The sequence below is a fragment of the Maribellus sp. CM-23 genome (genome assembly GCF_021354595.1).
In the GTDB taxonomy this organism is placed as follows: domain Bacteria; phylum Bacteroidota; class Bacteroidia; order Bacteroidales; family Prolixibacteraceae; genus Draconibacterium.
In genome coordinates, this window is the sequence record NZ_JADWYJ010000003.1 from 1 (window position 1) to 115343 (window position 115343).

Below are 115343 nucleotides of genomic sequence, written 5' to 3' on the forward strand. Positions count from 1 at the left end.
GTGCAGATAATATTCCGGACAATGTACAGGTAAACCTGACCGACGGAGAATTATTGTATGCCAACGAAGAACTGTCTGAAGCAGTAATCCAGTTTACTTATACCATTTGCAGCAATGCAAACCCAGAAAATTGTTCTACCGCCGAAGTAACTATCCACATACAACTTGATACCGACTGTGACGGAGTTCCGAATGTGATCGATATTGACGACGACGATGATGGTATACTTGATATCCACGAAGATCAAAATGCATTGAATCAACAAACACTGGATTCGGATGGTGACGGAATCGTTGACAGACTGGATATTGACTCTGACAACGACGGAATTCCGGACAACATTGAATGGCAGCAAACCATTACAGAAGGCATTCAGTATGCTGAAAATGGTGGAGTTGATCAAGGACTTGACTACTATCCTCCACTGGGCTCTGACTCAAATGGAAATGGTTGGGATGATCAGTACGATGACCTGGGAGTATACTACGATCCGGTTGACATGGATCTGGACGGAATCCCGGATTATTTGGATGAAGATTCAGATGGTGATGGCATTGCCGACTATATTGAAGGATGGGATGAAACACCACATGATACAATTGCCGATGTTGATTACATTGGATCAGACCTTGACGGTGACGGATTAGATGATGCATACGATTCATATGATACAAGTGAAGAATGGCTTCACGGACTAAACGCCATTGGATCAAATGCTCCATTGCAGGATTCAGACACCATTATTGGAGTACGTGACTGGAGAGATGATTATGTACCTTCAATCGAAGGTGGAGGTGGAGAAGCCGAAGGATGTGAATTATTCATCCCGAATGGATTCTCTCCGAACGGAGATACTCACAACGACTATTTTGAAATAATATTTACCTGTGAAACCGGTGATTTATTATTCGAAGAAGAATATCCGGATGCCAAAATAGAGATATTCAACCGTTGGGGTAACAAGGTTTACGAAAAAGCCAACTATGGCAATACCCAAAGATGGAGCTACCAGGATGCATGGTGGGATGGTAAATCAACCAATAAGATGCAGGTTGGCAGGGATAATCTTCCCACAGCGACCTACTTCTACATCTTATACCTGGGAGAGGGAAGCAAGCCAATTACAGGAACAATATTCCTAAATAATTAATGGTAATGATTAATGAAATGTTGAATCCAAAAAAAGAAAGAACGATGAAAACGAAATTAAATATTATCAAAGCTTTAGGGATCCTGGCAATTGCATTGACAACATTCACTTCTAACGCCCAGCAGGACCCAATGTACACTCAGTACATGTTTAACACGCAAACCATCAACCCTGCTTATGCAGGGACATGGGAGTCGGTAGGCTTTATGGCACTGGCCAGAAATCAATGGACAGGCTGGAATGGTGCACCTGAAACATTTACTTTTTCACTCCAAGCTCCGCTTAGAAATGAACGCGTTGCCTTAGGTTTAAATGTAATTGGAGATAAAGTTGGGATGGTTAAGCGTTTTGATATTTCTGCCGACTACTCTTATTTGGTTCCGATTAGTGAACGTACCAATTTGAGATTGGGATTAAAAGGCGGATTTGTAAACTATACCAACAACCTCCAGGATTACAGTATTATTGATCCCAACGACCCCAACTTTATTGGGAGAATAAGCAGCGTGAAACCCAACTTTGGTGTTGGAGCCTTTCTTTACAGCAAGCGGGCCTATCTTGGGTTTTCTGTTCCGAGGGTATTGAATGTAAAGCTTGACTCCGATATGCAAAGTGCCGCTGTTCAGGCCGAAATCAGACACTATTTCCTGATTGCCGGTGCGGTTTTCGATTTGGGTGAGGATGTTAAATTCAAACCAACGATGCTGAGTAAAGCATCGTTTACTTCGGAAACAGGTACTCCCCTTCAAATGGACTTTTCAGGAAACTTCCTGATCAAAGAAAAACTTTGGCTGGGAGCCATGTACCGTACCGGGTCTTCCTACGGCTTTATTGCCCAGTGGATTTTCGACAAAAAGTTGCGCGTTGGTTATGCGATCGATTTTGCCACCAACAACATCAAGCACCACAACAACGGAACCCACGAAATTATGGTGTCGTACGAACTTAAATTCAGAAAAGAAGAAGTGGTTTCACCACGATACTTCTAAAAGATATTGTTGTGTTTTTTAGAACCCGAGTTCCAGCTTCCCTTGCTGGTTCTTGGGTTTCTTCTTTTGATGCGCTTCCACAATGGCGTCGATCTCGGGCAAACAGCGGCCACAAGACGTGCCGGCCCGCGTAAACTCCTGTATGTGTGAAGTGGTTTCTGCCCCTTTCTCTAAAACAGATTTAATCTCACTTTCGTCTATCAAGTTGCAAATGCAAACCAGTTTTCGCGCCATTATAGATTGCCGTTTATAATATTAGTGATTAAGTATTTTGAATTAACCCGAATTCACGTTAAACTATTTTGCCTCCAGAGTCCCAATGCCTCGACAGAATCTTTCAATGCAAATATTAAAGCTTTCAGGAATCAATTCAGAGGAGTGCGGGATGTCAGCTTTTCCTTTTTATACTTGCCAAAATTTATGAGTGAAGTTTGTTTCTCCTCAGAAAGTTCATTTGATCCGTTTTTAGCCAAGTGTTTCCTAGTGATTTTTCGTAAAATAAAGATCAGCCGCGAGAAGATTGAATTGAAATATGAAGTTGTTTATATTGACGGCGCGAGGTTGCCGTAAAATAAAAAGAGGTTACAAATTTTTCATTTGTAACCTCTTTATTTTCAGTAGCGAGAGGCGGGCTTGAACCGCCGACCTCATGATTATGAATCATGCGCTCTAACCAGCTGAGCTACCTCGCCATTTTTGTTACGATTTCCTGTCTTTTTGACCCCTCCGGTACGCTAACCGGTTTTGAATTTCGCGGTGCAAATATAGTATTTATTTTTATTTACCTCCAGATTTTCTCATTTTTTTAAAAAGAACTTTATCCGGCCGGAAATTCGTGTTTGTTAGTTCCGTTCATAATATATATATTGCCGAAAATCAAACAAATGCCAGACAAAGTTAGAATACAAATTGAGTTCCTCATTAACTGCTCGCCCAAAGTTCTGTATAACAGGCTGAGCACAGCCTCAGGGCTTACCGAGTGGTTTGCTGATGATGTACGCATAAAGGGGAAAAAATTTACTTTCATCTGGGATAAAACAGAACAAACGGCAGAAATGACCCTGCAAAAAGAAAATAGGTTGGTACGTTTTAGCTGGCTGGATGAAGAAGAAGGAACTTACTTTGAGTTTCGCATTATCCAGGATGAACTGACCGGAGATGTTTCGTTGCTGATTACTGATTTTGCCGAAGAGGGTGAAGAGGAAGAAACACGGGATTTGTGGGAGACCCAGGTTTCAGATCTTAAACATTTGGTTGGTTCCTGATTTGTCCGGTTGTTTCCGTTTCTTATTTTTTAGGAAATCATAAGGAATCTTAACTCTTTTCCCTTTCCCAAATGCCAAAATAACTTAGCTTTGTACACGTTTCTTGTGCAGAAATCAAATTAATGAAGCGCTTACATTTATACATTATAAAGTCTTTCGTTGGTCCTTTTATTATGACCTTTTTCATCGTGCTGTTCGTTTTATTGATGCAGTTTCTTTGGAAATACGTTGACGACCTGGTAGGAAAAGGACTTGAATTCGACGTTTTGGGCGAGATGATGTTCTACGCCGGATTTGCCCTGTTGCCACTGGCCTTTCCGCTGGCGATGCTTCTGGCATCGATAATGACATTTGGTTCGTTGGGTGAGAACTACGAACTGGTGGCAATGAAGTCGGCTGGAATTTCGCTTTTTCGCATCATGAAACCTTTGATGGTTATCGCAGTGCTGGTAACATTTTCGGCTTTTTATTTCTCAAACAATATCATTCCCAAAACAAATCTTCGGTTTCAAACCCTGATGTACAGTGTAAAACAGCAGCGGCCGGAATTGGTGCTGCAGTCGGGAGTGTTTACCAACGAAATGGATGGCTACAGCATTAAAGTGGGGCGAAAAGACAGCAAAACCAAAATGTTGTATGATTTGCTGATTTACGATCATACCTCAGGAAAGACAAACGAAAGTGTCACCGTAGCCGACTCCGGAATGTTGCGCATTACCGAGGATAAGCAGTATATGGTGCTGAACTTGTTTCACGGTGTAAATTATGAGGAAGACAAATCGCAAGGTGCCCGGGGAAGTGGTGAGAACAATGGTTTTCGGCGCGATTCGTTTGATGAGCAGATCATCCGGGTTAAAGTGCGTGGTTTTGATTTTAACCGCAAAGACGAAGATCTTTTCCGAAACAAGTATAGCATGTTGTCGATTACAGAGCTTCAGGCGATGGAAGACACGCTTTCTGACGAATACTATTCGCAGTTGAGCAAATACATGGTGCAAATCAACCTGAATGCTACCATTTCCCGGAAAATGCACAATCTGGTGCAACGGCACGACTCGCTAAAGATTGAAACCGATGTGCCGGAGGCAGACTCTATTTTTGATTTTGATACCTTTTTCACTGGCAGAGATAAATGGGTGCAGGCCGAAATTGCGGGCATTGCCCTGCAAAATGCACGGAGTGTAACCCAAAATATTAACATGTACGAAAATCAGCTGTACAGTCGGAAAAAGTGGCTGAACAAGTATAAAATGGAACGGCATCGGAAATTTACACTGTCGGTGGCTGTGTTGATCTTCTTTTTTATCGGTGCACCACTGGGGGCAATTATCCGGAAAGGAGGATTGGGAATGCCGGTGATCGTTTCGATACTTATGTTCATCCTCTATTATATCATCTCGATGACCGGTGAGAAATCGGCGCGCGAAGATGTGTGGTCGATGTTTGGCGGAATGTGGTTTTCGTCGTTTATATTTTTGCCGCTCGGAGTTTGGCTGACTTACAAAGCTGTTACCGATTCTTCGATTATGTCAAGCGAAACTTATACTAAGTTGTTTAGCAAATTGGGCTTGTCGAAGCTAATTTCAAAAAAAGAAAAGAAAGAGTAGTGCCATGAGAATATTACAGGTAACCAATAAAGTGCCTTATCCTACCAAGGACGGTGGTGCCATCGCCTGTATGAATCTGACAAAGGGTTTTTCCCTGCTTGGTCACGATGTGACTGTTTTATCGATGAATACGGTAAAGCACCACATTACGCTGGACGAGATTCCGGAAAGCATTAAAAACCTGGCTGAATTCAGGCTGGTAGATGTTCCGGCAAGAATCAGTGCTATTAAAGCGGTTGTAAACCTGCTTTTTTCGCAGCAACCCTATAATGCAAGCCGCTTTATTGCTGACAATTTTTCAACCGAATTAATAAGGCTGCTGACCGAAAAAGAATTCGACATTATCCAGTTGGAAGGATTGTACGTGTGTCCGTATATTTCTTTGATTCGTGAATTTTCGAAAGCATTGATCGTTTACCGGGCACACAATATCGAGCACGAAATTTGGGCTAGGTCGGCCGAGATTAGTCAGGGCCTTAAGAAATTTTACCTCAGAAACCTGGCCATCAGAATTCGCAAGTTTGAGACCCGCCTGTTGAATAATTACGATGTGTTGGTGCCGATTACACAGCGCGACGAATCCATCCTGTACGGAATGGGCAACCGCAAACCTTCAATGGTATCCCAAACGGGGATCGATAGTTCGGTGTTGTTTCCCAATGCGCGTAACCTCGAATATCCATCGCTTTTTCATATCGGATCGATGGAGTGGGGGCCCAACCAGGAAGGATTGCTCTGGTTTGTCCAGAATTGTTGGCCGGCTATTCACCAAAAATACCCTGACCTTAAATTTTATGTGGCCGGAAGAAATGCACCGGCGTGGATGGCAAAGAAATTTGATCAGCCCAATGTGCAGTTTTTAGGCGAAATAGCGGATGCTTATGAATTCATGAATTCAAAGGCGATCATGGTTGTGCCACTTTTTTCCGGATCCGGTATGCGGGTGAAAATCATCGAAGGGATGGCACTCGGGAAAAGCATTGTTTCTACTCCCATTGGGGTAGAAGGTATTGAAGTAGAAAAGAACAGACACATTTTAATTGCCGAAACAGTCGAACAGTTTGTTGACGCGGTGTCGGAGTTGGTTGACAACAAAGAACTGTTTGAAAACATCGGGCGGAATGCCATCGGCTTTATACACGAAAAATTTGATAACTTAGCTGCTGCCAGTAAACTCATTGATTTTTATAAACAATACATTAAATGATGCTGACCATCTTGTTCTGGGGACTGTTATTCATTCTGTTTTATACATACCTGGGTTATGGTTTGGTGTTGTGGTTGCTGGTAAAAATTAAGCATCTGATTTCCCCGCATAAAAAAAATCATTACAAGGAATCTTTTGAGCCCGAGGTGTGTTTGTTCGTAACTGCCTACAACGAAAAGGATTACATCCGGCAGAAAATAGAGAATTCATTTGCACTTGATTATCCCAAAGAGAAAATACAATATGTATGGGTAACCGATGGATCTGACGACGGAACCCCTGATTTGCTACGGGCATATCCGGAGCTGGAAGTGTATCATTTACCGGAAAGACGCGGGAAAATGCATGCTATGAACCGGGGAATGAAGTTCGTAAAAGCTCCGCTTGTTATTTTTTCTGATACCAATACCTTACTTGGCCGGAACTCGATTCGGGAAATAGTGAAACGGTTTAGCGACGAAAATGTGGGATGTGTGGCCGGCGAGAAAAGGATCATCGAAAATGATTCGGAAACCGCCGCCGGAGCAGGAGAGGGGCTATACTGGAAATTGGAATCGTGGATCAAACAAAACGATTCGGGGCTAAACTCGGCAGTGGGGGCCGTTGGCGAGTTGTTTGCCATTCGGACCAGGCTTTTTGAGGAAGTGGAAACCGATACCTTACTTGACGACTTTATTATTTCTCTGCGTATTGCCATGAGGGGCTACAAAATAGCTTACGCACCCAATGCTTTTGCTGAAGAAACGGCTTCGTTAAATGTGCACGAAGAGCTAAAGCGAAAAATACGGATTGCAGCAGGCGGGGTGCAGACCATCTTCCGTTTAAAGGGGCTGATGAATCCGTTCAAATACGGTATTCTTTCGTGGCAATATTTTTCGCACAAGGTTTTGCGGTGGACCATTACACCCCTTGCTTTGTTTGTACTTCCCTGGGTAAACCTGATGCTGGTGGTACAACAGGATAACTGGAGTCCTGCCAATTTCTATGCACTTGTGTTTTTGTTTCAGTTGGTGTGTTATGCTGTTGCTTTGCTCGGGTGGTATTTTGAGAACAAGAGAATACGAGTAAAACTATTTTTTGCTCCCTACTATTTTGTAATGATCAACTATGCCGGAATTCGAGGAGTCATGCGTTACCTCAAAGGACGGCAGTCAGTAAACTGGGAGAAATCAAAACGTGCCTAAGAGGCGTTTGGCGTATTAGTCCGGTCAATTAATAGTTTTGGTAATATTCTCGGCCGTTAATACTTTTGTTTGTAACCTTCTAACTTTTGTCTTTTCCCATTTCCCGTTTGCCTTATCCTAGGAAATATTGCCTTTCAGAAATCTTTTTTCGAGCAGGTCGGGCCGTTTAATGCCTTTCCAGATCCATTCCAGCTTTATCTCATCGCTTTCCTGCTCGCTCAAACGCCAGTCAATATTATTATCCTGACGCATTTTAAGTGTGAGATGATGAAGTATAATAGCTGCCGAAACCGAAATATTGAAACTTTCGGTAAAACCATACATGGGGATTTTCAGAAACTCATCGGCTTCGTTGATAATGCTGTCGGTAATACCCGGCAATTCTGATCCAAACACCAGGGCAGTTTTCCCTTTGGATAGATCGAAATCAGGTAGTTCCTGATCGTTTAAATGCGGCGTGGTGGCAACAATCCGGTAGTTTTCAGCTTTTAGTTTTCGGATCACTTCCAGGTTTCCGTTTTCAGCGCCATTGTATTTTTTCATCGTCAGCCATTTCGATGAACCCATGGCAATCTCCCGGTTTACTTTAAACTCATTCCGGTTCTCGATAATGTGTACATCCTGTACGCCAAAACAGTCACAGGTGCGCAAAACAGCACTGGCATTCTGTGGCTGAAAAATATCCTCCAGCACAACGGTCAGGTACCTGGTTCGGGTAGCCAGTACTTTATTATAGAGTTCCAGCCGTTGAGGGGTAATGTATCCGGATAAGTATTCAAGTAGTTTTTTGTCCATCTTTGGTTTTCTTGTGTCGCAAACGAACATAAAGTTTTTCATTACATAATTATAGGTTGATGAATGAAAAACGAAGCTCGAGAACAGTCTGCAAATGGTTTCTTATGTGAAACTGAGATTTGCTTTAAAATTAATTGTGCTACAAAGGAACAATAAAAAAGGGAAGCAAAATGCTTCCCTTCAAGTTTCTTTGCCTGTAGTGTATGTTATGACACTGCGTCAGCTAATTCAGCACCAGCTTTGAATTTAACTACCTTTTTAGCAGGAATTGTAATTTCTTTACCAGTTTGTGGGTTTCTACCTGTTCTGGCACCACGTTCAGAGATAGATAATGAGCCAAATCCAACGAGAGCAACTCTGTCACCGCCTTTAAGAGCGTCAGTTGTTGCATCAATAAAAGCGTCTAATGCTTTTTTTGCGTCGGCTTTGCTAAGGCCTGCTTTTTCGGCCATTGCGTCAATTAATTGTGCTTTATTCATAAGGCAAAATTTAAAATAATTAATTAAGTGATTGAAATTAAAGTACTTAGTTATTGTAGTTAATTCTAATTTAAATCTTAGTTTTTTCTGAGATATTGATATCGGTACGTCCAAACATCAGTAAAATCAATACTTTCAGAGTGCTTTAACTAAAGCTTAGCTAAATTCAGAAATTAGTTTTAAAAAACCAAACCCTAAAACCCTTTTTTTTTCAGCACTTCCTGAAAAATTTGACAAAAAACTTTTTGTGGTTTAAAAAATTAATCTACTTTTGCACCGCATCCGGAGAGATGGCAGAGTGGTCGATTGCGGCGGTCTTGAAAACCGTTGTACCGAGAGGTACCGGGGGTTCGAATCCCTCTCTCTCCGCAGAAAAATCCACCGGAATAACTGGTGGATTTTTTATTTGACATAGTGTTAATAACTTTTTGCCTAAGGGCGGTTTCGACAAAGAAAAGGGTTCAAAATTGTATCAATTTTAACCGATATTTTCCCGGATCAGCCGTAGGTAATTTGGAATGAATGATTATATTTGCAGACGCTAAATAAAAGCGTTGTTCTTTAATAAAATACACGGGTGTAGCTCAGTTGGTAGAGCACTGGTCTCCAAAACCAGGTGTCGGGAGTTCGAGTCTCTCCTCCCGTGCAAAAGCGAGGTTGAAAAGCCTCGCTTTTTTTGTTTTAGTATTTCAATGGAACTCTTTTCAGTTCTTCATTCTTTAGTGTAATTTCAAGCCAAAATAACCAAAATGCGTGTCGACGTCTTTATTCCGTGCTTTATCGATCAGTTTTATCCTGATACTGCCTGGAGCTTTGTAAAAGTCCTTGAAAAAGCGGGGTGTGAAGTAAAATACAATCCGGAGCAAACCTGTTGCGGACAGCCTGCTTTTAACAGTGGCTATTGGAATGAAGCCCGCACAGTGGCGCGAAAATTTATTCAGGATTTTGATGAAGCTGAAATAGTGGTGGCTCCGTCCGCATCGTGTACCGGATTTGTTCGCAATTATTATCATAAACTTTTTACGGAAGACAAAGTCAACCTGGAGAAATCAAAGTCGATAAAAAAACGTCTTTTCGAATTCTCTGATTTTATGATTAATCATTTGCAGGTTTCGGAAGTTGGTGCAGTTTTTAATCATAAAGTTACTTTTCACGATTCGTGTGCCGGTTTGCGTGAGTGCGGTATCAAGTCAGAACCGCGGCAGCTTTTGGAAAAAGTAAAAGGACTGGAGTTGGTTGAAATGGAAAACCTGGAGACCTGTTGTGGTTTTGGGGGAACCTTTGCGGCCAAATTTCATCATATTTCTTCGGCAATGACCGAGCAAAAGGTCGAGAATGCTCTAAAAACCGGGGCCGAGTACATTGTTTCTACCGAGGCTTCCTGTTTAATGAACATGGACGCCTACATTCGAAAACAGAATCTTCCCATCAAAACCATTCATCTGGTTGATGTGCTTGCCACTGGCTGGTAAAAACAAACGCTCTTCCCCGCAGATGAACTTGTAAGCGCATTAAGGCTTTTTACGTGAAAAATGATGTGTTAGTCGCAGTAAGGAGTCACAGTTTTCAGTTTTTTGTGAAAACGAAGGAATATGAGGTGTCTTACAATTTAACAATATTGCAATTTCTCAGTTTAACAATAGCTCGCAGCTCACAGCTTACGACTCGAGGCTATTTTTTAAAACATCTGCATTTTGTGCAAACGGGTATAGCGGCCATCCAACTTCAATAGCTCTTCGTGCGTTCCCTGTTCCACTATTTTCCCTTCGTGCAATACACAAATCATATTGGCATTTTTTATGGTTGAAAGCCGGTGTGCGATCACCAGAGAAGTACGGTTCTTCATCAGGTTTTCCAAGGCTTCCTGTACCAGTTTTTCCGATTCGGTATCGAGAGCCGAAGTTGCTTCATCCAGGATTAAAATCGGAGGATTGCGCAGAATGGCACGTGCAATGGATAAACGTTGCTTTTGCCCGCCCGACAGTTTGTCGCCACGGTCGCCGATACGGGTATCGTAGCCATTTTCTGAAGCCATGATAAAATCGTGGGCATTCGCAATTCTGGCAGCTTTTTCAACGGCTTCCTTTGTAGCATTCTCCACGCCAAAAGCAATGTTGTTAAAAATGGTATCGTTGAATAAAATGGGCTCCTGGTTTACGTTTCCGATCAGGTTACGCAACGATTTCAGCTTCAGGTCGCGGATGTCAATTCCGTCAATTTCAATCGTACCTTCCGTTATATCCCAGAACCGCGGAAGGAGATCAACCATAGTGGTTTTTCCACTGCCGGAAGAGCCCACCAATGCAACGGTTTTTCCTTTTTCAACTTCCAGCGAAACATTGGACAAAACCTCTGCTTTGTCGTACGAGAAACTTACATTCTTATAAGCGATTCTATTGTTAAACGATTTAATATCCTGCGCCCCGGGTTTGTCTTTGATGGTTACTTCAGCCGCTAAAACATGATCGATCCGGTGCATCGAGGCCAGTCCTTTTTCAACGCTGTAAAGGGCGGTTGAGAATGCTTTGGCCGGATTGATAATTCCGTAGAAAAATACGAGGTAGCCAATAAACTCAGCGGCAGAAAGCGAAGACTTTCCTTCTCCCAAAATAATACTACCTCCATACCACAACACTACAACAATTACAATGGTTCCTAAAAACTCGCTGGCCGGATGTGCCAGGTTGCGACGCCACATCAGGCGATTCATGATTGAGCGGTAATTACCATTTTCGGTCTGGAACCGTCCGATGGCCTTATCTTCGGCATTAAACGATTTGATGATGCGTAATCCCGACAGGTCTTCTTCAATAATGGAAAGAATTTCGCCCAGCTTGTCCTGCCCTTTGGTAGATACGCGTTTCAGGCTGCGACCAATCCGCCCGATGATTATCCCGGTTACGGGCAACATAATAAATACAAACAGCGTGAGCGACCAGCTCATGTAAATCATAACGCTTAAAAAAACGATGATCAGGATTGGGTTTTTAATCATCATCCCCAGTGAATTGGCAATCGAGTTTTCGACTTCCTGCACATCGCTGGTGATGCGCGCCATGATATCGCCTTTCCGTTCATCCGAGAAATAACCCAGCGGAAGGCCAATGATTTTCTTATAGATCAGTGAACGTATATCGTAAACAACGCCGTTACGCAGTGCAATTAATACAAAATCGGCCAGGTAGGTGAAGCCTACTTTTAGCAAAGTAGCAACAATCAGAATAATGCCGATTAATACCAAGGCCCGCTGTTCGCCTTGCTCTGCAATTAACCGGCTCATATAGAAATTAAAATTGTCGGTGATTGAATCCATCGACAGGGTCAGCTCTGTTTTTTCGGTGACGATTTCTTCTGTTCTGAAAAGAATCTTCAAAGCCGGAATAAGCATGGCAAAAGAGAAGGCTCCGAAAACAGCGCCTAAAATATTGTAAATGATATTCATAACGACGTTCCACTTATACGGTGGCACAAATCGTTTCATGAGTTTAAAGAATTCTTTCATATGATAAAGCCAGAAGTTGCAGCTACAAAAATGAGATCTTCTAATTATTGTTTTAAAAACAGAGCAGCGAAAAAGTTCTCACCGCTCCTGTTCTCTTATCTTGATTACCGGGATTAAAAAATACCCGTATAATTCTGCGGTGTTATCGCTTTTAATTCCTCTTTAACTGAATCACTAACGTTCAGTGTGTCAACAAAATTGTGAATGGCTTCTTTGTTGATCACTTCGTTTTTGCGCGTCAGGTCTTTCAGCGCTTCATACGGATTGGGGAAAAACTCGCGACGCAGAATGGTTTGAATGGCTTCAGCCACCACGGCCCAGTTATCTTCCAGGTCTTTCAGAATGGCCGCCTCATTCAGCAGTAATTTATTCAGCCCTTTTATGGTTGATTTAATGGCAATAATGGTGTGTCCAAACGGAACGCCGATAAAACGTGTAACGGTAGAATCGGTAAGGTCGCGCTGCAAGCGTGAAACCGGAAGCTTTTGAGCCAGCTGCTCAAAGCCTGCGTTGGCAATGCCAATGTTACCTTCCGAGTTTTCAAAATCGATCGGGTTTACCTTGTGCGGCATGGTTGACGAACCCACTTCTCCCTTTTTGATTTTTTGTTTGAAGTAGTTCATTGAAACATACGACCAAATGTCGCGATCCAGATCCAAGATAATATTGTTAATGCGCTTCAGTGCATCAAAAATTGCGCTGTGGTTATCGTAGTGCGAAATCTGGGTGGTGTATTGCGAACGGTGCAACCCCAGTTTTTCTTTCAAAAAGCTGTTGGCAAAATCTTCCCAGTTAATGTCTGGATAAGCCACATAATGTGCATTGAAATTACCGGTGGCACCTCCGAATTTTGCATCGATGGCAATGGACTTCAGGTGTACCAGTTGCACCATAATCCGCTCAATAAATACCTTGAATTCTTTTCCGACTTTAGTTGGCGATGCCGGTTGACCGTGGGTTTTAGCCAGCATGGGAATGTCTTTCCAATCGTTTGCCATGGTCAGCAGTTTCTCAATCAACTCCTGTAAAAGCGGGTAGTATTCTTCCTCCAGCGCATCCTGAATAGATTTCGGAATGGAAGTGTTGTTGGCATCCTGTGAGGTAAGTGCAAAGTGGATAAACTCTTTGTATTTACCCAGGTCCAACTTGTCGAATTCTTCTTTAATAAAATATTCAACTGCCTTAACATCGTGGTTGGTAACGCTTTCAATCGATTTAATGCGCTGCGCATCTTCCAGCGAAAAGTTTTTGTATAATTCACGCAGCTGGTCCAGCTTACCGGCAGGAACATCTGCCAGTTGCGGAAGTGGTATTTCACAAAGAGCGATGAAATATTCGATTTCGGTTAATAAGCGGTATTTTATCAGGGCAAACTCACTGAAATATTTGTTTAACCCTTCCACTTTATCTCTGTACCTCCCGTCAACCGGGGAAATTGCTGTTAATGCAGATAATTCCATTTTCTTTTGAATGATTAGGTCGCAAATTTAACAATTTCGGTCAAGTACACATATTGATACCCGAAGGATTTAACATTCTCACTTACTGATCAATCCAATATCCCGGGAATTGGGCTTTCGGAGAAAAGATTCAGGGTACTGTTTAAGGGCCTGTTTTCTATTTTATTAAAGAGTTCATCGCTTCTGAATCGATGATAATTTCTAACTTCGTAAAAAGGATGACGAGCTGTTCGACTTTTGCGGTGTATCTGTTTGAAAGTCAGTGAATGGTTCAACGGCTAAAATATTAGTACAATGATGAAACGTTACGGGCTTTTACTTCTTCTCTTGATTTCGATTGTGGTGTTTGCACAGGAAACCCAGAAAAAATTGGTGTATAAACTGAACATCAAACAGGATATTTCGCCGGGTACGCGGCGGCAGGTGGCGCAGGCGTTTGAGGCTGCCGATTCGCTAAAAGCCGACATCTTTTTGATTCACATGAATACTTACGGAGGAACGGTGGTGGATGCTGATTCCATTCGTACGATGATATTGCAGAGCAAAATTCCGGTGTATGTGTTTATCGACAACAACGCCGCCTCGGCAGGTGCACTAATTTCCATCGCGTGCGACGGTATTTACATGCGGCCGGGTGGAAGCATTGGCGCTGCAACGGTGGTGAACCAAACCGGAGCAGCCATGCCCGACAAATACCAAAGCTACATGCGCTCGACCATGCGTTCCACCGCAGAAGCTCACGGAAAAGACACCGTGATAACGGCTGATAACGATACAATTATCAAGTGGTTTCGCGATCCTAAAATTGCGGAGGCCATGGTAGATGAGCGGATCTTTATCGAAGGTATATCGGATACCGGGAATGTGCTCACCTTTACCCCAATGGAAGCCATGGAGCATGGCTATTGCGAAGGTATTGCCGAAAGCGTTGATGAAGTATTGCACCAGGTGGGAGTGGAAGATTATACGCTGGTGGAATATGAACCGTCGTGGCTCGAGAGAATTATTGGTTTCCTGGTTCATCCGATGGTTTCAGGATTGCTGATCATGGCGATTATCGGGGGGATTTATTTCGAAATGCAAACGCCGGGTATCGGATTTCCGCTGGGGATTGCGGTGCTGGCAGCTATTGTGTACTTTGCGCCGCTTTACCTCGAAGGGTTGGCGGCCAACTGGGAAATTGCTGTGTTTATCGTGGGGGTTATCCTGGTCGCGATCGAGATTTTTGCCTTGCCCGGCTTTGGCGTGGCCGGAGCTCTGGGTGTTTTGCTGATGTTTGCAGGACTTGTACTTAGTTTGATCGACAATATTCATTTTGATTTTGAAGGCGTGGAAATGCGCAGGGTAGGGGTAGCCATTACAACCGTTGTTCTGGGCGTATTTGGCGGATTTATCTTGTCACTTTATCTCGGCCGGAAGATGTTTACAGCCGAGAAAGGGATGTTTAAAAACTTCGCGCTAAACACTGTTCAGCATACCAACGAAGGCTACATCAGTATCGAACCTGCCATGCTGGCATTGACCGGAAAAAGCGGAACGGCGCAGACAGTGCTTCGCCCGGGAGGAAAAGTTGTAATCGATGCCGAGGTTTATGATGCGGTTGCCGAAACTGGTTTTATCGACCGCGGAGAAAAAGTAGTGGTTACGCGGGTAGAGGCCACCCAAATTTATGTGGAGAGGGCGGAGAGCAATTCGTAGAACATACGATGATCCGAAAGTGCATCTGTGTCAAAAAACTGATAAAAATTCCAATAATTATATAACATTCAGGACTGGCATTCTCTGTTATTTTGCACTGCGTCAAACAACGTAACCTTTGCGTTGTTTTAATCAGTGTTATGATGGATTACATTGCAAAATACTTTACTGAATTGTGGTTTCTGGTGCTGGAAATGGCTCCCTGGTTATTGCTGGGCTTGATCTTTGCCGGTTTATTAAAGGTTTATTTTCCGCAGAAACACATCGATAAATACCTGGGGAAACGAAATTTCAAATCGGCCTTGAATGCTTCCTTGCTCGGAATTCCGATGCCGCTGTGTTCGTGTGGTGTTATCCCCACCGGAATATCGTTTTACAAAGACGGAGCGTCGAAAGGGGCTACCAATTCATTCCTGATTTCGACGCCTCAAACCGGGGTCGATTCCATTTTTGCCACTTACTCCATGCTGGGCTGGCCGTTTGCGGTTTTAAGGCCTTTGGTAGCTTTTGTAACCGGTGTGGTGGGCGGTGTGCTTACCAATGTTTTTGTAAAGGAAAAACCAAAACCACAGGTGGCTGCGTCGCCGTTTGCTTCCTTCAAAATAGATACACAGGCGGTAAGTGGCGCAGAAAGCTGTAACGATGCGTCGTGCGGTTGTCACGATGAAAAAGAAGAGGATCATCGTCCATCGCTGGTGCGCGCTGCTGATTATGCCTTTGTTGAGCTGTTGCAGGATATTGCCAAGTGGCTGGTGATCGGTTTTATGCTGGCGGCACTGATTTCGGTACTGCTTCCCAATGATTTCTTCACGCGTTTTCAAGGGTGGGGAATCGTTGAAATATTGCTGATTCTGGCTGCGTCGGTGCCTATTTATATTTGTGCTACCGGCTCTATTCCGGTTGCCGCGGTGTTGTTGATGAAAGGTGTTTCGCCGGGTGCTGCCCTGGTGTTTCTGATGGCCGGACCTGCCACCAACGTGGCTACCATGACGGTGTTGGGGAAAACAATGGGGAAACGATCGCTGGCGGTTTACCTGGGAACGATTATCGGGGGCGCCATCGTATTCGGATTGCTGACCAACTGGCTGATCCCGGCCGACCTGATTTTAAGCAAAGTAATGCACATTCACGGCGATGGCAGTGAGCATTCCATGTTGCCACACTGGCTCGAGTTGGCTTCCGCCCTCCTTTTGACAGGCTCGATAATCGGCGGTTATTTTTACCAGAAATTCAGAAAAAAACAAGGCATGAAAGCGATGGAAGGCGTAACCATTAACGTGGAAGGAATGACCTGTTCGCATTGCGAAGCCAGCGTAAAAAGAAACCTGGAATCCATCAAGGGAATCAAATCGGTGATGGCGGATAACAGTCATAACACCGTGAAGATTTTTGGTTCCGGTTACAAAATGGACAAAGTAAAGGAAACCATCGAGCAGCTGGGGTATAGATTTATTGGTTAATTTTGTTGGGAAATCATTCCTGGCAGTACCATGAAAATATATTTGATACCTGTATTTTTCTGCTTGTTCCTGGTCGCTTGCTCATCGGGTAAGAAGGCCGATCCAAAAGAAGCATCCAAAGATTATCCCCAGGAAATTCCAGAAGGAAGCACTTCCCTGTTCGATGGTAAAACACTCGAAGGGTGGGAGGTAAGCAACTTCGGCACACAAGGCCCCGTAAGGGTTTCTGAGGGGAAGATCGTGATCAATATGGGGGACGGATGCAGTGGAATCAACTGGTTAAATGATTTTCCGGTAATGAACTACGAGCTGGAACTGGAGGCGAGAAAAACTTTGGGGAACGATTTCTTTTGCGGATTAACTTTCCCGGTTAACAAGCAGTTTTGTTCGTTGATTGTTGGCGGCTGGGGAGGTCCGGTTGTCGGGCTGAGTACGGTCGATGGTGCTGATGCGTCGGACAATGAAACCAAGGTATTGCAAAAATTTGAACCCAACATCTGGTACAAGATCAACCTGCAGGTGAACGATTCAACCATTGTCGCCCAAATTGATGGTAAAACGGTTGTGGACTTTTTCTATCCCGGGCACGAACTGGGCATCCGGCCCGAAGTTTCGCTTTCCCGCCCGTTGGGAATCTGTACCTGGATGACAACTGCTGAAATTCGAAACGTCTGGTTTAAAGTACTTCCCGTGGAATAGAGATCTTTGTATACTTTTTTTATTCTTTATTTCCCGCTTTTCCAGAGTTTGGCAGGAATCGGCGCGAGCGGGAGTTTTTATTTTTCAATGTACAATTCGCTTACTTTTTTTAGGTCGGTTGTTTTGTTTACCTCATAAAAATAATCCAGTTGCCATTTTTGAGTTTTCTCCGCTTGTTTATTCAGCGTTTTGTCCCACGATGGATAAACTCTAAATCCTCTTTTTCCGTCTTTTTTCTCAGAGCTTATAAAACCTTTGTTGATTAATTCTGATTTCGGAAATACAAATTGTCCAAAACGGTCTCTTGATCTTGCGTTAATTACGTAGAAATCAAATTGGTCGTTTTCAGAATAGGGTTCCGTTTCTCCGCTTTGATTTCGTTTCCAAAATGTCACAAACTGGCCCACTTTTTTGGGTGTTATTTTCGAACTTCTGGAAATAATCTTCATCCCGTTCAGTTCAAATTGACAAGCATCATATTCAGTTCCTTCAAGTTCATTGTTCACATTGGAAATGCCGAATGATAGTTTGTCGTATATATTGATTTTAACTGCTACAAGATTTTTATTCAGCGTTTCAATTTCAATCATTTGTATTCATTGTCTCTTCTGTTCATTGATTTTCCGCTTGCTTTTTTACCGTTACATACAACGGTAGCAGTATGCAGCGTGGCTTGTGTTGCGCCTGCGGCAAGCCATCATGTATGATCGCATGTTATAGGCTGGTTATTTCTTTTATTATTAATTTCAATACTTCAAGATCCCGTAAGAAATCTTCGTTTGATTCTGATATTCCTGAATGTTTGTATACTATTTCCAAAGTATTATTCTTTGTTTCTATGTGAAAATGAGATTTTGATGAAGTTAGAACTTTAATTATATTTTCATTCGTTTCTATTAATTGTCTCAGTCTTATATGATTTGTCTTTAATGAAAACTTTTTATCAATTTTTTCATTCCCTGAGTTCGTTTTATTAAGACCAAATATTTTCTCTATTAAATCCCTTTCCCATATTCTGAGAAATATTTTCTGTCTTGTTACACGCGATAATATATAAGTCAAGGGTGTTGGTTGGTCATTACTGCCTGGATTAATGTATACTGTTTGCTCAATTTTTAAATCAAAATCTTCAATCTTGCCTGATATAGAATAAACATAAATAGGGCCATTCACATTAGCCCGAATGTTTTCTTTAAATTTAAATTCTCCATTTATAATTTTAGAGAATTCCTCCCATGTCTTTTTTAAGGATTCTGGCTTAATTGTATAAAAAAATGAATCTTTTATGTTCATGTTATGCTTTATAATTTGCTTGCCTATAACGGTTGGTACATGATGTCGGGGCGGATTTCGGAGAGCGTTCCTGTCCGCCAGCTGGCGGACACGGAACTGCGAAACGATCCCGAAGCCTCGGGACGCAGTTGGCGTACCACTGAACCCGCCCTGCAATATGTAATGTGTTACCCTCAGGTTTAATTTATTTTTTCGTATCTCAAATCAAAGTTTTTAGTCAAGAAATCAATTGCTTTTTCAACATTTGCTTTCTTCTTCAATTCCATAATTACATCACGTTTGGTATAACTATCATTCAAAATGTATAGGTTGTAACTATAATATTCTGTACCTGAATCAGGTTTAACATCACTAATCCATGCAAGTTTCTGATACTTTCTTGATTTCAAGGCAACAATTTTTGAAGCTTTTGAAATATCAATTTTCTGTTTCAATATTAGTCTACTCCAGAAGAAATAACCTTTCCATAAATCTGTCTTAATTTTTGTTAATCCAACTTTTAAAAAAGTAATTGAAATAAAAATTAGAAATAAGATGAAAAGAATAACTAATAAAAAAAATTCCTTTGCATTGATGTTCCCTGTTATTATAAAAATGAATGCAATTACAATTGGCATTCCAATACATAGAGCAAGAATGTTCTTTTGATGAAATGAGAAATTGTATTCAAGGATAACTTTTTTCATTAATTGCTAATTTGTAAATATTATTTTGGTTTCACAATCAGTTAATTGTCTGTTGTTTTTGAAATCTGTTATTAAAAAATAGTTCTTTGTTTTCTTGTCAAATGTTTCAAGGATTAAAGAGTCATTTTTAAATTTGTACTCACCGAGATTTTCAAAAATGATTTTTCCTTGTTCTCCATATTTAATAAATGTGTAAAGTCCATTCGTAAGCGAAATTTCACTTAATCCAATATTTTCATTTGTATGAAACTTTTCTTCATCGGAATTTTGGTAATCGTTATAAAAGGCTTCCACTTTACATTTTTTAGGGTTTTGAAGTGAGTACTTAATTTTTACTCGATTTCCGATATTTTGCCTTCCATATTTTTCCCCAACTGTGGTGAAGTTAAAGTAAACACTGTCATTTACAGAATAAACAAATTTTAATCTCTGATAACTTCCTCCCCATCGGACTCCCCATTTATGATATGTGTTTACAATTTTACCAGTCGTAATATCAGTCTTTCCGAAAATGAATTTAGGCAATTCAAATCCATTCCAAGCAACATAAACGAATGCTGCTAAAAATATTAAACCAAATATCCATGAATTACTTCTGCTCATTTCAAAATTGTGGGTAACGTATATGTATACCACACAGTGCTATACATTTTATCAGTTGCTGTTGATTTAAATCGTTGATTTCGTTGGGTTTGCTCCTGGGAAACCATGTGTATTTGTGTTTTGTATTGGCAAGCGGAGTTTTCAATGTATTGGGTAATGATTAATTTTTGTTTTCTAAAATAAACATAATTTCTGATCCTTGTTGGTTGAGCATTAAAAAGATTTTGAGGGCAGTACGCAGTTTGGGGTAGGGAGGAAGCACCAAAAGCTGCCGGAATGATTTTTCACTTCATTGTCGCTGGACAAAGACTCGCCAATCAGTTTTTTACTTCATTGTCCCAGACAAAAGGCTGACGAAAAACTTTTTCACTTCATTGTCCCGGACAAAAGGCTGACGAAAAACTTTTTCGCTTCATTGTCGCGGACAAAAGGCTGTCAAAACATTTTTTCACATCATTGTCCCGGACAAAACGTTGTCAAAACACTTTTTTGCTTCATTGTCCCGGACAAAAGGCTGTCAAAACATTTTTTCACTTCATTGTCCCGGACAAAAGGTTGCCAAAATACTTTTTCACTTCATTGTCGCTGGACAAAAGCCCGCCAGACAATTTTTTAGTCCATTTTCCGGGAAAATAAGCTGACCAATCAGTTTTTCATCACGTGGTGAGTCACTATTGGCAGGAAAATCAATTTTTTGCCCCGTGGTAAGTCACCAAGCCTTGTCCGACGATTTTTTCAGGACGTGGTGATTCACCACTGGCTTTCGGGAACCGCAGTGCAAGCTATGAGCTATGAGCCACGAGTCACTGGTCATAGCTTGTTTGTCATTTGCAATTTAAAATTCAATCTCATCAATCCTTCAACCTCAATGCGAGAATGCAGAAATGCTTTAATGCATGAATAAGCTGCATGCTATTCGCTGCGAGTCATTGGTCATTTGTCAGTGGTTGACCTTTCCTAAATACTGCAAACTGAGACTGGAAACTGCGACTGAATAATGCCCTTCAGTCCATCAATCCCTACAACTAAGACTGCACACCGATTGCAAATCGGCGCGAGCGGGTTGTGTAAAAGGGTAGCTGAACCAAAGAGAAACTGCCTATTTCTTTTTTCTGCGTTTGGGTGGAGGTGCGTTGGCTTCGCGCATCAGCCGTTTCCAGTTGTAATCGGTGTCGGCCGTAAAGTCCAGCGTTTCCTGGTAGTCTCCTTTGTCGATTTCAAGAACGGTGATTTCTTTTTCCAGGAAGCCTTCGATTTCTTCCAGGATCTCTTTCTCCTCGTTGCTGCAAAACGAAACCGCCTGTCCTTTGTTTTTCCCCCGTCCGGTACGCCCAACGCGGTGCACGTAATTTTCAGGAACTTCGGGGAGGTCGTAATTCACCACAAAATCCACATTCGGAATATCGATACCCCGCGCACTCACATCGGTGGCAATCAGCAAACGAGAAGCACCCGACTTAAAGTTGCTCATGGTTGCATTTCGCTCTTTTTGATCTTTGTCGCTGTGGATGGTTTCGGATTGGATCTTTACGCGTTCCATCGCCTTTTTCACTCTTTCGGCGCGCACTTTGGTTCGCACAAAAACCAGGATCTTTGCCTCCGGGTTTTCATTTACCAGTCTTTCGAGAAAGGCCCTTTTATCGTCCATTTCAATATAGGCAACTTTGTGGTCGATGTTTTTGGCTACCGGGTTTTTGGGCGAAATCTGTATGCGTATGGCGTTATTGACCAGCGAATAGGCCAGCTTTTTAATCTTCGGATTAATGGTGGCTGAGAAAAACAGTGTTTGCCGTTTTTTGGGCAGAAAGCGGATCAGGTCGTTGATGTCTTTGATAAAGCCCAGATCGAGCATGTGATCGGCTTCGTCAAGGATTAGGATTTCTACATCCTGCAATTTCAGATGCCCCTGGCTCACCAGGTCAAAAAGCCGGCCGGGCGTGGCTACCACTACATCAACACCTTTTTGTATTTGACTGATTTGCGGATCTTGCTCCACACCGCCAATAAGCGCCATGGTTTTTATGTTCATGTTTTCAGCCAGGCCGGTAAAAACAGAACAAATCTGCTCGGCCAGTTCGTGGGTTGGAGCCATCACCAGGCATTTTACTCCCTGCCTGTTTTTACTTTGTTGCAGTTTATGAAGCACCGGAATTACAAAAGCAGCGGTTTTCCCGGTGCCGGTTTGTGCAATGGCCAGCACATCTTCGCCCTTTAAAATAGGCGGAATGGCTTTGTACTGAATGTCAGTGGGGCGGCGCAATCCCTGCTTTTCCAGGTTTTGCTTAATGGGCTGTGCTATTGAATAATCCTCGAACTTCATGATCTGATTTTGCGACAAAGGTAGTTGAATCGTTTGTTCAAAAGCAAGGCTCCATCAATATTCTGACGATTTGGCGATTGTTTTACAAAGTAGCCCAAATCCGGGCCAGCGAAAACCCGGGTGCTTTTATGTCTAGATCAAGAAAATAGCCAAAGGGAGTTTGTGCGGTTGTAAAGTCAGCGTTTTGAAGGCGTTTTTCTGCCTGGTCAAACAACTCTTTGGTAAATTCGATCGATGCTTTCGACTCGGAAAGATGCGCAAACGAATGAAGGATGACGCTTTTGCAGTTGTTTTTACGGGCGGTCCACTTCAGGTGGTTCACCAGCTTTTTTTCGCGGCTTGCCACGTCCTTTTCTTCGTCCGCTTCTTCCACCTGTATAAACGCCAGAATGGAGTCAGTAAATGCTGCTCCATCTGTTATTTCTTCGGCTGTCTCCAGATTTTTTGTCCGGGGTGTGTACGAAAAGTGGTCGACATACATAACCAGTACCTTCATCCTGTTTTTCAGCTAAAGATAGAGGAAATGTAATAAAGCGGGTTATTCTTCCACGGCTTTGACCAGCAGTTCTTCGCTTAAGCGGGTAGTCCAGTCACAAAGTGCGACAATTTGCTCGTCCGAAAGCTTGGCTTTGGGGTGCATCAAAAGATACGATTTGAGCGGCATTTTCCGGTGTTCACTTTCCTGGCACATTTCCTCCAGTTTGGTGATCTGCGAAAAAACATCCATGTTTCCCCATTCCGAGAAATTCAATTCTTTTTTCCCCTCCCGAATGTGATTGGCCACCATCCACGAAACAGGTGAAACTGAGTGGTACCAATGGTAGTTGGTATTGTTTGAATGGCAATCGAAACAAGAGTTTTTGAGAATTCCTGCCACATTCTCAGGAACAGAATGAAGCGTCAGAATATGGTTTTCCGACGCTTCACTGGTATTTTTTTCCGGTTGAAAAAACTGTGCGGCAACCAATGCCACCACGATCAGCAGAAAAAATATCCGAAGTATTTTTCGCATGTTACTTTGCTTTTACCAATGCTTTTGTTTCTTTTTTGGCCCAACTCAGCAGCACTTTCTTTTCGGTTTCCGATAATGCTTTGTCGGGGTATTTTTCCAAAAACTTTTTTGGCGGCATTTCGTTCTTTTCAAGGGTCTCTGAAATTTCTTTGTAGGTGCTGATCATTTTTACTTTGCTCAGCGTGTCCAGTTTTTTGAAGTCGAGTTCCTTCTTGGCATCTTCGTTTCTGGAATCGGTGTTGTGGCAACCGATGCAGGATTTATCGACGATTGCTTTTACTTCGTCGGGCATGGGGCCAAAAGGTTGGACCGGGTTTTTTTCGGTTTCGCCGGCAAACAGCGACAAACTAAACAGGGCCACAAACAAAAGAGAGAGGCTGGTTTTTGTTCTCATAAATGTAATTTTAAGTTTAATTTACAGTTTGATTACTATAACACAAGTTAGCTTGCTTTTGTTGAAAAACAGAAGAAGCTGATTACCACGAGAGTTTTTTATGTATTTTTCGGTCGAAATTAAATCTTTGCGGATGTTGAGAAGTGCCATTTTCCTTGCCGGAATAATAACCTTCCTGTTTTTTAATACACGTTTTGCTGCTGCCCAGGTTTCTGAAGGCGGCTATCCTTTGCAGGTCATTTCAACCAAAAGTGCGGTTGCCCGAGCGGTGGAAATGCCGGCCGTTAAGCAAAGCGTCATTGATTCGATAATGGAAGAGAACTTGTCAGATAAAGGAGAGCTAAAGAGCTTGCAGTTTGCTTATGGTTTTCATGTGCAGCTGAGTCCAGACAACTCCGGCGACTGGTATCCGACAAATGCAGGTAACAATGTGTGGAAGCTTACGGTTAAATCGGAAGGTGCCCAATCGTTGTTTCTTATTTTTGATAATTTTCAGCTTCCGGATGGCGCCCGGTTGTTTTTGTACAACGAAAAGGAAGAGCACTACCTGGGAGCCTACACTTCCCGAAACAATAAAACATCGCGGAAATTTGCGGTTTCTCCGGTGGCCGGCGACGAAGTCACCATTCAATACGAAGTGCCGCAAAAATTGGGGAAGCCCAATAGTTTTGAGCTTGTACGGGTAAACCATGATTTTCTTGGGATCATCAAATCCGACCGTCGCCCGACAGGGACGGTGGCCGGTAGTTGTAACATTGATGTGAACTGCTCAATTGCTGACAGGTATGCTGAAATAAAGAATGCGGTTTGCCGGCTGATTGTGCCTACCGAAGACGGTGCAGAGGTTTGCAGCGGTACGCTTGTTAATAACACGGCAGAAGACGGAAAACCTTACATTTTGTCGGCGGGCCATTGCTACGATAAATGGGAGTTTGCCGAAACAGCCGTCTATACCTTCAATTATGAAAGTCCTTACTGTGCACCGCTCGACGGTGATCCGGGAAATTCGATCTCGGGTGCGGAAATGAAGGCGCAACATGACAGCCTGGATTTTGCCTTGGTTGAAATGTCGTTGATTCCTCCGCCAACATACCGGCCTTATTATGCGGGGTGGAGTCATTCCAGTATTTTGCCCGACTCGAGCGTGAGTATTCATCATCCGCAGGGAGACGTTAAAAAAATTGCGATTGATAATGATGCGCCAACCAAATCAAATTTCAGAAGCGAATACACTCCGAATGCTTTTTTGAAAATTTCAAAATGGGAGGAAGGAGTAACCGAAAACGGTTCTTCGGGTGGTGGTCTTTTCAATACAAAAGGCCAGCTTATCGGAACCTTAACCGGAGGGCAGGCAGTGTGCAGTACTCCGATAAACGATTATTTTGCAAACTTTGCTGTTTACTGGGACTATCGTTCGGATACTACCAAACAGGTGAAATACTGGCTCGACCCGCTGAATAAGAACGTTTCCACATTGGATGGGAAGCAGTTTAACTCGGGAGAAAATCTTTGCGGGGCTTTTACCAACCTGAATGACAATGACGAACATGCGAATATTAGAATTACTTCGGGAGGTAGCTTTGCCGGATACTGGGGAGGAACCAACAGTGTTGGAATCACCGAAATCGTAGAACAATTTACAGTTTCCGGTAGCGAAACCGTCAAGGGAGTTTCGCTGGGAGTCGGAAAAATTGTCAAAAAAGCAGGAGCAACCAGCTCAATTACGGTAAAGGTGTATGAGGGAACCGATGCTCCCAAAAATGTTCTCTACAGTAAAAATGTAAACATCCTAAGCCTGGCAAAAGATGCGATGAATTACATTCCTTTTGATACGGATGTGGAGCCGGTGGGAACTTTCTTTGTTGGTTTTGATATCAGCAATGTACAGGCACAGGATACATTTGTTCTGTATCAATCGCTGCGGAATTCGGGCGAAGAAAACAACTTTTTCTACAAACGAACCGGCGACTGGTACAACTTCGAAAGCAACGACCAGGGCGCAATTACCAGTGTGATGGAGCTGATCGCCTGTAATTTCGACCAGTTGACTGACACGCCCATTGTAAAAGTCCCTGCAGCTGTGTGGCTGTATCCAAACCCGGTAAATTCGGTGCTTAATGTTGTTTCTGATCAGGAAATAGTGATTGAAACCGTGGCCGTTTATAATGTGCTGGGACAGGAAATAAATGTGCCGCTAATAAGTGTGGGGGAGAAGAATGTGCAGATCGACCTGTCGGGAAACACTCCCGGAACATATATCATCCGTTTTAATTACAACGACTCGTTTGTTACCCGGAAATTCTCGGTGATGTCTAAATAGGAGAATCTACTTTTCTTTTGTTTGCGTTTTATTGGTGTTGGCAGAGCCAGTTTTCTTTTTTACTTGCGGTTCATCGGGCGGAATAACCGTTGATTGGTTACCATTACGAAAGGCAGAGTAATGTGGCGACATAATTTCAACACCTGCCTTGTTGAATTCATCCACAATACTTTTATGCAATTCGGAATAAAACAGCATCATTTTACCGGGCTGTTTGGTATAGACGTTCAACTCGTATTCAATATAAAAATCATTCAAATTCTTTTGCAGGACAAAAGGCTTAAATTCGCGGGTAAGGTTCGGAGTGTTTTTGGCCGCTTTCAGCAATAATTCGGTCACCACTCTGTAAGGCACATCGTAACCAATGGTAACGGTTGTATGCAGAATGATTCCCATTTGGCTTGCATTCTTAGAGTAGTTCCATAGGTGCGTATTAATTATGGTTGAATTAGGTATCGTGATGTCTTCGTTTTTGAGTGTTTTTACCCTTGTTACCAGAAGGTTTTTTTCAACTACATCTCCAATGGTTTCGCCAATTTTTACGCGGTCGCCCAGCTGAAACGGTCGCATATATGTAATCACAATTCCGGCAACAATGTTCGCAATAGCAGAAGTAGAGCCTAGTGAGAACAAGATACCCAAAAAGATGGAAACTCCTTTGAAAGCTTCCGACTGTGACCCCGGAATGTAAGGCCACATAAAAACGAGCGTGAAAGCAAGAACAAGAACCCGTACAATATTATAAGTTGGCTTTGCCCAGTCTTCGTGAAACCCTTTGATTTTTAGTTTTCCGGATGACAACTCTGAGGAAACAAAAGAAACGACCCTCAATAAGTACTTGGAAACAAAGAAAATGAGAATAATATAGATGAGCTTCTCACTGATGAACAACCATAAGCTATTAAATATCTGTTTGATGGGGATGGATATAAAGGCATAAAAATCACTGACAAGGCCTTTGGTCCAAGGCAGAAAGCCAAACAACAAAGGCAGGTACAAAAACAGGATTAAGCCCCAAATGGCCACTTTTAATATTTTGAGCAGAAAGGAAACAAAGTATTCCGGTCCCCGCGGTGTCAGATATCTTAAATAAGAGGTTACGCGTGCATTGATTAGTTTCTGGTAATGCAACACTTTGTTATCGATCCATTTAAATAAGCGATTAACCAAATACAGAATAACATACAGCCCCAAAAAGGTGAGTAGAGTATATAAAACATGTGTAATCCAATACCATGCACTTCGGCTTCGTAAATCCTCCTTAAATGCACTTTGCAAGGCCTGCTGGTAAACTCTGATCAACTCATGCCTGGTTTGGTGTGCAAGCGCCGCATCTTCGTCACTTATACTTAAAATGGGAGTGTCTTTGTAAGTCAACATTGCGTAAAGCCCCACATCAATTGCCTGAAAAGAATCGGTCAATGCAAGGTTTTCCTTGTGTAATTGCTTCAGTCGTTTGTTTATTAATGCGGCACGTTCTATCGGAGAGGTAGGTCCAAGATTGGCTTTCAACACAAAAAGAGTATCATCGTTAAAGATTACATACCCGTAATCTTTCTGACTAACGGCAACATTAATTTTTTGTGTGGAAGATGGATTGTCCTGGGCAGTTAACTGCAAACTAAAAAAAAGAGCCAGGAAAATTAGATGGATCTTTTGCAACATAAGCAGCGTTTTTCTACTAAGTTACAAAAGGAAAGGATGAAATAACACAGCCAAAGTTTTAAATTTTTGCTTTTTGCCCCTTAAAAAGCCATGGTAAATTCGGTTTTTAAGATTGGTGGAAAAGTGATTTCCAACGAAACGACTTCGTTTTTGGAGGTGTCAATTGTCACGTTTTAAAAACTGACCTCGGTGATGCACATTGGATTCTTAAATGCATCAGAAAGAATGTGGTTTGTCAATAAATGAATAAATACTCAATTCAAGGTGTCGGCCATTAATTGCTTTAACTGCTCGATATCAAGTTTCTTGGCAATAATCTTTTTATCGTGATCGAGAATATACACTCCGGGTGTTTTTCTTGCATCGTATAAAACTTTGAAGCGGGAGGTGTGATACTCGTCCCATACATTGATCCAATCGAACATATTGTGTTCAACCAAAAATTCGGACCATTCTTCGCGTTTGTCCATCGAATAAATGGCAAACACTTCCAGGCCCTTATCTTTGTTTGGCAGGAAAACCTCGTTGTACAACTGCGGAACAAACACTTTGCAATGGCCGCAATGGGGCTCATAGATCACCAAGACAGTTATTTTGGCTTCAACCTGGTGAAGGTTGATGTATTCTCCTTCGTAGCTTTCGAGGGTGAGATCGGGCGCTGTTTTCCCAAGCAGGTTATTTTTCATGAATAACACATTTTCTCTTACTTTTTCGATGGTAGATTCTGAGGCCCAGAACGCTTTCCCGTTGAGGTAGTAATCGTTGGCCAGATCCACAAACAAAGCATCCATGCCAAGAATATTGCTGTTGATGGCAGAATTCAGAAAATACGAAGCGGCATACTGGAAAATGCGCGGATTGGGTTCAACCTGGTCCAGGAAACGGTAAACATAGGGCTTTACAGAATCGTAGGTGGGGTATAGAACCTTGGTAAACCATGTTTCGAGTTTGGGCTTGTAAAACGGAGTAAGAAGCATCCGCTCATCGGTATAGTCAAAATTATCCCAGTAATGCTCTAATTGATAGCGAAACTGCGCCAGTAACAGCAAGGAATCGTTTTGCTGAATATCAAGCGGTAAGGTAGACGTGTCGAGCCGGGGAACCTCGTTGGCAACCAGGAATTTGTAAAGAAATGAACCGGGAAGTTGTTGGTTGATTTTTTTCCAATAGTCCTTCATTTCCGTGTTTAAACCCTGTAATTCGTTTTGAATTTCCTTTTTCTCACTTTCTCCGGCTTTTTTATAGCTCTCTTTTAGTTGACTGCTTTTGGTTTTCAGGCTTTCTAAAAAGACCAAATAATCCACAAAGGCTTCTGCCTCCTCCGAGCCTTTTATTTTCATTTCGGCAGAAGTGATGCCTGCATTGTACAGGTGAAATTGCTGATCGGCTCCCAGTAGAAAATCAAAATGATGCTGTTCGTCGATCAGTATTTTATAAAGTCCTTGCGTCAGTATGGAGTCGCCTGCGAATACGCCGTAGCCTTTGTTGTCGAGTAGGGTGGTGTCGGCAGCGTACAGTTTGTCGAGATAATGGTAAGCCAGCCTGACTTGTTTTCCTGCTTCATTGGGTAATTCAACTTCAATCCTGTATTCCTGTGCCAGTAAAATCTTTACAGGAACGAGTAGCAGTAGGGCGATTAAATATCTGCTCATTCGTTGGTGATTGTTTTAATCAGTTCAGCACTGTTGTACTCATTGGTAAATTTCTGGAGTTTACGAACGCGTTGCTCAACCATTTCTGCTGTGAATTCCTGGTTGGCAAGGTCACGTATGGCGTTTTTAAACTCACTGGCGGTATAGGCAATCTCACACGAATCGGCGAGCGCGGTGTGTTTTACCATTGTGTTGTTGGCCAGCACAAACCTAGACGAAAATAGTGATATCAGTAGCTTGAGCTTTAGCCCTGTGTCCTGGAAGGTGGGCAATACACAGCCCTGTGCATTCTTTAGCAGTTCGTACATTTTTTCCTCCGACGGATTGGCAATCAACTCCACGTTTTCGAGTTTGTTGGCCCTGTTTTCAATGTCCTTTTCCGGATTCTTTCCGGCAATGATCAGTTTCGTGTCGAGGTGGTTAAAAACTTCGTACAACAGGAACCGGACAGCTTTCTGATTTTCCTCTACCGACAGGTTCCCGTGGTACAGAAAGTACGATCCTTTTCCCGGTTCCACGGTGATGTTATCAAAGGGGTGAAAGGCCGGTATGCACAGCGTTTTTCCGTATTTATTTTCGAAATACCTTTGATCGTCGAATATAATGCTGATGATTTGTGACGCGTGTTTCAGCACCCGCTCGTATCGTTTTAGTTTACGGCTTTCCATTCCGTAATAAATTCGCCTGAAAAAATCGACGGATGCATCGTGCAGGCCTTTGTAATAGTCGTGTTCGATGTTGTGCATACGCACAATTTTACGTCGTTCCCTCAGCTTTCGGGCGTTTAAATAGTAGCACGAATGCAGGCCTTCGAATAAAATCGGGTAATCGTTGGCAGAGAGGTTTTTTAACAGCTGCTTATTCTTTCGGGTTATCACAATGTACGGAAGCCGCGAAAAAAGAAAACGGATGCCTTTTTGCCTTTTGTAGTAAATTACTTTTTGACAGTACTTCTCCAGTTCAGGTTGTTCACTTTTGTTGTACTTAAAACAGTGGAGAATGATTTGAACACCATTCGCATGAAGCGCTTTTAACTTGTAAAAAATGTCGATGCTGCCCCCGTAATCAGCCGGATATGGAATATCGAACGCAACAATATTGATACTAATTTCTGCCATCGCGACACAAATGTAATCAAACAAAGATGTATTCCAAAAATACAACGGGAACGGGGATTTTTATCCTAAAACGGAAAGTTTTCGGTAAAAGAAAACCGCCGGTATTGGCCGGCGGTTTATTAACCTAATAACATATCTATGAGATAGTGCAAAAAAGAAACTAAGTTGGTTTCCCTGTTTTTTGCAGGATTAATCTTTTTTAGTGTCACCTTCCCGCTGATCGCGGTATTTCCGGAACATATACATTCTGAATTCGCCCTCGGCTTTATACATCTTCAAAACTTTTTGCGGAGGAAGAATTTTCAGAAATTGCTCATTGTATTTTGTGGCAAGTGTTCCTTCTTCGTCCATTTTCTGGGCAAATTCGCGGGTAAGTTTTATGATTTCTTTATCGGACATGGTTTCAGCAGCATCGCGCACTTGTTTTTCAAGCTCGCGGCGAGCCATTTGTGCATCCATTCTTTCTTTCTCCATTTTGTTGTAGACAGGCCAAAAGCTCTGGGCTTCTTCCGGTGTCAGATCGAGTTTGTCTGTTAAAAAAGAGACTTTCTCGGCCCTGAATTTTTCCCACCTGTCCGATTTGTCGTGTTGGGCAAGCACCACAACCGACTGCACAAGAAACAGGAGGGTAAGGCTTACGATATATAGCGTCTTATTTATCATACTATTTATTTGTTAGATTTTCATAAAGTTCATAGTCACTGAAATTGGCACTTACATAAAGAGCCAGTTCATCGTTCGTAAATTCATCTTCCGACTCGGTATCATTCAGTAAGGCAACAAACGATTCTTCATCAATTTTTTCAATGATATTCAGGAAACCGGCATCGCTTGTATCGCTTGTCTGCGCCACCTGGTTTATTTCTTTGGGCATAAATAAGCGTAAGGGAACGTATACCAGCATAACCACCACGGCAAAACTTGCAGCCAGTCCCAAGGCTGGTTTTAGCAGCTGAAAGATTCGTGATTTTTGGGGAGCGGAGGATTGTGCTTCTGCTGCCATCCTGGTATGAAGACGGGCAGAAAAATCATCGAAATACTGATCGGGAGTTCCAAACGGATTCTCCTTTTTTATTTCTGACAATTTTGGCGCGTTATTTCTCATTTCATCCATCATCCCTCATTTGTTATATTGACTGTCCATTTTTAAAAAGGTTTAACACGGTCGTTTAATCATTGTTCTTTAAAAATTCCTCTACTTTTTTTACGGCATGGTGGTACGATGCTTTTAGCGCACCCACCGAAGTGTCCAAGATTTCGGCCATGTCATCGTATTTCATTTCATCAAAATATTTCATGTTAAAAACCAATCGTTGTTTTTCAGGAAGGCGTACGATTGCTTCCTGCAGTTTTAGCTGAATTTTATCCCCTTCGAAATAAGGATCTGATGCCAGGTTTTCAAGCAGGTACTCGCTTTCTTCGTTTAGCGGTAACAGGCTTTTCCTTTTTTTTGAATTAAGAAATGTAATTGATTCGTTGGTGGCGATCCGGTAAAGCCAGGTAAACAAACTGGATTCTTCCCTGAATGTGTCGATGTTGCGCCACACTTTCATAAAGGTATTTTGCAGCACATCGTCGGCATCGTCATGGTTTAAAACTATCTTCCTGATATGCCAGTACAGGCGTTCCTGGTATGTCTTCACCAGCATATGAAAAGCAAGATTCCTCTTGTTTTCGTCTTTCAGGTCTGCGATAATATGTTGATCGTTATCCGGCATAATACAACTTCCACTATGACACGGTTTGCCGGGGAAGGTTTAATGATTTAAATACTAAAATTAAGTCCTTCCTCCCTGAGCTGGTGGTAAATTTCCAGATCGAAGGAATAAAGCTTGGCGGCACGGTGGGCAACATTGGTTTGTTTTTCGCCGGTGTCGACCAGTAAACCCATGTTTTGTATTTTTTTTCTGAAATTCCGGGTGTCCAGTTTTTTATCCAGAATTACCTCGTAAAGCGTCTGTAATTCCGTCAGGGTAAATTTATCGGGCAACATATGAAACCCAACCGGGTGGTATTTTACTTCTTCGCGAAGTGTTTTTAGCGCTTTCAGTATAATTTCCTTAACGTCGAAGATTACTTCGGGTAGCTGGTCAATATCGAACCATCTCACGGCTTTTGCAATGGGAGATAGCTCAAGGTCGTGGTATTCAGGATTGATAAGCGCATAATAGGCAACGGTTAAAACGCGCATGTGCGGAATCCTGCCTGCGTCTCCAAAGGTTTTGAATTGTTTCAGGTAAATACCTTTTAAGCCGGTGGCAACCTCTAGTATTTTTTTTGCATACACATCCAGGTCTTCTTCAACCGGTAAATGTGTTCCGATCAAGCCCCAGTATTTATCCGATTTTAACGCGGGGTTTTTTTCAAAGATCTCTTTTAGCTGTTGATACTCCTCTTTGGATATTAAATATTTCTCCAACAATTCCGGTTCTGCCTGCCACAGTAACACATTCAATTTATTGTCCTTAAATCCAAAGATTACACAGTCGATCGAAAGGTTTTTGAGTATCATAGGCTTGATGTTTCCGCAAATGTAGCGAATCGCTACGTTTTATTCAATGTTTAATTTTTAATTATGCTGTATTAACAACAATAAGCTTGTTGCTTCGGTATTCCAGCAATAGGTATTTAAAATCAAAAAAAAATTACCTTTGCAGCGCAAATTTTTAATCGAGTAGAATGGCTTTGAAATGTGGAATCGTTGGTTTGCCAAACGTGGGGAAATCAACTTTGTTTAATTGTTTGTCGAGTGCAAAAGCTCAGTCGGCAAATTTTCCTTTTTGTACGATAGAACCCAATGTTGGCGTGATTACGGTTCCGGATGAGAGATTAACAAAATTGGAGTCGTTGGTAAAGCCGCAGCGTGTGGTGCCAACAACGGTTGAGATTGTTGATATTGCAGGATTGGTGAAAGGCGCCAGTAAAGGAGAAGGTTTGGGAAACAAATTCCTGGGAAACATACGCGAAACCGATGCTATTATTCACGTGCTGCGGTGTTTCGAGAACGACAACATCACGCATGTTGACGGAAACATTGACCCGGTACGCGACAAGGAAACCATTGATGTTGAGTTGCAGTTAAAAGACCTGGAAACTGTTGAAAGCCGGATTGCCAAAGTGGAAAAACAGGCCAAAACGGGTAACGACCAGGAAGCCAAACGACTGTACCGCATCCTTTCTACCTACAAAGATGTTTTAATGCAGGGGAAATCGGCGCGCACCGTTGAGGTTGATCCTACAGATGAAGCGCTTGTAAAAGGCTTGCAGCTGCTGACCAATAAGCCGATTCTGTACGTTTGTAACGTGGATGAACCTTCCGTATTGAAAGGAAATAAGCATGTGGATACGGTAAAAGAAGCCATTAAAGATGAAAATGCAGAAATGCTGATGATTGCTGCTGCCACCGAAGCAGATATTGCCGAGCTGGAGGATTACGACGAGCGTCAGATGTTTTTGGACGACCTGGGCTTGAAAGAATCGGGTGTTAGCAAACTGATCCGTGCTGCGTACAAATTGCTTCAGTTGGAGACTTACTTTACCGCCGGTGTAAAAGAGGTGCGTGCCTGGACATTCAAAAGAGGATGCAAAGCACCACAGGCTGCCGGGGTGATCCACTCCGATTTTGAAAAAGGATTTATCCGGGCCGAGGTGATCGGTTACAACGACTTCATTACTTTAGGTTCTGAACAGGCCTGTAAGGAAGCCGGTAAAATGTCGATCGAAGGAAAGGAATATGTGGTGCAGGATGGAGATATCATGCACTTCCGCTTCAACGTTTAAGAAACAGAAGTTACAATATACTATTCAGTAGGGTTGGTTGCTAGAAGTGGCCAGCCCTTTTGTTTGTCTTTTTTCTGAAAAATTATGTTAGACTTAAATCGTACCTCCATGTCTTAATTGCGGAATTTTCTTATATTGTGGGAAGGGTAGTAAAGGTCTAACATTTATGGAAGAATTTCACATTAACATTTTAAATATTGCCGCCGTTTTGCTTTCTGCATACATGGGCGGCTTGTTGATACGCAAAATCGGGTATCCGGCTATTTTGGGAGAATTGCTGATCGGAATCATCCTCGGTCCGAGTATGCTGGGCTTTCTGGAATATACGGAGTCAATTAAGGTTTTATCGGAGATCGGGATCATTTTGCTGATGGTTTACATTGGCATGGAAATCGATTTTCATGATTTGAAAAAAGCATCCTGGCCCGGATTGCTGGCTGCCATCGGTGGATTTTTTGTCCCTTTTGTGCTGGGGTATTACACCATTGTCGCCTACGGCGGAACTCCCATTTCAGGGCTGTTTGTGGCCATTGCCATCGGGGTTACTTCGCTGGCCACCAAAAGTCGTATCCTGATTGATTTAAAGTTGCTGAATACCCGCATTGCCTATGTGCTGATGGCCGGTGCTTTAATTTCGGATACGCTGGCGCTGGTGATATTTTCGGGCATCACAAATTTTGCAGAAACCAATGTGGTCAGCATAAAAGAGCTGTTGATTATCAGTTTGAAAATATTGGCATTCTTTGGGGTGACCATTGCAGTCGGATCGTTTTTACTTCCACGCCTGGGAACCTATATTTCAAAATCGAAGATCAACAACAGCACCACGTTTTTTACGCTTATTCTGATTGTTACATTCGGGTATTGCGAGCTTGCTGAACTGGCAGGGATGCACAGTATTTTGGGAGCCTTTATGGCCGGGCTGTTTTTGAAGGGGAATCTTTTCCCAAAAAATGTTTCCAAAGAATTAAACAAAGCCTTTTACGATGTTTCCATCGGATTCATGGCGCCTGTCTTTTTTGTGTCGGCCGGATTTTTTGTAGATGTGTCGGTGTTTAAGACCGACCTTGGTTTATTGCTGCTGATTACCGGATTGGCAATTGTCGGAAAGATTGTTGGCACGGCGTTGTTTTATCTGCCTTCGAAAAATGGCTGGCGCGAAGGCCTGACAATTGGTACCGGAATGAACGGCCGGGGAGCGGTCGAGATCATTATTGCCGAGATAGGTTTGGGAATGGGGATCATCGACAAAACCATTTTCTCCATCCTGGTATTTATGGCCATATTTACCACGCTCACGGTTCCCGTATTACTAAGTTGGACAACAAAGTGGCTGCGGAAACGAGGAGAACTGGTGTACATGGATCAGCGCAACGGAGTGTTAATTCTGGGTGTGAATCCTTTAAGTTTGTTGCTGGCAAAATATTTTGCAAAAAAGCAGCCGGTTACTTTGATCGATAACAACCAGGAACTGGTGAGCCAGGCCCGCGAGCAGGGATTCAGGTGTATCCAGGGAAATGCTTTAAATGAGGATGTACTGGCCGAATCGTCTCCGGAAAATATCGCCCTGTTTATGGGATTAACGGCCAACAGCCAGGTAAACCTGCGCGTGGGAGAGTTGGTGCGGAAATCGTTTTTGGTGCCCGGTGTTTTTGTGGCAGTTGCGGAACCCGAATTAAAAACTGGGGACGAAAGTGGGCCGAAATCCAATGCCCAAATACTGTTTTCTTCCAGTGCTGTGCTGGACGACTGGGCGCATAAAATGACACATCACAAGGTAACCGAAAGCAGTGTGGCCATTCAGGAGGAGATAAGCGCCGAAAAGTGGAGGAAGAAGGCGGCACTCAACGACGATTTCTTACCGGTACTTATCGAAAATGAAGAAGGTATAGTGAGGCCGTTTCATACAGACGACCTTCTAAGTGCCGGAGAGAAGGTTATTGTGTTGCAGCAGGTAAAGTGAGACGTTATACTGCATAAAAAACAGGGTTGATCACAAAATGATCAACCCTGTTTTTTTGCTTCAAATACTACTAGCGTTGCGGTTGAGCGTCGCTCATATCTTTAATGATACCTGCTTTATCCACTTTGATCTCAACGTCTTTTGCAATTTCAAGAACTACATGCGTTTCTTTCACCTCGGCAATTTTACCGTAAATACCTCCGGTAGTTACTACTTTGTCGCCTTTAGCCAACGACTCGCGAAACTTGCGGGTTTCTTTCTGGCGTTTTACCTGCGGGCGGATCATAAAAAAGTAAAATACTACAATGATCAGCAACAGGGGGAGGAAACTCATCAGTGGGTTAGCTTCCGCACCTTCGGTGGGTTGCATCATTAACAAAATACTATTCAACATGTCGTAATTTTTTAATATTTAATTTTCAATAAATCGTTTTCGACTTGGGCAAAAATAGCTAAATGTTTTAATTCCTTGCTATTTCCATGAATTTCAATTGTCTTGTATTCGCGGCCAACCATTCCTGAAGAATCGAATTCAACCTCGATATTTCCTGTTCGCCCCGGTTTTACGGCCTCCTGCGGAAATTGTACCTCGATACATCCGCACTCTGTTTCGATGTTTTTGATCCGGTAATCAGCCGTTCCGGTGTTGGTAAATGTAAAGGTACACACCACCATTTCGCCGGCTTTCAAGGTTCCGAAATCATAAACATCGGTATCAAAAACGATGGTCGTTTCTTTATCCGCAACTGATTTGTCAGTGGTTTTGTCTTCCCGCTTCTTTCCCAGCGAACACGAAACAGCCAGTGTTATTATCAGTATGCCTGCGATATACCTCATTCTTCCCCGATCAATCCTCTGCCTGCTTTGGTCACTTTTTCGGTGCGCTTCAGGTCTTTCAGCGTTTTGTCCAGGATACCGTTGATAAAATTCCGGCTCTTCTCGGTACTATAGAATTTCGATAACTCAATGTACTCGTTCAGCGATACTTTGGTCGGAATTGTCGGAAAATAAAGGAATTCGGTAATGGCCAGCTGCATGATCAGGATGTCCATGAATGCAATACGTTCAACGTCCCAGTTGTTCGAGTGCTCCTTGATAAGTTCGCGTAATTCATCGTGGTTCAAAACCGACTTGCGAAACAGGTCTTTTGTAAACTGGCGGTCTTCCTCGTCTTTGAACAAGGGCATCAGTTTCTGGTCTGCATCCGTCAGCTCGTGGAAACGTTTCAGCGTTTTGGTGATCATCGAGATAACAAACTCCACGTCGTCGTTCCAGTAAATGCTTTTTTCTTCCAGCACGTTGTACAGGTCTTCCGAAACCAGGATCACCTTGTTAAACAGTTTCTCGATGAATTTGCGGTCGTCGAGGTACGAACGTGTTTTGTCGCTCATGTAACCATTGTACGATTCCGAGTCGGTCATCAATAGGTACAATTCCTTGATCAGCTCCGGATTGTCTTTCCAGTGTAGTTTTTTCTGATCTAAATAAGTGATTAACTGGCGGTTGTTGCGCAATTGTGCAATTACCTGATTGGAAATAAACTTGGTGTTCGGATGCAGATCCTCGTAAGTCGGCTGGTGTTTGTTCTTTTTAATTTCGATCCTGTTTTCGGCATAATCCGCAATCTCAATTACCAGATAAAACAGGTAGTGATACAGGTCGTAGGCCTTGTGGATACAGAAAAAGAGTTCTTTTTCTGTGGTGTTGATTGATTTCTCCTCTGTCGAGTAATAGGCGTACAACACTTGTAACACCTTGGTACGGATAATCCTTCTACTAATCATTCTAATGAACTTCGTGGTATATTTTTCTGCAAAATTACACCTTTTTTTGAATACCAATAAACTTGTTTTTGTATTGAGTAAAACTTAAAAGAATTGTGAAATAAGTGTTACCAAATTTCCGTTTCTGAATTTTGCCGTTTGAACGAAATGGTTGAGGCTGAATTGAATGGTCTATTTCCTGTAAAACGTGGGGTATTGGTTGTTTAGCCTGAAGCCGAGCCCCAGCATCAAAAAGTTGGGTGTGTGAAAGTCCTGAAGGCTGTAACCGATGTGAACAAAGGAGCTTCGGGTGATTTCAACTTTCAGGGCAAGTATCTGGTAAAGCGCCTGCATGTCGCCTTCGCTGCAAAGCACATTTTTACCCAGCCCCAGCCCAACCGTAAAATAGGGCATCACATATTCCACCCTTCCGGATATTCCCAATGCCAGCTGCTCATGGAGTGGAGGCTTGAAAAACTCCTGTTCGGTACCAACGATGTAATCCTGTGTGTAAACATTGGCACTGCCATCGTAAAACCCATCCAGCGAAACTCCCAGCCTGAGTTTATAGCCATAGTTGTACATGGGTGCAAAGCAAAAGCCCAGCACGGGGTAAGCTTCGGGCGATGCCACCTGGGCATCCATAAAGTCTACGCCGGTTCGCCGCCACGAGCCAAACAACACCAGGTCGTAACTAATGTGCCGCGGAAAGTCAGGAATCGATAATTGGGAAGACGTCGTATGTGAGTTGTTTTTCCGGTTGAAGTTGTAAACCAGACCGGCTTTCATTCCTACAGTGTTCAAGCCTGCATTGGGAAATTTGGTGTTCCCGTTGGAAAAATGGGTTAGCGCAACACCGGCGTTAAAATCCAGTTTGCGCGACAATATCCAGCTAAAATAAAAGTTGGTATTGATGTAGGCATTCGATTTTGACCCGATCACCGTATTGTTGGGATTGAACTCATAATCGTATGGTTTCCACCCAAATGACAAGCCAAAGTTCCATTCGTAATTTAATGAAAGTTTGGGATTGATTTGGCTGATTCGGGCTCCCTGAAACAGGTAGAACATAAACGGGCTGCCCAATTCTTCTGCCTGTCCCAAATGGTAATGCGCCAATCCAATTCCCTGGTATGCGGCCCCGTAGATTTTGTCGGTATAAGTATTCGGATAAAAACGAAAAGAATATTTCAGGTGTTGCGAGAAAGAACTCCTGATGGGATCTCCGCTGTTGTTTTCTCCTTTCAGAAAAGGATTGGTGGGGAGTATATAACCGGGGCGGATTTCCATTTCAACCCTGTGCTGTAAGGGAGTCGAAAACAGGGATGAGTCAAGCGCCGGAGCAGATGATGACTTGCCGGGAACAGTGGAGTGAAAAACCGAAGTGTGATGGTTGTTTGCCGGGCTGCTAAAAAGGCCGGAATCCTGTGCACCGGAATAAAGAAATATGAAAAGCGAAAGCCCCCAGGTAAATACCAGTTTTAAAAAATATTTATTGCCCTCCATATTCTTTGTTAATCAGTCTGTCCAAACCCGGAGCGGAATTCGATGAACGACAAATATACATTTTATTTATTGACGATAATGTTTAATTTTCCTGACTTAAGGGACAGAATGAAGGGAAGTACTGTCGGCTGATTTGCTTTCGTCTGTTTCCTGATCCGAATCAGGAGAATCTTCTTCGTCTTCTTCCTCTTCCCAGTCGAATTTTTCGCGGCGGATAGTGTACCTGCGGTAATAAAACGCCAGAACGACTCCCCAGATAGCTCCCGACAAATGCCCTTCCCACGATATTTCGGGGCGAATAGGAAGCAGTCCCCAAACCAGCCCGCCATAAAGGAACACCACTACCACCGAGAGGGTAAGCAGCCGTACATCGCTGCGAATAATTCCGCTTACAAAATGAAAAGCCGCCAGCGCATAAACAACGCCACTTGCACCGATGTGCCAGGCTTCGCGCCCTATCAGCCAAGTGCTTACCCCCGACAGTATGTACAACAAAAAGAAGATCTGATAGGTGATGCGCCGGTAAAAATAAACCAGCATAAAGCCCAGTATGAAAAACGGGAGCGAGTTGGAAATCAGGTGACTAAAATCAGCATGAATGAACGGCCCTAACAAAATGCCTTTTAATCCGTCGGTATGCAGCGGAAAAATACCGTAACGCGTGAAATCGAGGCCAGCGGTAACTTCAACCAGTTTTACGATCCACATCAGCAGAACAAAAGCTGCCGGAAAAAGAAGACTGTGAATAAAAATCTTCTTTTCCAACTCGGTGTCCAGCTTTGTCGGGTTGCTTGGATAGTATCGGAACAGGCTCATTATTATTGTTTTGTTAGCGTTTACCCCCCGTAACTCAGATCTCGGAGAGTTGAATACTGAAAACGAGCTTTCTATGCGGTTTTTAACAGTTGTTTTATCAGCTTTACAAAATCATAAATCTCATCTTCAGTGGTGTCAAACGAAGTCATCCAGCGCACTTCGCTGCATGCTTCGTCCCACATATAGAAATAGAATTGTTCTTTTAATGGCTCAACAATCTTGGAAGGAACGATGGCAAATACACCGTTTGCTTCTACCGGTTGGGTAATTTTTATTTCCGGAATTTTAGCTACTTCACTTTCTAAAAGTTGTGCCATTCGGTTGGAATGACTGGCATTTTGTTTCCACAAATCATCGCTGAAATAGGCCTGGAATTGTGCTCCAACAAAACGCATTTTGGAATACAGCTGCATACTTTGTTTGCGAATGTACTTGGTGTATTTTGTCAGTTCCGGGTTAAAGAACAGTACCGCTTCGCCCGACAGCATTCCGTTTTTGGTTCCGCCAAACGAGAGTACATCCACCCCACAGTCGCGGGTAAAAGCCCTGAAATCAATATTTAGTGCCACAGCTGCATTGGAAATTCGTGCGCCGTCCATGTGTAAAAACATGTTGTGTTTGTGCGCTAGATCGGCCAGCGCGATAATCTCGTTGGGTTGGTAAACTGTTCCCATTTCGGTGACCTGCGAAATGGAAATGACCCGGGGTTGAGAGTGGTGCTCAAATTCGAAACCTTTCAAATGGGGGAGTACCGCCTCTGGAGTTACTTTTCCCTGTACAGGCTCTACCGGAATCAGTTTGCATCCGGTGAATTTTTCCACGGCGCCACATTCGTCTTCCTGGATATGCGCCGTTTCGGCACAGATGATCGAGTGATAACTTTGCGTCACTGTTGATAGGCCGAGAACATTGGCGCCGGTTCCGTTAAATACAAAAAACACTTCGGTGTCGTCGCCAAATCGTTCTTTGAAAAGCGCCACTGCCTTTTCTGTATACGGGTCGTTTCCGTAACCTGTAACATGGCCTTGGTTGGCTGCTTCAATGGACTTTAAAATGGTCGGGTGGATTCCCGAATTATTGTCGCTTGCAAATCCTTTTCTAATCGTCATGATGCTGGTGTTAAAAAGAATGTTTGTTTGAAATAAGCTCGTTTATTTGTAATTTTTGATGGTGTTTTTAATACGCATAAAGTAAGGAAAAATCAAAATCAATTAAAAATGGAAACGCCACTTCCTCTTTCACAGAAACTATATTTTTTAGCCATTCGGCCCGACAAAGGGGGAATTAGTTCACACAGCTACTCTGCACTTGATTACATCCTGTTGGGAGCCTTGTTTATGGAACTTTTTATGCAGAAAAAAATCCGCTTCGAAAACAAGCGTATTGTTGTATTGACCACAAAAACCGAGAATGAACTGCACCGTTTTCTTCTGTTAAAAATGAGTGAGGCAAAAAGTCCGCGAAAGATATCCCGGTGGATCAATAAATTCTATTTTTCATTAAAATACATCCGGGGAGAAGTTCAACAAGGATTGCTCGATCAGCGGTTGATTCGCATGGAGGACAAACATTTTCTTTTCTTTAAATGGAAGAAGCCTTTTGTGATTAATTCACAGGAATTAAGAAGCCTGGAAACAGAGATTCGGAATCTGATTTTAAAAGGAACGCGTGAAGAGGAACATCTCATTTTGCTCTCTTTCCTGGTGCCGGGAGGTTTGTTAAACCGGTTGTTCTCTGAAAGCCGCCAACGCAGGGAGGCAAAAAAACGACTGAAAATGATGATGGTTGGCAACCCGGTTTCAGCCGCTGTCCGGGATGCCATTTCTGCTGCTCAGGCGGTAGCAGCGTCAGCCGCTGCAGCATCGGTAGCTGCCGGTTCAACATCATAATATCCGAAAAATGACAAAGTTGAAAAAGATCGTGTTAATGACAAGCGGACCGGGCGTGCTGTTGGTGGAAGCCGTGGCTGTCTTTGTCCAGCTTTTTACAACACACAATGCCAAACCGATCATCGTTGGCGGGCTGGTCATTTTCTTTTTGATATTTATTCCCCTGTATTCGGTAGAGTATTTCAAACAGGAATTTCAACACGAGAAAAAGAAAAGTCTTCATTTTAAACGAAAAAATACACGCACCGAATGGCGGGGTGGAAATATTCACGGAAAGGTTCTGCACGAAGAGGAAAAACCGGGACACTTTTTTAAAAAGTAGTGGTTTGCTAAGTTATCGGTAGCAGCAGTATGCTGAACTTTTTTTCTTAAGTCAGATTGTAATCAAAAATCTCACGGAGTTCTGTGCCCTAAAAATTATCAGTTTATATTTGTTCCGAGAACGAAGAAAAAGCAGCAAAAATCAATATTCAACTTACTGTTTTAAACCGGTATTGAGACTATGAAGAAGAACATATTATTATTTTTTTTAGTGGCCCTGGTATTTTTGGGGTGTAAAAGGAAAGAAGATTTTACCGAAAAACTTTGGTACCAACAACCGGCCAACAACTGGCTGGAAGCTTTACCCACCGGAAACGGCCGTTTGGGGGCGATGGTGCATGGGGGAGTTCAACAAGAAGATCTTCAGTTAAACGAAGAGAGCCTTTGGGCTGGTTGTAAAGAGGAACCGTATCCTGAAAATGTTGGAGTGCATTACGAGAAGTACCGGCAATTAAACCTCGATCGCAAATTTGAAGAAGCTTTTGATTATGCAATGGAACATCTGGCAGTTAGTCCTACCAGTTTCCGGCCTTATGTTCCGTTTGGAAATATTCTTATTGATTTTGACCACCCGGAAGCTACGGATTACCGCCGGGAGCTGGATTTAAGCACCGCCATTGCTACGGTTGAATATACCGTGGCAGGAAAGCGTTTTCGGCGTCAGACATTTGTGTCGGCGGCTGATGATGTGTTGGTTTATCGTTTTGAAAGTTTAGACGGGGAGAAGATTGACGCTGCTATTGCCTTTAAAAGGGAGAAAGATGCAACAACCGAAGTGCTTGACAAGGGGCTGAAAATGACAGGGCAGATTTTTGACGACCCGGACGGATACGATGATAATCCAGGCGGATCGGGAAAAGGTGGTTTGCACATGAAATTCGCCGGATTGGCCGAAGTGCTTGATGCCGATGGCAAAGTAAGCAAAACAGATACTTCGCTCTTACTAACAGAAACGAGCTCGTTTACACTGATTATGAGTGGGGCAACCAATTTCGATGTGCAAAAATTGAATTATGATGAAAGCATTAATAGCTTTTCGAAAGCAGAAACTACAGTTAAGCTGGCATCAAAAAAATCGTTTAAGGAATTGCGTGATGCCCATGTTCTGCAACACGCGGAAATGTACAAACGGGTTGATTTAAACCTGGTTCAAATGGAACAGGACACGGTTCCGACCGATGTTCGGCTGAAACATTTAAAAGAAGGTATCGACGATGTTTACCTGAATCAGTTATTGTTTCAGTATGGCCGGTATTTACTGATTACCAGTTCGGGTGGCAAGGCCGTTTTACCTGCCAACTTGCAGGGTATCTGGAATAAAGACATGTGGCCTGCCTGGGAATCGGACTACCACATGAATATAAATTTGCAAATGAATTACTGGCCGGCAGAGGTTTGCAATCTGTCGGAAACCGTTCACCCGCTTTCCAATTACATCGAAAAGCTGGCAGGCAACGGACACGAGACGGCTAAAAAGTACGTCGGCTCAGATGGATGGATGTCGCACACGGCAAGTAATGTTTTTGGGCGTACAACACCTTCTGCTTCAACAAAAACTTACCAGGTGAATGTGGGATACAGTTTTCCATTGGCCGGTGCCTGGATGACCCAGACTTTATGGCGGCATTACCAGTTTACGCTTGACAAAGATTACCTGGAAGAAACAGCTTATCCTTTAATAAAAGGCTCTTCGCGTTTTATAATGGATTTTCTGAGCGAGTATGAAAACGGACAACTGGTTACAGCTCCCTCGTATTCTCCCGAAAACAAATACATTCACCCGGAAACCCGAAAGCCTTTGGCAAACACTGTTGCGGCAAGTATCGATATTCAGATTATCCGGGATGTACTAAACAGTTGTAAAGAAGCTGAAAGCATTTTGGGAAAACAGGAACTCACCAACGAAATTGACTCGGTGTTGAAACGTTTACCGGAAATAAAGATAGGTGCCAACGGAACTGTAATGGAATGGATTGAAGATTATGAAGAACAGGAACCCGGACATCGTCATATTTCACACATGTACGGACTTTACCCTTCGGCACAAATTAATCCTTCGAACCCGGAATTGTTTGCAGCTGCCCGTAAAACCCTGGAGCGTCGATTGGCTTCGGGTGGGGGGCAAACCGGGTGGAGCCGGGCATGGATGATCAGCTTTTTTGCGCGTTTGCTCGATGGAAACGAAAGCTACAAACATGTTAATGCACTGCTGAAGGAACAAATGACCAATAATCTTTTCGATTTGCATCCTCCGCGTATTTTTCAAATTGATGGAAACCTGGGAGCAACTGCAGGTATTGCCGAAATGCTGTTGCAATCGCATGAACCAGGTATTATTCGTTTGCTCCCAGCTTTGCCCGAAAAATGGAAAACAGGCAGTGTAAAAGGCCTGAAAGCAAGAGGGAATTTTGAAGTGGCTATGGAATGGGAAAACAATCAGCTGATTTCAGCCAAAGTTCTTGCGTTAAACGGAGGAAAAGTGAAGCTGGTGTATCAAGAAAAAGAAATAGAATTGAACCTGGAAAAGGGAGAAGAAGCTGAATGTAATTTTTAACACAGGAATCCGGCTAATTAAGCTTTTCACAATCAATCGGTTCTAAAAATGCCACTTTCTATGTTAATAAAAAAAGGCAGTTAAAAAGCCATATTTAATTATCTTTGGTCAACTTCTAGAGTGAATATGGAGAATTTCATCGTATCGGCAAGAAAATACAGACCAGACTCATTTGAAACGGTGGTGGCACAGGCTTCCATTACCGGAACGCTAAAAAATGCCATTAAAAGCAAGCAGCTGGCACACGCCTATTTGTTTTGTGGTCCGCGTGGTGTGGGAAAAACTACCTGCGCACGTATTTTTGCCAAAACGATCAACTGTACCAATCTTACTCCGGATACCGAAGCCTGTAACGAATGCGAATCGTGCAAGGCTTTTAACACAAGCCGCTCGTTTAATATCCATGAACTGGATGCGGCTTCGAACAACTCGGTGGATGATATCCGAACACTGACGGACCAGGTGCGGGTACCTCCGCAAATGGGAAAATACAGCGTTTACATCATCGATGAGGTTCACATGTTGTCTTCGGCGGCGTTTAACGCTTTTCTGAAAACACTGGAAGAACCACCCAAGCATGCTATTTTTATTTTGGCTACCACCGAGAAGCATAAAATTATTCCAACGATTTTGTCGCGTTGCCAGATTTTCGATTTTAACCGTATTGGTGTGGCTGAAATAACCACTCACCTTGAATACGTGGCAAAAAGCGAAAGTGTGGAGGTGGAAAGTGCCGGTTTAAATATTATTGCGCAGAAAGCCGATGGTGCCATGCGTGACGCCCTTTCTATTTTTGACCAGATCGTTAGTTTCTCCGGAAAGAACATTACTTACCAAGATGTGATCTCCAACCTCAATGTGTTGGACTACGATTACTATTTCCGTTTGGTAGATGAATTTCTGAAAAACAATGTAACGGAAGTGTTGATGATCTTCAACGACATTCTGAATCATGGTTTTGACGGGCATCATTTTATTACCGGATTAAGCAGCCACCTGCGCGATATTTTGGTGTGTAAAGACGCGGTTACGGTTCAGTTGCTGGAAGTGGGCGGAGACATCAAGGAAAAATACAAGGCGCAGGCAATGATTGCCAACAGCGATTTTCTGCTGGAAGCTTTGCAGATTGCCAACGAGTGCGACATGAGCTACAAAGTGAGCCAAAACAAACGTCTTCTCATTGAGCTTGCCCTAATCAGGATAGCACAGCTAACCTTAAAAAAAAAATAGCTGACGGTCCGGATGATATTCTGGAACCTATTTTTACCGGCGTAGAAACCAAAGAAGAAGCTCCGGTAACTCCAACATCCAGGCCGGTGTCGAAACCTGCAGCGGCTCCGGTTGCAAAGGAAGCTGATGCTAATTCGTCTCAGCCTGCACCCCGGATTGTAAAACGAAGAAACGGAGGTTTGAGTACTCCATCGATCAAGCGGGCTTTAAAGGGCGAATTCGACGACGAAAAGCAGATATCAGCCAAAGAACAGCACGAACTTTATTCGAAGGCCGGAGAGACCAATCCGTTTACCGAAGAACAGTTAAAGGAAAAGTGGGACGCCTTTTTGCCCCGGGTTGAAGACCGTCCGAGTATAAAGGCAACTTTATCGGTGCTGCCAAAAATTATGGATGATTTTTCGTTGCTGCTGGAAATTGATAACCGCATTCAGGATGAGATGCTGGCAGAAATTCGCCCCGAACTTGTTTCTTACCTGAGAAAAGAGCTTCGGAATTCCAACATCAATCTGAAAACCCTTGTGACGGAAATAAAACGCGAAAAGATCATTTATTCCGACATTGAAAAATACCAGGCTATGGCCGAAAGAAACCCGAACCTGGCACTTTTGAAGAGAACACTGAACCTCGATTTCTAGGGAGCCAGTCGTTTGATGCTCCAGTTTTCAGCCTGCTTTTCGTACACAATGCGATCGTGTAGCCGGTTTGCGCGGCCTTGCCAGAATTCAAATTTTAAAGGATGCACCAAATAGCCTCCCCAGTGTTCGGGACGTTTCGGATCGGCTCCGTTCAAATGGCTTTTCATTTCAGCAAATTTCTCTTCCAGGTAATCACGAGAAGGGACTTCGGTGCTTTGTGCCGAAACAGCTGCCGCAATCTGGCTGTCGAGTGGGCGCGAGTGAAAATACTGTTCCGAAGTTTCTTCTACTGTTTTTTCGGCAGTCCCGGTAATTCGGACCTGCCGTTCCAGTTCCGCCCAATAGAAATGAAGGCTGACTTTTGGGTTTTGTGCAATGGCTCTTCCTTTTTCACTTTGGTAATTGGTAAAAAAGGTAAATCCATCGTTCCCGAAATCTTTTAGCAACACAATTCTCGATTGGGGAAAACCATCTTCTCCAACCGTTGTCAGGGCCATGGAAGTGGCATCAGGCAAGTCCAGTTCAAGCGCTTCATTCATCCATTGCGAAAAAAAGTGAATGGGATCGGATGCCGCCTCTTTCTTGGTGAGAGCGGCCTTTTTATAGTCTCTTCTTATCGAATCCAGTTTCATCTCGTATCGTTTTCAACCAAGAAACCCCTCACGCCGGTTTTTGTTTAGAGTATGAACCAATATTTGTTGCTGCTTGTTTGATATACAGACAACTAAGTGTTTAATTTAATGCCAAGGATTATGAAGGAATTAATGGTTTTTATAATGCTACTGATGGGAGTTTCAAGCTATGCCGAAAACAAAATGGGAAAGCTTTCGATAGGAGACAAGGCTGTATTGACCGACGTTAAAATGATGGACGTTACCGGGAAAGAGGTTTCGTTGAACGACGTGAAAAAGGAAAACGGCTTGTTGGTTTTGTTTTCCGGGAATACCTGTCCGTTTGTAATGAAATGGGAGGGAAGGTACAACGATCTAAAAGCCTGGGCCGATAAAAACGAAGTAGGGATGATCGTGCTGAATTCAAATTACCAAAACCGGGATGGGGGAGATTCGATGGAGGCCATGAAAAAAAAGGCAAAAGAGCAGGACTACCGGTTTTACTATGTGGTGGATAAAGAGTCGCAAATTGCCAATGCTTACGGAGGGCAGACAACGCCTCATGCGTTCCTTTTCAATAAAGATTTTGAACTGGCCTACAAAGGTGCCATTGATGATAACTACGACAGTGCTGACGGTGTTAAACAGGCCTATTTGAAGGATGCTATCTCCAGTTTGTCGGAAGGCAAAGAAATAGCCACCAAGGAAACCAAACCTGTTGGCTGCAGCATTAAACGGAAGCTGGATTAAGTGGATTGGAAATTGAAAAAGAGGAAAGCTCTCAGCAAACGTTGAGGGCTTTTATTGTTCAAAAAAGCTAAAATGAACCTTCCCGTAATTTCTTATTTCCCGAAAACCCGGGTGTGAGCTAAAGTCGAACTCTTTCGGGTGCTCCAGAATAAAAACACCTTCGGGCGCCAATATTCCGGCAGAAAGTACCACATCAGGGATGGTTTGAAATGAAGTTAAATTAAACGGTGGATCGGCAAAAATGATGTTGAATGAGTCGTGCGATTTTTGCAGAAATTTAAATACATCGGCTTTGAAAACCCGTGCATTCTCAATTTCCAGCGTTTCCAGAACTTCCAGTATAAACTTGTAATGAACAAAGTCACTTTCAACCAGTGTTACCTGTTTACAGCCCCGGCTGACAAACTCGTAGCCCATACTTCCGGTTCCGGAGAAAAGATCCAGCACATTTTTGGTGGAAAACTCGTAACGGTTTTCAAGGATATTGAACAGTGCTTCCTTGGCAACATCAGTGGTTGGCCGCGCTCTAAACTTCTTCCCGGGATGAAACATCCTTCCTTTGTATTTTCCTCCAACTATTCTCATTTTCCGTTAAATAAACAGGGATATTCTGAAATGGTTTTTTGATCAAGTCCGCTTGTCGCACTGGGTGAGGGGACAAAGTAATCCACCGAGCGGAAGTATTTCTCCAGCATCTCGCAGGAAGCTGTTAGAAATACGGACTTTCCGGCCAGGTAAGCCGAAATGTTTTTGGGCGTAACCTTGAATTGCTTTAAAGCGCTTAAGATGTAATAAACCGCATCGTTTGCGTGTTTTATGCTAAAGGCATTACACAGTTTCAGTTGCCCTTCATCAAAATAAATAATGTACAATTCCTTTTCGTCAAACAAAAGGCGAACTTGTTTTTCCTGTGCGTCTTTCTCGTTTTGGCGGATCAGGTTTTCTACTCCATGCCGTATTTGGAAAGACTCAAAGTGGTCGTTCAGGAAACGTTTCAGTTCGGTTGGCAGCAGAAAAAGCAAGCGGGCATTCAGTTGTTCAATGTTTGAAACCGCATATTCTTCTGTTTGCACAGGAAATAGCATCCGAATAGTGTCTGAAAAGATTTGTTCTTCATTCAGGTTATCCGGGAGCAAGGTGAAATGAGGCCCCATCCAAATAAGCTCCAGTGCTTTGTACTTTTTTTGTAAAAGCTCTTCTTCGTGTATCCAGTCTTCCAGTCGTCTGGCAACGAGTTGTTCGTTGCTAATTTTCAGATCAGTATGTTTGAAAACCAGCAGGCTGTTGTCGTTTGCTTTGCGGATACAAAAAGAAAATCCATTCAGGCTAACCTGAATGGATAATATGTATTGTAATGATTCTTCGTTACGAAAAGATTCGTTTAAATAGTCATACATGTGATTTATTCCCAGTTTCCTGCGTTGTTATTAGCTTCTTCGAGTGAACCCACTTTTAATCCGGGATATTTATCGTTGGTACGACGCTGGTCATTCATGTTAATGATCAGTTGTTCGTCAAGTCCGCGAAGAATAACGTTGTTATGTGCTTTTGCTTCGAAAAGAGGAACTTTAATACCTGAACCTGTTGTAAGAATGGTTTGTGCCAAATGGAATTCTGTTGGCTCACCCGGAACCGGAACATAACGTAAGCTGTTGGCGTCGTAGTTGCCTCCAAAAAGTGCTTCAATAACGCTCACTCTAACGGTATCACGAATGATCAAACCCATCTGGATGGCTTTCTTTTCCGTAATTTTTGCATCAATCATACTGTCGGTCAATTCACCGATAGCTCTAATGTTACGTACTGAGTCGTGTGCAACAAAGTCAACCAAGGTATCCCAACTTCCTGTGAATTTTCCATACACATCCTTATAAGCAACCTGGGCTTTTCTAATGTCTTTAAGCTTCTGGATAGTTACAGCATAACGCGCTTCTTTGGCCTTATCAAATTCAATAGGGCGCTGAACACTTTGATAAATAAAATATGTTATAACAACTGCAGCAACAACCAGCAAGATCTGAATTACGGTTCTCATTTTTATTTTTTTATAGGTTCATTTTTCGTTTGCCTGCAAATTTATAAAAAAAAACAAATTAGTTTCCTTTACAAAAAGTTATTTTAGGCGTATGATCAAAAATCACCTGATAAATCTTCTTACCTCGAAATTGCCTTTTGAACCTACGGGAAGCCAACGGCTTTTGATCGATGTTTTGGCCGGTTTTATTACTTCCAACGAACCCGATGAGCTGCTTTTGATTAAAGGGTATGCGGGTACCGGAAAAACGACTATGATGCATGCGTTGACCCAGGTTTTGGATGTACTCAAAATACGCTCGGTATTGATGGCTCCAACCGGGAGGGCTGCCAAAGTGATGGCCGGATACACAGGCAAACCCGCTTACACCATTCATAAAACCATTTACCGGCAGCAAACAACCTCGGATGGAATGGGGAGGTTTGTTTTGAACAAGAATTTGTACAAGAACACCTATTTTATTGTGGATGAAGCGTCAATGATCTCCAACGAGTTAGGCGAAAACTCGGTTTTTGGAAGTGGCCGGGTACTGGATGACTTGCTGGAATATGTTTATTCGGGAGTAAATTGCCGGCTGATTTTGGTCGGAGATACAGCTCAGCTACCTCCTGTGGGATTAAGCATTAGTCCGGCGTTGGAAGCCGCCGAGTTGGAACACTATGGTTTTGGCGTACAGGAAATTGAACTTACCGATGTGGTCAGGCAGGCCGAAGATTCAGGAATATTGAGCAATGCTACGGAATTAAGAAGCATTATTGGAGACACGCCCGATTTTGAAGGTTTTTTTCCCATACAAATGGAGGGATTTGACGATGTTACAAGAATATCGGGAGGAGAACTGATCGAAACGCTTACTACCTGTTACGATAAATACGGATTGTTTGATACCACCGTAATCACGCGTTCCAACAAACGGGCAAATGTTTTTAACAAGGGGATCAGAGGTTCTATTTTGTACAAAGAGAACGAAATCGAGAAAGGCGATCTGCTGATGGTGGTGAAGAATAACTATTTCTGGGCAACGCCTGATTCCGGAATTGAATTTATAGCCAATGGCGACATTGCGGAGATTATTGGAATAAACGGTTACGAAGAATTGTACGGTTTCCGTTTTGTGAATGTTAGTTTACGGTTTGTTGACTACGAAAACGTGGAAATTGACTGTAAGATCTTTCTGGATACACTGACAATTGAAACAGCTTCGTTTTCGAACGATCAAAACCGGAGTTTGTTTGAGGCTGTTTCGGAAGATTACATGGAGATACGAAACAAGCGGGAACGCTGGAAGAAGATCAAGGAAGATCCCTATTTCAATGCTTTGCAAGTAAAGTATGCTTATGCGTTAACTTGTCATAAGGCCCAGGGGGGACAGTGGAAAGCTGTTTTTGTTGATCATGGATATCTGGTGGAGGATATGCTTGATACCGAATACTACCGCTGGTTGTATACGGCTTTTACCCGGCCAACAAAAAAACTGTACCTGGTTAATTTTGACAAGGGGTTCTTCGACGAAATGGAGTAGCGTTTCAGATTGTGTGTTTGCGTCCCTCAATGGCTGCTTCTGTATTGGGAAATACTTCCTTGGTTTCCTGCACAAAACGCGAAATGTCTTTAAAACGAGCCGAAAAATGTCCGATCAGAAGTTTCCCTGCGCCGGAAAGTTTGGCCATTTCTCCCGCTTCCTTTGTGGTGGAATGAAGTGTTTTCCCTGCCAATTCTTTGAGTTCCTCCAGGAATGTTGTTTCATGGTACAGCAAATCAACTCCGTTTAAAATATCTGCATTAATAGGATAAAAAGCCGTGTCGGTGCAAAAAGCGTAAGAAGTTGGTTTGGGTGAAGGAATGGTAAGATCGGCGTTGGCAATAAGCTGTCCTTCATCAGTTGTAAAGTCAGCCCCGGCTTTAATATCCTTGATGGAAGCAATGGGGATGTTGTAGGCCTTGATCATATCTTTCTGGATATTCGCCGGCTTTTGTTTTTCCCTGAAAAGAAAGCCGCAGGTTGGAATACTGTGTTTCACCGGAAAAGAAAGCACTTCTACTTTCTTTGATTCAAAAATGAGTTGAGGCTTTTTAAAATTAAGCGGATGAAATATGGGCTTAACCGTCATATCGCCGCGAATAAAATCAAGCTGTGGCTGAATCAGGTCTTTTAATTCGGAATGGGAATAAATATGCAAGTCACTTTTAACTCCCATCAGGTTCATGGTCGAAATTAGCCCGATCAATCCGTAATAGTGATCGCCGTGAAGATGGGAGATAAAAATATGCCGGATCTTGCTGAAACTAATCTTGTTGCGTCTCAGCTGAATTTGCGTACCTTCCCCGCAATCGATCAAAAAACAAAACCCAGGTACTTCAAGTACCTGGGCTGTTGGATATCTGTTCGAAGTTGGTAATGCTGAATTACTTCCCAATATGGTCAGTTCGAAAGACATTTCTGTTCTACAGGTTATCCTTCTTTTCCAGTAATCTTTCGGCTTCTTCAGCGGTATCTGTAATTAACAGAACCGTGTGCAGCATCGAAATCTTAACCAGGTTTTCCACATCAGGTTGAAGGCCACATAGAATAAATGTTCCTATGGCATCTTCACAAAGCCTGTTGGCTACCAAAACTGCTCTCAAACCCGAAGAATCGCAATAAGTAACGTTACTTAAGTCGAGAACAATGTTTTTTTCACCTTCATTATTGACAAGAACCAATTCCGATTTAAGATCGGGAGCGTTGTTGGTATCTAATCTGTCGGCGTTTACTTTTACCAAAGTATACGATCCGCATTTCTGAATATCGAACGTCATGGTTTCAATTTACGAAATTCAGTTTAAAATAACCAACTGCTTATTTGTCTTTTTTCTCTTCTTGCTCCATTTGAGTTTTCAAAGCAGCCAATTCGCTGATGTCACCAAGAGTTGTTTTCTCGATGTTATCGCTTACTGATTTCATGGCACGTTTGTTAGAACGTGACTGAGTTTTGCGGTTCTCAGTTTCTTCAGCGCGTTTTACATCTTCAAAAATTCTTGAGTGCGAAACGATGATACGTTTTGCCGACTTGTTGAATTCGATTACTTTGAAATCCAGTTTTTCATCTTGTTTAACTGAAGATCCGTCTTCTTTTACAAGGTGACGTGGAGTAGCAAAACCTTCAACACCATAAGGAAGGGCGATAACTGCACCTTTGTCCATCAATTCAACCACAGTTCCTTCGTGAATTGAATCAGGAGTGAAGATGGTTTCGAATACATCCCATGGGTTTTCTTCCAGTTGTTTGTGGCCAAGACTCAAACGACGGTTTTCTTTGTCGATGTCCAGAACTACAACTTCAATTGGCTCAGCAATAGCAGTGAATTCTGATGGATGTTTGATCTTCTTAGTCCAGCTCAGGTCTGAAATGTGGATCAATCCGTCAACACCTTCTGTGATTTCAACAAATACACCAAAGTTGGTGAAATTGCGAACCGTTGCAGTGTGTTTTGAACCAACACCGTATTCAGTGTCAATGTTAGCCCATGGATCTTCTTTCAGTTGTTTGATACCCAGTGACATTTTACGTTCTTCACGATCCAGTGTGAGGATAGCAGCTTCCACTTCGTCGCCAACGCTTAAGAAGTCTTGTGCGCTACGCAGGTGCTGGCTCCAGCTCATTTCAGAAACGTGGATCAGACCTTCAACACCAGGTGCGATTTCAACAAATGCACCGTAGTCGGCAATAACAACTACTTTACCTTTTACTTTGTCGCCAACTTTCAGCTCAGCATCCAGGTTATCCCATGGGTGAGGAGTCAGTTGTTTCAAGCCAAGAGCGATACGTTTTTTGTCATCATCGAAATCAAGGATCACCACGTTCAGTTTCTGATCCAGTTCAACGATTTCGCTCGGATGGTTGATACGTCCCCAAGAAAGGTCAGTGATGTGGATCAATCCGTCAACACCACCAAGGTCCATGAATACACCGTACGAAGTAACGTTTTTAACGATTCCTTCCAGTACCTGGCCTTTTTCAAGTTTAGCGATAATGTCTTTCTTCTGTTGTTCCAGTTCAGCTTCAATAAGTGCTTTATGAGAAACAACAACGTTACGGTATTCGTGGTTAATTTTAACAACTTTGAATTCCATTGTTTTACCCACAAAAATATCGTAGTCGCGAATAGGTTTCACATCAATTTGCGATCCTGGCAAGAATGCTTCGATTCCGAATACATCCACGATCATACCACCTTTTGTGCGGCACTTGATGTAACCTTTGATGATTTCGTCTTTCTCCAAAGCTTCGTTAACACGTTCCCAAGAACGGGTAGCACGGGCTTTTTTGTGCGACAGGATCATCTGTCCTTTTTTGTCTTCCAGACTTTCGATGTAAACGTCTACTGAATCGCCTACTTTCAACTCCGGATTGTAACGGAATTCGTTCAAACTAACGATACCGTCTGATTTGTAACCTATGTCAACAACTACTTCTCTTTTGTTCAGAGATATTACAGTTCCTTCCAGAACTTCTTTTTCTGAAACGGTGTTCAGCGTGTCGTTGTAAAGGTCTTCCAGGTCGCCTCTTTCTTTTTCAGAATAAGCATCTCTGCCGACTTCCAGGCTTGCCCAGTCAAATTCTTCTGTTTTGTTTTCTGTTTTGGCTGCTTTAGCCGGTTTTGCCTCTGCTGCTGCTTCTGCAACAACTTCTTCTTTCACGGCTGCTGCCGCTTCTTCCTGAACAGGAGTTTCTTTTACTTCCTCCTCAAGATTTACTTTCTTTTCTTCTGTCATGTAATTCTTAATAAACTAATGAGTTAGACATTATATTGATAAAAATCGCGCGCAAAATTATAACTTAATTCATACCCTGCAAAAGTTTTCGCCTATTTTGTTGGTTTTGAGCCAAAAAAATAGCTTTCCGTACTCCGAATTTGAGATAAGTTCAGATACTTTCAAATACTTATAATGCCAAATGGTTCAAAAATGGTACATTTGCTCGCATACTTACGTAACGGTTTAAGCTCTTCGGAGTTTCAATACACTGGGAAAACTTTAAAACACAGATTATAACTTTTGAACAAAACAATTTGAAAGATATGAAAGGAATAATTCTAGCAGGAGGCTCCGGAACACGTCTGTATCCGATCACCCGTTCCATTTCAAAACAAATTATACCGGTTTACGATAAACCAATGATTTACTATCCGTTATCGGTGCTTATGCTGGCCGGAATCAGGGAGATTCTGATCATTTCGACCCCGACAGATATTGTTTTGTATGAAAATCTTTTTGGAGATGGTTCGCAGCTGGGATTAAAATTATCTTACGTAGTGCAGCCTTCGCCTGATGGTTTAGCACAGGCATTTATTTTGGGTGAAGAATTTATTGGTGACGACAATGTTTGTATGATCCTTGGCGACAATATTTTCTACGGGTATAATTTTAGCGGAGTTCTGGAACAGGCGGCCAACCTGAAAGATGGCGCTGTGGTTTTCGGGTATTATGTGAACGACCCTGAACGCTACGGTGTGGTTGAGTTTGACGAAAACGGGAAGGTGATCAGTATTGAAGAAAAACCGGAAAAACCAAAGTCGAATTATGCGGTTACCGGTTTGTATTTTTATTCAAACGATGTGGTGAAAAAAGCCAAAGGTTTAAAGCCTTCGAAAAGGGGAGAGTTGGAAATTACCGATTTGAACCGGCTTTATCTCAACGAAAACAGACTGAATGTAAAGCTTCTTGGCCGTGGATTTGCCTGGCTTGATACAGGTACACACGATAGTTTGCTGCAGGCATCAAACTTTATTGCCACCATCGAGCAGCGCCAGGGTTTAAAAGTGTCGTGTATCGAGGAAATCGCTTTCAAAAAAGGATTTATTGACAAGGACCAACTGATAGAATTAGCCAAACCTTTAAGTAAAAATCAATACGGACAGTATCTTTTGAGCCTGGCCGAAAAACAAATTATTTCTTTTTAATCAATGAATGTAATTGAAACCGGGTTTCCGGGTTTGCTGATTATTGAACCACGGGTTTTTGACGACAGCAGAGGATATTTTTTTGAATCCTATCAGGAGGATCGTTACCGGGAAGCGGGAATCAGCGCTTCTTTTATTCAGGACAATGAATCAAAATCGGGAAAAGGGGTGGTGCGTGGATTGCACTACCAGTTAAACGAGTTTGCACAGGCAAAACTGGTGCGTGTAATAGAAGGTGCAGTGTTGGATGTGGCGGTTGATTTGCGTGCGGGGTCCCCTACTTTTGGAAAATGGTTTGGAGTGGAATTGAGCGCCGACAATAAAAAACAGTTATTTATTCCGCGGGGCTTTGCACACGGCTTTTCGGTTTTGAGCGAAACAGCTATTTTTACTTATAAATGCGATAATTTTTACAACAAGGAAGCCGAACGATCGATCCATCCTTTTGACCGGAACTTAAACATCGACTGGAAAGTGAATGAGAAACTGGCCATTGTTTCAGAGAAAGACCTTGAGGCGCCTTTGTTTGTTGAGGCTCAAATGAATTTCAGTTTTTAACATGCGAATTTTAGTAAGCGGAGCATACGGACAGCTTGGAAGCGAATTAAAAACGCTTCGTTCAGAATATCCGGAATGGGATTTTCTGTTTACAGATGTCGATAGTCTCGATATTACGGATGAAAATGCGGTGAATCAATTCATAGCCGGTAAAAGTATCGACTTTCTGATCAATTGTGCCGCCTATACTGCCGTGGATAAAGCAGAGACGGACGTTGTGGTTGCCACGAAAGTAAATACGCTGGCACCCGGTATTCTTGCCAAAGTGACAAAGAAATACGGCATTAAACTCATACATATTTCTACCGATTATGTTTTTGCCGGCGATGCCTGTGAACCCTATTCAGAGGAGGATAAAGTAAATCCGCAGGGAGTTTACGGTCAGACTAAATTAGACGGAGAAAGAAATGTTCAGGCACAAAATCCTGAATCGATTATTATTCGCACTGCTTGGCTGTATTCGGTTTACGGAAATAATTTCGTAAAAACGATGTTGCGCGTGGGGCGCGAAAGAGGCGAATTGGGAGTGGTGTTCGACCAGGTTGGATCACCCACCAACGCAGCTGATTTGGCGGCCGCTGTGCTCGGTATCATTCGTTTGTGCGAGAAAGATGCATCCGCATTTGTTCCCGGTATTTACCATTTTTCGAACGAAGGAGTTGCCAGTTGGTACGATTTTGCGGTGGCTATTTTTGAGATGGCCGGAGTGGAATGCAAGGTAAATCCGCTAAGCAGCGAGCAGTTTCCAACGCCTACCAAACGACCGCACTACAGCGTGTTGAATAAATCGAAAATTCGGAATACTTTTGAAGTTCGGATACCCTACTGGAGGGATAGTTTAAAAGTTTGTTTACAAAGATTGGAAAAAATATAAGTTATGGAGAAGAATGAATTACTGGAAGTAAAAGCGAAAGCAAAAGAATGGCTTTCTGATACATACGATGCACAAACACGTGCACAGGTGCAGGCTCTGCTCGATGCCGAAGATCCTGCTGAATTGGTAGATGCTTTTTACAAAAACCTGGAATTCGGAACCGGTGGTCTTCGCGGAATTATGGGTGTTGGTACCAACCGGATGAATATTTATACCGTAGGTGCTGCCACTCAGGGCTTGAGCAATTATCTGAAAGTGAATTTTGCTGACCTTGAGGAAATTAAAGTAGCGATTGGTCACGATTGCCGGAACAACAGTCGTTTGTTTGCCGAAACCAGTGCCAAAATATTTGCCGCCAACGGCATCAAAGCTTATTTGTTTGAAGATTTGCGTCCAACTCCGGAACTGTCGTTTGCCATTCGCGAATTGGGGTGCCAGAGCGGAATTATCCTTACGGCTTCTCATAACCCGAAAGAATACAACGGCTACAAGGCTTATTGGGACGATGGATCGCAGATTGTTGCTCCGCACGACGAGAACATTGTAAACGAGGTGGCCCGGATTAAACCCGAAGACATTAAGTTTGACGGCCCCGATGACTTGATCGAAATAATGGGAGAGGAGATGGACAATAAATTCCTTGAAAATGTGAAAAAGGTTTCCATTTCTCCCGATGTGATCGCGCGTCACAAAGACATGAAGATCATTTACACGCCCATTCACGGGACGGGAGTGAAACTGATTCCAGATGCATTGAGAGCTTTTGGGTTTACCAACATCATCAACATTCCGGAACAGGATGTGGTGAGTGGTGATTTTCCAACCGTTGTTTCTCCCAACCCGGAAGAACCGGCAGCCATGGAAATGGCAACACAAAAAGCTGCTGAAATAAATGCCGATGTGGTGATGGCTTCCGATCCCGACTCTGACCGGATTGGTGTAGCGGTGAAAAATGACAAGGGAGAATACGTGATCCTGAACGGAAACCAGACCGCCCTGCTTTTCTTCTATTACATTATTGTAAACATGAAGAAAGAGGGAAAACTGAAAGGCAACGAGTTTGTGGTGAAAACCATTGTTTCCACCGAAATGATTGCCGAAGTGGCCCGCCGCAACAACATCGAATATTACGATGTGTACACCGGCTTTAAGTTTATTGCCGAAGTGATTCGGGAGAATGAAGGCGTCAAAAAATACATAGGCGGTGGCGAAGAAAGCTTTGGTTTTATGCCGTCTGATTTTGTGCGCGACAAGGATGCTGTTTCCGCTTGTGCGTTAATGGCTGAAATTGCTGCCTGGGCAATGGATCAGGGAAAGAGTTTGTACGAACTTTTACAGGATATTTACCTGGAATACGGATTCTCGCGCGAGAAGATGAAATACGTGGTTCGGAAGGGGAAAACGGGTGCCGAAGAAATTCAGCAAATCATGACCAAATTCCGCAACGACCCTCCGAAAGAACTGGGTGGCTCGCCAATGGAATGGGTGAAAGATTATTCAACGCTGGTGGCGAAAAACCTGATTACCGGTGAAGAGAAAAAGATCGATCAGAAAATTACTTCCAACGTATTGCAGTTCTTCACCCAGGAAGGAACCAAAATTTCGGTTCGCCCATCGGGAACGGAACCAAAGATTAAGTTCTATTTTGAAGTAAAAGGCGAGTTGCAAGCGCGGGCTGATTTTGATGCGGCCGAACAAAAGGCCGATGCAAAAATTGATGCCATTATGGAAGAGCTTGGACTGTAATTCTTTTTCGTCCGAAGAAAATTTGAGCTAAAAACATATCAGGGTGGCCGGTTACATTGACCGGCCACCGATTTTATTAATACCAAAACGACTAAATCATGAAGATCATTTCTTTAACTTTTATTTTAATGGTTTTCGGTGGTTTTGCAATGGCTCAGAATGATGAGTCGATGCAAATGAAGCCGGAAATGACCGAAATTTGGGATCCCGAAGTATCGGTTATCACCCCGGGCGAAAAGCCTTCGGATGCCCCTTCGGATGCAATTGTATTGTTCGATGGCACCGATTTGGGCCGCGAGTGGACAAACGGAGAGGGAGCAGAACCCGGCTGGTTGGTGGAAGACGGTTGTGCAACGGTGAAAGCCGGAACCGGAATTATCAAAACCAAACGCGTGTTTGGCGATGTGCAGTTGCACATCGAGTGGCGCTCTCCTTCCGAAGTTAAAGGTGAAAGCCAGGGACGCGGCAACAGCGGCGTATTTCTGCAGGAAACCTACGAAGTGCAGGTGCTTGATAACTACAACAACCGCACTTACCGCAACGGACAGGCAGGTAGTTTGTACAAACAACATGCACCGCTGGTAAATGCCTGCAAAGCGCCCGGTGAATGGCAAACGTACGATATTATTTACACCGCGCCACGTTTTAACGAGGATGGCACCTATTTTACGCCGCCAACCGTTACTGTACTTCATAACGGAGTGCTGGTTCAAAACCATGTGAAACTGCGCGGACCAACAGAGTACATTGGCATTCCTGAATATTCAGTACGAAAACACGGAAAGGGAAGCATTATTCTTCAGGACCACGGAAACCCGGTGAGTTACCGAAATATTTGGATACGGGAATTGTAATAAAATACCGAAGGCCTGGGAGATAACTTCCGGGCCTTTTTGTTGCGCGTTTAGTGTTCAGAGTGAGTAAAGTATCGGGTATCCAGCATCCAGCATCCACTTTCCTGTTACAATGCCTGCTTTGGATGCTGCAATAAGCTCTTCAACTCAAACAATAACCGCTTGAGTTACAACAATGCCTGCTCAGATCGAAACAATAAGCACTTGAACCTCTGCAATGTGTGCTTGACCTGAAACAATGTCAGGTTTGATTCGTGCAATGACTTCTTCAGCTGAAACAATGTCAGATTTGACCTTTGCAATAACCACTTGAAGTTAAACAATGACCGCTCAGAGTATAACAATGACCTCTTGAACTCGAGCAATGTGACCTTCCCTAAAATCAAAAAGATACAATGCTTACAACCGGATGCATACTTTTGGCTGCGCCGGTAAAGCCCGGTAAATTGCCTTGGCATCGTTTTCTGAAATTACCAGCTTGATGCCCGGATAATAGTCTGGCACCCGGAATTGAATGGTTTGGGCAAGATTGTTTTTTATCTCAAGGTAATCCTGTTTTAGCCAGAACCAGTTTTGCCACGCATTGGCCTGGGCATTTGAATCAGTGCCTTCCACCCTTATTTCAATCCCATTGTCGAGCATGATAAGCCAGTGCACATCTTCGTTTTTTACGGTGTCAATAACATGGCTTTGACTGGCATATTCGAGTGTGTCTTTAGGTGCTTTTTTAACGATCACAGGAATTTTCTCGATGGTTGCCTGCATGTTTGTACAGGTAGTTTCTTCACCAAAATAATGATGATAAGCCACCGGGTTGAGTTCCTCAAAAAAATGATCGGTTTTAAATTCTATAATCGGAGTGGTTTTTATCACTACTCCCTTCAGTTCCAGTTGCAGGATGCTGTCTTTTAGGTTGACCGATAGACTGATGGAATCGGTCTTTGACGTTTTTAACCTGCATTCTACCCAATTCCGGTCCTTAAAAGCGCTGATCCAGGCCGAGTCTTTTACGTTGTTGAAAGGAACATCCACATCCTTGATTTTGGACAAATCTTGTAATTTCTCCTGTACAGAAACGATCGACAGTGCAGCATATTGAATAACAATAAACAGCAGTACGAAGGGCAGTAGAAATGCCAGCCACCTTTTTTTCGATGTTTTTTTGCGAATGCCTGATTCCGGATTTTCCATGTTAATAAATAAAGACTTTTGCGCCAACCGGCAGTGTTTTAAATACAGCCTCCAGGTCTTCATCGCCCATTCTCACACAGCCGTGAGTGACGGGCAAGCCGAGGAAGCGTTTGTAAAGTGTCCCGTGTATCAGGTAGCCATCTCCCAAACTAAGTGCGTAATCGCCCAATACTCCGTGCTCGTAACGCGAGGGATCTCCGGCCCGCGGAATGGGCAGCCCCTCTTCAATAAACGCCCAGTCGGGTTTTCTCCAAACCGGGTTAACCGTTTTTCCTTTAATCGAGAACACTCCTTTGGGAGTTTCAAAAAGCCAGTTTTTATCGGTTTCGGTTTCCAGTTTTATGTAGCTTCCGGTAGAACAGATTCCTTCGCGGATCAATTGCCTGTTTTTGTACAAAAAGAAGGTGTTGTCGGTGGTGTTGATCACCAGGTAAACTCCGCCGGGGGTAAGGCGGTCAATCTTTCTTTGTAGCTGGATGGTTTCTATCTGAAGCATCTTAACATCGGTAGGCGACACACTGTTTACCTCTTGTTTCGGAAGAAAACGGTAAAAAACGGCTTGGTCTTTTAGCTGGGGAACCACTGCGAATAGTAGCCAGGTAAAAGTTGCCAGGGCACCTAATTGAATCAATGTAGAACCGAACCAGCCTCGTAAAAGCGTACTTATTTTTTGGGCAGCTTTACCGTGGAATTTATGGAGCATGTCCGTTTTCATTCTGATATGCTTTTACCGGTTACTTCATTCAGCGGGCGGATTGAGCCGATAATTACCACGGGCGTTCCAACGGCCACCAGTTTGTAAAGTGCATCCATGTCGTCGTTTTTCAGTGCAACACAGCCATCGGTCCAGTCGAGTCCTTTGCCGCCCAAACCATGAATTTCAATTAAGTTGCCAATGTCAGCCTTTGCGGGTATTAGTCCGCTTTTTTTGTTTTGCTGAAAGCGTTTGCGGTCGTCGGCATTGGGGTAGTTGATTAAGAGGGCTTTGTAGAACTTTGTCGATGCCCCGCTTTTCTTTTGAGTAATTTGGTAGTTTCCCTCGGGTGTGGCTTTGTCGCCCTTCTTTTTTTTGTCTCCCATCCAGTTTACACCCAACTCGGCGTTAAAAGTACGAATGGCCTTTTTGTTTTGATAAACCGTGCAGGTGTGTGCCAGTTTGTCGACCACAATAACCTTTTTCCCGTTTGCCGATTGCTGAATGGCTGCCTGGGCCTGTTTTTGCCAGGCACTGTGTTCGCTAAACCAGGCGCCTAACAGGTTTTCTGCTTTGCTGTTCGAAGAGTTGATCAGTTCTTTTGCCTGCTGGTAGCTTTTTTCTGCCTCGCCCAAACGCTTGTTTTCCCAGGCAAATTTTGCTTCCGACAGTTTTATAACTCCTTTGTGATGTGCTTTTGAAACGTTGGAAGGTAAGGGCAAATGTTTATAGTAGCGTTTGTAGGTATCAATTTTCCTTTCCAGTAGCGCAATTCCCTCCCGTAATTTGCTTCCTGCCGATTTTAATCGTTTTCCGGAAAGTCCTTCTGCCTCTGCTGCTTTTTCAATGGTAACAGCTATCCACTTGTTCAGGTCGGTATAATTCCTGAAAAGAAAAAAGTGCTTGTTTTCTTCGGCCCAGCAAACCATTGCCGAATCATACGCCTGCTCGGCCTGTTTGTAAGTGCTTGCTGCGTATGTCTGTGCTTCTGCTTTTTTGGCCTCGCTTAAACTTTCAAGGGCCATTTTCATTTCATTGAGTGGTGGCTTTGGCGCTTTGTAGATCCAAACAGCCAATCCGGCCGTCGCCAAAACAATTATTCCAACTCCTGCAATCGTTCTTCTTCTCACCTTCATTTAAAAAAACAAGCCTGAAAAAAATCCCCGGAACAGATATATTCCGGGGAAGTTACAGGTTTTTTACTTGGCTAAACTCACTTATTTTTTCCTGTTACTGCTGTATTTGGCAATCACCTCTGTAAGCTCGGCGTTAAGCGCAACTGCTTTTTCTTTGGCAGCTTTGGCTTTGTCAAGAGCAGGCAATAACTGGTCGGCAGCTACCTGGGTAGTAACGTCGGCAATGCTGGCTTCTACTACGCCAATGTCGCCTTTAATGGCTTCCAGTGCAGCCGCGCCTTCTTTCCCTTTCGGAGCCTGGGCAACCAGTTCGTTGTTTTGAGCAAGCAGGTTGGCTACTTCGGTTTGCAGGGCAGCAACTTCCAGTTTTACTTCTTCTTTACGAGCTTCAGTTTTGGTAGTAACTTCGGCTGCCAGCTGGTTTACAACTGCCAGTTGCTCGGTTACCTTGCTATAGTTTTTAATCAGTTTACCATTCTGAGCTTCCACACTTTGGGTAACAGCGCTCATCGAGTCTTGCAACGCAGTAAAGTCGGCGGTAACATATACGTCGGCTCCGGCAGTTTTGGCAGCTTCAATAGCGGCGTTAGCAGCATCAATTTCAGCTTGAGGAACTTTTCCACAGCTGCTCAACAATACAGCCACACTCAGGGCTGCGATCAAAGTCAAAAATTTTGTTCTCATTTTTTAAACGTAAAGTTTCTTTTTTATCATCAAATTCATTTGAAAAAGTAATTTCGCCTAACTTTTACTCAAGTGCGAAATTTACATTTAGACGGAGGTAGATTTTGAAGTAACGCGGGTAACAAAAATTTTTTTTCTTTTCTTGAATTATGGTGAAGGAAAAACTTGCAGGAATTGATGATGAGGAGCTGGTGAGGCGAATAATTGCGGAGAACAAAACAGCGCTTTTTGAAGAGCTGTATAAACGCTATTACCTAAAAGTGGTTGACAAATGCTACAGCTTTATTAAAAACCGTGACCAGGCAGAAGATTTTGCCAACGACATTCTCTCGAAGGCTTACGAAAAGCTGCCCGGTTTTAAGGGGAATGCGCGCTTCTCGTCGTGGCTTTACGCCATTACCTACAATTATTCGATTGATTATCTGCGGCACAAAAAAAAGCTGCACTATCCGAACTGGAACAGCGAAAACGAAATTCCCGACATTCCGGATGAAGAAGAAGCCGACCTGGAAAGCCTGAGCTACGAGAATCTTTTGAAGATATTGGAGATGATCCATCCCGAAGAAAAAGCCTTGTTGCTTATGAAATACCAGGACAATCTTCCGGGAAAACACATTGCACAAACACTTCAAATCAGCGAAGATGCTGTAAAAATGCGTTTAAAAAGGGCTCGTACAAGGGTTGTTTATTTGTTTCAGACCGAATTTAAAAAAGAGTAACAGGGGAGTTACTTTAAGGGGTTTTATCGTCAAAAAAAGAAAAACATGGAGATCAGAAATTTTATTCAGAAGATATTTTCCGGGGGGAATGAAATACAGGTGCCGGAACCGGTGAAGAAACAGTTTGCGGAACAGTTTGCGGATACGATCAATATCGAGTGGCAGCGAACAGGCGATTTGTTTGAGGCCGTTTTTTACCGGAACGACCTGGAGAATATTGCCAGTTACCGGAAGGACGGAGCTTTTGTTTGCCTGAAAATAAATCTGCCCTTGTCGGAGCTTCCGCTAAAGGTGACGGAAACGGCGGCTGAGCATGGCGAATTAATGAATGCGATCCTGATTGAGTGTGACGACAAACGGGAATACGAACTCATTATTCGCGACACAGAGCTTGTCCGTTATTTTCTTCTTGCCGATGAAGAAGGAAATGTAAAGCGAAAAGAAAAGCTGTCTTTTTAACCGCTCAGCGGATTTTAATTTTTATTTTCTGGCCAATCTTTTTGTTTTGGTGTGGTTCAGGAAATCAATGGTTTTATTGATCCCCACATACATAACCGTGTCTTCTTCTACAAAACTTACTTTTTTGCGGTAATCTTTCAGAAAATTTTCAAGGAAAGGAGAGGTTTTTACCGGCCGCCGAAAATCCATTGCCTGTGCGGCATTGTAGAGTTCTATGGCTAAAATTTTCTCCGTATTGAGCGCCACTTTCAAGGCTTTGGTCGCAGCATTTCCTCCCATACTTACGTGGTCTTCCTGTTCGTTCGACGAGGGGATGGAATCAACCGATGCAGGTGTGCAAAGCTGCTTGTTCTGACTTACAATGGAAGCTGCGGCGTATTGCGGGATCATAAAGCCCGAGTTCAGTCCCGGGTTGGCTACCAAAAATTCAGGCAGTTCGCGTTCTCCGGAGATCAAACGATAGGTTCTTCTTTCGGAGATACTTCCGAGTTCACTCAGTGCCATGGCCAGAAAATCGAGCGAAAGGGCCAGCGGTTCGCCATGGAAATTACCACCCGAAATAATCAGGTCTTCGTCGGGAAAGACTGTAGGATTATCGGTTACGGAGTTGATCTCGGTTTCAATAACTTTTGAAACGTATTTAACGGCGTCTTTCACTGCCCCGTGTACCTGCGGAATGCAGCGGAAAGAGTAGGGGTCCTGGATATGCGCCTTGTGTTTCGCCTGCATTTCGCTGCCAGCCAGTACATGTCGGAAATTACGGGCTGTTTCTGCCTGTCCTTTGTGGGGGCGGATACGTTGAATGTTTTCAGAAAAAGGTTCCAGCAAGCCATCAAACGCATCGAGCGAAAGTGCCCCGATAATATCGCCCTGATCGATGATCCGGAACGTTTTTAGCAGGGTGTAAACGGCGTGGGCGCTCATAAACTGCGTGCCGTTCAAAAGCGCCAGTCCTTCTTTGGCTTCAAGCTTAATCGGATCCCATCCAAATTTCTCAAGCACAGTGGCCGAACTGACTTGCTTTCCTTCAAAATTTACTTCCCCCAAACCCAGCAGGGGCAGGAATAACATGGCCAAAGGTGCCAGGTCGCCGCTTGCTCCGAGCGATCCCTGTTCGCGTACCACAGGAAGTATGTTGTTGTTGAAAAGATCGAGTATGCGTTGCACGGTGATCAACTGTACGGCAGAGTTTCCTTTTGAAAGTGCATGTGCTTTTAGCAATAGCATCAGTCTTACCACATCAGCCGGAACTTCGGTACCGACGTTGCAGGCATGCGAAACCACCAGGTTTTCCTGTAGTTTGCTCAGGTCTTCCTTTGAAATTTCAATGTCGCACAAAGCACCAAAACCGGTATTGATGCCATACAATGGTTTTTCGGCACGCTCCAGTTTGCGGTCGAGGTATTTTTTGCTTTTCTGGATGAGTTCAACAGAAATGTCGGAAAGCTCCAGTTTTGTGTCGTTCTCCAGAATGTCCTGAATAATGTCGTAAGTAAGATGATTGGGTGATATTTCAAAAACGCGTTTAGCCATGATAACAAATTGTTTAACGGTGAAAGTGAAAAAGTAATTACTTTATCAAAAATAAGGTGATAGCAATGTGCTGCAAATTACATTGCAAAACAGGGGAGTATTCGTCAGTAAAGATATCAGGGAAAACGAACGTCTCCGCCAAGGGTTTTTACAAGCCGATCAGGTACCGGAATATTCATAGAAATGATTTTATTTCGGCAATATCTTATAATTGGACTTATTAAGACAGGACTTTTATCAGTTCTTCTGCGCTTACCAGCTGTTGTTCGCCGGTTTCCATATTCTTTAGCGTGAATTTTTTTGCGGCTATTTCTTCTTCGCCGGCCAGAATTACAAACGGTATCTCTTTCCGGTTGGCATAATTCATCTGCTTTTTCATTTTGGCACTTTCCGGAAAAATCTCGGCATTTACGTTATTTTTTCTGAGTTGTGCCAGCACCGGTAAACAATAGGCTTCCTCTTTTTCTCCAAAGTTGATGAACAGAGCCTTGGTTGTTTCCAGCGAGTCGTGCGGGAAAAGACCCAGTTGGGTGAGTACGTCGTAAATACGTTCTGCACCAAAAGAAACACCCACTCCCGAAACATCGGGCATTCCAAAAATGCCGGTCAGGTCGTCGTAGCGGCCACCGCCACAAATGCTCCCGATCTGCACGTCTTTCGATTTTACTTCGAAAATAGCGCCGGTGTAATAGTTCAATCCACGGGCCAGTGTCAGATCAAGTTCCACTTCGGTTTTCAGGTCAAAGTTTGCGAGGTAGGCAAAAAGTGTCTGCATTTCGGAAATACCTTTTGCTCCAACTTCTGTATGCCCGATAACGGCAGCAATCTGCTCCAGTTTTTCGGCGGTGCTGCCTTCGAGTTTTAAAATGGGCTGCAGTTTTTCAACCGCTGTATCCGAAATGCCTTTTTCGAGCATTTCTGCATTTACTTTTTCCAAGCCTATTTTATCCAGCTTGTCGATAGCAACGGTAATATCAACGATACGATCTGCTTCGCCAATGGCTTCGGCAATTCCGGCCAGTATTTTCCGGTTGTTGATTTTTACGACCGTATTAATTTGCAGGCGTTGAAAAACATCGTCGATGATCTGCACTAGTTCCAGTTCGTTGAGCAAACTGTCGCTGCCAATCACGTCTACATCGCACTGGTAAAATTCGCGGTAACGACCTTTTTGCGGGCGGTCTGCACGCCAAACCGGTTGGATTTGGTAGCGCTTAAACGGAAAAACAATGTCGTTACGGTATTGCACTACGTAGCGCGCAAAGGGCACGGTGAGGTCGTAGCGCAATCCCTTCTCTGAAATATGCGTGGTAAGTTTGTTTGAATTTTTTTCGTCGATCACATCCTGTGGTGCTTTCGAAATAAAATCACCTGAGTTGAGAATCTTAAAAAGCAGCTTGTCGCCTTCTTCCCCGTATTTCCCCATCAGTGTCGACAGGTTTTCCATGGCCGGTGTTTCAATCGGCTGAAATCCGTACAAACGAAAAACATCTTTGATGGTATCGAAAATATAGTTTCTTCTCACCATTTCAACGGGTGAAAAGTCGCGGGTACCTTTTGGTATCGAAGGTTTCTGTGCCATGATTCTTTGAATTTGGGCGCAAAAATATAAAATTCTATTGAGCTATGCAGAATTCACTATGATTCAAATTCAGTATCTTTGAGATAACTTACGATTGGAGGATATGAGTTTTACTGTAAAAATAACAGGTTCTTCTGCCAAAGCACAAAGTATTATCAATATGATGAAAGAGTTGGCCAAAGATTATTCGTTTCTGACGGTTATTGAAGATGAAACAGATATCGAAGCCGATATTTTGCAAGAGGTGGATGCCCGGAAAGAATACATGAAGAATCATCCGGACGAGTGGCGTAGTTGGGAGGATATAAAAAAGAGTCTGGACTCTCAATGAAATTGTATGTTCTTAAAATTCATCCCTTTGCGGAATCAGAGTTAATGGATGCCCGGAAATGGTACAATTTTCAAAAGGAAAATTTGGGAGATGAATTTATAGGAGAAGTTGAGGCGAAACTTAAGCAAATTATCTCCAATCCTCACCGTTTTCGTAAAATCAGGTCTGATGTAAGAGTGGCTGTTTTAAAGAGGTTCCCATTTTCAGTTGTTTTCTCGATTGCTGAAAGTCATGTGGAGATTTATTCATTCTTTCATCACAGTCGAAATCCGGAAATCTGGAAACGGAGAATGAAATAAGTGAATGAAAATACAGTGGTATCTAGTTAATTCACGATTGATTTTTGTTATTTCGTGCTCTGATTCATGTTACAATTATGGAAGACAAAAAGAAAGAAGGACGTTACGAACGAATTTATACGCAGTTGAATGAATTGGTGCGGAAAAGTGAAAATACACAGGCGCGAATGGCTACCATTATTGCCGTTCTGCACCATAAAATGGACTATTATTTCTGGACGGGTTTTTACCTGATCGATGACGGGAAGATGACGGTAAACATGTACCAGGGACCGGTGGCCTGTCAGATTCTGGAAAAAGACAAAGGTGTTTGCTGGGCGGCTTTTAATCAACAGAAAACGCTGGTAGTGGAAGATGTACATGCTTTCCCGGGGCATATTGCCTGCGACTCTCGCTCGAACTCTGAAATTGTGGTTCCTTTCAAAAACAAGGCCGGTGAGATCATCGGAGTATTGGACATCGACAGCAAAGACAAAAGTTCTTTCTCCGAAGTGGATGCCCGGTGGCTCGAGAAAATCCTGGAACTGGTTTATGTTTAAGATATCCGCGAATATCTTTTAGGATCGGTGTCATCTGCGTTCTGTTTCTACCCGTTTCTTTCAATCTTTAAGTATCAAAATGTATGATTAACTTTTGATACAATCTCTTTGCCGTGTTCTAACGGAACATCACTGGTTTTTAATCGCGAATTTGTTTTGAACGATTATAAATATCATCAAAACAATGGGCATCTTTTGCGAAAAGCTCAAATATCAATTTGAAGATTTTATCTTTAGAAAATTGTTATTTCGAAATTAAAAACCATTAAAAAATGACGAACCAGAGCAATGCCATTAAATTTTATAGTGGCGAACAGATTCCAGTGGAACAACACAAAGTACGTATTGTACAAAAATTATTCTTACGACCGATTGAAGAAAGAAAAGCTGCCATGGAAGGCGCAGGCTTTAATACATTCCTGTTGAATACGAAGGATGTTTTTCTGGATATGCTGACCGATTCCGGAACAAACGCAATGAGCGATAACCAGATTTCATCGATGCTGCAGGCCGATGACGCCTATGCCGGATCTCAAAGTTTTTACCGGATGGAAGAGGCAGCCAGGGAAGTTTTTGGTAAACACTATGTTTTGCCTGTTCACCAGGGGCGTGCTGCTGAAAATATAGTGTCGCAGGCTTTTATCAGCCAGGGCGAAGTAATACCGATGAACTATCACTTTACAACCACCAAAGAACACATGGAACTTAACGGCGGTAAAGTGCTGGAAATTTATGCCGATGACGCATTGGATATCAAAAGTTCGAAAAAGTTTAAAGGAAATATCGATATAGATAAATTGAATGCTGTATTTGAAGAATACGGCAAGGAAAAGGTAGCATTTGTGCGCATGGAAGCGTCGACCAACCTGATTGGTGGCCAGCCTTTTTCGATGCAAAATATGCGGGATGTTCGCGCGGTTTGTGATAAAAACGATACTATGATGGTGCTGGATGCCAGTTTAATTGGTGAAAATGCCTGGTTTATCAAGCAGCGTGAGGAAGAATTTAAAAATGCGGAGATCAAAGATATTCTGCTGGAGATGTGCGGTTATGCCGATTTGGTTTATTTCTCCAGTCGCAAGGTGAGTTCTACACGTGGTGGTGGTATTCTGACCAACAAAAAAGAGCTTTACCTGAAAATGCGTGATTTGCTCGTTTTGTACGAAGGGTTTCTTACCTACGGCGGTATGTCGGTGCGCGAAATCGAAGCCATGGCAGTTGGTTTGCGCGAAACCTGCGACGATACTGTGATTTGTCAATCGCCTTCGTTTATTAAATATGCGGTGGACAACCTTGACAAAGCAGGAGTTCCGGTGATTACACCTGCGGGTGCTCTCGGTTGCCACATCGATGCAATGGGCTTTCTAAAACATGTGCCACAGGAGCAGTATCCGGCAGGTGCATTGGCGGCTGCTTTGTACATTGTTTCCGGTATTCGGGGGATGGAACGCGGAACTATTTCCAGCGTTCGCGACGAAAAAGGAAACGATATTTTAGCTGATGTTGAGTTGCTGCGTCTGGCATTCCCGCGGAGGGTGTTTACGCTTTCGCAAACCATGTACGTAATCGACCGGGTAAAATGGTTGTACGATAACCGGGAATTGATTGGTGGATTGCAATGGGTGGAAGAACCTCCAATGCTGCGTTTCTTTATGGGACGGCTGGAACCCGTTGGCGACTGGACCGAAAAACTGGTAGCTAAATTCAGAACCGACTTTGGCGATTCTTTGTAAAAAGACAATCAAAAAATAGGAAAGGGAATCTGTACAGGTTCCCTTTTTTCGCCTTCAGAAAATTAGCATAGAATTATGTACTGATTAACATATTGAATACATTTGAGCGAAATCAAATCCCAATGGGGTTGATAGTAAATTGCATTTTTGTGCATTTTGTTACCTGTCTAATAAATCGTTGGTTATGATAAAAAAAAGCTTGTTTCTTCTGTTGCTGTTCTTTTCCGTGGTGCTTCGTGCGCAGGAAGTTGACCTGGCAAAACTCGATCAGTATTTTGAAAAAGCGCTGACAGATTGGGACACTCCCGGTATGAGTGTGGCCATTGTGAAAGATGGACAAACTGTTTTCAGCAAAGGATACGGAGTAATGGAAGCTGGCGAAGATGCCCGCACCGATGGGAACAGTTTGTATGCCATTGCCTCCAATTCAAAGGCATTTACCAGTTATGTTATTGCGCAACTGGTGGAAGAAGGAAAGTTGAGCTGGGATGATAAAGTAAAAAAATGCCTGCCGTATTTCGATTTGTACGATCCGTGGGTAAGCGCCCAGGTTACCGTTAAGGATTTGTTGTGTCACCGGGTGGGACTGGGCACGTTTAGCGGCGATGTAATGTGGTATAAATCAGATCTGACTTCAGAAGAGATCATTCGGCGGATGAAATACCTAGAACCGCAGTTTGCATTTCGCGACGGGTTTGGCTACTCGAACCTAATGTACATTACCGCGGGTGAACTGATCAAAAAGATCACAGGGAAAACCTGGGGGCAGAATGTCCAGGAACGCATCCTTGATCCGCTGAAAATGGATCGAACGATTTATTCATTACCAAAACTCGATGTAGTTGGGAATTATACGACTCCGCATGCTTTTGAAGACGGGAAGAATGTTCCGATTCCGTATACCGACTGGGAAGAAGTTGGCGCTTTGGGAGGCCTGATTTCTTCGGTAAACGACATGGCAAAGTGGATGGTTTTTATGATGAGTTCGGAAAACAAAGCTAAAAACGAATTGTGGGAACTGCTGAATAGTTACACTGTTAAACGCGACAAAGTAAACGATTTCAACATGCATTTTAGTGGGTACGGTTTAGGCTGGGGCTTGTCTGATTATTACGGACGTTTGCGTGTGGGCCATACCGGTGGTTACGACGGAATGATCTCGGCCGTGACCATGATTCCGGATGAGAAACTGGGCGTGGTCGTGCTTTCCAACGGAATGAATCCTCCGATGATGGCGGTTACATATTATGCGTTGAATGCCTTTTTAGGAGAGGAAACTAAGGACTGGTCGGACGATCTGCTAAAAAGAAAGGAAGAGCGTAGCAAAAAAGACACGCGGGTTGAAGATCGTTTAGCAAGCCGTGTGGAAGGAACACACCCTTCGCTGGAACTTAAAAAATACACCGGAACTTACAAAGCTGATATTTATGGCAGCATTGAAGTGAAGCTGGAAAACGGGAAACTGAGGGTTTATTTTGAACGTTCGCCCGAGCTGTCGGCTACTTTGGAACACTGGCATTACGATGTGTGGAAACTTAACTGGGACATTATGCATGCCTGGTTTAATTTCGGAACGCTTAAGTTTAACATGGATAATAACCTGAAGATAACGGGGATGGATTTCGATGTTCCCAACAACGATATTTTCTTCGAAGAACTAAAACCGCGAAAGGTGAACTAATTCTTGCAGAAAGGGGAAGGAATCTTGATTTGACCCGGTTTAAGTGGATGATTCGTACCCGTATATCAGTAAAATAGTTGTACTTTCGGCCAACAAAACAGAAAACAGATGAAACTTAGTCCAAGAATGCAATTTCTTGTACGCAACGGGCTCAAAGGCTTTTTATGGCTGACAGTGCTTTTGGCGGCTTATTTTCTGTTTCGGGAAGTGGTGATCACGCACAACCCCGATGCATGGGTGGAGCGTTTTTATGCCCGCCCGATGATCATCTACCTGATATACTGTTTTTCCGAGTTCTTTTTTGGGCTCATTCCTCCTGAATTATTTATGATTTGGGCCATCAACAAAGGCGATACATGGCATTATCTCTTCAACCTGTCTTTGTTTGCAGGCATTTCTTATTTGATGGGCTATATCAATTTTTTGATCGGTCGTTTTTTTTACAAGAACGAAACTTTCAAGAATCTGAAGCGACGGTTGCTTAAGGATTCAGCCAACCAGGTAAAGAAATACGGCATTTTTCTGATCATTGTAGCGGCGCTTACCCCGCTGCCGTGGTCGGGTGTAAGTTTACTGGTGGGTTCGGCCGGTTATCCTTCTAAACGGTTTCTGAAATACGCCTTGTTTCGTCTTTTACGCTTTGCCGTTTATGGTTACATCGTATACCAAACGCACCAAATCTAACCGTGATTTTCTTTTTCCTTTTTGTTTGAAATTCCTGTACTGATAAAACATACTTCATTTGTGTTTTGTTATTTCTGATAAATGGGAACTTCTCAAAAAGCGCAGCAAGGTTTTGATAGAAGAAAATCTGAAGTCATGAGAAAATTTATTGTAATTATATTTTTGATCGTATCAACAACAGCTATGGCAAAAGAACTGGAGAAAGCAACACTTGGAGGTGGTTGTTTCTGGTGTACAGAAGCGGTTTACCTCGAATTAAAAGGAGTGGTGGATGTAAAACCCGGCTACAGTGGCGGGCATGTCAAAAATCCGGGATACAAGGAAGTTTGCTCTGGAACTACCGGTCACGCTGAAGCGGTTCAGATAACGTTTGATCCGGCGGTTGTAAGTTACAGTCAGCTGCTTGAAGTGTTTTTTGCGACGCACGATCCAACTACCCTGAACCGGCAGGGAAACGACGTGGGAACCCAGTACCGGTCGGTGATTTTTTATCATAACCCACAGCAAAAGGAAACGGCAGAAAAAGTGATTCGCTTGCTGGAGGAGGAGAAAGTGTACGAGCAGCCAATCGTAACAGAAATTGAGGCTTACGATATTTTTTATGTGGCCGAAGATTATCACCTGAATTACTACGCCCGAAATAAATCGCAGGGGTATTGTCAATTTATTATCGCTCCAAAGCTCGATAAATTCAGAAAGGTATTTAAAGACCAGCTAAAGAAATAAACCAACAATAAACCAACTGATTATGAAGAAGCTGCTTTTAGTGATACTGCTAATTGGTTTTACCATTGTGTCGCACGCACAGGATCAACGTGAATTTTCTTACACCGAAGGAGACACAACCTATGTAATGAAGCGCTATGTTTTCATGTTGCTGAACAAGGGCGAAACGCGAACTCAGGATTCTACCGAGGCCGCTAAAATTCAGGAGCAGCATCTGGCGCATTTGAATAAGCTTTCCAAAATGGGAAAACTAATTGTTGCCGGTCCTTTTGAGGAAGGTGGAGATCATCGCGGCTTGCTGATTTTTGACGTGGCTACAGTGGATGAAGCACTGAAACTGGAAGCAGAAGACCCGGCAGTAAAAACAGGCCGCCTCAGCATGGAAGCCTTTTACTGGTGGGGCGCCAAAGGAACCGTGATCAGGTGAGTTTAAAGTTCAGAGTTCAGAGTTCAGTGCCCAGCGTTGAGTGGCGTCGTTTGCAGCGTGATTTGGATAAAACCAAGTCGCAGTTTTCGATATCTGACTAACCATGAAAAACATTATCGTTATACAATTTCACAGTTTTACAATTGTTTGCAGAATGAAACTCCCAGCTTAATTCTGTCCTTCAATCCTTCAAGCCATCAGTTTTTCAGTCCCTCAATATCTCAAACCAGCTTTCTTCCAAATGGAGTGAGTGCCAGTGAGGCCATTTTAAAGTGTTGGCGTGCCCACGGAATGCCAATGATGGTGATTCCGAGCAGCAATCCAAAAAACAGGTGAGTAAGCATGATCCAAATACCACCGATAAAAAACCAGAGAATGTTCATAATGGTGGAAAGACAGCCCGGGGCATAATCCATGTATTCGATTTTCTGCCCGAACGGCCACAGTGCCAATACTCCCAGCTTGAACGATTGAATTCCAAATGGAATTCCAACAATGGTTATACACAGTGCCAGACCTGCGAGAATGTACTCCAGGAAAATGGCAAAACCTCCGAATAACAGCCAGATTAAGTTTCCTAAAATTTTCATAAGTAGTTGTGGTTAAAGTTAGTTGTTAAATGGTTTACTATTCTGACACCGGACTTTTACAAAACCGGGTTTTACTGTTTCCTTGTTTCTCAGCTTGTTAAAGGCAACGCTTATCAGCATGCTTATAATTACAATGGTTGCGATCATTTTTCTTCTGATTTAAAATTCGAACTGAAAGTACGCAAATGAATATTCAGGCGACAAAATTAAACGGTAAACGAGCCATTTTTACAGGTAAATAAAGGAAATCATGACTCGTTCAAAAATGAAAGCAGCGAACACATTTTAAATAGTTTGTATTTTTGCTTTCAAAGGTTGATAATTATGATCCAACAAAAAGAAATTACTTTGCCAGCATTCAGAAGAGGTTATCACCTGGTCACGAGGCTGATTGAAGAAAAGTTGCCCGAACTACCGGAAGCTGGGTTACTGCATATTCTGGTGAAACATACCTCCGCTGGCATCACGCTGAACGAAAATGCCGATCCAACAGTAAGAACCGACTTCGAGAATTTTATGAATAAAATGATTCCCGAAGACGATCCTGTTTACATTCACACTTACGAAGGCAGCGACGATATGCCTGCACATCTGAAATCGGCAGTGATCGGTGCCGAAATCACTGTGCCCATTACCCGGCACCGGTTAAACCTTGGCACCTGGCAAGGGATTTATTTTTGTGAATTTCGCGATTACGGTGGCCCGCGCCGACTGGTGCTTACTGTTTTTAGCTAAAAAGAAGGTTTTTTAGTTTTTTGAAGACTCAATATTCCATCCAAAATCAACGTATTTCCATTGGAAATCATCGCCTGAAACATCGATTTTCAGGAAGCCTTCTTCCATTCCGAAGCGGGGGCCCTGCCACCATTGGGCCGAAACTGCACCTCCTGTTATGTAATGGATTCCGTTGTAATAAATGTCTTCGAGAAAATGCAAGTGCCCCTGCAATACCAGTTTTGTGTTGTATTGTTCCAGAATTTTAATAACATCGTGAGCGTTTGTAACTACTGCTCCCTGGCTAAGTGGGGCTGTCGGATCGTTCATGATCTGCTGTCCGATGCTCAGTAACGGAATATGAATACTCACCGCAACGGGGCGTTCTTTTCCGTTTTTCGCCAGGTCGTTTTTTAGCCATTCCAGTTGTTCTTCGTCCACATGTCCATAGTAGCGGCGGTCTTCAGTGAAACCAACACCATCGAGAACCACAAAGTGCCAGTTCTTGTGATCAAAGGAATAATAGCGTTGGGTAATTCTGTCTTCGTACATCTTTTTCCCGTATTCTTCGTGCGAAGGATCTACGCCACTTTTTTCATACAACCCAAAAACTTCGTGGTTTCCCATGGTCGAATACATGGGCATATTCAACTTTTTTGTGGTTTGGGTAAACAACGTATACAGGCTGTCGCTGCGTCCGTAGGTTTGCCCAAGCGCATCCATAATGTTATCTCCGCCGGTTAGCACAAAATCAGGCGCCAGACTGTTGATTGTATCGATCGCCTGAAGCAGTCCTTCCGTTGCATTTCGCTTTTCGGTGATGTGGATGTCGGTCATAAAAACAAAGGAAAAGTCATTCTCCGATGTCTGGGTTTTGGCTTTCTCCGAGACCTGCTGGCAGGCAGAAAAAATCAAGATAAAAATGATAAAAAGAAATGTTCTGTTCATGATACTATAAATTAATTCTTGTCATAAATTTGTGGCAATATAACGGAGAGCAACATTATTGCTAATTAATATCGATTAAATTATATTTAATTTTAAATTAAACAGAAGGTTCTTTACTGTTCTGAATGGTATCACAAAGTAAATTTTATTGTATGAAGATTGATGTTACACAATATTCTCAGGACGAATTAGAGCAAGAAGGCGTATTTGGCTGGCCCGTTTGGGAACGCGATGAGGAAAAGTTCGATTGGTATTACAGTCAGAACGAACTTTGTTATATCGTAGAAGGAGAGGCAACGATTACCTCAGAATTTGAGTCGGTGACGATCAAAGCCGGAGATTTTGTGACCTTTCCCAAGGGACTGGAATGCGTTTGGGACATTCATTCTGCCATAAAAAAACATTATTCATTCGAATAATATTTGAGATTTTAATTTTTTTTACAAAGTTTGCATAGATAATAATTTATTTGAAGGTCTATGCGAAAAATAGTTTGGGTTTTGGTTGCTTGCCTGCTCGTTCTGAACGGGTTTGGTCAGGAGGATTCTGCCGCAAAAGAGAAAAGAATGCAATGGTTTGAAGATGCCAAGTTGGGTATTTTCATTCATTGGGGAATTTACAGCGTAAACGGAATCGACGAAAGCTGGTCGTTTTTTAACGGCTATATTTCGCACGATGATTATATGAAGCAATTGGGCGGCTTCAACGCAAAAAATTACGATCCTGCTGCTTGGGCGAAACTGATTGCAGAAAGCGGGGCGAAGTATTCGGTAATCACTACCAAACACCACGACGGCGTTGCCCTCTGGGATACGCATTGCAATGATCTGAGCGTCGTGAAAAAGTCGCCGGCTCAAAAAGATCTGATCGCACCTTTTGTGAAAGAGCTGAAGAAAAATGACGTGAAAGTGGGGCTGTATTATTCACTGCTCGACTGGTCGCATCCTGATTATCCCAATAAAACAAGGGTTAAAAAACGTTATGAAAATGACTCGGTACGTTGGAACCGTTTTGTAGATTTTAATTTCTGCCAGCTGGAAGAATTATCTAAAAACTTTAAACCCGATTTGTACTGGTTCGACGGTGATTGGGAAGCTTCGGCTGAAAAATGGAAAGCCCGTGAACTAAGCGAGAAACTGCGGGAGTGGAACAAAGGCGTCATACTAAACAGCCGGATTCAGGGATACGGCGATTATGCAACACCCGAGCAGGGACTTCCGGTAACCCGACCACGAAGCCGTTACTGGGAACTTTGCATGACCATGAACGACAGCTGGGGCTATCAGCACAACGATCATAACTACAAAACACCCAACCAGGTAATTCGCATGTTGGTAGACGTGATCAACAAGGGCGGAAATCTTTTGCTGGATATTGGGCCGAAAGCCGATGGAAGCATCCCGGAAGAACAGGTGAATATTCTAAAAGAACTGGGGCGTTGGACCAACAAACACTCGGAAGCCATTTACGGAACACGTGCCGGAATTCCTTACGAACATTTTTACGGGCCAACAGCCTTGAATCAGAAAGGAGATATTCTGTACCTGTATGTTCCGCACAAACCAAACGGACCGCTGATTTTAAAAGGAATAAAAAACAAAATCAACCGGATCTGGGTGGTTGGCAACGGCACCAAACTTAACTGGGATGTGAAAATGAAGCAATACTGGAGCGCGGTTCCGGGAATCGTTTACATTGATGTACCGGAGAAAGTACTCGATCCGCAGGTGACAGTCATTGCTGTCCTGCTCGACGGGAAAGTGGATCTTTACCGCGAGGAAGGCCAGGTAATTGAAAGCAACTAAGCGGCTGTTCAGGAGATTGTCAGGATATTTCCGCTTTTGGTAACCGAATACTTTTTCAGGTTGGCAGTGGCCGGCCCGTTAATTACAACACCTGCTGTGGTATATTTTGACCCGTGGCAAGGACAGGGCACATTACCGTCGGCATGGCTGTAGGTTACACTGCAACCTTGGTGCGTGCAGATTTTTGACAAGGCCAGGTAACTGTTTTCTCCTGTTCTGAAAACCATAATGTTTCCTTTGTAGGCGTAGCCCCCAACCGTATTTAAGGCTGAGTAAGCTGCTGCAGTCAAATCAAGGGTATTGGATGAGCCGCCCGGATCATTGGGATTTCCCAGGTCTTCATCTTTCGAACAGGCATTAAAAAGCATCGGAGAAGTCAATAAGATACTTCCTCCTACCGCAAAGTTTTTAAGAAAGTCTTTTCGTTCCATGATTAATTTTTTGGATTATAATTAAAACACTAAAAAGTATTTTAATGTTTTGGGCTAATCCAAAAATCAATACTCACAAATTTTTTCTACTTCGTTGGTAGCCAGGTACCACAGGTAGCCGGTAACTTTTGTAAAGCCGCTTTCTTTTAAGGTTTTGGCATAACGATCTATCTGCCTATTGTATTTACTAGGAATTTTTTCGCCGGTCTTGTAGTCTACCACAATCGCGGTATCGCCCGAAAACATGATCCGGTCGGGACGAAGCAGCTTTTGCCCGGTTAGCAGATCGCGCTCATTCAGAATCTGAAGGCTTCCATCGAACCAGCTTTTTACTTCCGGAAGCTGCAGGTTTTCATCAATCGTTTTTTGAATTTCTGCCATCTCACCGTTGTCAATTCTTCCTTCGTTCAATGCTTTCAAACAAGCCGCTTCCACATCTTTTACGGTGTCGATTCCGGAGAGAATCTCGTGTACCAGTTTTCCAAGGTTTTTTTCGGAATGATGCTTATCGCTCGCCACTAAAAAGTCTTCTCCCGACAATCTTAGGCTAATTCTGTCGCCTAGGTCAGAAAAGCGGTAATTGGTGAGGGTAATGCTTTTTGATTCCTCTTTTTTCCCTTCGCTTGGCGAAACGGATCCGAATTCAAAAAGGCCTGCTTCTTCATCAAAACATTCGCTGAACAGAGGATTGGATGCTGTTTGCTGAACGGCCAGAAATAGCAGAAGATCGACATCGGAACCCGCATATTCACCTTTCTGATTAAGCTTTGGCTCCGGACAATTAACCAACAGTGCCGATTTTGCCCGTGTAACTGCCACGTAAATCAGGTTGAGTGAGTCGATGTAACTGCTGACTTTTTCTTCGAAATGAGCCGGGGCAAATTCCGAGGCTTCCATTTCCTTTCCGCTTTTGATGGGCAGCAACGGAAATCGATTAAACGGTTCACTGGTTGGCTGGCACCAGATAATGTCACCGCTTCGGCTGGTTTCCCACTTAAAATAGGGGAGAAGCACGGCTTTAAATTCCAGTCCCTTTGAACTGTGGATCGTGAGCAAACGAATGGAACCTGTTCCTTCATTTACGCTTACCGACGTAGTTGAACCTTTTTCGTTCCACCAAAAAAGCAGGTTCGACAAATCGTTGGAGAGCGATGTTTTTTGTTCCCCGGCTTTGTCAATCAGCGTTTGAATATAGGGAAGCTCGTTTTGAAGTTTTAACAGGCCAAATAAGGAGGCGATTCGGGTAACCGTTTCATCGAGGGATGAAAGCAGTACCTTTTGTTTTACCTGTTCCAGTTTCTCGCCTAGTTCACTTTCGAAAAGTGCATCATAATCATTTCCAAGCTGCCATTTTTCGGTTGGTTCAGGGAACAAGGTGCTTTCGAAACTTTTTTGTGTAGGCTTTAGCCAACTCATCCACAGGTGAAGCAGGGTAGCTTTGTTGATTTCGCTTAGCGGATCAACCAGCCATTCTATGGTGTGAATGATGAATAAAACGGCTTTGGAGGCAAAAAGAAACAGCGAATCGTTTGAGAGTACGGTCAGGTTGTAATCCTCGTTTTCTTTCTGTTGAGCTGCTTCCAAAAAGGTTTCCACAATGCGGGTGCCTTCACCGTTTTTCCGGACGAGGATGGCAATTTCTTCGGGTTTAATTCCCTTGTCCTGCAACATTTTTACCTGCTCAACCAGTGTGTTGGTGGCCGTTTCATAAAAATCGTCGCCAGGCAAAAAGTTCAGTTGGACGTAGCCTTTGGGATCTGCTTCCTTTTTCCCCGGTTTTTGCTGAAACGAAGCATAAATATTTCTGAATTTATTCAGGTAGTGTTCGTTATCGGGGATGGTCGAGAAAAGCCTCGATTCAAAAACATCGATCAGGCGGGCGATGATTTCGTTGTTAAAATCGATGATGTTCTTATCACTTCGCCAGTTGAAATCGAGGTGTTCTTCTTTTTTCTGGGCTTCAGAAAAATCATGGTCCAGTTCTTCTGCCAAAATGTTCCAGTCGCTGTTTCGCCAGCGGTAGATCGATTGTTTTACGTCGCCTACCACTAGGTTCGGGTGCCCTTCAGAAAGCGAGTTCACAACCAGTGGTTTAAAGTTCCGCCATTGCAAACCCGATGTATCCTGGAATTCATCGAGCATAAAATGATGATAGAAATTCCCGATTTTCTCGTAAACAAAAGGTGAATCGCTTTCCCCGATTATTTTGCTGAGCAGGAGGTTGGAATCCGACAATTGCAGCATTTCCTTTTCCCGCAGCAGGGCTTCAATTTCCTTTCGCAGGTCGGTTAAAATGCCCAGTGTACGAAGCTGTTTTAATACTGCGATGGTTGTATTGTAACGGGTAAAATGGTTGTTGAAATAGTGAATCAGATCAGCCAGGCCGGGTTGAAGATTTTGCTGAACCAAAGCGCCCAGTTCTGCCGCTTGCTTGTGACTTTTTGCGAACCATTTCTCCACATCTTCGGAAGCGGAAACGGCTCTGGCAGTTGGTTCTTTGATCGCTCCACCAGCGACTGCCGCAATATAACCAGCAACTCCCGATTTTTTATACGAGAAATCATCGACACTGAAACCGTGATTTCCGATAGCTTGCAAAAGTACAGACGCCTTTTGTTTCAAGCTACCTTCAAAACCGCCTTTTAGTTGTTGCAGTTCTTTTCCAAATTCATTCAGTGTTTGGCGGTTGTAAACCGATTCTCCGTCTTCTGGAAAGAAAACCTGAAAACGCTCCTTGAAAAGTTCTTTTCCGAGGTCTTTGATGTCTTTATCAATCCGTTGACTGTAGTTGCCTTCAATCTTTTCACGGCTGTATTCCTGCAGCCATTTCAGTAAATCGCGGTCCTCTCCCAAACGGGCAAGCATTCGCTCGGTAGCCTCTTCCAGAATAATATCGGTATCCAGTTCCAACGAGAAATTGGGTGAAATTCCCAGTTCACGGTTAAACGATTTTATAACTTTCTGGGTGAAGGAATCGATGGTGTTGATGGTAAACCGGTTGTAATCGTGCAGAATATTTTTGAGTACCTGCCTGGCCCGCTGACGGATAAATTGCTCGGAATAATCGCCTTCTTTTTGAAGCGGGGCAACATAGTCCGACGGTTGATTATCAGCTAGTTTGTGGAGCTGTTCCAGGATCCGGCTTTTCATTTCGTTGGTGGCTTTGTTGGTAAACGTCACCGCCAGAATATGTTTGTAGTTGTAGGGATTGCCCAATATCAATTTCAGGTATTCAACTACCAGCTGAAAGGTTTTTCCTGATCCCGCGGAAGCTTTGTAAACAGTGAGCATGAAAGAGTTTTTTTAAGAATAGTGTTTAAAGATAATGAAAACTTGGAGTTGAGTGTTCAGAGTTCAGTTGGCATAAGTTCTAAAACGCTGGAACTAGCTTCGGGCAATTGAAAAATTGTTAAACTGTTAAATTGAAAACTGAACACTGCGACTGATCACTTTCTTCAAGATCTGCAATCCAAAATCGTTAATCAATATTCAAAAATCAGCCTTTCAGGCAATGCAAGAATGCGATAATGCTTGAATATTCGTTTTTAAGCTGAATTAGTCGTGGTCTTGCCTTCCGAAATCAACAATCGTTAATCAATATTCGAAAATCACCCCTCCAGCTAAAATGCTTGAATGCAGGCATAAGCTTCGAGTCATAAGCAATTGCTAAATTGTAAGATTTCTAAATAGCCTCAAGTTGGAGCTTCAGGGGTTAGAACGTCGAGTTCTTCTTCTCTGAACTTTGAACACTGAACTCTAAACTTTCAATCCTTCTAAAATCCCGGAGGAGGAGGTGGTCCCTGTTGGCGGCCGACACTCACACTGGTTTCGATCTTAAAGTTTTTCGACACTTTGTATTGCATAAACATGGTGGAACCGTACGAATCGAAATAGCTTTTGTTGGCATTGGGAAGCGGTGCTGAAAATACGGAATTGGCACCGTAGCTAAATCCTCCGATGGTAAATTTGTCGCTTAGTTGTGTAACCGAACCTCCTAAAATCTGCCCGTTTACCCAAAAGGGCGAAGCAAAGTTAAAGGATGTTTCCGGAATCAGCTGAATGCTTGGAAATGCAGTAATGGATGGATTTACAGCATAGCGGTTCATAAATTCCTGCTGGAGGTTTAACCCGGGAAGTTTCAGGTCGTTCATAAACAGATCACTGGCCGGTAATCCGGTGGTCAGCCTGAAATATTCCATTTTACGTTGCAGTTCCAATTCGGTTGAATCCTGTTCAGGCATTAAAAGCTGCAGGCCTTCCTGCGCAAAAGCACCAAGGCTTAGAAAAAGCAATATGACTATGAGAAGATTTTTCATCCAAATCAATAATGGTCACGAAGTTACTTTTTTTTACGACAGCCTTAAAACGGCATACGTTAAAAAGTGCAAAGCAGCTCTCGTACTTTTCAAAATTGGGGAATGGCCTGTTGCTGTTTATTGTTAGGAAAGCGTGGCGTAGCGTGCTTTAATTTCCCCGATCAATGTGTCGGTAACACGGTACAGTGGCAAACGCAATACATTTTCAATGGTTCCCTGAAGACTCATCAAAGCTTTCACTCCACCCGGGTTGCCTTCTTTAAACATCAGCTGGAACATTTCGATCAGCTCAAAATGAATTTTCCGGGCTTCGGCATAATTATTTTCCATGGCAAAGTGCATCAGCTTGCTTACTTTTTCTGGCAAAGCATTAGCAATAACCGAGATCACACCTTTTCCTCCGATGGAAGAAATGGTAATCGCCAAAAGATCGTCGCCCGAAATCAGCGTGAAATCCTCCGGTGTATATTTCAGAATTTTGGTCATTTGAGAATGTTCGCCCGAAGCTTCTTTTATTGCTACCACATTGTTTGTAGCTTCCACAATCCGTCCAACGGTTTCAGCTTCGAGGTTGATACCTGTTCGCGACGGAACATTGTACAAAATTACCGGAACCGGACTGGCCTTGGCCACTTCCACATAGTGACGGTACATACCTTCCTGTGTGGGTTTATTGTAAAACGGAGTAACCACCAGGATCCCCGAGATTCCGTCAAAATTAAAATTATCGATTTGGTTGATAATGGCGCGGGTGTCGTTTCCGCCCATTCCGACAACAACCGGCAAACCGGCCGACTTTTCCTTTACCAGTTCCACCACATTCGATTTCTCTTCCTGTGTTAGCGTGGCGGTTTCGGCAGTGGTACCCAACGCAACAAGGTAGTCCATTCCTCCCTTCACCTGATTCTCAACCACTTTTTCAAGCGATTTGTAATCCACATGGCTTTCCTTTGTAAACGGGGTAATCAATGCAACACCTGCACCTGTAAAAAGCTGACTCATTTGCTCGTATTTTTATTTAGCTGCGCAAGATAAAAAATTTGTTGTTTGGCAAGGAACATCGAATCCTGATTTTCCCCAATGTTAATGTTTAGGTCGAAGTAGTTGGTTTCGTTTGGCGACCAGCCTACTTTTAAATCGGCATGGGCAATGGCTGTGATATAGTCGAGTACAAAATTTTGCTCGAGCGCTATATTCAGCAAAACATCGAAATGCATCTGCAGAAAATCCTTGGTTTTTTCGGGTTTGGGAATGCCCCACCAGTTTAGGTCGTTTACGGTTAAGGTATTGTTGGCTACGTTGGGATTGCTCAGGTTATCAAACACACAGTAGGTACGAAAAATAATGTGGTTTTTATTGAAATAATTTCGCAGGTAACTCACAGCCTCCTTTTGCGAAGGTTGCCAGATAACACCTACTTTCTTAATGTCGTCGATGTTGTGAACCACCGGTTCTCGCTGTATTTTGGCAAGTTCTTGCCTGAGTTTTCGTTCGCGGTATATTTGTTTGAATCCCATTGGCCGGTTTCCCCTTATTGGTTTCTCTTCTTTTTCTTCGAAGGTTTACAGTCTTTACAAAATTCGTTTAATTTTTCGAGTTCCTGAAGCACCCATTCGTTCCAGTGCTTAATTTCTTCCATGCTGGCCCCGTGAAATGTTTCGCCTTCGACTTTTCCCAGTAAGCGGGAATGCTCTGCTGCTACTTCCTGGTACAAAGGCCCCGGACCCTTGGTCAGGAGTTTCCCTCTTTCATCAAAGAATTTTTTGCGAAGATTGCGCGCCTGTAATTCGTAAACATTAAAAATAAGTTGCTGATAGGCCAGCAAACGTTCAGTGGTTGCATCATCGGCACGGTCGATGTACGACGCATCTTTCTGAAAGTTGGCATGTACGTACTGATTCAGGTTTCGGGTGGCAATCAGGCTTAATCCGCCGAATTCGTACGAAACCGAAAAACTTCCGGAAACGGTTTGCATTTGCCCGTTGTTGGGTGCCGGTGCTTCAAAATCTTTCACGGTTAGCGAATGTTCAGCCGACCATTCCAACATATTTTGAGCCGAAGCAACTGTTGCTGAGAAAATAAAAAGGATAACAAATAAAAAGTTTTTTATCATGGCTGTTTAAATCTGAAAAGCAAATGTAACTACATTTTTGAAAATGCCTGAATGCAACGATGCTTAAATACTTGAATTAAAAAAGCTATGAGATCGAGCTGTGAGTAGCTGATAAATTGTTAAACTGTAAAATTGTCAATTGATTAGATTCCTGGGCTTCTCTTTCTGAAAACTAAAACAGTTAATCATCATTCAAGATTCCACCCCTTAGTATATCAGTCCTTCAACCCTTTGTTACACAAAGATCACGAAGAAGCACAAAGTTCTTTTCATTCGATTTAATCATTTTCGCATTGGAGCATTTTTGCATTTGCTTCTGCAATGCTCCGTGCGTGGTAATTCGAAATCAATCCTTCTGTACTTCAGCTTTTCAGTCCTTTTCGATCATTCCAGCATTTTCAAAAAATCGTCCTCGCTGATCGTTGGGATGCCCAGTTTGGTCACCTTCTCCAACTTGCTAGGGCCGATGTTTTCTCCGGCCAGCAGGTAGTTGGTTTTCTTGGAGATGGAACCCACATTTTTACCGCCGTTCATTTCAATCATCTTTTTCAGTTCGTCGCGCGAATGTTTCTCAAAAGTCCCAGAAATAACGATGTTCAATCCCGCCAGTTTCTCGGTTCTTCCGACCAGTTGCTCTTCACTGATGGCAAACTGCAAACCGGCTTCTTTTAGTTTTTGTATGATTTCCAGATGTTCCGGTTTTGAAAACCAATCCACCACGCTTTCTGCAATTCTTCCACCTATTTCATCAATCTCAGTTAGTTGCTCCAGTGTCTGGCTTTCGATGTTTTCGATGGTATGGAGTTTCTTTACCAGAGTTTTAGCCACTGTTTCACCCACAAAGCGAATTCCCAGCGCAAACAGCACCCGCTCGAATGGAACTTTTTTGGAAGCTTCCAGCCCGTCGAGAATACGTTGTGCCGATTTCTCTGCCATACGGTCGAGATTTTCGAGCTGCTCTTTTTGTAAGCTGTAGAAGTCGGTAATGTTATGAGCGAGGCCTTGCGAGAAAAGCAATTCAACGGTTTCTTCCCCGATTCCGTCAATGTCCATTGCTTTTCGGCTGACAAAGTGCTCCATTTTGCCTTTGATCTGTGGCGGACAACCATCTTCGTTGGGACAGTAATGCGCTGCTTCACCTTCTTTGCGAATCAGCGGAGTATTGCATTGGGGGCAGTTCTCAATAAAAGTTACCGGCTGAAACATCGGGTGGCGCTTGGTGGCATCCACTGCGGTTATTTTGGGGATGATTTCGCCGCCTTTTTCCACAAAAACGGTGTCGCCCAAATGCAGGTCGAGGTTTTTAATGATGTCGGCATTATGCAGCGAAGCCCTTTTTACGATGGTTCCGGCAACGGGAACAGGCTCGAGATTGGCTACCGGTGTTACAGCACCTGTTCTTCCCACCTGGTACGAAACCGATTTAAGAATAGTGGAAACACTCTCCGCTTTGAACTTGTAGGCAATGGCCCAACGCGGCGATTTGGCTGTAAATCCGAGGTTGTCCTGCAAACGTTTTGAGTTGACTTTGATCACCACACCATCTGTCGCTACCGGAAGATCAAAACGTTTGGTATCCCATTTCCGAAGAAAATTAAAAACATCCTCCAGCGTAGGGCAGAGCTGCATGTGGTCGGAAATTTTAAAACCCCACTCTCTGGCTTTCTGAAGGTTCTGGTAGTGCCCGTCTTCGGGCAGGTTTTCTCCCAGCAAATAATACAAATAAGCGTCCAGTTTACGGGAGGCCACAATCGAGGAGTTCTTCATTTTCAGTGTCCCGGCTGCTGTATTTCGGGGATTTGCCAAAAGCGCTTCACCCCGTTCTTCCAACTCGGCATTGAGCTGATTAAAAACCTCGAAAGGCATCAGAATTTCGCCTCTTATTTCAAAACTTTCCGGGTAATCTGTTCCGCGCAATTTCAGCGGAATCGATTTGATGGTGCGTACGTTGGTGGTAACATCGTCGCCTTTAACACCGTCGCCGCGTGTTACTGCCCGCACCAGTTGCCCGTTTTCGTAGGTCAGGCTAATCGACGAGCCGTCGTATTTCAGTTCGCAAACATATTCGCATTCGGTGCCAATCAATTTTTTAACGCGGGTATCAAAATCCCTGATCTCCTCTTCGGAATAAGCATTCGAAAGTGACAACATTGAATACTTGTGCTCCACCTGTTCAAAATCGCTGCTTAAGTCGCTGCCCACTCTCTTGGTGGGCGAATTCGGATCATCAACACCGTGTTGTTTCTCCAGCTGCTCCAGCTCTTTCAGCTTCATGTCAAATTCATAATCGCTGATCGAAGGTTGCGCCAACACATAGTAATTGTAATTGTGCTCTTCGAGTTCTGTCTGAAGTTCTTTTATCTTTTTTAATGCCTGTTGCTGATCCATTTTCCTTTTCTGATTTTGATTTTGCCGGGCGTTGCCGGTGATCAAGGCTAAAAATAGAGAAAGATTTTGTTTCTGATTAAACAAATGAGCGCCGAAATATCTTTTACTTTTGAACAAATAAAATGAGATACTATGGCATTTACACTTGAAATTGGAGCAAAAGCAATTGATTTTAAATTACCTGCAACCGACGGGAAGACCTATTCGCTGGACAGTTTCAAAGACTCGAAATACCTGGTGGTATTTTTTACCTGTAATCATTGCCCCTATGTTATCAATAGTGATGAAGTTACCCGTGCAAGCGTTGAGAGATTTGCGGAAAAAGATGTAACCTTTGTCGGGATAAATTCGAATAGTAAAAACACTTACGCCGAAGATGATTTTGATCACATGGTGAAACGGATGGAGGAACATAATTTCCCGTGGAAATATTTGTACGATGAATCGCAGGAAATTGCCCTGGACTACGGTGCTTTGCGGACACCTCATTTTTATGTTTTTGATGAAAACCGGAAACTGGTTTATACAGGCAGAGGAGTAGACAGCCCGCGGGATACATCGAAAATGACGGTAAACGACCTGGACCGGGCCCTGGACGAACTGACTTCGGGTAAACCCATTTCGGTTCCGCTTACCAATCCCATTGGCTGTAACATAAAATGGGAAGGGAAACACAAACACTGGATGCCGGCCGATGCCTGTGACCTGATTTGGTAACGCAATACGATTAAAAATAAAAACCAAAATTTAATAACTAACTTTTTGTTATGTATAGCATTAAATCAATTTTTCTTGTGGCAATGTTTGCCGTGTTAATGGGTTGTAGCAGCTCTCAAAAACAGGAGGCAAACCAGCCAAATATTATTTTTATTCTGGCTGATGATATGGGGTATGGAGATGTTTCATCTTTTAATGAAAACTCAAAAATACAGACACCCAATATCGATCTGCTGGCAGCTAACGGTGTGATGTTTACCGATGCACACACCAGTTCGGCGGTATGTTCGCCAACGCGTTACAGCGTTTTAACCGGCCGTTATAACTGGCGTTCAACCTTAAAAAGCGGAGTGCTGAGTGGGTACAGTAAGGCACTGATTGAACCGGAAAGACTCACTTTACAGGATTTTCTGAAAAACAACGGGTATCAAACTGCTTGCTTTGGTAAATGGCACCTGGGCTGGGACTGGAAAATCATCGAAAATGACTCTTTAAGCAAAGACGATCTGAATGCCCTTCCCAATGTTGACTACGCAAACCCGGTGGAAAACGGCCCCAAAACGCGGGGGTTTGATGAGAGCTTTGTTTTTTGCGGTTCGCTGGACATGGCTCCCTATGTTTGGGTGGAAAACGATGTTCCTACCATGGTTCCTACTAAATACACAGTAAACACCGGTAAACAAACCTGGTGGAGAAACGGACCAACTTCGGATGATTTTGTGCACGAAGACGTTTTGCCAAAAGTGACCGAAAAAACGGTTAACTATATTCATCAGCATGCGAAGGACGATGCCCCGTTTTTTGTGTACATGCCTTTGCCGGCGCCGCATACACCCATTCTGCCTACTGAGAAGTTTAAAGGGAAAAGTGGTTTGGACAATGCTTACGGCGATTTTGTAATGATGGTAGACGACGTGGTTGGTCAGGTAATGAAAGCGCTCGAAGAAACAGGCGAAGCCGAAAATACACTGTTGATTTTTACCAGTGATAACGGGTGTTCGCCACAAGCTGATTTTAAACAACTGGCTACCAAAGGTCATCATCCGAGCTATGTTTTCCGTGGTTCAAAAGCCGATATTTACGAAGGCGGGCACCGGGTGCCGTTTGTAGTGCGCTGGCCTGCAAAAGTGGGGAAAAGTGTTTCATCACAACTGGTGTGCACCACTGATTTGTTCGCGACTTTTGCCGATGCAATCGGCGCTGAATACCCGGATGAAGCAGCTGAAGACAGCTACAGTTTTCTGAGTGCACTGGGGCTGGAATCGCAGGCACCCGAGCGTACAAACATCGTTCATCATTCGCTTAACGGTTCGTTTGCCTACCGAAAAGGAAAATACAAAGCGATTTTCTGCCCGGGATCGGGTGGCTGGAGCGCTCCGCAACCCGGATCAGAAGAAGCGAAAGCTCTACCTCCCGTGCAACTGTACGACCTGGAAACTGACATTGCTGAACAAAACAACCTGGAAAGCGAGTTCCCGGAAGTTCTGGAGGAGTACCGCTCTGAACTTACTTCGATCGTAAAGAACGGAAGAAGCACGGTGGGTGTACTTCAGAAAAATGATGGCCCTGAAACCTGGCCGCAATTAAAATGGATGAACGAAAAAAACAACGCACAATAACCATATTTTAAGGGTTGAAATTTTTCCTGGCATCCATATTAATCTTTTCAATTCTGAGTTTTCAATTATCGGAGTTATTGGTTGTAGCCGGTTTTAAACTAAGACAGGATTACATCGCCAAAAACCTTTGTGTTGAAAAAGACGTGGAGGACTCTACCTGTAAGGGATGTTGCCAGCTCAAGAAAAAACTCGACGAGCAACAGCAGCAAAAAGAAGAATTACCTCCTGTTCAAACCGAAAAAGAGAACATTTTTGTGGTCAGGGAAAAACAGGATGCCCTTATTTCTTACTTTCCTGAAAAACAGGATTTAACAGAAGCGATTGCATGTGAATATACCCGTTTGATTTCAGTAAAAATATTTCGTCCTCCACAGGGATAAAAGTTTTTCGGAAACCCCCTTAGTCTAAAAGAAAAACTTTTAAATCATTTTGGAATGAAGATAAAATCTTTGTACTCCGGAATGCGTGTGTATTTCCTTATGCTGGCGTTGCTGGTTGTGGGAATGGATGCGTATGCGCAGGAGAAAAGTATCAAATTGGTCGATAAACAGGACGGGACTGCTATTCGCGACGTTCATTTTACTTACAACGGAAAGTCCGGGATTTCGGATGAGCACGGAGTGATCCGGGTCGTTCCGAAACCGGGTGAAACGCTCTATCTATCTCATGTTCAATACGGCAAACAAAGCATTGCTCCGGCCGATGTGTTGAGCGCGGGCAACAGTGGAGTATTAAAAATTCAGGAGGCAGAAAATCATCTGTTGCCGGTTACGCTGGTGTTGGTTCGCCCTGAAACGGGAAGTACGGGAACACTCAATTTTTCGGCACAACGCAAACTGGCACACGATGCCGGAGCGTTGCTTGAGGCGGTACCGTCGGTTTCAAGCATTCGCAAAAGCGGAGCCTATGGTTTCGACCCGGTATTGCGAGGTTTTAAATACGACCAGATCAACCTGGTGCTTGATGGCGTGCAAACTGCCTCTGCCGCCTGTCCCAACCGCATGGACCCGGGGGCAAGCCAGGTGCCAATCAATATGATAACACAGGCCGAAATTTTGAAAGGCCCGTATAGTTTGCGGTATGGAAACGTTTTTGGAGGCACTATCAATTTCAAAAGCAGCGAGCCTGAATTCAGGGAAAAGGCAACACCTGTTGGCCGCATGGGGACGAGTTACGAAAGCAACGGTGCAATTTTCCGAACCGAAGGAGTGGCCGGAGTTAGCGGACAAAAAGCTGACTTCCGGGTATTTGGTGCCTATTCTGTGGGTGATGATTATTCCGATGGTGACGGAATGGATGTTGCCGCGCGTTTTAATCGCTTAAACTGGGGTGGAAAACTTGGCCTGAAACTCAGCGATTCGCAAACGCTGGGGATGATGGTTTCCAATAATTTTGCAAAAGATGTTGATTTTCCTGCGCTTCCCATGGATTTGCGAAAAGACAACACCTGGCTGGTTAACGCCAGTCATTCGGCAACGTTTTATGAGCATTCGTTGTCAACGTGGAAAACCAGTTTGTACGGAACATTTGTTGACCACGAAATGGACAACCTGGATAAAGAGCTGGACCCAAGGATGATGGATGCTTACACCGATGCTTCCACCAAAAATTACGGGGGAAGAACGGAGCTGCGTTTTGATTTTGACCGAAGCCATGTGTTTGCCGGACTGGATTACCGTTCGGAATCGGCCGAGGGACACCGGACGCGTGAAATGTTGATGGGCCCGATGGCAGGGAAGGTTTTCAGCGACAATGTATGGCAGGATGCCGAAGTGCAACGGGCCGGATTGTTTGGCGAATGGCATGTGCACAGGACCGGTTATCAGCTGGTATTTTCCGGAAGACTGGACTTGAACAACTCGAAGGTAAACGATCCTGATACACGTTTCTCATCTATTTATGACGACCTGGAAGCAAGTACGGTACATCCCTCGGTGAGTTTGGGCGGAACCCGTTTTTTCAATGAAAAAGTATCGCTGGGTTTGTGGCTCGGCCGGGCATCCCGCAGTGCAGGAATTACCGAAAGGTATATCAATCAGTTTCCGGTAGGGCTTGATCCGTATGAAATGCTGGGTAATCCGAATCTTGATCCGGAGATTAACAACCAGGCCGATCTGGTTTTTGTTTTCGAAGAAAAGAAGACCCGGTTGGATCTGAATTTATTTGCTTCGGCACTTCGCGACTATATTTCATCGGAAATAAGACCTGATTTGAAACCGGCCATGTCGAGTGCTCCGGGTGTACGTCAGTTTGTGAACATCGACAAAGCTTTTATGGCGGGATTTGAAGGAAGTTGGAAACAGCAATTTTCTGACAACCTGAGCCATGATTTGAGTGTGGCTTATACTTACGGTCAAAACAAAGATACTGACGAAGCGCTGCCCGAAATACCGCCGCTGGATGTGCGTTATCGTTTGGCCGGAAGTTTCGGGGATAACAAAATCAGGCCTGAAATTCTGTTTCGACATGCTTTCAAACAAGACCGTGTTGCGACTTCGTATGGAGAGACAGAAACACCGGCTTTTTCGGTTGTGGATGCCAAAATAGCCTGGCAGATCAGTGCTCCCCTAAGTGTTTCGGGTGGTGTGCTGAATCTGTTGGATACGGCTTACTACGAGCACCTGGCCCGTTCGGTGCGCAGTGCGGAAGCACGACCCATTTATTCGCCCGGAAGAAGTTTTTATATTACGCTGTCATTGAATTTTTTATGATACCATTGAACCGTTCTGCATGCAGAACGGTTCTTTTTTAAGCTTTTGCGTTTCTGACTGAAACCAAAACTTTTATAAATTCAAGCCACATTAAAAACTGATCCGATGAAGATTGTACTTTTTATTCTTTCCATATGCACGAGCATCTCAGGCATTGCACAGAATTCCATCAGTAAAAAAATAGAAACAGCAGCTGAGCAGCAAAGTGTTTACGCCCTTGAGCTCTGCAAACATCTTCATCAGAATCCGGAGTTGTCGTTTCAGGAGTTTGAAACGGCCAAACGGATGCAGGCCGAACTGGAAGCAATCGGTTTTGACGTAACTTCCAACTTTGGAGGTAACAGTGTGGTGGGTGTTTTGAAAAACGGGGAAGGCCCAACCGTATTTTTGCGTACCGATATGGACGCTTTACCCGTGAAAGAAGCAACGGGGCTGCCTTTTGCCAGCACAAAAACTGCCGATTTAAACGGGGATGAAGTTTCGGTAATGCATGCCTGCGGACATGATATCCATATGTCGACCTGGACAGGAACTTTGCGTACGCTGGTTCAACTTAAAGATGAATGGAAAGGTACTTTGGTGGTAATTGCGCAGCAAGCAGAAGAATATAGCGGCGGTGCCGGAAATGCCATCGATGCAGGCCTGTTTACAATGTTTCCGAAACCCGATTATGCACTGGCTTATCACATCAACCCGGAGCTGGAAACCGGGCAGACCGGTTTGCGCGGCGGGCCTGTTTTTGCGGGTGTGAAAACAGCGGAAATAACGGTTTACGGAGTGGGAGGGCACGGCGCTTATCCGCAAAAGTGTATCGATCCCATTGTGATTGCATCAAGAATAGTAACTGACCTGCAAACCATAGTCAGCCGCGAATTAAGCCCAACAGAACCTGCCGTGGTGACGGTTGGTTCGATTCACGGCGGAACACGGCCCAACATTATTCCCGACGAGGTGAAACTTGAACTTACCTTGCGCTACTTCTCGGATGAAACCATCGAAAAAATTATTGCATCGATAAAGCGAATCAGTAATGCGGCAGCCAGTATGGCCGGAATGCCCGATGACAAGCTTCCGCTGGTACATGTGTTGCCGGTTGAAACGCCCCCGGTTATTAATAATGCGGCTTTGAGTGAAAAAGTAAAGCACTTTGCGTCGGATATGATCGGAGCAGAAAATGTAGTGGAAACACAGCCGGAAATGGTGGGCGAAGATTTTGGAAAATACGGGAGGACGCCTGAAAATATTCCGATTTGTTTGATATGGCTGGGAAGCACCAATCCGGAGTTAATGAAGCAATTAGAAGCCGAAGGGAAACGCCCGTCGCCTTTGCATTCGCCCACGCTGGCACCCGATTACGAAAATACGATCAGAACCGGTATCGAGGTAATGACTTCGAATGTAATTGGTTTATTAAAAAAGTAGAGGCGCTTCCCGAAAGAAACACCCCTTTGCCTTATGTTAATTGTCAGGTAGATAAGAGTGATCAAAGTCGATAAAGCCCAGATGATGTTCCGTTCCGGTAATCAGTGGCTTTACTTCTTCCCATAGCTGAGCACCTTCTTCCCCGAATTTTTGCCATTGTTCTTCGTTTTTGGTGTAGTAATCAACGGGGTTGCTTCCCAGTTCATCAACAAAATATACAACCGACATATCGGGGGCGAGCACCGGGTAGAAGGTATAAAAGGGCTGGTTGTAGCCGTGCTTCTTTCTCAATTCTACATATTTTTTGGTAGCCGCCTCAAATTCCTTGTATTTCCCGTTTTTTAGATGAAATTTCTCGTAAACCCGAAATTTGGTACCGCTTGTTTGTGTACCCGGTTGTTCGGGCATTACTGATAGATTGGGTTGCAACTCGAGCACCAGTGCGCCTACTTTTTGGTAGGTGTTTTCAAAATTTTTGCCGAGAGCTTCCATCTTTTCGGCATTGTCTTTCCAGATCTTTTGTTCAGCTTCCCGCATTTTGTCAATGTCTCCAAGGCTTTCGATGGGCGATGAAGCCCACAGGTATCCGTCGTTGGTACGTTGGATAAGTTCACGGTAGGGATAGTCTTTTTCTCCCAGAAAAGAATGCATGGCATCGAGTGCGTTTAGCAGCAAATCCATTTGTGCCGGTTCAACACAAACTTCCCAAACAACGTACCTTGGTTTGGGAGCTTCTTCTTGTGCGAAGACTGATTGTACGGAGAATACAACCAGCAAAATCAGTGACGTGGTAATCAATTTTCTCATTTCATTCAGTTTTAATATTACACAGTTAAAAAAGAAAGCCCTGTTGAAGGACTCAACCGGGCTTTAAGAACAAGTTATTAAAAATGAAGGAATTATGAAAGAAAAAGTACATGAAAGTATTTTAATGCGAAAGCCGGGGTGTTCATCTCGAATGTGAAATGACATAAAAAAAAACCGTCCTATAAACTAAGACGGTTTTTCTTGTATTCTTGCGATTCAAATTTATTTTTTGATGGCAGGAGTGGGGAAGGGTGGAGGTGTAAACTCTTTTGATTTCTGTGCATCCAGCATTTTCAATACCTCTTTTACCGCACGTTCCAGTTGAGGATCGTTTCCTTTTTCAAGGGATTGTGCATCCTGACGAACCGCAATATCCGGTGCAACGCCTTCGTTCTCCGCAATCCATTTATTGTTGATCGGATCAAAAACCGCGTTGTCTGGCGCAGTTGCCGATCCTCCATCAATAAAGCGGTAGTGAACCGACGATTTAACGAGGCCGCCCCAGGTAGTGGCTCCAATCAGCGGGCCAGCGTTTTGCTGCCTGAATACCCATGGGAAAAAGTCGCCTCCCGAGCCTGCTTTTTCGTTGATCAGCAAGGCTTTTGGTCCGAGGATTCCGGCCGGAAGTTTAAACGGTTTTCCGTTGGGAACTTCGTTGGTGAGTGAGGCACGCAAACTACGGGTCATTAAATCCACCATGTAGTCATCCAGCAATCCGCCACCGTTGAAACGTTCGTCGATAACGGCACCCAACTTATCCTGCTGGGCAAAGAAATAGCGGTTGAACGACACAAAACCCGGCCCCCCTGTGTTGGGTACCCAAATGTAGGCAAGCTTGCCACCCGAGAGTTCGTCTACTTTTCTGCGGTTGTCTTCCACCCACGCACGCTGGCGCAAAGCATATTCGCTGCTGATAGGTTTCACGGTCACTTTCCATGAGTTTTCAAACTCAGCTTTGTCGTTGATGTGAAGCACGGTTTGCACTCCCGATGTCCCGTCCAGAAACTGATAAGGATCGTCGGTGCTTTTGAGTTCTTTTCCGTTTACGCCTACTAGGAAGTTTCCTTCAGCTACTTTAAGCCCCGGTTCCTGTAATGGGCTGGAAAGTTCTGGGTTCCAGCTTTCAGTGGTGTAAATGCGCTCTATTTTCCAGTATCCTTTTTCGGGTGAAAAATCGGCACCAAGCAGGCCCACTTTGTTGCTTTCGGTGGAAGGATAGTCGCCACCTCCCACAAAACTGTGACCCACCGATAATTCGCCGTTCATCTGATCCAGAACATAGTTCAGGTCGGCACGGTGTTTAATGTGCGATACGAGTGGCGAATAACGCTCGTAAACTTTGTTCCAGTCACGTCCGTGCAAGTTCGGATCGTAGAAATAATCACGCTCGTAACGCCAGGCTTCTTCAAAAATCTGCTTCCATTCCTGTGCACGATCCAGTTTCATTTTTAAATCTACACTAAGGGCTTTTCCGTCTTTGCCCGAAGCGCCCGAGGTATCCATTATTTTCCACGACGAACCTGCGCGTGCCAGCATTTTCTTGCCATCGTTGGAAACCGAAATGCTGCTAACTCCACTTACAAATTCTTTGGCTTCTCTGTCTTTTAAGGTAAATTTCTGAAGCGTGTAGCTTGTTTGGTTGGGAACAGATTCAGCAATAAAAACGGTTCCTTCCGGTCCGGCAACCACGCTTCTGTAGTTGCGTTTGGGCATTGGAAGTGCTATGGTTCGGTTCTGAATACCGTCAAAATCAATTTTTATTGAATCGTCCTTATCTTCAGCTTTCTTATCGTCTTTCTTGTCCTCTTTTTTATCCTTGTCTTCTTTCTCTTCTTCGCCTTTGCCTTCTTCTTTGTCTTTTTTCTCTTCCTTTTTCACTTCTTCTTCATCGCTTTGCAGCTTGAACGGAGAGTCTTCGTCTTTTTGCAGGTTAACCACGTAAACGCTGTAGCTGGCATCGGCAGTCATCGAGCTGGTATTGGCCCAACCCGAACCAAGGGCTACATCTGTACTTGCCAGAAAATAGAAATGCTTTTTATCGCGGTCCCAGGCCGGAGAAATGGCATTTGCAAAGTTGTTGGTAAGCTGGTGAATGCTGTTGTCGGCCAGCGACCAAAGTGTGATTTGGCTGAAATTATTGGGAGCGTCTTTGGCATAAGCCAGCCACTTTGAATCGGGCGACCAGGTAAGACCCATTCTTCCGCGCTCCAGGTTGTTGTTCCCGGTGTCGACGGTTTTGATGGTTGCGGCTTCAATGTCCACCACGCGAATACGAACATCGTCGTCGGTAAAAGCGATGTATTTTCCGTCGGGCGACCAGCTTGGTTCCCAGCCCAGTTTTGATTCGCCTATGGAAATGCTTTTGGGGTCAGAAAGGCCGTCCTGATCAGCAATCAGTAATTCGTATCCTTTACCGCTGCGGTCGGAAAACCAGGCCAGTTTGGCTCCGTCGGGCGACCAAAGTGGTTCGCGGTCGGCCACTCCCGAAGATTGAGTGATGTTACGTGTATCGCCATGCTCGGCCGGTACGGTAAAAATTTCGCCACGCGCTTCAAATATGGCTCTCTTTCCGGTGGGCGAAATCGCAGCTGCACTAACTGAGCGGCTTACATCTTCCCACTGTGTTTCCGCCCAAGGAAAATCGGCTGTGATCGAAATATTTAGCTGAGTGATTTCCCGGGTGTTTATATCCATTAATGAGAGGTAGCCGTCGCGTTCAAAAGTCAGGGTGTTGCCTTTCCCTGATAACCATTTTACATCCGATCCGTCAAACTGTGTTAGCTGTTCCAGTGCTTTTGTTTTTGTGTTGTATGACCAGATATTGCTTACAAAATCGCGATCGGAAAGGAAATAAATCTTATCGCCCAGCCAAACCGGATGAATGTCAGTCTCTTTGTTGTTAGGCAGCAATTCTTCCGAAAAATCTTTCAGGTTCAGAATAATCAACGGTGTGTTTTGTCCACCGCGGTAATCACGCCATTCCACATCCCAGCGCGAAACACGGTCGATAACGATCTTTTTGCCGTCGGCGGAATATGAACCATCGTTGCCAAATTGTTTGGTGAGCAGGGTAGAAGGACCGCCGTCTTTTGATACCGTCCACAAACGACCGTAACCAGCGGGTGCTGTTTCCCTTGAAGAGGTATAAAGGACCTTCTCTCCGTCCGGCGTCCAGCCTCTTACTATTGCCGAACTCGGATACCAGGTTAAACGCGTTGGTGTGCCGCCTTCCACCTGAACGGTGTAAACAGCCGTGCTTCCGGAACGGTTGGAACTAAAGGCGATTGTTTTTCCGTCGGGTGAAAAATGCGGATCGCTTTCTACAGCCCCGGTACTGGTTAAACGAAGGGTTTGTTCTCCTGCGAGATCCGAAATCCAGAGGTCGCTTCCGTAAATGTACGCAATGTGTGTGTCGCTAATGGTGGGTTGACGCAGTAATCTTGTTTCCTGCGCAAATGCTGAAGTAATCGTCGCCAGCAATAACAAAATGATAAACAGTTTTTTCATATGATTTTTTTTGTTAGAAATTCTCAGAAAATATATAACAGGCACCTTGTGCATCAGTTCACGGGGAGGTTTTGCGAGTGCCGGTTTTATCATGTATATCTGTTTGTAAGAATTGATTAGTCGACTCTAATTTACTTATAACTTGTTTTATGGGTCAACGATAGGACGCACAAATTACAGCCAAGGTTGCATAAACAAAAGAACCGACCTTTATAAAAAGACCGGTTCTTTGTTATTATCGTGATCAATTAAGACCTAAACGTTGTAGGTTGATGAGGCTGTGTCGCCGCCACGACCTGTCCAGTTGGTGTGGTAGAATTCACCCCGCGGTTTGTCGGTGCGTTCGTAAGTGTGTGCACCAAAATAGTCGCGTTGTGCCTGCAATAAGTTGGCAGGTAAACGTTCGCTGCGGAAACCATCGAAATAGCACAATGCCGAAGTAAGCGCCGGAACCGGAATTCCGTTTTCAAGCGCTGTGGCACAAACCCTGCGCCAGCCAGCCTGGGCTGCTTCCACTTTTCCTTTGAAGAAAGGATCGAGCAGCAGGTTCGGAAGTTCCGGGTTGTTGTCGAAGGCTTTTTTGATGTCGCCCAGGAAGGCCGAACGAATGATACAACCGCCTCTCCACATCAGTGCAATACCTCCGTAGTTCAGGTTCCATCCGTATTCTGCAGCCGCTTCCATCATCAGGTTGTAACCTTGTGCGTACGAAATGATCTTCGCACCGTATAACGCCATTTTCAGATCGTCGATCAGCTGAGCTTTGTCGCCTTTGAAGTCAACTTCAGGACCGGAGATTACTTTTGATGCTTCCACGCGAAGGTCTTTTTGTGCCGACAAGCAACGGGCAAACACCGATTCTCCGATCAGTGTTAGTGGAATACCTAAATCGAGCGCCGATACACCGGTCCATTTCCCGGTACCTTTTTGTCCTGCAGTATCCAGAATGAAATCAACGGTTTCTTCACCGTTTTCATCTTTGTATCCCAGAATATCACGCGTAATTTCAATCAGGTAACTATCGAGTTCTTCGGTGTTCCATTTTTTGAATACTTCGTACATCTCATCGTTGCTCATGCCCAGCAATTCCTTCATCATGTGGTAGGCTTCGTTGATGATCTGCATGTCGCCGTATTCGATTCCGTTGTGAACCATTTTTACAAAATGGCCGGCACCGCCTTCACCTACCCAGTCGCAGCAAGGTGATCCGTCTTCCACTTTTGCAGCTACCGCCTGGAAAATTTCTTTTACATGGGGCCATGCAGCAGGCGATCCGCCCGGCATCATGGAAGGGCCTAACAGGGCGCCTTCTTCGCCACCCGACACACCGGTTCCGATGTACAACAAACCTTTGCTTTCCACGTATTTGGTGCGACGGATGGTATCAGGAAAATGCGAGTTTCCGCCATCAATGATAATGTCGCCCGGTTCCAGGTGAGGAATCAGCATATCGATGAAATCGTCCACAGGAGCACCGGCTTTTACCAGCATCATCACTTTACGCGGACGTTCGAGTGATGCACACAAATCTTCGATGGAATGTGTACCGATAAATTTCTTTCCGGCACCACGACCGTTCATAAAATGATCTACTTTTTCTACTGTACGGTTAAAAACGGCTACCGTAAAACCTTTGCTTTCCATGTTCAATACCAGGTTTTCGCCCATTACGGCCAACCCGATCAAACCAATGTCTGCTAATTTTTTCATATTCTTATGCGTTATTGTAATTTTTGAATTGTGTATCGTCATTCCTGCGGAAGCAGGAATCTGCAACAAGTCTTCTGTCAGATCCCTCCATTCCGGATTTACTTTATTTATTAATTCATTTTTCCATTCACGTTTCCACTTCTTTAATCTTTTTTCCCGCTTAATTGCCTCGTTTATGTATGAATAATGTTCAAAATAAACAAGTTTGTCGATGTTGTATCTTGAAGTGAAACTCTTATTTATCTTATTTTTATGTTCCTCAATTCTTCGGACTATATTATTGGTAACTCCGATGTAAAGAACGCTGTTTCTTTTGCTTGCCAATATGTAAACATAAAAGTCGAAATGTCTCACTGCTTACAATTTTAGGTTTCCCGCTTTCGCGGGAAAGACAACTATTTCAAGATTTTAAAACCTAAAAGCTTCAATTTCTCCAAAGTCTTTTCTTCCATATTTTTAGCCTTCACCGTGTACGAACCAAACTCCCGACGCACGGGGTAATCGCCTCTGAGTTTTTCAAACAGATGAGGTGCGTCTTTTAACGCTTCATCATCGGTTTCAATATCGTAAGTGGAAAGAATCGCCTCGGCTAAAATTGAATATTCGCGTCGCTGATTACCGTCGATTTCAATAATGGGATGCGCAGGTTCTTCCACTCCCGAAGCTTGCCAGTCGTCGATACCCAGGTTAAAAAAGCGGCTGATTGCCTGCACGCTCATTTGAGTACCGTTGGCTTTTCCGTCTTTTGAATAACCGGCAATGTGTGGTGTCCCAAACTCGGTTTGATTGAGCAGGTCCAGGTTGATGTCGGGCTCATCTTCCCAGCAATCGGCAATGTAAGCCTGAATGTCCTGCGCCTCAAGTGCATCGTAAACAGCTTCGGTGTCAATCACCTCTCCGCGACAGGAATTAATGACCAACGGTGTTTTTCCTAAATGCTGAAAGAAGGTTTCACTACCCAAGTGATACGTTTTGTCTTGGCCGTTTAAATTGAGCGGAACATGAAAAGTGATAATATCGGCTTCCTGCTGGATCTCTTCCAGCGAAACAAACTTCTCCGGCCCCTCCATTCTTTCGCGAGGCGGATCGTTCAACAGAACTTTCATGCCCAGTATCTCGCAGGTTTTAGCCACCCTGGAGCCAACGTTTCCAACTCCCACAATTCCAATGGTCAGTCCTGCGAGGTCAATTCGTTTGCGCATCGACCAGGAAACAAGCGCCGAAGCAATATACTGATTCACACTTTCTGCGTTGCAACCCGGAGCGTTGGTCCATTGTATGCCGGCCGATCTGCAATAATCGGTATCGATATGATCGAAGCCAATGGTGGCGGTGGCGATAAATTTTACTTTCGACCCTTCGAGCAGGTCGCGGTTGCAAATCGTGCGGGTGCGGGTAATGATCGCATCAGCATCTTTTACTACTTCCGCGGTGGTTTTGTTGCCCGGCAGGTAAACGACTTCGGCATAAGGTTCCAGAGCGCCTTTTATGTACGGTATTTTATTGTCGATGATGATTTTCATTCTTTTTGATATTGGCTCTTTGTCGTTGGTTTTTTTTAGAACAGAACTGAATACTGAGACTGATTACTGCGACTTGTAATACTCCTTCACCAGTTCATCCAACACCCAACTGGTTCGCGCAGCCGATTCTCCGGTACTTGGAGATTTCCCTTTTCCCAGTAATTCTTCGGTTACCTGTTGTACTAGGTTCTGCGAAATGTGTTTTGGATTTTCAAATTCCAGTTCTTCTGTTCCGTTCGCTGTTATTACTTTCATTTTACCATGCGAAAAACAAGGCAAACAAATTTCACCTTTTTCTCCCACAAATTGGATATAATCTGCAACAGAATTTTTATCAACCACAAAACACCAGCTTCCGGTTCCGATAACGCCCGATTCGTGTTTCCATGTTCCTGAAACCGTATCTTCAGCAGGATAGAGTCCCGCTAAATTTGCAGCATTTCCCTTTACCTCGGTGATCTTCCCCAAAACAAAATCGAGGTAATCCAGCTGATGCGATGCCAAATCAAAGAAATGTCCGGCGCCCGCAATCTCCGGATACACATGCCAAGTTATTTCATCGGGCTTTTTCCCTCTTTCTCCGGCTTCCTTGTAGAGCTTAATGTTTACCATCAGCGGCTTTCCAATAACACCCGATTCAATCAACTCTTTTGCTTTCAGAAAGGCAGGCAGTGTTCTACGGTAGTACGCCACCCAAATGGGCATTTCGGTTTCTTTTGAAACTTTTAGCATTTCCTGACATTCAGAATAATGGCGCGCCATGGGTTTTTCCACATACACCGGTTTTCCGGCACGCATTGCTTCAATGGCATACGAAGCGTGCGAATCGGGTGGGGTAGCAATGTACACCGCATCCACGTTGGGATCGTTGATGAGCTCCGAAGCATCGGAGTACCATTTGGAAATGCTGTGGCGGAGCGCATAATCGGCTGCTTTTTCAGCATTGCGGCGCATCACGGCTACCAGCTTCGAGTTCGGAACCTTGTAAAAGGCAGGTCCGCTTTTTACTTCGGTTACATTTCCTACCCCGATAATTCCCCAGCGGATCGTATGTTGCGATTTATCTTTCAATGGGTATCCAGTGTTTTAGTTATTTATGCATCTGTGACGGATTTTAGTTTTCAGTCACAGTCTCAGTTTTCAGTATTTGTTTCGTATAATTCGCTATCTGATATTCGGTAATCAGCGTCTTGTAACCAGCCTTTGGTTTTCAATTCCCGATAATCAGTGAGCGACTTCCGGTAATCAATGACCAATTCCCGGTATTCAGTGCTTGAAAACCGGTATTCAGTGTCCAATTCCTGGTAATCAGGGACCGATTCCCAGCATCCAGCATTCAATATCTAGTACTCAAATCTATCCCTGAATGCCCACAAACCAATGGCCGGATTGGAAATGTAAAACACTTCTTCTCCGTCGGGCATGGTATTGTAGCCGTCTTTCAGTTTTTCAGGATTGTATTTAGCCGTCATTTCATCAAAATCGGCCCAGTTGAATCCCACACTTTCAATTTCTTCTTTGGTCAGATTCTCCGGACCTTTCCCCGGGCAATAGGTAATACTGAAACGTCCCTCCGATGATCCGTGAATCAGGTGGGCAGCAGCTCCCAGGTTGTTTTGCAGGTCTTCGTTATCTTTTACCAGTTGCAGGGTGTGCGGTGTCCCGAAATAACCGTATTTGCGAATCAGTTTATCGATCTGCTTGTCTTCTCCAAATTCCTTTAACGCCGGAGCCAGTACGATGAGTTCCCCGTCATCGGCCAAGGCCATGCGGGTACGGTAAATACTTTTGTTGCCGAGCCAGGTGCTTTTGAATTCTGTAGGATCGAGCCAAACCACCGCTTTTTTGATGGGTTTGTCGAGCATTTCAAAATTGACTTCGAGCGAGAGTTTGGCGGCTTTGTCAAACACTTCAAAATCGTCGCCGATAAACAGACCGTAGGTTTGCAGTTTGCCCTGTTTGTTCAGGCCCACCACGGTTTGCACGTAAACAATCGGTAAATGATTGGAGAAATTCTCGGAAGCATAGTTAAATACCTTCCGCACCGGCGTGTCGGCACGGCCCATCATTTTTTCCATTCCGTAGGCTGCGCCAATATAGTGGCTTTTGTTGATGCCCTCGGCACCGCCGGTTCCCACAAAAATATTTTTGTTGTAGTTGGCCATTCCCACCACTTCGTGCGGCACTACTTGTCCGATGGAAAGGATCAGGTCGAAATTGCCTTCCACTAGCAGCTTGTTTACCTGTGCCGGCCAGGTATATTCCACCGCGCCTTCCGATACTTCTTTGATGTATTCGGCAGGAACAGTTCCCAGTGTGATCACGTCGTTTCGCCAGTCGTGGTCACGAATCAGGTCGGTGGGCAATTTGCCAAACATATGGCTGATCTGCTCCATGGTCATGGGTGTGTGCGTACCCAGGGCCGGAAGAACGTCCGTCAGTTTTTCCCCGAAATATTCCCAGGTAAATTCTGTCAGATCACCCGCTTTCGATGGCAGACGGGTATAGTCGGGCGGGATTGCCAACACCTTTTGTTTGGCACCCATTTTATCGAGGGCTTCAAATAAGCCTTTTTTTAGATCTTCCCTCAACAGCGATGTTTCAGTTGAGCCTTTTTCGTAGAATATCATATCTTTTGTTTTAGGCGGAGGCTGAGGCACAGGCTAAGGTAAAATTGACTGTGCCAGACAACCGCATTACTTTTCCAATGTACGTATCAAAGCATTTAATTCCTCAATTACATCTTTGTATCTTGAAATTAAATCTTCTGCAATTTCAGTTTCGGTATATTTTTCCGCTTCAGCGACAAGTATCTGGCTGATGGTTTCGTAGGCACTTCCTCTTGATATTTTATAAAAGCGGGTTTTGTCTTTTGCCTCAAAACGCCCGAATCCTTCGGCAATGTTATAAACACAGGAATTCGCTGCCCTTCTTAAATCATCGGCGAGCGCATACTTCTCTTCCGGAGGAAACATACGAATGATTTTATATACGTCGCGTAGCAGGGCAAAAGCCTTTTGCCACACCGACATATCCCTAAAATCATTGTATTTCTTTATCATATTGAATGCTATTCAAATTCAAACTTTCTCCTCCTTCTTCCCTCAGCCTCAGCCTCAGCCTCAGCCTTAGCCTTAGCCTTTCTTCTATCTCTTCACTCTCGCATTTCCACCCCAGATGCTCCAAACCTGTTCTTCGTCGGCGGGTTGTGCATAGTCGGTGAGGAAGGTAGTGGCCAGTGCGCCGGTTGCCCAGCCAAATTGCGCCCACTTTTCGGCCTCCCATTCTTTAAGGATTCCGTAGAGCATTCCACCTACAAAACCGTCGCCGCCACCGATGCGGTCGAGTACTTTTATCGGACGAGGTTCAACCACATGCCAGTTCTCGCCTTCGAGCATAATGGCGCCCCACAGGTGTTCGTTTACGCTGATAACCTCGCGCAGGGTAGTGGCAAAAACCGATGCATTCGGGAAAGTCTCCTTCACTCGGTTGATCAAACCTTTAAATCCATCGATTTTAGCATTCAAACCTTCGCCTCCCGCTTCCGGTCCTTCAATGCCAAAACACAACTGAAAGTCTTCTTCGTTGCCGATCAGTATGTCTGAAACCGAAGCAATTTCTGTGAAATCCTTGCGCAGTTGTTCTTCGCGGCCTTTCCAGAAAGACGCACGGTGATTCAGGTCGAAAGAAATACGGCTGCCGTGTTTTTTGGCTGCGCGGGCCACTTCGAGGCAAAACTGTGTCGTTTCGGGCGACAAAGCACCGATCAGTCCTGAAAGGTGAACGATCTGCACGCCTTCTTCACCAAAAATACGTTCAAGATCAAAATCTTTTGCATTCAATGTTCTTCCCACTTCTCCCGCACGGTCGTTAAACACACGCGGACCGCGCAAACCGTAACCACTGTCGGCAATGTTGATTTGGTGGCGGTAACCCCACGGATCGCCCTGCGGAACTTCCGGACCTTCGTAATCCATGTTTCTCGACCGCAAATTGCTTTTAATGAATTGGGCAATCGGACTTCCCTTTACAAAAGTGGTGAGCACTTTCACGGGCATGCCGAGGTACGAAGCGATACTGGCTACGTTGGTTTCGGCGCTGGTAGCGAACAAGGTAAACTTGTCGCTGCTGTGAACAGGTTGCCCGTTTTCGGGAGTGATGCGCATACCCATGCTGGTAGGCACCAACATGGCGTATTTACAGTTTTGTTTTAGTTGGATACTCATATTTTTTGTTTTACTGACCGGCCAGACATTGCGGCCCGACCGGCTTCATAGGTTTATACTTTTTAACTTCGGAAATTCCGAAAAATTTTATTCGCTGAAAACCGCTCCGCTTCTTTTTATACCCATTTCCAAGCCGCGAAGTTCGGCCATTCCGCGTAAAAGACCAATAGCCGAATAACCCGGATTTGTTTTCTTCTTGAGGTCGTCGAGGATGGTGTGACCGTGGTCGGCACGCATCGGAATGCGGTAATCGGGGCGGTACACTGCCTGGCGTTTGCGCTGCTCTTTCAAAATAGCCAGCATTACGCCGTACATGTCCACATCGCCCTGCAGGTGGCCGGCTTCGTGAAAGCCGTTCAGCTCGTCGCGCTGTGTACTGCGCAGGTGGGCAAAGTTTAGTTTTGCCCCGTGGCGTTTTACCATTCCCACCAGGTCGTTGTCGGCGCGTACACCGTACGAACCGGTGCACATCGTAAATCCGTTGTAAACACTGTCGTAAATATTCAGAATGTACTCCAGGTCTTTTTCGGTGCTGACCACGCGTGGCAATCCAAACAGTGAAAAAGGCGGATCATCGGGGTGAATGGCCAGTTTAACGCCGCTCTCTTCGGCAACCGGAGCCACTCTATCCAGAAAATACTTCAGGTTTTCGCGGTAGGTTTTATCATCGATGTTTTTGTATTCATCCAATTTAGCCTGAAACTGTTCCAGCGTGTACGATTCTTCCGCTCCCGGCAACCCGGCAATAATGGTTTTCTCCAGTTCGTAACGCTGTTCACTGTTCATACTCTCGAAGCGGCGCTGTGCCTTTTTTAGCAGTTCAGCACTGTAGGCTTCTTCTGCTCCTTTTCTGCGAAGTATAAACACATCAAAAGCCACAAAGTCCACCATGTCGAAACACAATGCGCGGGCACCGTCTTCCAGTTCCATGTGGAGGTTGGTGCGTGTCCAGTCAACCACCGGCATGAAATTGTAGCAAAGCACCGGTATCCCCACTTTTCCTGCGTTTCGGATGCTCTCGATGTAGTTTTCGATCAGCTTGTCGCGGTTGGGACGGGCCTGTTTAATATCTTCATGAACGGGAATGCTTTCGATCACCGACCAGGTGAGTCCCCGCGGGCGTGCAGGGGTGCTGCTGTCGTCCCATTCAATAAAACGTTTTCTTTCTTCCAGCGCTTCCACACTCCAAACTTCACCGTTTGGAATCTCGTGCAAAGCCGTTACAATGCCTGTTGCGCCTGCCTGCCTGATGTCCTGCAAAGTTACCGGGTCAGAGGGCCCGTACCATCTCCATGTTTGTTCCAATGACATTCTTTCAATCCTTTTTTTTCGATTACTGTTTTTGATTTTTGGTAGATCGTTAGCGTTAACGAAGCTTTTGTTTTAAAAAGCCGGAGCAGCGCTCCGACTTCTTTTATGTTTTGGTTTTTACTGATTACAAGTAGGATTTATACACCGCCAAAAGCGCTGTATCCACCGTCGACCGGGATAACGATACCCGTGATAAAGTTGGAAATATCCGAGATCAGGAACAAGGTTGCTCCCTGCAGGTCTTCGGGTTCTCCGAATTTACCCATCGGCGTATTGTCCACAATTTTTTGTCCGCGGGGCGAGTAGCCACCTGTTTTTTCATCGGTAACCAGGAAACGGTTCTGGTGTGTGATAAAGAATCCCGGAGCGATGGCGTTTACCCGGATACCCACTTTGGCCAGGTGAACAGCGAGCCATTCGGTGAAATTGTTGATGGAAGCTTTGGCTGCCGAGTAGGCCGGAATTTTAGTCAGCGGTTTGTACGAATTCATCGACGACACGTTCAGCACCACGCCTTTGCGGTTTTTAAGCATATCGGTTGTGAAAACCATGGTTGGCAACAGTGTGCCTTTGAAATTCAGCGCAAAAACCTTGTCGAAGCCTTCCATTTCCAGCCCATAAAAACTGTCGGCCAGGTTATCGATGTTTTCTTCCAGTACCTGCTCTACTTTGGTGGTGGCCTGCGGACTGTTGCCACCGGCTCCGTTGATCAGGATATCGATCTCGCCCAGTTTTTCGTTGATTTCGGCTTTGGCTTTTTCAAGCGAAGCTTTGTCGAGTACGTTAGCTTCCACGCCAATAACCTGTGCTCCCGATTCGGATGCAATTTCTGCGGCCACTTTTTCGGCCACTTCCTTGTTGATGTCGGCAATGGCGATTTTTGTGCCCACCGAAGCGATGGCTTTTACCATGGCGCTTCCCAAAACACCGGCGCCTCCGGTAATGACACAAACTTTTCCCTGTAAATCGTTAAATGATAATGGATTCATATTCTTTTCGGTTTATTTAAATTCTTTGTAATAGTCAACGTTTTCTTTGGTAATGATATCGATCGATGTGTAGTTCTTCTCGTCGATGGTTCGTTTCTGCACCACGCTTCTGAACAGCTTGTTGATGGCTTCGTAACCCTGTTCCTCGGGACGCTGGCAGATCAGGAAATGCACCAGGCCTTTTTTCAGGTAACTGACGTTTTCTTTAAGGAGGTCGTGCCCGATCACTTTAATGTCGTTGATCTCCTTTTTTTCCAACAGGCTACCTACATTGAAAACCTTCGAGTTGGTCACAAAAATCCCCTTAATGCTGTGCGAACGTATTTTGTCGGTGATTTTGTCTTCCCATGCCGGATCGTCGGTATCGGCCACATCGGTAGTAAAAAGCTGGTGAGGTGATCCGGTTTGTTGCGAGAACCAGTCGTAAAAAGCCTTTTCGCGCTGGATAAGGTGGTTCTGGTTGTCCATTTCGCGGGCAAAGTGGATCACTAGGATGTTCCCATCGGGTAAGATCATATCGAGCAATTTGCCCGATACCAGTCCGCTTTGGTACGAATCCTGCCCGATGTAGCTCAGCTGGCCGGCATCCCGTATTTCGGAGTCGATAAACACAAAGGGAATGTTTAGTTCATTCAGCTGATCGATAAAGCGAAGTGCTTCCTTTTTGAAAAAAGGTGCGAGTGCCACACCGTCGGGCTGCAGTTCGAGTATCCGTTGTGCTTCTTTTTCAAAACTTTTTGAATCGCCCTGGTTAAACATAAAAGGCTGCATCTGAAGCCCGTATTGCCGCAATTCCGCAATTCGCTTTTGTGCGCCTTTCGACGGTTTGCTCCAGTAAGCATCTTCCGACAGCGGCTGAGGCATTAAGGTGGCAAAAACAGCCGATTTTTTCGATGCCAGTGTACTGGCCAGGATGTTGGGCTGATAGTTCAGCTCTTCCACAATTTCGAGGATCTTTTTCCGGGTCGATTCGGCCACTTCACCACGGTTGTGCAGCACGCGGTCCACCGTTCCGATGGAAACCTTTGCCCGGGCTGCAATATCTTTGATCCGTATTTGTCTATTTGATTCGATAGCTCTTTGTTTTATAGGTTTTTTAGCTTTATTTGTCCTTTCGAAGGCATACAAAACTAAGCAATTTTTTTAATTGTCGTGTTCGTACACGGAAAAATTGAGCTAATATTTTCATGGTATTGATTCCGCGGCTGTGAGTGTTGTCCGAAAAACAACTTTTTGCCATTTATCTGAAATGAAAAGTAAAAAATCGGGATGATTGTTTTACCAAAAGTAATTCATCCTATTTGTCTCTTAATGAGTTTTTTGGTCGCAAAAGAACGGTCTCTGTTGTCTGATGTATTCGATAAATGTATCAAAGAATGCACAGTATAAACGATACCTTATTATCTTTGCTATCAACCTGATTAAATCTGCTCATGGAGGGTTCTTCTTTGAACAATGATAAAATGCTTGTTGATAAACTTGTTGCAAATGAAGTAGAAGCTTTTGATGCTCTTTTTCATAAGTACAATGAGAGACTTTATCGCTTTGCATTTTCGCTGCTGAAAAATGACGAGGATGCAAAAGAGATTGTTCAGGAAGCTTTTGTTCGTATCTGGGAAAATAGGACAAAAATTGATTCTTCAAAGTCGTTTAAATCTTTTCTCTTTAAAATTTCGTACAACCTTATCATTAGTCAGTTACGGGTTCGGTTGAAAGATGCAGAATACCGTAAGTTTTTGGTTCAGTTTTTTGAATCGGAGAGCTTTGGACTTGATGTTAGTATTGATTATGAAACGATCCGGGAAAAGGTAAACCAGGCTATTGATGAATTGCCTGCAAAAAGGAAGCAGATTTTTATTTTAAGTCGTGAAGCTGGTTTATCGAATAAAGAAATTGCAGAAAAACTGAATATTTCTGTAAAGACGGTAGAGAATCAGATAGGCTTGTCAATCAGTCATATCCGGAAGCGATTGGGAAAAGGAATTATCGCAACGTTACTATTTATTTCAATTTTTCTGTAATTTTTTTTGGGGGGTAGGCGCAAGTTCTGCGTATTACAACTGAAAAGTAGTCAATAACCAAGAATTGTTTTGGTTGATCATAGAATTAGTTTGGTTAGAGTAGAATTAGATCCCCCATTTATTGGGGGATTTTTTACGAAAAAAATGACAGATACGAAAAAAATATCAAACGCAATAAGGAATTACGTTCATAACGAATGCGACAAGGAAGAATTGGATTATGCATTTTCGTTATTTGAAGAACCCTATAAAAATCTTGAAATCAGGACACAATTGTATAATTTATGGGAAACCGAGAATTACGGACAATGCAGTGTTCCTGGTCCCGATGAGTTCAATGATATACTTCTTCGGATTCACCGAAAAATTAATTTTGCAGGGACGCAGAAAAAAGTAAACGGAGGAAAAAACCTTTACCTGGGCTTGGCTAAAATTGCCGCGATTCTTCTGATTGGCGCTTTAATCGGAGTACTTGCGGTAAATAACTGGACTTCGTCTCCGGTTTATTATACGTCGTACGCACCCAACGGCTCTGTATCTCAGGTCGTATTGCCCGATAATTCATTGGTTTATCTGAATTCAGGATCTGAATTGAAATATGTAATTAACGGAAAACGCGGACTTCGGGAAGTGTATTTAAGTGGTGAAGCCTGGTTCGATGTAGAGCATGTTGAGGACGATCAGTTTGTTGTTCATACACCTTTTTATAACGTTAATGTGGTGGGGACTCAGTTCAACGTAAAAGCATATCCCGAAGATAATACCGTGAGTACGACGCTAGAAAGGGGAACAGTGCAAATCACTTCATCCGATCAGTTCAAATTAGCTGAGGATGTTGTTCTTAAACCGGGACAGCATTTGGTCTTTGACCGTCAATCCAAAAATATCCGGCTCATGAATGTAAATACCCGCTACTACACGTCGTGGAAGGATAATAAGCTCATTTTTATAAATATGAGTTTGAAGGAACTTGTTACCATGCTCGAAAGAAAATACGGTGTGGAGATAGAAATGACTGATTCATCGATTTTGAATTATCACTACGATGGAACAATAAAGAATGAAACCATCCTGGAGGTGCTGGATGTATTAAAAGAAACTTTGCCAATTTCCTATGTTATCGAGAACCAAAAAGTAATTATAAGACACGAATAAAAACGATGCCTATGTAAACAAAACTTATGAAAGAAAAACCGGTCTGATACGGTCATATCAAACCGGTGTACGTTTAAAAAATAGGTGCGGTCACACCTTATTTAGTATAAACAATAACACATCAAATTTATGAAAAAAAATGTATTGGTCTTTTTTCAGGATATAGGAAGAAGACAGAAATTATTATTAAAGATGAAACTAACATTGCTTATTCTGTTTCTTGCGTTTATGCAGTTGTCAGCATCAGTGTATTCGCAGACTACCAGGTTCTCTTTCGATATGAACCGGAAACAGGTTGTTGAAGTGCTTCGCGAGATTGAAGAACAAAGTAATTTCCGCTTTTTTTATCAAAGAGAACAAGTTAATGTAGAGAGAGTTGTAACGATAAGTGTTCAGCAGAATACCGTAGAAGAAATACTGAATGCTCTGTTTGAAAACCAAGGTATCCGTTATAAAGTCTTGGACAATGACCTGATTGTACTGACTCCGGAAACAAAAGATTTTTCAACTGTTTTAGATGCCTTGCAGGATAAAAAGATTACAGGAACTGTTACGGATGAAAATAATGAGCCTTTGCCGGGTGTAACAGTGCTGATAAAAGGAACAACCCAGGGAACGATTACAGATGCAGACGGAAATTTCTCCATATCCGGTGTTCCGGATGATGCTACGCTGCAATTTTCATTTGTTGGAATGGAGACAACAGAAATGGCAGTTGCCGGGCAGAGTATTATCAACGTAAAAATGGTGTCGGGGGCTATTGGTTTGGACGAAATAGTGGCTATCGGTTATGGTACACAAAAGAAAGTAAACCTAACCGGTTCGGTAGCTATTATTGATGAGGAAACGCTTCAAAACAGACCGGTAACAAACGTTTCATCTGCCATGCAAGGCCTTAGTCCGGGTGTTGTTGTTACCAGCACAAATGGTCGGCCGGGAGCCGGATCAAATATCACCGTTCGTGGAAACACCTCGGTGAACGGGAACCCTCTTTTGGTTCTTATCGATGGTGTTGAGGGAACTTTAAATACCGTTAACCCTGACGACATTGCCAGTATGTCGGTTCTGAAAGATGCTGCCTCGGCGGCTATTTACGGATCGAGAGCTGCCGGCGGTGTAATACTGATAACTACGAAAAATGCAAAAAGCGAAAAGACTCAATTTTCGTACAGCAACAACTTTGCAGTAAGAACACCGACCCGGATGCCTCAGACAAATTCAGGATTGGAACATGCCATTTTGTGGAATGCTGCTTATGCTTCGGTGGGTAAAATTGGTTATTCTGATGCTCATATTGCAGCCATTAAAGATCCAAGCGTTTCGGTAATACCTGTTGAAGCGGGTGCGACAGTTGCTTTTGCCAGTTTAGATAACTGGCTTCATGCTTCTGACGTAAACTGGTTGGGAATGATGTTTGATCAATCAAACTATCAGTCGCATAACCTAAGTATCGCAAAAGCAGGAGATATAAATTACCGAATCTCTGTTGGGTATGTGGACGATGGAGGTTTTTTTGAAAAATGGGCTCCGGATTCCTACAAGCGTATTAATGGACGGGCTAACATTGAAACCGATATCATTGATGATATATTAAACCTGGATGTGAAACTGGCCTATGCCAATGAAAATACAGCCGGAAATAATATCGATGTAAATAATATCTATCGTACACCGCCAACCATGCCTGTTAAAGATACAAATGGGAACTATTTAAGGTACAGGATGCAAGGAAACGCTATTCAGGAGGCGAAAGAACGAGGTGAAAATTCAACCATAAACAATCGTTTTGACGGTAACTTTAAGTTGACCTTAAAGATTATGGACGGTCTGACATTTACCAGTTTGAACGGAGGACGTTTTAACTTTCAACAGGTAAATAACTACAGTAATTTTGTGGCGAAGTGGATGGCCGATGGCAGTATGCGTGCACAACCAAGCCCGTCGAATTACAGTGTGACGCGGTACAGTACACAGTACAATTACATGTCGACCCAGAATTACCTTACTTTTGATAAAACGCTGGCAACAAATCACAAGCTTACGCTTATGTTGGGGCAATCGGCCGAATCAGCTAAAAGCGATCAATTGTATGCCTGGAGAAACGAAATTGTAGGAAGCAATATTTTGCCTGCTTTAAATCTAGGAAATGCAGATAATGCCAGAAATGGCAACTCGTTGTACGAATGGGCCTTGTCATCCTATTTCGGACGTTTAAATTATAACTTCAAAGAAAAATATCTTTTTGAAGCCAACTTCCGCTCCGATGCCTCTTCAAGATTTTCAGAGAAGAACCAACGGGTTTTATTCCCTTCGTTTTCTGCTGGTTGGAGACTATCGGAAGAAGAATTCATTAAGAATTTAGGGGTATTCCAGAATCTGAAATTAAGAGCATCGTGGGGACAAATGGGGAACCAATCCGGATTGGGGTATTACGACCATATTCCCGTATATTCGTTTGGCGGAACCTACCCGATGGGATCTACATTGGCACAGTGGGCAACTCAAGACCAGCTTGCTTCGGCCGACAGAACCTGGGAAACGATCGAAACATCGAATATCGGTATCGATATGCAGGTTTTAAACAGCCGCTTAAATATTACCGGTGATTATTATACCAAAAAGAACAAGGATATGTTGATATCCACCGTTGTTCCTTCTATTATTGGTATTACGGTACCAACCGGAAACTATGGTACTTTGGAGGTTAAAGGTTGGGAAGTAGCCGTGAGTTGGAACGATAAAATCGGCAATGATTTTAACTACGGGTTGCGATTCAACATATCGGATCAGAAAGATGAACTGGTGAATTACAATGTTACCGAGTTCTCAAGGGGAATGATGTATGTACAGGGTTACCCAATGGCTTCAGTGTTTGGTTATAAAACCGATGGTTACTTTGCCACCGATGCCGAAGCAAAAAGTCATGCCTACATCAATGCCAATGCTACTGCCGGCGATATCAAATATCTCGATCTAAATGATGATAAGAAAATTACTTCGCCCGATGATGTCGTTTATTTGGGAGAAACTTCACCGCATTATGTTTGGGGCTTTAATATCGACGCCAGTTATAAAAATTTCGATTTCCAGGCTTTGTTCCAGGGAGTTGGAAAACGTATGATTTCAATCAACCAGGAAGGCGGTGACCCCAACCTGATCAACCAAACGCAGAACGGTTGGGATAACTATTCTTATACCTATCACAACGATTACTGGACACCCGATAATACCGATGCACGTTTTCCACGTCCTACGGTAGGTCAAGGGTTTAATTACTGGTATTCCGATCATTGGTTGGAAGATGGAGCTTATTTGCGCCTGAAAAATATTCAATTGGGTTATTCATTGCCTAAATCGATTTTAAGTCAGGTGCATATCGACAACTGCAGGATTTATGTAAGCGGAGAAAACGTTTTTGAGGTAACCAAGTTACTGGATGCATTTGATCCTGAAATTGGGAACGGAAGAGCAGGTTCGATTATTTATCCTCTGAAAAGAACCTATTCGGTAGG

At 43.7% G+C, this 115343-nt stretch carries 106 protein-coding genes, 3 tRNA genes and 1 pseudogene (1 of these 110 running past the window's edge); 48 read left to right on the forward strand and 62 right to left on the reverse strand.

The window, feature by feature from the left end:
* Both INQ51_RS10980 and INQ51_RS10985 read left to right on the forward strand, forming a co-directional pair.
* The coding region (locus INQ51_RS10980) for a gliding motility-associated C-terminal domain-containing protein (protein WP_233378020.1) at positions 1-1151 on the forward strand (1151 nt) is incomplete at its 5' end.
* A gap of 44 nt (positions 1152-1195) precedes the next feature.
* Positions 1196-2140 (forward strand): type IX secretion system membrane protein PorP/SprF, encoded by a 945-nt coding sequence (locus INQ51_RS10985; protein ID WP_233378021.1) that lies wholly within the window; start codon positions 1196-1198, stop codon positions 2138-2140.
* Between the two features lie 18 nt (positions 2141-2158).
* Here the strand turns inward: INQ51_RS10985 and INQ51_RS10990 are convergent, their stop codons facing one another.
* Positions 2159-2374 (reverse strand): bacterioferritin-associated ferredoxin, encoded by a 216-nt coding sequence (locus INQ51_RS10990; protein WP_233378022.1) that lies wholly within the window; start codon positions 2372-2374, stop codon positions 2159-2161.
* 384 nt (positions 2375-2758) lie between these two features.
* A tRNA-Met gene (locus tag INQ51_RS10995) sits at positions 2759-2832 on the reverse strand.
* 192 nt (positions 2833-3024) lie between these two features.
* Here INQ51_RS10995 and INQ51_RS11000 point away from each other — a divergent pair.
* From INQ51_RS11000 to INQ51_RS11015, 4 genes are all read left to right on the forward strand, one after another.
* On the forward strand, positions 3025-3405 hold the full coding sequence (locus INQ51_RS11000) for an START-like domain-containing protein (protein ID WP_233378023.1): 381 nt from the start codon (positions 3025-3027) through the stop codon (positions 3403-3405).
* A 122-nt stretch (positions 3406-3527) separates the two neighbouring features.
* A complete protein-coding gene (locus tag INQ51_RS11005; protein WP_233378024.1) occupies positions 3528-5012 on the forward strand; it encodes an LptF/LptG family permease in 1485 nt (494 codons plus the stop codon).
* Positions 5013-5016: 4 nt separating this feature from the next.
* Positions 5017-6219 carry a glycosyltransferase family 4 protein gene (locus INQ51_RS11010; RefSeq protein ID WP_233378025.1) on the forward strand — a complete coding sequence of 401 codons (1203 nt, stop codon included), beginning with the start codon at positions 5017-5019 and terminating at the stop codon, positions 6217-6219.
* Positions 6216-7403 (forward strand): glycosyltransferase family 2 protein, encoded by a 1188-nt coding sequence (locus tag INQ51_RS11015; RefSeq protein WP_233378026.1) that lies wholly within the window; start codon positions 6216-6218, stop codon positions 7401-7403. The genes INQ51_RS11010 and INQ51_RS11015 overlap by 4 nt, the downstream gene beginning before the upstream one ends.
* 117 nt (positions 7404-7520) lie before the next feature.
* On the opposite strand, the gene INQ51_RS11020 is transcribed toward INQ51_RS11015, so the two are convergent.
* Both INQ51_RS11020 and INQ51_RS11025 read right to left on the reverse strand, forming a co-directional pair.
* Positions 7521-8198: a TrmH family RNA methyltransferase gene (locus INQ51_RS11020; protein WP_233378027.1), complete on the reverse strand. Its 678-nt coding sequence runs from the start codon at positions 8196-8198 to the stop codon at positions 7521-7523.
* 206 nt (positions 8199-8404) lie between these two features.
* Complete coding sequence (locus INQ51_RS11025; RefSeq protein ID WP_119440295.1) at positions 8405-8677, reverse strand: HU family DNA-binding protein; 273 nt, start codon at positions 8675-8677, stop codon at positions 8405-8407.
* Between the two features lie 284 nt (positions 8678-8961).
* Between INQ51_RS11025 and INQ51_RS11030 the strand changes: the two genes are divergently transcribed.
* From INQ51_RS11030 to INQ51_RS11040, 3 genes are all read left to right on the forward strand, one after another.
* Positions 8962-9046: transfer RNA gene (locus INQ51_RS11030), tRNA-Ser, on the forward strand.
* Between the two features lie 204 nt (positions 9047-9250).
* Positions 9251-9323 (forward strand) — tRNA-Trp (locus INQ51_RS11035).
* 103 nt (positions 9324-9426) lie between these two features.
* Positions 9427-10149: a (Fe-S)-binding protein gene (locus INQ51_RS11040; RefSeq protein WP_233378028.1), complete on the forward strand. Its 723-nt coding sequence runs from the start codon at positions 9427-9429 to the stop codon at positions 10147-10149.
* 206 nt (positions 10150-10355) lie between these two features.
* Here INQ51_RS11040 and INQ51_RS11045 read toward each other — a convergent pair whose 3' ends face one another.
* Together INQ51_RS11045 and purB are read right to left on the reverse strand one after the other, a co-directional pair.
* Positions 10356-12158: an ABC transporter ATP-binding protein gene (locus INQ51_RS11045; RefSeq protein ID WP_233378029.1), complete on the reverse strand. Its 1803-nt coding sequence runs from the start codon at positions 12156-12158 to the stop codon at positions 10356-10358.
* 134 nt (positions 12159-12292) lie between these two features.
* A complete protein-coding gene (purB, locus tag INQ51_RS11050; protein WP_233378030.1) occupies positions 12293-13639 on the reverse strand; it encodes an adenylosuccinate lyase in 1347 nt (448 codons plus the stop codon).
* Between the two features lie 294 nt (positions 13640-13933).
* Between purB and INQ51_RS11055 the strand changes: the two genes are divergently transcribed.
* The 3 genes from INQ51_RS11055 (at position 13934) to INQ51_RS11065 (ending at position 17496) form a co-directional block, all read left to right on the forward strand.
* The gene (locus INQ51_RS11055) at positions 13934-15337 is read left to right on the forward strand and encodes an NfeD family protein (protein ID WP_233378031.1); all 1404 of its coding nucleotides are present in this window, start codon (positions 13934-13936) and stop codon (positions 15335-15337) included.
* Between the two features lie 143 nt (positions 15338-15480).
* Entirely contained in the window at positions 15481-16797 is a 1317-nt protein-coding gene (locus INQ51_RS11060) for an SO_0444 family Cu/Zn efflux transporter (protein ID WP_233378032.1), read from the forward strand.
* Between the two features lie 30 nt (positions 16798-16827).
* Positions 16828-17496: a DUF1080 domain-containing protein gene (locus INQ51_RS11065; RefSeq protein WP_233378033.1), complete on the forward strand. Its 669-nt coding sequence runs from the start codon at positions 16828-16830 to the stop codon at positions 17494-17496.
* Between the two features lie 77 nt (positions 17497-17573).
* Here INQ51_RS11065 and INQ51_RS11070 read toward each other — a convergent pair whose 3' ends face one another.
* The 8 genes from INQ51_RS11070 to INQ51_RS11105 all read right to left on the reverse strand — a co-directional run bounded on the left by INQ51_RS11070 (position 17574) and on the right by INQ51_RS11105 (position 23804).
* Positions 17574-18086, reverse strand: coding sequence for a MepB family protein (locus INQ51_RS11070; RefSeq protein WP_233378034.1), 513 nt, complete (start codon positions 18084-18086; stop codon positions 17574-17576).
* Between the two features lie 124 nt (positions 18087-18210).
* Positions 18211-18789 (reverse strand): hypothetical protein, encoded by a 579-nt coding sequence (locus tag INQ51_RS11075; RefSeq protein WP_233378035.1) that lies wholly within the window; start codon positions 18787-18789, stop codon positions 18211-18213.
* Between the two features lie 179 nt (positions 18790-18968).
* Positions 18969-19475 carry a hypothetical protein gene (locus INQ51_RS11080; RefSeq protein ID WP_233378036.1) on the reverse strand — a complete coding sequence of 169 codons (507 nt, stop codon included), beginning with the start codon at positions 19473-19475 and terminating at the stop codon, positions 18969-18971.
* 6 nt (positions 19476-19481) lie between these two features.
* The gene (locus tag INQ51_RS11085) at positions 19482-20078 is read right to left on the reverse strand and encodes a hypothetical protein (RefSeq protein ID WP_233378037.1); all 597 of its coding nucleotides are present in this window, start codon (positions 20076-20078) and stop codon (positions 19482-19484) included.
* A gap of 1099 nt (positions 20079-21177) precedes the next feature.
* Entirely contained in the window at positions 21178-22398 is a 1221-nt protein-coding gene (locus tag INQ51_RS11090) for a DEAD/DEAH box helicase (RefSeq protein WP_233378038.1), read from the reverse strand.
* Positions 22399-22480: 82 nt separating this feature from the next.
* Complete coding sequence (locus tag INQ51_RS11095) at positions 22481-22894, reverse strand: threonyl-tRNA synthetase editing domain-containing protein (RefSeq protein ID WP_233378039.1); 414 nt, start codon at positions 22892-22894, stop codon at positions 22481-22483.
* 42 nt (positions 22895-22936) lie between these two features.
* Positions 22937-23410 carry a heme-binding domain-containing protein gene (locus tag INQ51_RS11100; RefSeq protein ID WP_233378040.1) on the reverse strand — a complete coding sequence of 158 codons (474 nt, stop codon included), beginning with the start codon at positions 23408-23410 and terminating at the stop codon, positions 22937-22939.
* A gap of 1 nt (position 23411) precedes the next feature.
* Complete coding sequence (locus INQ51_RS11105; RefSeq protein WP_233378041.1) at positions 23412-23804, reverse strand: heme-binding domain-containing protein; 393 nt, start codon at positions 23802-23804, stop codon at positions 23412-23414.
* A 133-nt stretch (positions 23805-23937) separates the two neighbouring features.
* Here INQ51_RS11105 and INQ51_RS11110 point away from each other — a divergent pair, with 133 nt between their 5' ends.
* Positions 23938-26124 carry a T9SS type A sorting domain-containing protein gene (locus tag INQ51_RS11110; RefSeq protein ID WP_233378042.1) on the forward strand — a complete coding sequence of 729 codons (2187 nt, stop codon included), beginning with the start codon at positions 23938-23940 and terminating at the stop codon, positions 26122-26124.
* Positions 26125-26130: 6 nt separating this feature from the next.
* Here the strand turns inward: INQ51_RS11110 and INQ51_RS11115 are convergent, their stop codons facing one another.
* From INQ51_RS11115 to INQ51_RS11145, 7 genes are all read right to left on the reverse strand, one after another.
* Positions 26131-27789, reverse strand: a complete 1659-nt coding sequence (locus tag INQ51_RS11115) for a mechanosensitive ion channel family protein (RefSeq protein WP_233378043.1) — start codon at positions 27787-27789, stop codon at positions 26131-26133.
* A gap of 254 nt (positions 27790-28043) precedes the next feature.
* The gene (locus tag INQ51_RS11120) at positions 28044-29441 is read right to left on the reverse strand and encodes a redoxin domain-containing protein (RefSeq protein WP_233378044.1); all 1398 of its coding nucleotides are present in this window, start codon (positions 29439-29441) and stop codon (positions 28044-28046) included.
* Complete coding sequence (locus INQ51_RS11125) at positions 29438-30559, reverse strand: glycosyltransferase (protein WP_233378045.1); 1122 nt, start codon at positions 30557-30559, stop codon at positions 29438-29440. Before INQ51_RS11125 ends, INQ51_RS11120 begins: the two co-directional genes overlap by 4 nt.
* A gap of 189 nt (positions 30560-30748) precedes the next feature.
* A complete protein-coding gene (locus INQ51_RS11130; protein WP_233378046.1) occupies positions 30749-31222 on the reverse strand; it encodes a hypothetical protein in 474 nt (157 codons plus the stop codon).
* A 1-nt stretch (position 31223) separates the two neighbouring features.
* Positions 31224-31643, reverse strand: coding sequence for a hypothetical protein (locus tag INQ51_RS11135; RefSeq protein ID WP_233378047.1), 420 nt, complete (start codon positions 31641-31643; stop codon positions 31224-31226).
* An 85-nt stretch (positions 31644-31728) separates the two neighbouring features.
* On the reverse strand, positions 31729-32277 hold the full coding sequence (locus INQ51_RS11140; RefSeq protein WP_233378048.1) for an RNA polymerase sigma factor: 549 nt from the start codon (positions 32275-32277) through the stop codon (positions 31729-31731).
* A 47-nt stretch (positions 32278-32324) separates the two neighbouring features.
* Positions 32325-33071 (reverse strand): NUDIX hydrolase, encoded by a 747-nt coding sequence (locus tag INQ51_RS11145; protein ID WP_233378049.1) that lies wholly within the window; start codon positions 33069-33071, stop codon positions 32325-32327.
* 167 nt (positions 33072-33238) lie between these two features.
* On the opposite strand from INQ51_RS11145, the gene ychF reads away from it, so the two are divergent.
* Positions 33239-34339: a redox-regulated ATPase YchF gene (gene ychF / locus INQ51_RS11150; protein WP_233378050.1), complete on the forward strand. Its 1101-nt coding sequence runs from the start codon at positions 33239-33241 to the stop codon at positions 34337-34339.
* Between the two features lie 166 nt (positions 34340-34505).
* Positions 34506-36302 (forward strand): cation:proton antiporter, encoded by a 1797-nt coding sequence (locus tag INQ51_RS11155; RefSeq protein ID WP_233378051.1) that lies wholly within the window; start codon positions 34506-34508, stop codon positions 36300-36302.
* A gap of 70 nt (positions 36303-36372) precedes the next feature.
* Here the strand turns inward: INQ51_RS11155 and yajC are convergent, their stop codons facing one another.
* The 6 genes from yajC to INQ51_RS11185 form a co-directional block, all read right to left on the reverse strand.
* Positions 36373-36696 carry a preprotein translocase subunit YajC gene (gene yajC / locus INQ51_RS11160; RefSeq protein ID WP_119440052.1) on the reverse strand — a complete coding sequence of 108 codons (324 nt, stop codon included), beginning with the start codon at positions 36694-36696 and terminating at the stop codon, positions 36373-36375.
* Between the two features lie 11 nt (positions 36697-36707).
* The gene (locus INQ51_RS11165; protein ID WP_233378052.1) at positions 36708-37139 is read right to left on the reverse strand and encodes a DUF1573 domain-containing protein; all 432 of its coding nucleotides are present in this window, start codon (positions 37137-37139) and stop codon (positions 36708-36710) included.
* Positions 37136-38086: a transcription antitermination factor NusB gene (nusB, locus tag INQ51_RS11170; RefSeq protein ID WP_233378053.1), complete on the reverse strand. Its 951-nt coding sequence runs from the start codon at positions 38084-38086 to the stop codon at positions 37136-37138. The genes INQ51_RS11165 and nusB overlap by 4 nt, the downstream gene beginning before the upstream one ends.
* Positions 38087-38257: 171 nt before the next feature.
* Positions 38258-39571 (reverse strand): acyloxyacyl hydrolase, encoded by a 1314-nt coding sequence (locus INQ51_RS11175; protein WP_233378054.1) that lies wholly within the window; start codon positions 39569-39571, stop codon positions 38258-38260.
* Positions 39572-39667: 96 nt separating this feature from the next.
* Positions 39668-40387: a rhomboid family intramembrane serine protease gene (locus tag INQ51_RS11180; RefSeq protein ID WP_233378055.1), complete on the reverse strand. Its 720-nt coding sequence runs from the start codon at positions 40385-40387 to the stop codon at positions 39668-39670.
* Positions 40388-40458: 71 nt separating this feature from the next.
* On the reverse strand, positions 40459-41496 hold the full coding sequence (locus INQ51_RS11185) for a threonine aldolase family protein (RefSeq protein WP_233378056.1): 1038 nt from the start codon (positions 41494-41496) through the stop codon (positions 40459-40461).
* A gap of 108 nt (positions 41497-41604) precedes the next feature.
* Between INQ51_RS11185 and INQ51_RS11190 the strand changes: the two genes are divergently transcribed.
* The 5 genes from INQ51_RS11190 to INQ51_RS11210 all read left to right on the forward strand — a co-directional run bounded on the left by INQ51_RS11190 (position 41605) and on the right by INQ51_RS11210 (position 47019).
* On the forward strand, positions 41605-42276 hold the full coding sequence (locus tag INQ51_RS11190) for a GOLPH3/VPS74 family protein (protein WP_233378057.1): 672 nt from the start codon (positions 41605-41607) through the stop codon (positions 42274-42276).
* Between the two features lie 10 nt (positions 42277-42286).
* Positions 42287-42598, forward strand: coding sequence for a hypothetical protein (locus INQ51_RS11195; protein ID WP_233378058.1), 312 nt, complete (start codon positions 42287-42289; stop codon positions 42596-42598).
* Positions 42599-42778: 180 nt separating this feature from the next.
* Complete coding sequence (locus INQ51_RS11200) at positions 42779-45151, forward strand: glycosyl hydrolase family 95 catalytic domain-containing protein (protein ID WP_233378059.1); 2373 nt, start codon at positions 42779-42781, stop codon at positions 45149-45151.
* A 126-nt stretch (positions 45152-45277) separates the two neighbouring features.
* Complete coding sequence (locus INQ51_RS11205) at positions 45278-46381, forward strand: DNA polymerase III subunit gamma/tau (protein ID WP_233378060.1); 1104 nt, start codon at positions 45278-45280, stop codon at positions 46379-46381.
* 86 nt (positions 46382-46467) lie between these two features.
* Positions 46468-47019: a hypothetical protein gene (locus INQ51_RS11210; RefSeq protein WP_233378061.1), complete on the forward strand. Its 552-nt coding sequence runs from the start codon at positions 46468-46470 to the stop codon at positions 47017-47019.
* Here the strand turns inward: INQ51_RS11210 and pdxH are convergent.
* Positions 47016-47651 carry a pyridoxamine 5'-phosphate oxidase gene (pdxH, locus tag INQ51_RS11215; RefSeq protein WP_233378062.1) on the reverse strand — a complete coding sequence of 212 codons (636 nt, stop codon included), beginning with the start codon at positions 47649-47651 and terminating at the stop codon, positions 47016-47018. The two genes, INQ51_RS11210 and pdxH, sit on opposite strands and share 4 nt — an antisense overlap.
* Positions 47652-47771: 120 nt before the next feature.
* Here pdxH and INQ51_RS11220 point away from each other — a divergent pair, with 120 nt between their 5' ends.
* Positions 47772-48380, forward strand: a complete 609-nt coding sequence (locus tag INQ51_RS11220) for a thioredoxin family protein (RefSeq protein ID WP_233378063.1) — start codon at positions 47772-47774, stop codon at positions 48378-48380.
* A 51-nt stretch (positions 48381-48431) separates the two neighbouring features.
* Here INQ51_RS11220 and rsmD read toward each other — a convergent pair whose 3' ends face one another.
* From rsmD to INQ51_RS11235, 3 genes are read right to left on the reverse strand one after another with little or no spacing between them, the layout of a single operon-like run.
* Positions 48432-48965 (reverse strand): 16S rRNA (guanine(966)-N(2))-methyltransferase RsmD, encoded by a 534-nt coding sequence (gene rsmD, locus INQ51_RS11225; protein WP_233378064.1) that lies wholly within the window; start codon positions 48963-48965, stop codon positions 48432-48434.
* Entirely contained in the window at positions 48962-49777 is an 816-nt protein-coding gene (locus tag INQ51_RS11230; protein WP_233378065.1) for a DUF3822 family protein, read from the reverse strand. The genes rsmD and INQ51_RS11230 overlap by 4 nt, the downstream gene beginning before the upstream one ends.
* A gap of 5 nt (positions 49778-49782) precedes the next feature.
* Positions 49783-50415 carry a hypothetical protein gene (locus INQ51_RS11235; protein WP_233378066.1) on the reverse strand — a complete coding sequence of 211 codons (633 nt, stop codon included), beginning with the start codon at positions 50413-50415 and terminating at the stop codon, positions 49783-49785.
* A 91-nt stretch (positions 50416-50506) separates the two neighbouring features.
* Here INQ51_RS11235 and INQ51_RS11240 point away from each other — a divergent pair, with 91 nt between their 5' ends.
* Positions 50507-51937, forward strand: coding sequence for an ATP-dependent RecD-like DNA helicase (locus INQ51_RS11240; RefSeq protein ID WP_233378067.1), 1431 nt, complete (start codon positions 50507-50509; stop codon positions 51935-51937).
* A gap of 4 nt (positions 51938-51941) precedes the next feature.
* Here the strand turns inward: INQ51_RS11240 and INQ51_RS11245 are convergent, their stop codons facing one another.
* Genes INQ51_RS11245 through rpsA form a run of 3 tightly spaced genes read right to left on the reverse strand, consistent with a single transcriptional unit; the run spans position 51942 to position 55171 of the window.
* Positions 51942-52853, reverse strand: coding sequence for a ribonuclease Z (locus tag INQ51_RS11245; protein WP_233378068.1), 912 nt, complete (start codon positions 52851-52853; stop codon positions 51942-51944).
* 7 nt (positions 52854-52860) lie between these two features.
* Positions 52861-53214 carry an STAS domain-containing protein gene (locus INQ51_RS11250; RefSeq protein WP_233378069.1) on the reverse strand — a complete coding sequence of 118 codons (354 nt, stop codon included), beginning with the start codon at positions 53212-53214 and terminating at the stop codon, positions 52861-52863.
* A 40-nt stretch (positions 53215-53254) separates the two neighbouring features.
* Complete coding sequence (gene rpsA / locus INQ51_RS11255; RefSeq protein ID WP_233378070.1) at positions 53255-55171, reverse strand: 30S ribosomal protein S1; 1917 nt, start codon at positions 55169-55171, stop codon at positions 53255-53257.
* Between the two features lie 305 nt (positions 55172-55476).
* On the opposite strand from rpsA, the gene rfbA reads away from it, so the two are divergent.
* The 5 genes from rfbA (at position 55477) to INQ51_RS11280 (ending at position 60390) form a co-directional block, all read left to right on the forward strand.
* Positions 55477-56358, forward strand: coding sequence for a glucose-1-phosphate thymidylyltransferase RfbA (gene rfbA, locus INQ51_RS11260; RefSeq protein ID WP_233378071.1), 882 nt, complete (start codon positions 55477-55479; stop codon positions 56356-56358).
* Positions 56359-56361: 3 nt separating this feature from the next.
* Positions 56362-56916, forward strand: coding sequence for a dTDP-4-dehydrorhamnose 3,5-epimerase (gene rfbC, locus INQ51_RS11265; protein ID WP_233378072.1), 555 nt, complete (start codon positions 56362-56364; stop codon positions 56914-56916).
* A 1-nt stretch (position 56917) separates the two neighbouring features.
* A complete protein-coding gene (gene rfbD, locus INQ51_RS11270) occupies positions 56918-57790 on the forward strand; it encodes a dTDP-4-dehydrorhamnose reductase (RefSeq protein WP_233378073.1) in 873 nt (290 codons plus the stop codon).
* Positions 57791-57793: 3 nt separating this feature from the next.
* Positions 57794-59536 carry a phospho-sugar mutase gene (locus tag INQ51_RS11275; RefSeq protein WP_233378074.1) on the forward strand — a complete coding sequence of 581 codons (1743 nt, stop codon included), beginning with the start codon at positions 57794-57796 and terminating at the stop codon, positions 59534-59536.
* A 98-nt stretch (positions 59537-59634) separates the two neighbouring features.
* Positions 59635-60390: a DUF1080 domain-containing protein gene (locus tag INQ51_RS11280; protein ID WP_233378075.1), complete on the forward strand. Its 756-nt coding sequence runs from the start codon at positions 59635-59637 to the stop codon at positions 60388-60390.
* 399 nt (positions 60391-60789) lie between these two features.
* Here INQ51_RS11280 and INQ51_RS11285 read toward each other — a convergent pair whose 3' ends face one another.
* From INQ51_RS11285 to INQ51_RS11300, 4 genes are all read right to left on the reverse strand, one after another.
* Positions 60790-61581: a hypothetical protein gene (locus INQ51_RS11285; protein ID WP_233378076.1), complete on the reverse strand. Its 792-nt coding sequence runs from the start codon at positions 61579-61581 to the stop codon at positions 60790-60792.
* A gap of 1 nt (position 61582) precedes the next feature.
* Positions 61583-62296 carry a L,D-transpeptidase gene (locus tag INQ51_RS11290; RefSeq protein ID WP_233378077.1) on the reverse strand — a complete coding sequence of 238 codons (714 nt, stop codon included), beginning with the start codon at positions 62294-62296 and terminating at the stop codon, positions 61583-61585.
* Positions 62293-63405 carry a murein L,D-transpeptidase family protein gene (locus tag INQ51_RS11295; RefSeq protein ID WP_233378078.1) on the reverse strand — a complete coding sequence of 371 codons (1113 nt, stop codon included), beginning with the start codon at positions 63403-63405 and terminating at the stop codon, positions 62293-62295. Before INQ51_RS11295 ends, INQ51_RS11290 begins: the two co-directional genes overlap by 4 nt.
* 87 nt (positions 63406-63492) lie before the next feature.
* Positions 63493-64095 (reverse strand): hypothetical protein, encoded by a 603-nt coding sequence (locus INQ51_RS11300; RefSeq protein ID WP_233378079.1) that lies wholly within the window; start codon positions 64093-64095, stop codon positions 63493-63495.
* A gap of 149 nt (positions 64096-64244) precedes the next feature.
* Between INQ51_RS11300 and INQ51_RS11305 the strand changes: the two genes are divergently transcribed.
* Positions 64245-64814 carry an RNA polymerase sigma factor gene (locus tag INQ51_RS11305; protein ID WP_233378080.1) on the forward strand — a complete coding sequence of 190 codons (570 nt, stop codon included), beginning with the start codon at positions 64245-64247 and terminating at the stop codon, positions 64812-64814.
* Positions 64815-64859: 45 nt separating this feature from the next.
* Positions 64860-65273 (forward strand): hypothetical protein, encoded by a 414-nt coding sequence (locus INQ51_RS11310; RefSeq protein WP_233378081.1) that lies wholly within the window; start codon positions 64860-64862, stop codon positions 65271-65273.
* Positions 65274-65294: 21 nt separating this feature from the next.
* On the opposite strand, the gene hutH is transcribed toward INQ51_RS11310, so the two are convergent.
* Together hutH and hisS are read right to left on the reverse strand one after the other, a co-directional pair.
* Positions 65295-66806 carry a histidine ammonia-lyase gene (gene hutH / locus INQ51_RS11315; protein WP_233378082.1) on the reverse strand — a complete coding sequence of 504 codons (1512 nt, stop codon included), beginning with the start codon at positions 66804-66806 and terminating at the stop codon, positions 65295-65297.
* Between the two features lie 220 nt (positions 66807-67026).
* Entirely contained in the window at positions 67027-68388 is a 1362-nt protein-coding gene (hisS, locus tag INQ51_RS11320; RefSeq protein ID WP_233378083.1) for a histidine--tRNA ligase, read from the reverse strand.
* Positions 68389-68491: 103 nt separating this feature from the next.
* Between hisS and INQ51_RS11325 the strand changes: the two genes are divergently transcribed.
* The 8 genes from INQ51_RS11325 (at position 68492) to INQ51_RS11355 (ending at position 74808) form a co-directional block, all read left to right on the forward strand.
* Positions 68492-68719, forward strand: coding sequence for a hypothetical protein (locus tag INQ51_RS11325; RefSeq protein WP_119440020.1), 228 nt, complete (start codon positions 68492-68494; stop codon positions 68717-68719).
* Complete coding sequence (locus INQ51_RS22740; RefSeq protein ID WP_410796284.1) at positions 68716-69018, forward strand: type II toxin-antitoxin system RelE/ParE family toxin; 303 nt, start codon at positions 68716-68718, stop codon at positions 69016-69018. Before INQ51_RS11325 ends, INQ51_RS22740 begins: the two co-directional genes overlap by 4 nt.
* Positions 69019-69095: 77 nt before the next feature.
* Positions 69096-69557, forward strand: coding sequence for a GAF domain-containing protein (locus tag INQ51_RS11330; RefSeq protein WP_233378084.1), 462 nt, complete (start codon positions 69096-69098; stop codon positions 69555-69557).
* Between the two features lie 272 nt (positions 69558-69829).
* Entirely contained in the window at positions 69830-71290 is a 1461-nt protein-coding gene (locus INQ51_RS11335) for a tryptophanase (RefSeq protein ID WP_233378085.1), read from the forward strand.
* A gap of 184 nt (positions 71291-71474) precedes the next feature.
* Positions 71475-72971: a serine hydrolase gene (locus INQ51_RS11340; RefSeq protein WP_233378086.1), complete on the forward strand. Its 1497-nt coding sequence runs from the start codon at positions 71475-71477 to the stop codon at positions 72969-72971.
* 126 nt (positions 72972-73097) lie between these two features.
* A complete protein-coding gene (locus tag INQ51_RS11345; protein ID WP_233378087.1) occupies positions 73098-73655 on the forward strand; it encodes a hypothetical protein in 558 nt (185 codons plus the stop codon).
* Positions 73656-73790: 135 nt separating this feature from the next.
* Positions 73791-74381, forward strand: coding sequence for a peptide-methionine (S)-S-oxide reductase MsrA (gene msrA, locus INQ51_RS11350; protein ID WP_233378088.1), 591 nt, complete (start codon positions 73791-73793; stop codon positions 74379-74381).
* Between the two features lie 22 nt (positions 74382-74403).
* On the forward strand, positions 74404-74808 hold the full coding sequence (locus tag INQ51_RS11355; protein ID WP_233378089.1) for a YciI family protein: 405 nt from the start codon (positions 74404-74406) through the stop codon (positions 74806-74808).
* A 221-nt stretch (positions 74809-75029) separates the two neighbouring features.
* Here the strand turns inward: INQ51_RS11355 and INQ51_RS11360 are convergent, their stop codons facing one another.
* Entirely contained in the window at positions 75030-75398 is a 369-nt protein-coding gene (locus INQ51_RS11360; protein ID WP_233378090.1) for a YccF domain-containing protein, read from the reverse strand.
* A gap of 18 nt (positions 75399-75416) precedes the next feature.
* Entirely contained in the window at positions 75417-75545 is a 129-nt protein-coding gene (locus tag INQ51_RS22525) for a hypothetical protein (RefSeq protein WP_262909910.1), read from the reverse strand.
* 177 nt (positions 75546-75722) lie between these two features.
* Here INQ51_RS22525 and INQ51_RS11365 point away from each other — a divergent pair, with 177 nt between their 5' ends.
* Positions 75723-76133, forward strand: a complete 411-nt coding sequence (locus INQ51_RS11365) for a secondary thiamine-phosphate synthase enzyme YjbQ (RefSeq protein ID WP_233378091.1) — start codon at positions 75723-75725, stop codon at positions 76131-76133.
* A 12-nt stretch (positions 76134-76145) separates the two neighbouring features.
* Here INQ51_RS11365 and INQ51_RS11370 read toward each other — a convergent pair whose 3' ends face one another.
* The gene (locus INQ51_RS11370; protein WP_233378092.1) at positions 76146-77060 is read right to left on the reverse strand and encodes a metallophosphoesterase family protein; all 915 of its coding nucleotides are present in this window, start codon (positions 77058-77060) and stop codon (positions 76146-76148) included.
* Between the two features lie 152 nt (positions 77061-77212).
* Between INQ51_RS11370 and INQ51_RS11375 the strand changes: the two genes are divergently transcribed.
* Both INQ51_RS11375 and INQ51_RS11380 read left to right on the forward strand, forming a co-directional pair.
* Entirely contained in the window at positions 77213-77479 is a 267-nt protein-coding gene (locus INQ51_RS11375; RefSeq protein WP_233378093.1) for a cupin domain-containing protein, read from the forward strand.
* A gap of 60 nt (positions 77480-77539) precedes the next feature.
* Complete coding sequence (locus INQ51_RS11380) at positions 77540-78865, forward strand: alpha-L-fucosidase (protein ID WP_233378094.1); 1326 nt, start codon at positions 77540-77542, stop codon at positions 78863-78865.
* Between the two features lie 8 nt (positions 78866-78873).
* On the opposite strand, the gene INQ51_RS11385 is transcribed toward INQ51_RS11380, so the two are convergent.
* The 7 genes from INQ51_RS11385 to ligA all read right to left on the reverse strand — a co-directional run bounded on the left by INQ51_RS11385 (position 78874) and on the right by ligA (position 88113).
* Positions 78874-79296 (reverse strand): ubiquinol-cytochrome c reductase iron-sulfur subunit, encoded by a 423-nt coding sequence (locus INQ51_RS11385; protein ID WP_233378095.1) that lies wholly within the window; start codon positions 79294-79296, stop codon positions 78874-78876.
* A 66-nt stretch (positions 79297-79362) separates the two neighbouring features.
* A complete protein-coding gene (locus INQ51_RS11390) occupies positions 79363-82587 on the reverse strand; it encodes a UvrD-helicase domain-containing protein (protein ID WP_233378096.1) in 3225 nt (1074 codons plus the stop codon).
* A gap of 482 nt (positions 82588-83069) precedes the next feature.
* Positions 83070-83612, reverse strand: coding sequence for a hypothetical protein (locus tag INQ51_RS11395; RefSeq protein ID WP_233378097.1), 543 nt, complete (start codon positions 83610-83612; stop codon positions 83070-83072).
* 123 nt (positions 83613-83735) lie between these two features.
* Complete coding sequence (dapA, locus tag INQ51_RS11400) at positions 83736-84614, reverse strand: 4-hydroxy-tetrahydrodipicolinate synthase (RefSeq protein WP_233378098.1); 879 nt, start codon at positions 84612-84614, stop codon at positions 83736-83738.
* Entirely contained in the window at positions 84611-85129 is a 519-nt protein-coding gene (locus INQ51_RS11405) for a DUF6913 domain-containing protein (RefSeq protein ID WP_233378099.1), read from the reverse strand. Before INQ51_RS11405 ends, dapA begins: the two co-directional genes overlap by 4 nt.
* 14 nt (positions 85130-85143) lie before the next feature.
* Positions 85144-85725 carry a hypothetical protein gene (locus INQ51_RS11410; RefSeq protein WP_233378100.1) on the reverse strand — a complete coding sequence of 194 codons (582 nt, stop codon included), beginning with the start codon at positions 85723-85725 and terminating at the stop codon, positions 85144-85146.
* Between the two features lie 384 nt (positions 85726-86109).
* Positions 86110-88113 (reverse strand): NAD-dependent DNA ligase LigA, encoded by a 2004-nt coding sequence (ligA, locus tag INQ51_RS11415; protein ID WP_233378101.1) that lies wholly within the window; start codon positions 88111-88113, stop codon positions 86110-86112.
* Between the two features lie 132 nt (positions 88114-88245).
* On the opposite strand from ligA, the gene INQ51_RS11420 reads away from it, so the two are divergent.
* The 5 genes from INQ51_RS11420 (at position 88246) to INQ51_RS11440 (ending at position 94582) form a co-directional block, all read left to right on the forward strand.
* Positions 88246-88830, forward strand: a complete 585-nt coding sequence (locus INQ51_RS11420; protein WP_233378102.1) for a thioredoxin family protein — start codon at positions 88246-88248, stop codon at positions 88828-88830.
* A gap of 83 nt (positions 88831-88913) precedes the next feature.
* Positions 88914-90449: a sulfatase family protein gene (locus tag INQ51_RS11425; RefSeq protein ID WP_233378581.1), complete on the forward strand. Its 1536-nt coding sequence runs from the start codon at positions 88914-88916 to the stop codon at positions 90447-90449.
* Between the two features lie 14 nt (positions 90450-90463).
* Positions 90464-90829 (forward strand): hypothetical protein, encoded by a 366-nt coding sequence (locus INQ51_RS11430; RefSeq protein ID WP_233378103.1) that lies wholly within the window; start codon positions 90464-90466, stop codon positions 90827-90829.
* A 54-nt stretch (positions 90830-90883) separates the two neighbouring features.
* Entirely contained in the window at positions 90884-93160 is a 2277-nt protein-coding gene (locus tag INQ51_RS11435) for a TonB-dependent receptor domain-containing protein (RefSeq protein ID WP_233378104.1), read from the forward strand.
* Between the two features lie 105 nt (positions 93161-93265).
* Positions 93266-94582 carry a M20 family metallopeptidase gene (locus tag INQ51_RS11440; RefSeq protein ID WP_233378105.1) on the forward strand — a complete coding sequence of 439 codons (1317 nt, stop codon included), beginning with the start codon at positions 93266-93268 and terminating at the stop codon, positions 94580-94582.
* 36 nt (positions 94583-94618) lie between these two features.
* Here the strand turns inward: INQ51_RS11440 and INQ51_RS11445 are convergent, their stop codons facing one another.
* From INQ51_RS11445 to INQ51_RS11500, 12 genes and pseudogenes are all read right to left on the reverse strand, one after another.
* A complete protein-coding gene (locus INQ51_RS11445; protein ID WP_233378106.1) occupies positions 94619-95389 on the reverse strand; it encodes a hypothetical protein in 771 nt (256 codons plus the stop codon).
* 222 nt (positions 95390-95611) lie between these two features.
* The gene (locus INQ51_RS11450; RefSeq protein WP_233378107.1) at positions 95612-98896 is read right to left on the reverse strand and encodes a S41 family peptidase; all 3285 of its coding nucleotides are present in this window, start codon (positions 98894-98896) and stop codon (positions 95612-95614) included.
* Positions 98897-99151: 255 nt separating this feature from the next.
* The gene (gene gnd / locus INQ51_RS11455; RefSeq protein ID WP_233378582.1) at positions 99152-100606 is read right to left on the reverse strand and encodes a decarboxylating NADP(+)-dependent phosphogluconate dehydrogenase; all 1455 of its coding nucleotides are present in this window, start codon (positions 100604-100606) and stop codon (positions 99152-99154) included.
* A gap of 132 nt (positions 100607-100738) precedes the next feature.
* Positions 100739-100960: pseudogene (locus tag INQ51_RS11460) on the reverse strand (GIY-YIG nuclease family protein); the annotation flags it as partial.
* Between the two features lie 41 nt (positions 100961-101001).
* Positions 101002-102129 carry a 4-phosphoerythronate dehydrogenase PdxB gene (pdxB, locus tag INQ51_RS11465; RefSeq protein ID WP_233378108.1) on the reverse strand — a complete coding sequence of 376 codons (1128 nt, stop codon included), beginning with the start codon at positions 102127-102129 and terminating at the stop codon, positions 101002-101004.
* Positions 102130-102192: 63 nt separating this feature from the next.
* Entirely contained in the window at positions 102193-103200 is a 1008-nt protein-coding gene (locus tag INQ51_RS11470) for a Gfo/Idh/MocA family protein (RefSeq protein ID WP_233378109.1), read from the reverse strand.
* 272 nt (positions 103201-103472) lie between these two features.
* Positions 103473-104759: a lactate racemase domain-containing protein gene (locus INQ51_RS11475; RefSeq protein WP_233378110.1), complete on the reverse strand. Its 1287-nt coding sequence runs from the start codon at positions 104757-104759 to the stop codon at positions 103473-103475.
* Positions 104760-104825: 66 nt separating this feature from the next.
* Entirely contained in the window at positions 104826-105191 is a 366-nt protein-coding gene (locus INQ51_RS11480; RefSeq protein WP_233378111.1) for a four helix bundle protein, read from the reverse strand.
* A gap of 84 nt (positions 105192-105275) precedes the next feature.
* Positions 105276-106355, reverse strand: a complete 1080-nt coding sequence (locus INQ51_RS11485; protein ID WP_233378112.1) for a sugar kinase — start codon at positions 106353-106355, stop codon at positions 105276-105278.
* 87 nt (positions 106356-106442) lie between these two features.
* Positions 106443-107666 carry a mannonate dehydratase gene (uxuA, locus tag INQ51_RS11490; protein ID WP_233378113.1) on the reverse strand — a complete coding sequence of 408 codons (1224 nt, stop codon included), beginning with the start codon at positions 107664-107666 and terminating at the stop codon, positions 106443-106445.
* Positions 107667-107803: 137 nt separating this feature from the next.
* The gene (locus INQ51_RS11495; protein ID WP_233378114.1) at positions 107804-108655 is read right to left on the reverse strand and encodes an SDR family oxidoreductase; all 852 of its coding nucleotides are present in this window, start codon (positions 108653-108655) and stop codon (positions 107804-107806) included.
* Positions 108656-108667: 12 nt separating this feature from the next.
* Positions 108668-109783, reverse strand: coding sequence for a LacI family DNA-binding transcriptional regulator (locus INQ51_RS11500; RefSeq protein ID WP_233378115.1), 1116 nt, complete (start codon positions 109781-109783; stop codon positions 108668-108670).
* 335 nt (positions 109784-110118) lie between these two features.
* Here INQ51_RS11500 and INQ51_RS11505 point away from each other — a divergent pair, with 335 nt between their 5' ends.
* From INQ51_RS11505 to INQ51_RS11515, 3 genes are all read left to right on the forward strand, one after another.
* Positions 110119-110676 carry an RNA polymerase sigma-70 factor gene (locus INQ51_RS11505; protein ID WP_233378116.1) on the forward strand — a complete coding sequence of 186 codons (558 nt, stop codon included), beginning with the start codon at positions 110119-110121 and terminating at the stop codon, positions 110674-110676.
* Between the two features lie 144 nt (positions 110677-110820).
* On the forward strand, positions 110821-111831 hold the full coding sequence (locus tag INQ51_RS11510; RefSeq protein WP_233378117.1) for a FecR family protein: 1011 nt from the start codon (positions 110821-110823) through the stop codon (positions 111829-111831).
* Between the two features lie 192 nt (positions 111832-112023).
* On the forward strand, positions 112024-115343 hold the 5' portion of the coding sequence (locus INQ51_RS11515) for a TonB-dependent receptor (protein ID WP_233378118.1). The gene runs 19 nt beyond the window's last position; the window shows 3320 of its 3339 coding nt (coding positions 1-3320); the start codon lies at positions 112024-112026; its stop codon lies beyond the right edge, outside the window.

Bases quoted from the DNA above. Each gene is read 5' to 3' on its own strand.
- pdxB (WP_233378108.1), bottom strand. From the start codon at position 102,129: ATGAAAATCATCATCGACAATAAAATACCGTACATAAAAGGCGCTCTG.
- INQ51_RS11340 (WP_233378086.1), top strand. From the start codon at position 71,475: ATGATAAAAAAAAGCTTGTTTCTTCTGTTGCTGTTCTTTTCCGTGGTG.
- INQ51_RS11095 (WP_233378039.1), bottom strand. From the start codon at position 22,894: ATGAAGGTACTGGTTATGTATGTCGACCACTTTTCGTACACACCCCGG.
- INQ51_RS11065 (WP_233378033.1), top strand. From the start codon at position 16,828: ATGAAAATATATTTGATACCTGTATTTTTCTGCTTGTTCCTGGTCGCT.
- rfbD (WP_233378073.1), top strand. From the start codon at position 56,918: ATGCGAATTTTAGTAAGCGGAGCATACGGACAGCTTGGAAGCGAATTA.
- INQ51_RS11425 (WP_233378581.1), top strand. From the start codon at position 88,914: ATGTTTGCCGTGTTAATGGGTTGTAGCAGCTCTCAAAAACAGGAGGCA.
- INQ51_RS11510 (WP_233378117.1), top strand. From the start codon at position 110,821: ATGACAGATACGAAAAAAATATCAAACGCAATAAGGAATTACGTTCAT.
- INQ51_RS11235 (WP_233378066.1), bottom strand. From the start codon at position 50,415: ATGAGAACCGTAATTCAGATCTTGCTGGTTGTTGCTGCAGTTGTTATA.
- INQ51_RS11485 (WP_233378112.1), bottom strand. From the start codon at position 106,355: ATGAGTATCCAACTAAAACAAAACTGTAAATACGCCATGTTGGTGCCT.
- INQ51_RS11020 (WP_233378027.1), bottom strand. From the start codon at position 8,198: ATGGACAAAAAACTACTTGAATACTTATCCGGATACATTACCCCTCAA.
- INQ51_RS11360 (WP_233378090.1), bottom strand. From the start codon at position 75,398: ATGAAAATTTTAGGAAACTTAATCTGGCTGTTATTCGGAGGTTTTGCC.
- INQ51_RS11355 (WP_233378089.1), top strand. From the start codon at position 74,404: ATGAAGAAGCTGCTTTTAGTGATACTGCTAATTGGTTTTACCATTGTG.
- INQ51_RS11305 (WP_233378080.1), top strand. From the start codon at position 64,245: ATGGTGAAGGAAAAACTTGCAGGAATTGATGATGAGGAGCTGGTGAGG.
- INQ51_RS11505 (WP_233378116.1), top strand. From the start codon at position 110,119: ATGCTTGTTGATAAACTTGTTGCAAATGAAGTAGAAGCTTTTGATGCT.
- INQ51_RS11125 (WP_233378045.1), bottom strand. From the start codon at position 30,559: ATGGCAGAAATTAGTATCAATATTGTTGCGTTCGATATTCCATATCCG.
- INQ51_RS11395 (WP_233378097.1), bottom strand. From the start codon at position 83,612: ATGAAAAATCTTCTCATAGTCATATTGCTTTTTCTAAGCCTTGGTGCT.
- ychF (WP_233378050.1), top strand. From the start codon at position 33,239: ATGGCTTTGAAATGTGGAATCGTTGGTTTGCCAAACGTGGGGAAATCA.
- INQ51_RS11405 (WP_233378099.1), bottom strand. From the start codon at position 85,129: ATGGGATTCAAACAAATATACCGCGAACGAAAACTCAGGCAAGAACTT.
- INQ51_RS11220 (WP_233378063.1), top strand. From the start codon at position 47,772: ATGAAGGAATTAATGGTTTTTATAATGCTACTGATGGGAGTTTCAAGC.
- INQ51_RS11410 (WP_233378100.1), bottom strand. From the start codon at position 85,725: ATGATAAAAAACTTTTTATTTGTTATCCTTTTTATTTTCTCAGCAACA.
- INQ51_RS22525 (WP_262909910.1), bottom strand. From the start codon at position 75,545: ATGATCGCAACCATTGTAATTATAAGCATGCTGATAAGCGTTGCCTTT.
- dapA (WP_233378098.1), bottom strand. From the start codon at position 84,614: ATGAGTCAGCTTTTTACAGGTGCAGGTGTTGCATTGATTACCCCGTTT.
- INQ51_RS11480 (WP_233378111.1), bottom strand. From the start codon at position 105,191: ATGATAAAGAAATACAATGATTTTAGGGATATGTCGGTGTGGCAAAAG.
- INQ51_RS11040 (WP_233378028.1), top strand. From the start codon at position 9,427: ATGCGTGTCGACGTCTTTATTCCGTGCTTTATCGATCAGTTTTATCCT.
- INQ51_RS11090 (WP_233378038.1), bottom strand. From the start codon at position 22,398: ATGAAGTTCGAGGATTATTCAATAGCACAGCCCATTAAGCAAAACCTG.
- INQ51_RS11345 (WP_233378087.1), top strand. From the start codon at position 73,098: ATGCAATTTCTTGTACGCAACGGGCTCAAAGGCTTTTTATGGCTGACA.
- INQ51_RS11310 (WP_233378081.1), top strand. From the start codon at position 64,860: ATGGAGATCAGAAATTTTATTCAGAAGATATTTTCCGGGGGGAATGAA.
- INQ51_RS11025 (WP_119440295.1), bottom strand. From the start codon at position 8,677: ATGAATAAAGCACAATTAATTGACGCAATGGCCGAAAAAGCAGGCCTT.
- INQ51_RS10985 (WP_233378021.1), top strand. From the start codon at position 1,196: ATGAAAACGAAATTAAATATTATCAAAGCTTTAGGGATCCTGGCAATT.
- INQ51_RS11275 (WP_233378074.1), top strand. From the start codon at position 57,794: ATGGAGAAGAATGAATTACTGGAAGTAAAAGCGAAAGCAAAAGAATGG.
- INQ51_RS11190 (WP_233378057.1), top strand. From the start codon at position 41,605: ATGGAAACGCCACTTCCTCTTTCACAGAAACTATATTTTTTAGCCATT.
- INQ51_RS11075 (WP_233378035.1), bottom strand. From the start codon at position 18,789: ATGAACATAAAAGATTCATTTTTTTATACAATTAAGCCAGAATCCTTA.
- INQ51_RS11110 (WP_233378042.1), top strand. From the start codon at position 23,938: ATGTTGAGAAGTGCCATTTTCCTTGCCGGAATAATAACCTTCCTGTTT.
- INQ51_RS11015 (WP_233378026.1), top strand. From the start codon at position 6,216: ATGATGCTGACCATCTTGTTCTGGGGACTGTTATTCATTCTGTTTTAT.
- INQ51_RS11420 (WP_233378102.1), top strand. From the start codon at position 88,246: ATGGCATTTACACTTGAAATTGGAGCAAAAGCAATTGATTTTAAATTA.
- rsmD (WP_233378064.1), bottom strand. From the start codon at position 48,965: ATGAGAATAGTTGGAGGAAAATACAAAGGAAGGATGTTTCATCCCGGG.
- INQ51_RS11390 (WP_233378096.1), bottom strand. From the start codon at position 82,587: ATGCTCACTGTTTACAAAGCTTCCGCGGGATCAGGAAAAACCTTTCAG.
- rfbC (WP_233378072.1), top strand. From the start codon at position 56,362: ATGAATGTAATTGAAACCGGGTTTCCGGGTTTGCTGATTATTGAACCA.
- pdxH (WP_233378062.1), bottom strand. From the start codon at position 47,651: ATGAAACTGGATTCGATAAGAAGAGACTATAAAAAGGCCGCTCTCACC.
- gnd (WP_233378582.1), bottom strand. From the start codon at position 100,606: ATGAAAAAATTAGCAGACATTGGTTTGATCGGGTTGGCCGTAATGGGC.
- INQ51_RS11155 (WP_233378051.1), top strand. From the start codon at position 34,506: ATGGAAGAATTTCACATTAACATTTTAAATATTGCCGCCGTTTTGCTT.
- INQ51_RS11000 (WP_233378023.1), top strand. From the start codon at position 3,025: ATGCCAGACAAAGTTAGAATACAAATTGAGTTCCTCATTAACTGCTCG.
- ligA (WP_233378101.1), bottom strand. From the start codon at position 88,113: ATGGATCAGCAACAGGCATTAAAAAAGATAAAAGAACTTCAGACAGAA.
- INQ51_RS11005 (WP_233378024.1), top strand. From the start codon at position 3,528: ATGAAGCGCTTACATTTATACATTATAAAGTCTTTCGTTGGTCCTTTT.
- INQ51_RS11435 (WP_233378104.1), top strand. From the start codon at position 90,884: ATGAAGATAAAATCTTTGTACTCCGGAATGCGTGTGTATTTCCTTATG.
- INQ51_RS22740 (WP_410796284.1), top strand. From the start codon at position 68,716: ATGAAATTGTATGTTCTTAAAATTCATCCCTTTGCGGAATCAGAGTTA.
- INQ51_RS11325 (WP_119440020.1), top strand. From the start codon at position 68,492: ATGAGTTTTACTGTAAAAATAACAGGTTCTTCTGCCAAAGCACAAAGT.
- INQ51_RS11140 (WP_233378048.1), bottom strand. From the start codon at position 32,277: ATGCCGGATAACGATCAACATATTATCGCAGACCTGAAAGACGAAAAC.
- INQ51_RS11240 (WP_233378067.1), top strand. From the start codon at position 50,507: ATGATCAAAAATCACCTGATAAATCTTCTTACCTCGAAATTGCCTTTT.
- INQ51_RS11245 (WP_233378068.1), bottom strand. From the start codon at position 52,853: ATGTCTTTCGAACTGACCATATTGGGAAGTAATTCAGCATTACCAACT.
- INQ51_RS11165 (WP_233378052.1), bottom strand. From the start codon at position 37,139: ATGAGGTATATCGCAGGCATACTGATAATAACACTGGCTGTTTCGTGT.
- INQ51_RS11375 (WP_233378093.1), top strand. From the start codon at position 77,213: ATGAAGATTGATGTTACACAATATTCTCAGGACGAATTAGAGCAAGAA.
- INQ51_RS11230 (WP_233378065.1), bottom strand. From the start codon at position 49,777: ATGTATGACTATTTAAACGAATCTTTTCGTAACGAAGAATCATTACAA.
- INQ51_RS11385 (WP_233378095.1), bottom strand. From the start codon at position 79,296: ATGGAACGAAAAGACTTTCTTAAAAACTTTGCGGTAGGAGGAAGTATC.
- INQ51_RS11445 (WP_233378106.1), bottom strand. From the start codon at position 95,389: ATGAGAAAATTGATTACCACGTCACTGATTTTGCTGGTTGTATTCTCC.
- INQ51_RS11250 (WP_233378069.1), bottom strand. From the start codon at position 53,214: ATGACGTTCGATATTCAGAAATGCGGATCGTATACTTTGGTAAAAGTA.
- INQ51_RS11300 (WP_233378079.1), bottom strand. From the start codon at position 64,095: ATGAGAACAAAATTTTTGACTTTGATCGCAGCCCTGAGTGTGGCTGTA.
- INQ51_RS11180 (WP_233378055.1), bottom strand. From the start codon at position 40,387: ATGAGCCTGTTCCGATACTATCCAAGCAACCCGACAAAGCTGGACACC.
- INQ51_RS11120 (WP_233378044.1), bottom strand. From the start codon at position 29,441: ATGAGCAGATATTTAATCGCCCTACTGCTACTCGTTCCTGTAAAGATT.
- INQ51_RS11185 (WP_233378056.1), bottom strand. From the start codon at position 41,496: ATGACGATTAGAAAAGGATTTGCAAGCGACAATAATTCGGGAATCCAC.
- INQ51_RS11440 (WP_233378105.1), top strand. From the start codon at position 93,266: ATGAAGATTGTACTTTTTATTCTTTCCATATGCACGAGCATCTCAGGC.
- INQ51_RS11290 (WP_233378077.1), bottom strand. From the start codon at position 62,296: ATGAAAACGGACATGCTCCATAAATTCCACGGTAAAGCTGCCCAAAAA.
- INQ51_RS11105 (WP_233378041.1), bottom strand. From the start codon at position 23,804: ATGAGAACAAAAACCAGCCTCTCTCTTTTGTTTGTGGCCCTGTTTAGT.
- INQ51_RS11200 (WP_233378059.1), top strand. From the start codon at position 42,779: ATGAAGAAGAACATATTATTATTTTTTTTAGTGGCCCTGGTATTTTTG.
- INQ51_RS11085 (WP_233378037.1), bottom strand. From the start codon at position 20,078: ATGAGCAGAAGTAATTCATGGATATTTGGTTTAATATTTTTAGCAGCA.
- INQ51_RS10990 (WP_233378022.1), bottom strand. From the start codon at position 2,374: ATGGCGCGAAAACTGGTTTGCATTTGCAACTTGATAGACGAAAGTGAG.
- INQ51_RS11475 (WP_233378110.1), bottom strand. From the start codon at position 104,759: ATGATATTCTACGAAAAAGGCTCAACTGAAACATCGCTGTTGAGGGAA.
- INQ51_RS11070 (WP_233378034.1), bottom strand. From the start codon at position 18,086: ATGATTGAAATTGAAACGCTGAATAAAAATCTTGTAGCAGTTAAAATC.
- INQ51_RS11205 (WP_233378060.1), top strand. From the start codon at position 45,278: ATGGAGAATTTCATCGTATCGGCAAGAAAATACAGACCAGACTCATTT.
- INQ51_RS11370 (WP_233378092.1), bottom strand. From the start codon at position 77,060: ATGAACAGAACATTTCTTTTTATCATTTTTATCTTGATTTTTTCTGCC.
- INQ51_RS11175 (WP_233378054.1), bottom strand. From the start codon at position 39,571: ATGGAGGGCAATAAATATTTTTTAAAACTGGTATTTACCTGGGGGCTT.
- rpsA (WP_233378070.1), bottom strand. From the start codon at position 55,171: ATGACAGAAGAAAAGAAAGTAAATCTTGAGGAGGAAGTAAAAGAAACT.
- hisS (WP_233378083.1), bottom strand. From the start codon at position 68,388: ATGGCACAGAAACCTTCGATACCAAAAGGTACCCGCGACTTTTCACCC.
- INQ51_RS11010 (WP_233378025.1), top strand. From the start codon at position 5,017: ATGAGAATATTACAGGTAACCAATAAAGTGCCTTATCCTACCAAGGAC.
- INQ51_RS11195 (WP_233378058.1), top strand. From the start codon at position 42,287: ATGACAAAGTTGAAAAAGATCGTGTTAATGACAAGCGGACCGGGCGTG.
- yajC (WP_119440052.1), bottom strand. From the start codon at position 36,696: ATGTTGAATAGTATTTTGTTAATGATGCAACCCACCGAAGGTGCGGAA.
- uxuA (WP_233378113.1), bottom strand. From the start codon at position 107,666: ATGTCATTGGAACAAACATGGAGATGGTACGGGCCCTCTGACCCGGTA.
- INQ51_RS11335 (WP_233378085.1), top strand. From the start codon at position 69,830: ATGACGAACCAGAGCAATGCCATTAAATTTTATAGTGGCGAACAGATT.
- INQ51_RS11380 (WP_233378094.1), top strand. From the start codon at position 77,540: ATGCGAAAAATAGTTTGGGTTTTGGTTGCTTGCCTGCTCGTTCTGAAC.
- INQ51_RS11080 (WP_233378036.1), bottom strand. From the start codon at position 19,475: ATGAAAAAAGTTATCCTTGAATACAATTTCTCATTTCATCAAAAGAAC.
- nusB (WP_233378053.1), bottom strand. From the start codon at position 38,086: ATGATTAGTAGAAGGATTATCCGTACCAAGGTGTTACAAGTGTTGTAC.
- INQ51_RS11330 (WP_233378084.1), top strand. From the start codon at position 69,096: ATGGAAGACAAAAAGAAAGAAGGACGTTACGAACGAATTTATACGCAG.
- INQ51_RS11365 (WP_233378091.1), top strand. From the start codon at position 75,723: ATGATCCAACAAAAAGAAATTACTTTGCCAGCATTCAGAAGAGGTTAT.
- INQ51_RS11115 (WP_233378043.1), bottom strand. From the start codon at position 27,789: ATGTTGCAAAAGATCCATCTAATTTTCCTGGCTCTTTTTTTTAGTTTG.
- INQ51_RS11060 (WP_233378032.1), top strand. From the start codon at position 15,481: ATGGATTACATTGCAAAATACTTTACTGAATTGTGGTTTCTGGTGCTG.
- INQ51_RS11130 (WP_233378046.1), bottom strand. From the start codon at position 31,222: ATGATAAATAAGACGCTATATATCGTAAGCCTTACCCTCCTGTTTCTT.
- INQ51_RS11045 (WP_233378029.1), bottom strand. From the start codon at position 12,158: ATGAAACGATTTGTGCCACCGTATAAGTGGAACGTCGTTATGAATATC.
- rfbA (WP_233378071.1), top strand. From the start codon at position 55,477: ATGAAAGGAATAATTCTAGCAGGAGGCTCCGGAACACGTCTGTATCCG.
- INQ51_RS11280 (WP_233378075.1), top strand. From the start codon at position 59,635: ATGAAGATCATTTCTTTAACTTTTATTTTAATGGTTTTCGGTGGTTTT.
- hutH (WP_233378082.1), bottom strand. From the start codon at position 66,806: ATGGCTAAACGCGTTTTTGAAATATCACCCAATCATCTTACTTACGAC.
- INQ51_RS11450 (WP_233378107.1), bottom strand. From the start codon at position 98,896: ATGAAAAAACTGTTTATCATTTTGTTATTGCTGGCGACGATTACTTCA.
- purB (WP_233378030.1), bottom strand. From the start codon at position 13,639: ATGGAATTATCTGCATTAACAGCAATTTCCCCGGTTGACGGGAGGTAC.
- INQ51_RS11495 (WP_233378114.1), bottom strand. From the start codon at position 108,655: ATGAATCCATTATCATTTAACGATTTACAGGGAAAAGTTTGTGTCATT.
- INQ51_RS11145 (WP_233378049.1), bottom strand. From the start codon at position 33,071: ATGATACTCAAAAACCTTTCGATCGACTGTGTAATCTTTGGATTTAAG.
- INQ51_RS11285 (WP_233378076.1), bottom strand. From the start codon at position 61,581: ATGGAAAATCCGGAATCAGGCATTCGCAAAAAAACATCGAAAAAAAGG.
- INQ51_RS11055 (WP_233378031.1), top strand. From the start codon at position 13,934: ATGATGAAACGTTACGGGCTTTTACTTCTTCTCTTGATTTCGATTGTG.
- INQ51_RS11100 (WP_233378040.1), bottom strand. From the start codon at position 23,410: ATGCGAAAAATACTTCGGATATTTTTTCTGCTGATCGTGGTGGCATTG.
- msrA (WP_233378088.1), top strand. From the start codon at position 73,791: ATGAGAAAATTTATTGTAATTATATTTTTGATCGTATCAACAACAGCT.